Raw genomic sequence first — 110,976 nt, 5'->3', positions numbered from 1 at the left:
GCCAGCATCGCTGCGACAGTGGCAAAGGCTGGGATGTTCGCCGGGAACGGTGCAGCCAACGCAGCAGCAAGCGCCGTGACGCCGTACGCGGTGGACTTGGCCGATTCCGCACCGAGCACTACGCCGGTAGTTGTTGCAGCCCCTTCGATCTCGATCGCGTTGGCGGTAGCTTTTGCAGTGGTGACCGTGTTCGTGGCGAACAGCTTTTGCGCCATCAGCTCCACGTTCATCACAAGAGAGGCAGCGTGGTAGGCTTTTTCCACTGCCCCCATGATCTTGTAGCCCTTCGAATTTTCATCGAAGAAACTCTTTGCAGCGCCAGCTACGTCGCCGTAGCTCTTCATCTGAGCTTGCGCTGAAGCCTCGGCGGCTGTGGCGTTGGCCTTCTGGATCTTGCTTTCATCCCCGCGCGCGTCGAGTTTGTCAGATGCGAGCTTTGCCGCAATTGCAGCCTGCGTCCGCTGGTATCCGCTAAGCGCTGTGGTCAATTCACCAATGGCAGCTCCCACCTTGCCGAACGAATTCGCCATGCCCTCCGCGGCAGACTTTGCCGAATCGTCAAGCGCTGACATGATGTCGAGCAGCCCCTTAGCTCGAGCAACGTCCGCTTCCGAAATCGTCACTTTGAGCCCGTTGGCATACCAGGTGTCGAACTCGGCTTTCAGTTTTTTCTGCGCCTCCGACCCTTCCTTTGCGGACGCGATCAGATCGCGCCACTGGTCCGCCTCAATGTCCAGCAGCGCCTTTTGACGCGCGGCCGGATCGGAAATCGACTCGGCTGCCGTCTTCCGATTTTGGTCGCGCAGCTGGCTTGCCGCGGCGATTGCGGCGCGCTCGTTCATCACTGCTGCCAGCTTTTCCTTACGCGCCGCCGTTTCCTTGTTCAGATCGGCAATCTCGCTCTCGGTGAGAGGGTGTCCGCTTCGCTTCTGGTCATCGATCAGCTTGCGGGCATCGACGTCGAGTTTCATCTGTGCAGTGGCCACGGCACGCGCCTGCGAAGACTTTCCGAAAAGGTCGACCTCGATCGACGTTGCTGCACTCTCCGAAGCGATCGTGTCATCCCAACCACGCACCAAGTCGGCCACGGCTTTCTTGCGCGCCGTGCCCAACTCATCGGTGTCGTTCTTCGCACCGTCGATGATGTTCTTTCGACGCTGGACGGCCACCTGTAGGTCAGCAATGTCCTTCTGGTATGCGGACTGATCCTCCTTGCCTTTGTCGTGCTGGGCGCGCGCACGGATGCCGGCGATATCGATGTCGGCTTCCTTGAGTTGCAGATCACGCTTCTGTGCGATGTACTCGGCCTCGCTCATAAGAAGCTGCTTGTGCCGGCTTTCGAGATTCTGCAGTTCGCCGGCCAGCGCCGCTTTGGCGACCTCTCGTTGTCCTTCGGCCTTGGCAAGCGCGGGGTTGTCCAGCGACTCGAATTCCTGATCCACCTTGCGCAGCGCGGCCTTCAGATCCTCCGGTTTCGCGTACGTCCCGGCGGCTTTGGCTGCCTCGGTGATCTGCGTCACTCGACGCTTCTTCGCGTCCGCGCGGCTGAGCGCTCCTTCCATGATGACGTCCCACGCAGCCGATGCTTTCTTCAGCGCGGTCTCGCGCTCCTTCTGCTGCGCCTGCAGGTTCTCAGCGTCGAGATCCTTCTGCAGCTTCGACTCTTCTTTCTCCAGGCTCGGCAGCTTGCTCTTCGCCTCACGACGACGCATCTCATCGCCATAGCCCTTGATCGTGCTCGTATCGATGGGCGCCTGTTTCGCCAGGGCGATCTGTCGGCGGACATCAGCGAGTTGTTCGCCGGTAGTCTTCTTTCGACCGATACCAAGGAACTCGTCCCACGCCTTGCTGGCGGCGTCCTTCGTATCCATCCAGGCGCGCTGGATGGTGCCGAGGCTTTCCTTCATCTGTTCCGACCGGCTGGCCCAAGCAGTCGCATAGGCTCGCTGGGCAATCTCGCCGGCCTCCACTACCCGCCCTTGGCGCTCAAGTGCCTTGATCTGGTCGAGCACCGAAACCGTCAGATAGTTGTACGCCTGGTCGAGTTTGAGACTCGCCTCGACAGGCGACTTGCCGAGTTCAGCGAAGTCCTTGGCCGTGTCTTCCACGCTGCGGCCGATGTACTTCTGGGCCTGAACGGCCACTTCACCAAACTGCTTGAGATTTCGCGAGCTGACCGCACCGGTACCGGCCAACTCTGCGAGTGCCGCAGCTGCGTCGCCCTGGGTTCCAACCGACTTACTGATTTCCCGTGCGGTGTCGGCCAATTGGCTTGCCGTCGTGCCTGCTGCGTTCCCGGACAGGATGATCGACCGATTGTATGCGTCGACCTCTTTGCTGCCCTTGTAATAGGCATAAGCCAGGGCGCCGACGGCTGCAGCTGCGACCGTATAGGGATTGATCAGGCCCAGCACCGAAGAACCAAGCGCGCGCGCCGCACCGCCAACGCTGCCGAACATGTCGCGAAGCTGACCACCCTGCTGCAGCAGCACGGTAAGCGGGGCCTGGCCGCCTTGGAGGCTGACGACAATGTCGGTCAGCTGTGCCGGCACGCCGCGCATGGCGGCCGCGGTGGCGCGTGCTGACATGCCGGTGTGGTTCAGGCCATTTTCAGCGGCCCGCAGCTGGGCGATCAGCGGCGCAGCCTGGTTGGCGACTCCAAGCTGCGCCGCACGCAGCTCCAGCAATTCGGTGCGAGTGCGGCCGATCGCGTCAGCTTGTTGCTGCAGATCGGCGATAAACGAATCCCTACGGCCCTGGGCGGCGACCGCTTCGCGTTGTGCCTGTGCTTGGGCCCGGGCGGCAGCGGCGACCTGGTCCTGCGCTGCACGCATATTCTCCAGTTGCAGGATCAGCGCCGAGGCCTGCTGCGATACGCCGAGTTGCGCCGCGCGATAGCGCAAGGTCTCCTCAGTCGTGCGACCGGTCAAGGCGATCTGTTCGCGCAGGCTCGAAAGGAACGCGTCGCGGCTCGCCTGCGCTTGGGCCAGTTCGCGCTGTGCGGCCGCTTGTTGCCTCGCGGCTTCGGCGCTGTCCCGCTGGGCCTGGGCGGCTTGCTCCTGGGCCGAGCGCATCGCCTGGAGTTGCGCAATCAGCGGCTCCGCAGCTTGCGACGCGCCAATCTGGGCGGCGCGGTATCGCTGCGCCTGCTCAGTCGACGCGCCGAACAGTGCAATCTGCTCTCGTAGAGATGCGACGAAATTGTCTCGGGTCGCTTGAGCCTGGGCCAGCTCTCGCTGTGCCGCTGCCTGAGCACGAATGCCTTCAGCAGTCTGCTGTTGCGCGGCCTGCTGGGCACTAGCTGCCTGAGCGGCGCGCGCCTGGGCATCCTCCACCGCCCGCAGTTGGGCGATGTATGGAGCCAGGATCGAAGGATCGACGCCCTTCTGACGGGCCAGCAGTTCGAAGTACGCAGCCGACGTCCGGCTGCCCGACTCCAAGGCGACCGTTGCGCGCTGGATCGATGAGACGATGCTTCGCCCAGCCGTTTCGACGCTGCGCGACGCCCCAGCAGCGCCATCGCCTACGCGGGAGATCGCCTGGCCTGCCTGTTGGGCAGCCGCTACCGCAGGACGCAAGCCCGCCTCGACGCCCGTAGCGTCGGCTGTGACGAGAATAGTTGCTTGATTGACGACTTCGGTCATGCGCAGGCCCAAATAAAGACGGCCGCGCGAAGCGGCCGGTTAGTCTTTCTTGTTCATCGCCTCGAGAGCGGCGAACTCCATCGTTCGAACGTCGTCTTCAAGATCCTCGTATTCGTCAGGTTCGAGGCCCATCCGGTCCATCTTGTGAAACAACGTGTTGTAGTCGAGGCCAGTGGCCCCGCTCATTCCTGTTCGCCACTGCGTTTGCAGTTGGGCGAACAAGAAATAGGCGCCTTGGTTCTCCGGCCAAATTTCAACGTCGGCGCCTTGTAGATCCTCCAGCGTCAAGCCGGCCGCCGCGAGCTCATGCTCACTTGGCGGCGGCGTGAACATGGCCTCGGCGACCTCCCTTAGTTTCCCAGGCGGCCCTCGTTGATCGCGGTGCGGTAGGTGTCGACGATCGCGCGCAATGCCGCCGGTACCTCGTCAGCCAACTGCTCGAGCGCGCGACGATCGAACTTCTCGTCCAGGTTCCAACCGTCCATGACCTGCATGAGGTAGTCGACGGTCAGCGAAATGTCACGGTCGATCATGTCCGACTGCTTGAACACGTCGATCGGCTCGTTTTTGTCGGCCTTGGCCTTGATGGCTTCGATATCGGCGTCATGCAGGGCCTGGCGAGCACCTTGAACCTCGTCGGTCAGCTTCGCCAGCTCTTTACGGGTGCGGTACTTGAACTGGACTTCGATGCAGCCATCTTCGCCGCCTTCGATCATCGGAAATGCGACCAGACGGGTGAACGATTTCGGGCGGGCGCCCAGCTTGATTTTCTGTGCCATGATTTTTGTCTTTCAGAGGTAGGTAAAAAAGACCGCGAGGAGCTACCCCGCGGCGAAAAGGCCAGCGCCAACCGCATGACGCTGGCTGGCAACACTGTTACGACGCGTAGCGGACCGGGCGGCCCTGCAGCGCCAGGCCGCACTTGACGACCATCGCGTTACCCTTGCCCAGGGTCGGGTTCGGGTTGAAGCCCGGCAGGCCCGAGTAAAGAATCGGCGCGCCGGACGGCAGCACGACCTTCACGGCGACGGTAGCCGAGTTGTCCGTAGCGGCCTGGAGCACGTTGTGGTGCGGCAGCGTGGGATCGTCGGCGATGGTCATGGTCACGGACACCGCGGAGAAACCGTTCGGCATCTGCATCTCGTCCGGGTAGTCGAGGAATTCCTCGGTGTTGTACTTCGGATCGCCGCCCGAAACCTCGAACGCCTTCATGAACGGAATCGGCACCCAGGTCGTGACCTTGCGCACCGAACCGACGCCGCCGCCGGCCGGGAAGATCTTGGTCGCCGTGGTGTCGAAACCTTCCAGGGTGACGCTCGTGCTGGTGGCGGCCTTCACACGGAATACGCGCAGGTTCGCGCGCGGCCAGCCGCTGGTGTACTCGACGAAGTCGCCGACCGCCAGGGTATTTGCTGCAGTCGTCAGTACGCATTCCGATGCGTTGCTTGCAGCGGTGACGCCGACCGCGGTTGCATAGGCGGAAGCGACAGCAAACGTCGCGCCGTTGGGGATGGAAACTGCCATGGAAAGGGCCTTTCAGGTAAAGAGCCCGGGAGCCGGGCAAAAAAAGAGCCGCCGGATTGCTCGGGCGGCTCGCTTTGAAATTGGAGGTGATCAGCAGAAGAGGTAGAACTCCTGGACTTTGCCGCAGCGCTTCGTGGTCTCATCGTAGGTGTCAGCTGCAACCGTCAAGACCTCGGCCTGAAGGCCGGCGGCGCGCAGTGCGTCTTCCGACTGCTGCGCAATGTCCTCAGCCTCGATAATCGACTCGGACCACACGTTGACCTGCAAGCGCCGCTGTCGCTTCTCCGGCTTCTCGCCGGTGATGAACTCTTGCGGATCGCCGCCCACGACTTGGAACACTACGTAGGGCGGCAGCGTCCCCTCTGGTGCAACGATGGGGAACACCTGGTCGCATGCCAGGCCGGACAGAGCTTCGCGCACCTTCACATGAACAGTCATCGGGTCGCGTTCCTTTCTAGTAGCTGTTTCAGTTCTGCCGTCATCGCATCCACTGCATCAGCTTTTCTACTCTCGTAGGCCGGTCGCATGAACGGGTACGCCGGTACCGTCGCAGTGCCGTATTCGAGCTCTGCCGCGCGGCGGTGCGCCGCCCAGTTGATTTTCTTTCCGGTGCGCTTGCTGACCTTTGTGTTCCTCGGAACGAATTTATGGCCATGCTCGACCCAGGACCAGTAATACGCGTCCCCACCGCCGTAATCGCCCTTGCGAACGGTCACGAGGTAGACCTGGCGGTTAGCGCCGTCAGATTGCTCTTCAACGCGCTTGACGATGATGTTGCGATGAATTGTGTAGGTCTTCGCATGCGACAGGGCGTTTGTCTTAGCCTGCTCCCTGAACAGGTCCGCGCCGACGAAACCGACCGCGCGTAGCGTCGGCTCGTCGATCGAATCGCGCACCTCGTTGACAGTATCGGTAACGGCACGCAGCAAAGCCGATGTGTCGAATTCGATCATCTAGTGGCCTCGCACACGAGGAACATGAATGCCCGATCGCTGGAATCGGGGATGACAGACTTGACGTCGTATTCGACGCCCTTGTGGCGAACGCGAAACGTTTGGTCGACGTCGGCGCGCACGCGGATCCTGATCGACACGCGCACGACAGAAATGTCGGCATTAGCGCGTAACACCTGGGCCCCCGTTTCAAACTTGACGTGGGCCCAGATCGTCGCGACGTCTGGCCAGGTCTCCGCGGGCTGACCGGCTGCGTTCCTACCGGACTCGCGCTTGAGCAACGTGATACGGTCGTTCATCTTCATGCGTACACCACATACGGCCAGAGCAGCCGCTTGACGAATTCGTTCTTCGGCTGCCCGCCCGTCTCGAAATGCTCGGCGATGCGCGCCAGGATAAAGCCTTTGATGCCGTCCGGAACCGACGCATCGTCCGGTCCATAACCGGCCTTGTACTGAACCTCGACCGCGTTGATCCGGCTCGCCGTTGCTGGCCAGGCTCGTCCTGTCGCCGGGACGACGTAGCCAGGCTCACTCTCGGTGTCTACCTGGTAGTGGTCAGGGTTCAGGGTTTGCTGCACACCGTCGTTGTCGTAGAACTTCACGTGCTCGACTTGCAGGACGCGGGCCTTAGCCAACTTGATCGAGCCGTCGAACCGATCAAGCGTCACGCGCCACGTCTGTTCGATGATGGCGCGCTTAGTATTCATCTCCGCTTCGGCCGTGTAGGTGCGAATGGCCTGCAGGATCTCGGCGTCGAGCGGCGACTTACCCTGGTCGTCGACGTCCACGCGAGCGGCCAGCTGCGCGTCTGCCAAAGACACTGCTAACCCCACAGGTGGGGAGATCAGTCGTGTGCTCATCGATAATTCCTTTGAATTGCTGCCGGCCTGGGCGAACTGGTCGCAGCCGGTCGGCTTTCGTTGTAGTGCCGCTGCGGCGTGTAGCCTGGGCCCGCCGGCGCGCTCGCATAATCGATCTGGGCGCTGTAGCGCAACCGCACATCGCCGCCGACGCCATTGAATATGCCCAGCTCTGCTGGCGCGTAGCGGGACGCGCGGAGGGCCGCCACCGACACCTGTAGTGCAAACGAAGCTGAAGTCGAGACCAGTTTCCGACCAGCCGCCAAGCGCACTCCTGATCCCGCCGAAGAGAACACCCCTGCGCCTGTGACAATTCCTCGCCGAGCCCGCAGTGCCGCAACGGAGCCAGTAAGCTCTAACGTACCGACCGCGGCCGCCAGCACATATTCCTGTTTTGCTTCACCAGGAACGTAGACCATGTCCACAGGACGGGCGGCCATCGAGAATATCCCGCCGCCCGCTGCGAGTTTTCGAGCGCCGCGCAGCGAAGTCCCGTTGCCCGAAAAAGCATGTGCGCCGACCGCAGCGGAGAGCCGCCGGGAGACGAGAATCTGGGCGCCTGCAATGCCCAGGTCGAAGCCACCTAGGGCCGCTGGCAGGCGCCGACCCGCGCGCATGTCGACGGCTGCCCCGATGGTGGAAACCCCTGCTGGTATCGCTGCGATGCGTCGCGATGCCCGTATTGCCGCCGCCGCAGCCGCCAGCGAGAAGCCCGTAGTGTCGGCACTCAACGTCCGAACGACTGGCGCAGGCACTGCGAGCGCCGCGTACGGAAAGGACACTGGTGCCGACATCACCTGGTGGCGGTCGGCATACAGCCGGTCCATCTCAGCCGGCGTCAGGCATCGCCCGCCGTAGATCGACAGGTGGTACAGCGCCGTCACCATCGGCGCGAACCCGTATGTGCCGCCGCCCATCAGGTTCAGCGGCACGGTATTCCCGGTGTTGAGCGGCCCGCCCAGCGTCGACGTCTGGCTGTTGAACACTACCTCGCCAGTCGAGTCCAGCCTCGACCAAGACCGGAACGTCAGCGTCGTATTGCCGTCGTAGGCGACGATCAGGAATACCTTGGCGCCCGTGCCGCCCGTGCTGAACGGACTGTAATTGACGTCGTTGCCGTACGTCGCCAGCTGGACGCTACGGTACTGGTTGTTCGTCAGCAGAGTGAACTGCGTGCGCATGCCGGCGGACGTGTCGCCGCAGCTGAGCACGCATTTCGACGCGGAGGTGTCGCCCATGTAAAACTCGGCAACGATCGTGCGCGGTGATGCGCCGGCCACGCCCATTGCGGACGGCAGCAGGTCAGGATAGACGATCTTGCCGGATCCGTTGCCTTGCACGAACCACCCTGCAGCGGATGCCCGCAGCGCCGGGCCGGCGGTGACGACCGGCGCCCGGCCTCGATTTCGGGCCGCCGACGCCAGGGTGCCGTTGAAGGGGAAATGCGCTGTAATGCCGCGCCCGAGCGGCGAGCCGCCGGCAACCTTCGCCCCGCGCGGCGGCTGTCGGCGGTAGAAGTGGGTCATGGCTTATGGCACCTGGCGTTCCAAGAACACTTCGACGGTTACGGAATTCGTCTGGTTGCCGAAGACCTTGGCGGTCGCGTACGCAAAACCGGGCGGACACGGGATCGTGCCGCTCAGCGTACTGCCGGCGACGGTGTCACCCGTCACGCGGTCGACCTCGTACAGCCGACCGCCCGCGCTCACGTAGAACACGATGGTCGCGCCGGCGCCGAGCGAGCCGCCGCTGTTGGTGATGCGATAGGCGAAGGTGGCCGCGTAGTCTGCGAACGGACCGACGGTCTGGCCTACCCCCGCGGCGACCGGCGATGCCTCGGTACCGCCGGCGGCGATTACCGTCCCGGCGGAGATGATGGTAGCTTCAGCAGTGGTCATTGCCATTATTTCAGTGTCCCATCGGGGTTGTACAGCGCGTCCGCAACGTCCTGCGGCGATAGCGCATGCGGCTCTCGACCAAGAGCGCATAGCGCGTCTGCGTCGGCTTGGGTAATGACGTCGGGCAGCTGCACGTACGACTGCAGAGCCGCCTGCACCAGCGGCGCACCGACGATCAGGCGGCCTTGCTCGAGCAGCGGACGCACATGACGCAGATCGGTGTCGCTGGCGATGTGGTCGAGCAGCTTGTTACCGGCCTCGATGCCGAGCGTTTCGATGATCGTGCCGTTGCCAATCTCGCGCGGAGACTGCCGGGTGCGACCGATCGACAGGATGCGGGCCAGCTCATCGATATCGCGCGCGGCCAGTGCCGCAGCGCAGGCGCCGTCGCCGTGCGCCTGAGCGCGCAGAGCTTCTTGCTGATCAGGGGTCATGGTCATGCCAGGGTGAGGACGCCGGCCGCCTGGTCGAAATCGACCGTCAGGGTTTCGCCGTCGTTCAGCGTCAGGCTCGCCCCATAGTCGTAGAAGCCGATCAGGTCGCCGTTCGCAGCCGACGCGTTTGCCAAGACAACGTAGCGGAACGGCCCGACTGCGCCACCTGAAGCGGTCAGCACCAAGTCCTGGCAGACCAATTTGAGCGTCCCACTGGACTGTGCCGCCGAGGTCGTCGTGACGTTTCGCGACGAGCAGTTCGTATAGCTGATCTGGGTGATGTCGGCAGTGACGGATGAGGTAGCCGCGTTCGGTGCCGTGTTCGTCAGCAGGATTACCAGCTGATCGGCAGCGAGGTTATGCTTCTTCTGCGCCAGGGCGGCGACGAAGGCCTGGATTTTCTGGAATGCGGCCATCAGCTGCCTTTCATGCGTGTTCTTCGAGCCGCGCAGCGATAAACGCCAGCAGCTCGTCGTCGGACTTACCGACTATGTCTTCAGGGAAGATCGCCACCGAGCCGCCAGACTTGCGGCGGACGACGACGAGAAGCGCGCCGGGACCGTCGGCCTGGGCGCGCACGTTGGCGAGCCAGGCGACGGTCTCGGGGCTCATACGATTACTGTTCGGAGGCCAGCGATTCCGCGTAGGCCACGGCTGCGGGGTCGGTGTCGACGACGCCAGCAAGTGACTCGGCCATGCTTCCGTCAATCTCGACCACATCGTTAGGTTTGCCGTATTCGCATTCGACCAGGACGCGCGCCTTGATCGCGCCTTCGGTCGGCTTCTGTGCTCGTGCCATTTCTATTTCTCCAGTGAGCGCAGCCGGTATGACGCCGGCCGCAGGTTACGATCAGGATGCCGAATGCTGGAAGGTCTTGATCGCATTCGCGTCCAGCAGGTTGCCGCCTGCGCGCGCCCAGCCCAGGAAGCCGACCTGGCCTTTGGTGGTGAACGCCGAATCTTCGAAGCGGAACAGCAGCAGGTCGAGTACATCGCGGATCATGTACTTCGAGAAGTCGCCGTAGCCGATGGTCTTCGCGCTGGCGCCCGGCTGGGCCATGTCGTTGTTGATCTTGACGTCTTCGCCCAGCAGCTGCGCCGGGATGCCCGATTTGATGCCCGATTCGTACGACTCGGCCCAGATCGGACGGCCAGCGCCATCCTTCAGCTTGCGAACGGTCTTGCGGGTCTGCTGATGCATCATGAACAGGCAGGTGCCGGCGTCCTTGTAGGCCTGGTCGACCGACTCTTGCAGGTCGACCAGATCTTCATACGTCGGGGCGGTCGAGGTGCCCGTGGCGCCGATCTTGCCGACAGGAGCCGCGGTGACGAAGCCGGTCGGCTGGCCAGTGCCGGATCCGATGGTGAAGCCCTTGTTCATCGTGCGGCCCAGGCGGTCACGCTGACGCTTGTTCACCATGGCGATGATGTCGATCGAGCTGTCTTGCAGGAGTTCGAACGGGATGGTGATGATCTTCGTGCTGGCCTTGAAAGCAGCCAGACTAACCGTGCCGAAGCTCGGGTCGCCTGCGGACGCCTGGGTGTTCTCCGGAACCCACTCGCCTTCCTCCGAGGTGCCGTCCGAGGTCGGGTAGCTCAGCGAATTGCCCTGGCTCGTGGTGATGCTGCCGGCCACGCCGCGCATGCCTCCATACAGCTTCAGCGCGTCGATCAGTTCCTTCGCGACGTCCTGCTGCACGGTGTAGCCGCCCTGGGCCGGCGTGCCGGTCGACATTGTGTTGCGCATCTTCTGGATCTCGTCGGTCGTCAGGGCGCTCGGGCCATGACGCAGCAGCTTCGCGAACAGTGCGCGCGCCTCGGCTTCTGCGCGATCCTGGGGCTTGCGGCGGAATTCCTCGACGTCCTTGAACTCCTTCTCGACATCGAGCGCCATGACCTTCTCGATGGCGGCGATTTCGCTTTCGAGTGCCTCGATCTCGTCGGCGCGCTTGTCGAAGATGGTCTGGTCTTCCTTGGTCCAGCTGCGATCGCCCTTTTGCTCGAGTTGGTTGCGGGCTTCGCGGGCGAGTTGCTGACGCTGCTCGCGCAATGCTTGAATGGATTTCATCCGTTTTCCTTTGTACAGGCGTAAAAAAAGCCGCTCAAGGCGGCAGGGTCTGGATTGCGCGAGCGCGCTATCCCAGTTCGTGCAGGCGCAGCCGGTTCTGGTTGCGCTGGCGGAGTGCTTCCCAGTCCGCCGTGTTGTCTGGTGGCGTGGTCGGCTTCGGCGCGTTCTTGTAGGCCGACAGATCCCAGGCGTTTTTCGCGGTGGTGTTTTCTGCAACCGAGTCAGCGAAGCCGTGTTCGACTGCCTCTTCGGCGCTGAACCACGTTTCGGCGTCCATCCACGCCGCGAGCTGATCGCGGCTCTGGCCGGTCTTGCGCTCGTAGTCATTCAGAATCGTGCCGTCGATCTTGTCGAGAAGATCGGCGGTCTGCAGCAGGTCCGCCTTGTTCCCGTAGGCCATTGTCCAGGCGTTGTGGATCATGTACAGCGCGCCGGAGGCGATGGTGACGCTCGCACACGCGGCAGTCACATATGTGGCCGCGCTGGCCGCCACGCCCTCGATGATCGCGTGGACGTCGCCATGCTGCGCGATTGCCGCAGCCATTGCGCGGCCGTCGAAAACGTCGCCGCCGGGTGAATTTACGCGCAGCGTGACCTTCTTCCCCGCCATCCCCGCCAGGGCTTTATTAAAGTCGCTTGCACTGACGCCCCAGTACGGGTCGATGACGTCGTAAAGGTACAGCGTGTCGGGCGTATCCTCGGCCGCGATCCGCGCCGGCTCGCGCCGCGCGTTATTCCGGATCAGTTGTACCAACTGCTTCATCGTCTTTTTTCCCTTTCGGTTCTGGGGTGCTGCCCTTTTCAGGGCGATACAGTTTGTTGCCGCCATCAATGGGCGGCAGGCTCTTCGCCTTCCGAACCTCGTTGATCGTCATCCAGCCGGGGCCCTGGGAGCCGCCGATCGCCTGGCGGAAGTACTCGCCCTCGGCCTTCGAATCGCCGGCCAGCAGTGCTTCCATCTTGTGCTCAACAAACGGCGAGGCACGGCGAAACAGCTTGCGGTTCAGTTCCTGGCGAATCCGATTGATGTACGGCTGCAGGGACCAGCGGATAAACCCGATCGACATCTGCTCAATGCCGGTGCCCCACGAGCTCGTAGTTTCCTGGGCGCCGATCATGTGCGGCGGCACGCCGAACGCGCGCGCGATGTCAATCACTTGGAATTTCCGGGATTCGAGAAGCTGAGCATCGACCGAAGTCATGCTCATTTCCTTGATGTTCAGGCCTTCCGTTAGCACCAGTGGGAGGCCAGCATTGTTCACGCCGGCGTACTTCCGCTTGTACTCGTTGCGCAGCTGCTCGATCTGCTCGTCATCCATCTCGGAGTCCGACTGGATGACGTGCTTCGGCGCCGCGCCATTAGCGTAGAAATTGCCGGAAAGAGCGTCGGTCGCCAGTGCGATCCCGATGGATTGGAACGCGGCCCACTGAATGACGGACATGCTGCGCGTGCCATTGAAGCCGAAGCCAGCGAAGTGCAGCATGTCGTCTTGGTGAACCGGCCGCGCCACCGAGTTTTCGTCGGTCACAAGGTAGATCAGCCCGTCACCGCTCCGAATGGGATGCACGAGGTCAGGATGGTGCGGGCGCAGCGCTTTGACGCTCGCGCCGCGGCGGACGATCTCGACGAACCCGTCGCCGCGCAGGCAGATGGATTGAACCACCCACTCCCACATCGACGCAGCCGTCCAGTTCTCGATCGGCTGCTCGTTCAACAGCCACCACAGGTCCGGGCTGATGCTCTCGCGGCCGTCCTCCGTTTCGCGGATGACCGATACCGGAATCGATGCAACGGCACCGGCCAGCAACCGTACAGACGCGTAAACTGCCGAAACCCGTAGCGCTGTCTCGGACGTCACCGCAAAGCCACTGGCGGCCGGTGCACTGCCCAGCATCGCTACGATCTGTGGATCGCTGCTTTTGATTAGCGTCGCGCCATCTTGCGGGCGGTACGTTTTTTCGACGCGCCAGTGCTTGGTTGCCTCGAGGGCATCGAACATTTCCATGGAATTCCTTACAGAGCGGCAAAGCCCTTCTTGATCGTTTTCGCCTTGGGCGCCAGTACAGGCATGACGCCAACCGCCATGGCCAGCGCCACCATGCCGTCGATGCGCCCGCGCGCGCGCTGCTTGTCGAACTTGCGGGCGCCGGAGTCGCCGACCACCTTTGCATTCGCCGCGCACATGCTCAGCACCGGATGCTTCCCGTGGCGCAGGCTGTTGTTCAGCAGCTTGACCTCGAGCTCGCGCAGCGCCGGCGTCATGCTGGCCGTGCCCTGGCCGAACTCGACGAACTTCTCCAGCTCTGCTTCCGTGAAGCCGGCCTTTTCAAGCCACGGCTTCAGGAACTTCATGTTGTAGCGGTCAAAGGCAAGCGCCTGGACGTCGTGGCGGTCGAAGAATTCGCGCAGGTACTTCGCCACGAACTCGTACTCGATCGCCTTACCGGGCGTGGTGTTGAGCAGCCCAGCCTTGGCCCATAGGTCGTACGGCACCTTGTCCTTGCGGGCCTTCTCGCGCAGACCATGCTCCGGCAGCCAGAACTGCGAATGCACGCCGCCGGTGTCGTCGACGGACACGAGCGCGGTCAGATCGTTCACGCTCGACAGGTCTAGGCCGGCCCAGACCTTGCGGCGGGTCGCATCACCTGGGGCCGCGCCGTTGGCCTCCCACACCGAGCGCGCCACGAACGGCGAGACCGCCTCGACGCGCTGGTTCAGGATCAGGTTGCGGAATTCCGGCTCGTTAGCCGGCATGTCCATGGCCTGCTTGCACTGCTTCTTCAGGTCGTCCAGTGAGCGGAACACGCCGAGCGCCGGGTTGGCCGCGGCCCAGGCCTTCGGATCGTCGAGGGCGCAATCGTCCGGTGCCGCGTACACGTGGCAAACCACGCGCGGATCCGGCGCGCTCTGTTGCGCATCGATCCAGGTCGAGAACAGGTCGGCGTCGGTCGGCGCCTGAGTGCTGATCGCGATCAGCAACGGGTTCGTGTATGCGCCTTGCGCGGAGGTGATGGCCGACACGAACTTATCGACCGGGCCCACGACCTGGCCAACCTCGTCGAGGATTGCCAGGATGGGCGACAGGCCGTGCGCAGTCTTGCCCTCGGCCGCCAGCGCGCGGTACAGCACGTTCTTGCGCAGGCCGATCAGACGCTTGCCGCTGGGCTGCACCTTGACCAGGCCGGAGAGGATGGGCGACATCTCGACCATCTTGCGCGCCAGCTCGAACACGACGGCGGCCTGCTCTTTCGACTGCGCGCCGCTGACGATCTGCGAGTTCTGGACTGCTTCCGGCCCGCACAGGTGCGCCAACAGGATCGAACCGATCAGCGCGGTCTTGCCGTTCTTCCTCGCGATCGACAGGTAGGCGCTGTGCGTACCGTCAGGGTTGTCGTAGATTTCGAGGATGAACTTGCGTTGGAACGGCTCGAGCCGGATTGGCTGGCCAATGTGGTCGCCCTCAGGCGCCACGCAATACCGCTCGATAAAGGCGCAGACCTTCTCCCCGCGCGTCAGCGGCTTCTTGAGGCAGTACTTGTCGTTGGTGTCGAGCTCCGGGGCGGCCTTTGCAGACCGCCGGGTCATGCCAGCAACCCGTCGTCTTCTTCCTCGACTTGCTTGCGGGCCTTGCGCGCGTCGACTTCCAGCTTGCGTTTGCCCAGGTCGTCGCGCTGGTCGCCAGCGATCCGGCCGCCCATGCGCAGTGTCCGCATCAGCGCCATCTCGCGCCGTGCGAGCTGCTCGAGAACCGTAGTGCGCGGGTTCATCACCGGGGTCCCGCGGTCGTTCTTGATGACTTTGCCTTCGAGACGCAGTGCGGCATCCTCTTCGGCGATGTCCGCCTGACACTGCGCCAACTGTGCGGCCACTACCAGGTCGACGTCTTGCCACTCGTCTCGCGCACGCGCGCGCACAACACCGACCCAGAAGGGTTTCGCCGATTCGGTCAGCGCCACCCAAGCCGGCACTTCGATGTCGGGCTTGGCTGCATCGACCATGGCCTTGACGGCGCTGGATGCCGAATCGGCTCGCGCGCGCTTGGCACGCGGTGGCACCTTCGCCTTGGTTGCAGGTTGGTCGACCTGGTCTGCGACAGCGCCGGTGGTCGCGTTGGCAGGCTTGCGCGTTGTGCGCGGCCGGCTTGCGGTTTTGGGCTTGGTCGAGGTGTCCATTTTGGTCGGCGTTTTGTGGGTTAGCGTTAAATCGAACCTAACGAAGCGGTTTCCGGCCTCGATGGCCCCAGACTTTTGACGGGGGGGGAGGTGGGTCAGCCCTTGGCAACCCTCTTCCAGCGGGCCGTACGGCGGCGCAGGCTGTCCACAGGCTGTTCGGGCTCATCAACAGGCCAACCGTCTAGCCCTGTGGCCACCTTAGGCGTGTAGCCCATGTCCTCGTTGGTCTTGGCCTCGTGGCATTCGTGATGAAGTACCTGCATGTTGTCATCATCGTTCGTACCCTCGTTGGCCAGGGCAACCTTGTGGTCGAGTTCAAAGCCAGACGGGAAGGTAGTGATGACGCCACAGCGGGCGCAAAACGGATCGCGCAGCCATACCCGCTCACGCTGGCGCTGTAGCGCACGGCCGCGCAAGCGATCGATGCTCACGGCTTCACGCTCGGCAGCTTGCGCACCAGGTCGGCCAGCGATTGCGACGGGAAGCCATAGCCTTTCGCGCACAGCAGCTGCTTCGCCTCCTCCCCATCGGCCAGCCCTTGGCAGATACGGTCTAGAGCCGCGGTGTCGGCCTCTTTAGCCATGATGGCCGGGCGCGTCCCTACCACGGCGCGCATGATGCGGTCGCGATAGATCAGCAAGATGTTCAGGTCAGGCATGAGCCCTCCGCATCGCGTCGATTGCCTTCTGCTCGCGCATCACCTGGACCAGGAAGCGCAACCAAGTCACTTCCGATTCGATGCTCATGCGCATGGCAAACCTCAAATAAAAAAGCCGCCAGCGCATTGCTGCGACAGACGGCGAACCAGACAGATCATCTGGGTTGGGAGAGATAGTTGCGGCAGACGCCACCCATTGGCCTAGTCGGGGCAGACAATGGATCGCACATCCGCGAAGGCATCTGCCACACAGAGCCCGCGGCCATCAGTCGCGCACGTTGGACGTGGTTGTCGGGCTTAGGCTTTGTGTGTCCACCGGTTACCCGGTGACTCGATGCATTACTTTTGGCGCGCGCCGTTCAGCGCAACAACCGCCTCGACAGCGATGCGTTTGCTTACGTGCGTCTCGACGTCTTCGAACTTCTTGTGGTCGAACGTCTTCCAGAAGCCATTGCTCCAGCGGGCGGAATAGCGCATGGGAATCCTTGGGGTAGTCGATGGGAGTGCCGGCTACAGGGCCCGGCAGCAGGGGCAGTGGGAATAGGTTTGCTGCTGCGATTACTTACCAACTTGTGCCGAGTAGACGCGGACTGAAAGTGACTTTCGCCCGCACATAGACTCAGTTGAACTGTGAGATTCCGCGAGTATTCCCTTATGCCAACTCATGGATAATGTGGCTTTCGTCCCATGAGCACATTATGAAAAAATATCTTTCGATGCTTACCGCTGCCCTTGCTCTTTCAGCCTGCGCGGTTGGCACACCCATAAACTGGGATAAGGCGCGACAAGTGAAGGTTGGCATGTCCGAAAGCGAAGTTACTGCGCTCATGGGCCGGCCTTATATGGTTAGCTCCAGGGCAGATGGGCAGCGTTGGATCTGGACTTTGGGAACCGCATTCGGGGGCGCTGAGAGCATGTCCATCGTGATGCGGGACGGGAAAGTCGCAGACGTTCCAACAATCCCGTCGTCATTCAAGTAACACGACCTACTTAGCAAAAATCCCGTCAGCGGTTTAGAACAGACTTTTCTTTGGGCGAGCGACAGCACACAATGGCTGGGTACTGTCGCGAGTTCCGGTTATCGGTGGCGGCAAGCGCACATTACGAGGCCGGAAGAATGTAGGCCTACAGTTTACACGAATTACTGTATATCTACACAGTAATTTATCTAGGCAAGCTTGCCTTCATGAGTCCTATGAACAAAGATCCCTTCGGCTCTCTCTGCAGCTTTTATGTCTTCCCCTATGCTTCGGTTCGCCTGCAAGAGCTGTTCAGCGCGCTTGTTAGCGAATGCGGTATCCACTTGTAGCTGGCCTAGAATTTGGTCAAGACGCAGCTGCTCTGCGAAAACTTGCTCATCTGCCAAAGACACTGCCGCGTCTCTTTCGATACCGTGCTTAGCGCGCTCCTGCACCTCTAGTATTTTGTCTTGAAGTTCGTTGTTCGCGAGCAGGAATTCACGCTTTCCATCTGGCGTGCCATGTAGCCCGACAATTGCACAAGCACTTCGCGAGGCATCTTCAAGCGCAAGCACTGCCAACCTCGCTTGCGATTCGATTGCTCCCGCGGAACGCATGAGTTCGCGAATCGCAGCTGTTCGCTCTCCAGCCCTAGCCCTAGCCTCAGCCGCATCCGCCACTTCCGCTGACTTTGAAGCCATACGAGCGCTGGTTACGCTGGCGAGCCATGATAGGAATGCAATTACGCATGCAGATACTGCTACCCAGTCTATCGCCACTGCAACACTCCTTACATAACAGTGCTTCATGAGACCACAAAGGGCGCTCTGCTGTCGAGTCTAAGAAGAAATTACAAATTCATCAAGTGCGAATGATCAACGCACCGATCTCAGCCGGGATGCAGCTCTTGCAGCATGGCTGTCGGCGATGTTGTGCAGCTCGCTCACCATGTTCAGCGTGTGCTCGCGAACGAACCCTGCTGCCATCGACAGCTCGGCCTTGCCTGTGCCGCTGCAGCACTTGCACGCCCTCTTCTCATCCAGGCCCGTGCCGCCGCATGGCTCGCACTTTCCGTCCAGCCAGTACGCGAGCGAATGCTCCGCAACTTGGCGGTACAGCTTCTGCGCAGCATCCGCATCCCACGCCGTGTTCTCCGGCACCCAGTGGCGTGCGCGGCCGCGCTTCGTCACCTCAGCGATCCACAAGCGCAGCAGCTGCGCCAGGTTCGCCGGGTTGCCTTCGAATGCCTTGCGCGAAAGGGCGTCGGCGAACTTCACGCGATGGAGCAGCGGCCCAAGGTCGCCAGTTGCGGCCGCCGCAAAAGCTGATGCCATCAGCGGCTCTGCCTGGCCATGGCGTTCGTCGTCCTTGAGGTTCGTTGCATTAAGTGCGTGTACGTAGCGGTCGGCAAAGCCCATGTCATATCTCCCGTATGGATGAGCAAGCGTAACAAACGAAGGTGACCTTTCTTGCCTGTCCGAACTTTTCCAAATGACAATGTGTTGTGCTATGACATCAATTTCTAAAGCTCTTGTCTGGGGCTGGGCAAGCACAATATGGGACTTGGTGAGACAGGTTGATACATCATTTTTGAGCAACTTACAGCAGATTTGCTGTAGACTATCCCTGTCGTTCTTGGTTGCCCACCGTGGGCAACATTAGTGAGAACACGGTCAAATAGCAAAGTTATCCACAGCGACAACCGGGTCGCTATGTTGCTTTGCGCACATCATTCATCCAAGAATTTGGTACATCGATCTTGTCTGATCGATCATATGAGAGTAAAAGTCATGAAAGAACGTCGCGTATCACACAAGAACAAAGGCGACACTCAACTTCATAAAGCGAAGTTCATTGTCGGCTGTGCGCTGATTGGCACCGTGGTTGCTGGAGCCTTCTTCGGATGGATCCCGATGGATTTCGACGTCCGCATCGTTGGCGCTGGGATCGGCGCTGCGGCTGGCGCAGCTGCGGGGCATCTTGCTTAATTGAATCTTCCGCCATTAGACTTTGACGGCAACTGGGTTGATGTCGGTTCGATCATCACCGGAGTGATATACATCGGCATCCAGCGGTTCCGGCGAACGCCTCCTGTGAATCTGATTTCGAAGGATACAGGAATGGACTTCGCCAACGGCACAGCCCTATTTCCGTTGTTAGTTTTAACCTTCTGTCCGCTCTCTTCTGGACTGGTGAGCGGGCTAGTCGATGCCAATAAAATGACCCTCGCAGTCGCAGGTTTCTTTGCACTGCTGGCAGTCCTAGAAGATTAGAAAGCCCGCTTCAAGCGGGCTTTTTTGCGTCTAACCTTGCCTATTAGCCGAACTCGATGTCGCGCATCGGGCCGCCGTGCTTGACGGTACCAAACCAGACGAACTGCGCGATGGTCTGGTTCGCGACTTCCAGCACCTCTTCAGCATCCTTGTCGAATGGCTTGAGGTCGTAGTTGAATTCGAACGTGCAGCAGCACGAGTTCGAGTCGTAGAACGCCTCTTTCACGATATGGTGAAGATCACGTTTGACCAGCTCATCGGAAAAGGCCTGCAGCTCTGCGATCTCACGTGGGTCAGAGTGACGGCTGACCAGCGAGATACTGTAATCGTGTTCGTCTTCGTGCATATCCATTAGGGTCTCTCCTTGTTGCTCAGCAGATTACCATAGCGCAACAGTTGTCGTTGCAATATTCTCTCTCCTCCGCCCGTCTTTTCTAACGCTGACGGCCCCCCCGACCCAAGCCAAGCCGGATCGTACTGTTGCTGCTTTGAAACAAAGGTTTGGAGATTCAATAATTTTCAAGATATCATTTCCATAAAGAACCATTACACGCACACATTAACATTATGAAAATGCTCACTATCGGCGGCGTCCTTGCGGTGGCTTATATCGCGTTCCAGACGGTGAACATGAACACCGTGTTTGGCCTGTATTCCGCGAAGCACGAGTGCGACGAAGCTCTTTCCCGGGCTGCCGTTCAATCGAACGGGGTGAACAGCAGTGCCGCCATGAAAGAGATGGATGCCGCTTGCGATCGCTTCACCAAGAAAGCCGCGGCAACATCTCAGGTGTTGTCCGCTCTGCACTGACCTCGCTGTCCTCGATCGGCGACAGCACGCGCCGCGCCTTCTTATGCTGAGTCTTGCTATCTGGGTCTCGTGTTGAGCAACTGACCATAACGTGCCTCAGGGTGCTCGCGCAAGTACGACTGCACCTTCTGGTCCATCGCCTTCCTACTAGCGCGGTCGGCCGCCAGCTCTTCCTCCCGCCGCGCAGTACTCAACCGCTCGGCCTTCTCGTACGGATCCTCCATCTGCGCCACGGCCTGGAGAAGCTTCTGCAATCCTCGCGGCTTCCCATTACCCTTCTCGCCCTCCTGCTCTGTCTCGTTGGGCAGCGCTGGCTTGGCTTGCGGAGCTGGCAGTAGGCCGGCGCGCTGCGCTTGCTGCATGGCGAGCCGTTGTCGATCAACGTCCCACCCCGCCGACACCGACCATGCCACCGGCCTGTTGCAGGCGCGTGCCTCGCTCACCAAACGCTTGTACGCATCCTTGAACGCCATGCGCGCACCTACTTCATCACGGATGGCCAGCAATGGCTTCGCCAGGTTGAACGCCTCGGCCATCTCACTCGTCCACACGACCGTCTCGGCCTCGTCACGGCTCGTCAGGGCGACCGCCCAGGCTTCGTTCTCGTCCGGGCGACCATCCAGCAGCCTGCAGCGTGCGGCAATACCGTTCGGGGTTGGCGCGAAGTCGGGGCGCTCGCTGCGATAGGCCTCAAAGGCCTGCTTGATCGTGGAAGGCGAGAAAGGCGCGAGATGGTTGAACCAGACGTCCATCTCGGTCGCCCCCGGCAACGGCTTCCCATACCCCGCCAGCACGTGCGCCAGCAACTTGCCGAACCGCGGCTTGTCGTCAGCTTGCATTGCTCACCTCCTCCATGTCGACGTCGATTACGTCACCGGCCGACGCATCGTCAGCCATCCATTCCGCCATGATCCTGGCGTTGCGCTCCTCGATGGATTCCGCTCCAACACCACCCCGATTCTGTCGACCATTGCCAGGGTTGCGCAGCTTGTCGACAATCGGGGCGAGGTAGTTCGGTGGAATGCTGCCCGTCGGCTTGTGCTCGCGCGCCATCCGAACCGCCTCAGCCAGAATCGCGATCGACACGCCGCTTTCAGCCCAGGCAATGACGGTTGGGTGCGTTGAGAGTGCCGACACGCCAAGCGGACGCAAAGCCAGCGTCAGCACTAAGGCAGGGTTATCCGCTGTTGGCACGTGTTGGGCGGCCGGAAGAGGTGCAGCGCTCACGGAACCAGGTTCGGCAGGCGCGGCGACGACTTCGACGGGCGCGGCTGCGCCGACAGTGTCGATGTTGAGGGGATCAGGAATCGGAGAATCAGGAATCGGAGAATCAGCCGGATTGCCACCATGTCCGCACTGTGTTCGCACAGTGCTCGCACGATGCTCATCCATTGCTGGTATCGAAGACGGCTTCTCGTCCCTGTGGGGATTCTGGTGCTTCCTGAATGCTAGTACCTGGATATACCGTGCTCCGCCCACTTCGTAGCGCTTAAGGAAGCCCGAGGTCTGGAGGTCGCACAGTGCCTGGTCGACGTCGATGTCGTCGGCCGGGAACAGGTTCATCTTGATCCGCTTCGGCTTGTCCTCAAGACGGCCCTCGCGGTCAGCGATGGTCCACAGTCCAATGAACAGCAGACGGGTCGAGAACGGAAGGTCGACCAACTCCTCGTTGGTGAAGAAGCCAGGCTTGATATTCCGCGCGCGTGCCATTTCAAATCCTCCCCAACGCAGCGTCCATGGCAGCAGCTTCTGCACGAAGGAACGCTTCTACCAGTCTGTCCAAAGGCCGTCGGTAGTGTGAGCCCCAAGGATCCTGCCACTCGTTGAACTGGTCTGCTATGGCATACGGTGGCGCATCAAAAAACTCACGATCCGCGCTGACCCTGTACTCGCTTAGAGCGTTATGGATGGCATACTCCGTTTCCCGTGGCTCTGGTGTATCGAAAAATGCAAGCATTTCGAAGGGCGTAGGGCACGCAGTCGAGCGCGATAGCTCCTCCATCCGCTCCATCGGGTGCTTGGTAGTCATGCCGATCTTGGTCAGGCCGGGCATGCTCGGGTTGGTAAGGAAGTAAACAAATCCATATGCCATGAGGTGGTCCTAATATGATGCGTCAAGGTATGGGCATGCGAAGATCATGTGCCCTCAAGTAAAGCACGGTGCTTTACTGCGCCAATATATCACCGTGCGTCAGCGACATCAAGCACGGTGATGCATCACATACCACGAGGCGAAAAAAAACCGGCATCTCTGCCGGTTGATTTGCCTGGGCCGCCCTCTACTGAGAACTTTTTGCCTTCATCCCCTCAGCATGCTTCAGCCTAATTTCGTCCAGCTTCCTCTCTGCCTCCTTCAGCTCCTCATGCTTTCTGAGATTGGCCTCCCGCTGCTCTTCATAAGTTTGGAACTCTTCCCCAAGGATCAGTTGCGTAATTTCTGAGTATTTACTCAACGATTCGTTCAAGGCCCGCAAGTGTTCATTTGACTCGATCATTTCACGAGGCAGTTCTGAAAGAAACGCCATCAAGGAATCCGACATCCCGCTCGCGACCCTCTTTAGCGATCCAGCTAAAAACTCCGCATTCAGAGCGCGCACTTCCATACGCATGATCACAGAGACAAGTGCGTCCGGCATCTGTTCGAACGAGCCCTCAAGGCGCTCTACAGCCTCGGCAGTAACTGTTCGTTTGCTCTCGGCTGCAGCTGCTTCCAGGCGTGCCTTGAGAGACGCGGGCAGACGGAGGTTAAGTTGGGGGTCTGTTCTAGCCATGCCAAGAGTTTAATACATCACGGTGCTTGACGCAACTAAAGCACGGTGCTATATTTCAATCACGATGAAGCACGGTGCTTCACGAAAATACGTTAGGTTCTTGCTGGAAAGTCCATTATGAAGACATCGAAAACCGGCCGCGATTCTGATCAATTTACCCTGCGCTTTCCAGACGGTATGCGTGCACGCATCAAAGAAATCGCCGAACGCAACCGGAGAACGACCAATGCTGAGTTGATTTACCTTATCGAGCAAGGTATGAAGGCAGCTCACGGCAATATAACTACTGGCGCAAAAGCGGAGGGCGCATGAGCGACCTCGTCATCATCCACGGCGACCAACTCGTCACCACGACTGCTGCTGTAGCAGAAGGAACCGGCGTGCAGCACAAGAATGTTCTTGAGCTGTTGCGCACCTATGTGGGCGACCTGACAGAGTTCGGCAGGGTCGCGTTTGAAACGCTACCCTTCGAAACGGCCGGAGGAACGCAAACGCGTGAAGTCGCCCTCCTCAACGAAGATCAGGCGACGCTGCTGATCACCTACATGCGCAACAACGTGGTCGTGCGGAAGTTCAAGATCGCCCTCGTCCGCAGCTTCGCCGACATGCGCAAGCGCTTGGCGGCGCCGCAGATCCCGGACTTCATGAACCCGGCTGCCGCTGCGCGTGCCTGGGCCGACGAGCTCGAAGCGAAACAGTTGGCAGTCGTGAAGGTCGAGCAGCTGGAGCACCAGGTCGCCGAACTGGCGCCGGCCGCGGCAGGCCTGGAGCGCATCGCCAACGCGGACGGCGCTATGTGCGTCACCGATGCTGCCAAGACCCTGCAGATGCAGCCGCATAAGCTCCGCGACGCCCTGCTCGAAATGGCGTGGATGTATCGCCGCCAGGGCAGAGGTGGATACGTCGCATACCAGGACAAGATCCACTCCGGCTACCTGAAGCACAAGGTCGGCAACTACAAGGATCCGGAGACGGGCGAGAACAAGACCAACCCGCAGGTTCTCGTCACGAGCAAGGGGCTCGCGCAACTGTCGAAGCTGCTCGGCGCCAGCGCGCCGACGCCTGGGCCCGGCCGAAGTCCGAGTCGGCTGAGCTAATCCGGCACCACCCATCAATCGGCTGAAAGTTTAGCCGATCAACCGCAGAAACAACGAAGCCACCCGGTCTCTCACCACCGGATGGCCCCTTACGCCCTAACTTCTTTGGAGAAAGACAATGGCGAATGTTAATTCTAGCCCTTCCAAGGCCACACATGCAATATCAAAGATCAAGCAACCTTTAGTAACGCCCTATTCCTATTCGCCTTCCACCAAGCCGGTGAACAACGATGTGCTGTTCGCTGATCGCACTCTGACGATCAGCCGCGGTGCGAAGGTCATAGCAGACATCCTCCGCATGGACGTAGTCGAACGCGACAGCGGCCGCAACCCGGTGCTGGACGTCGATGGCATCGAGGCACTCGCCGGGCTTCTTTCCGAATCGATGTTTTCGCTGTCCGAGATGGCCGAGCAACGCCTCGACGACGTCAACTGCGGCAAGGCCTGAGGAGAGCATGCACATGAGCAAAGCCAATCCGCAATTCAGCCACCCGGGCCGCGCTGCCTACGAACTGCCCAAGCTCCTCAAGAACCTGGGTGATCTCGACCGCACAGCGAAGCTCTCCGAGGAACAGTACAACACCGTTGACGCCATCGTGTCGCACGCATGGGGCGCGGTGGAAACCATCGCCAGCGGCCTCGAATCGATCGGCGCACTCATGGGGATCGCCGGCAACGGAGATGAGGCCGTACCGGGCAAGCACGTCGCCGCATTGGGCGATTTGATTACCCACTTGGCAGTCGAGTTGCAGCACCTGCACGAGATCGAAACCGACATGGCGTCCACGCTGCAGTCGAGCGGAGATCGCCAGGTTGCCCGTCGCCCCAATTGAATCCGGCTGCACGCACAGGAGCCACTATGAGCACCCGAACAACCAGCAACAGCGACCTGCAGTTGACCGCACAGGAGCGCCAGCTGATCGACGTCTTCCGCTCGATGTCCAGCGCCGCCAAGCCAACCTTTATCGCCATGGGTAAAGGCATTGCGCGCGGTGACCCTGCCGCACGGGACTCGGCGCCGAGACTGAAGCTCGTCCATTCCCAAGACCGTAACTAATCTCAATCACTCAGAGAAATCATCATGAACGCAAAAAACCAAGCTGCCGCCCAGAAAGCACCCAGTAGCGCTGATGGAATCGACGCCAACCTGTACCTCGCGGGCCTGAACGACATCCGCCGCACTCGCCTGTCGCTCTTGATCAGCGAGCGCGCTGGCGGCAACGTGTCGAAGTTTGCTCAGTCGCTGGGCTACTCCCACTCGCAGCTGCACCAGTTTCTTTCGCCGACCTACAACGAAGGCCGCAGTATCGGCGAGCTCGCAGCTCGCCTGCTCGAGCAACGCGCGGGCCTACAATTTGGCTGGCTCGACCAGCGCCTGAACGAGGATGCCGGAAAAACTTCCGGCATTACCGAACACGATCAGCGCCAGCTCGCCGAGCAGCGTGATGCCACGGACGCAGCGGTCAGGTCCAACTTTGTTCGAACCACCGGCGATGGACTGACCGTCCCTGCTGCGGCAGGGGCGGCCTCGCTCGTCGATCCCGCTAAAGCGGGGACGCCGGAACTTTGCCCAGGCGAGGTCTACGCGGGCGTGGCTATCTGGCCTAATGGCGACCCATACCACCTCATCCTCTCCCCGGACGATAAGCGGATCAATGGCATCTACGAAGCCGAGCGCATCTTGAGGGGCATGGGTAAGGAGCACGATCTGCCGACTTACATCGAGTTGACGATCCTCTGCAAGCGCTTGCCCCAGCAATTTCACCCGAGCCTGTATCACACTGGTGATGAAGAAGTGCACGAAGGCGGAACAATGCCGGTGCTTTTCGATACGACTCCAGCTGGGCAACGTCGACGGGACGAGAACGAACTGCGTTTGCGTGCGATCCGTCGGGTGCCTGCCAATGAAGAGGCGGTCGACTTTGCCGCGATCACCGCCGAACAGCGCGAGATCACTATCGATGCGGCGCGATCAGTGGCTGGTTCAGGGGCTGATTGCGCATCCCCTGCGGTGGAATGCTTTATCACGTCTGCCGAAGTCGCAGCAGTGGCCGTGCGCCTGATCGACGAAGCTGCACGAAATGACGACGGTGGCGAGCAACCCACCGCCGATGACCATCTTGTTCGCGCAGGGATCATGACGGGCATTTGCTCGATGGCGATGGAAATCCAGTCCTTACTTGCGTCGAAGCGAAAGGCTGTCGGTCATGAATAACCCGTCTAATGATCGCATCGCTGAGGCCCTGCCCGCACGCGTCGACGGCATCGACGTCGCCAAGCTGCTCGGCACCTTGGGCGAGACGACTTTCGCCTGTGCCCACACGGATCTGTTCAGCCATTGCTTCCAGGCGTACCTCGTGCTGAGTGAGATCTACCGGGGCGCGCAAGCGCAGAAGGCGCCAGCATGAACCTGCAAGCGAAGAGCCAGGCCGAACGCGTGAGCGACGACACCTTCACCGCGCGCATGTGGCGGCTGGAAGAGTCGGGGAATAGTGCGGCCGCCAAGGAAGTGCGCTTGCAGTGGCGGTATGCACAGACCTCCGCCGGCTATCGCGACGACGTCGGCGCCCTCACCCGCCACGAGATCGAAGCGTTCGCGAGAGACAGTGGCGGTGACGCATATGCCTTCGCGCGTGCCGTGGAGCGTGCTGCGCTGATCAAGGCGATGACGCTGCTGCCGGAGCTTCGACAAAGCGTCGATTACCAAAAGCACAGCCTGACCTACGGACGCGGCATCACGTACGGTTTCGCCGCCTACAGCGGTGCAATACGTGCGCTCGCCATGGGACCGGCCCAGGACGAAGCCGAGGAAAATAAGGCAGTAGAGCCGCGCCGGCGCGACGATGTCGCAAAGCTGGAGCAGGCGATTGATACGGGCACAGTCCGCCCGGGATTTGAGGCGTGGGCAGGTCCTAGACAATTCGACCTGCGCCAGCAGAGCGGTGAGTACACCAACATGGTGACGGCGTATGCGTGGATGGGATGGCTCGGCGCTAGTCTAGACAAGGAGGGAAGCAATGGCCAGGGCTAATCCAAAGGCGTACTTCCCGGGCCCGATCGCCAGGATCAGTTACCGCAAGGTCGACAAGACCGCCCAGATGTGGCGGAAGCACCGGCCCTACTTCGACACCTGGCGAGAGGCGCATGACCACATGCTTGCCGAAGCCGAAGCTAACTTGAAAAAGGCACAGGCGCAGTTGAACCGGGCGATTAACCATCACATGAAGGTGGCAGCGATGAAGGAGCCGAAATGAATTCGACTGGACGAAATATTTCGGTAAGCGACGCAGATTTCGCCGCCATCGTGAAGCGCTACGAGGACGCCGGCGACGTCCAGAACGCGGACATTATCCGCAAGCAGTGGGCGGCGTCCCGGGCGCCGCGCGGCTTCTTGGTCACGACTGGCGAGGTGCGATTCGAGTCCACGCCCGCTGTCGCCGCACCCGCTGTCGCCGAAGCACTATTCGATGCCATGGGCGCCGGAGGCAACGGCGACACCCTCGCTCTAGATCGAGTGCAGAGCGTCGATGGCCTAGCTCCGCAGTCGGCCCAGAGCGAGGCTGCAGGAGTAGCCGAAACCTGCAGGAGCAGCGAAAAGGTGCAGATGCAGGTGCAGCAGGACGACCGGCAGGTAGTCGTCATCAGTGGTCAGCGCCTCGGCAAGTCGGCTTTGATGGAGCTCCAGCAAAACGCCGCACGTTACCTCTGGCTTCGGGACAAGGCTGACAAGATGGGCGGCAGCTCGGCGCCGATGGTGGCCAGCCTGGACGCCGCCGGCCGAATGGTCGCGCTTCTCGATGGCGAAGACCTGGACGCTGCCGTCGACGTCGCGATGGCAAGGCGGGCGCCGCAGCGCGGAACGAAAACGAAACGAACTGGAACGGATCAATGAACGCTAAAAAATTCCTACGCCTCCCCGAGGTCAAGGCCCGGGTCGGTATGTCGCGTACGGCGATCTATCGCGACATGCAAGCCGGCCTGTTCCCGAAGCAGATCGCGATCGGCCGGAACGCAGTCGCATGGGACTCCGATGAAATTGAGCAGTGGCAGCAAAGCAAGATCGAGGCATCACGCAACGGCATGACGCCGGAAAAAAGTGCCTTGCAGGGGTAATTTATAGGGGTAAAAACTGTAGGGGTAAATGTAGGGGTAACGCTGCAAGAAAGAAAAAAGGCCAGCTAAGAAGCTGGCCTAAGTTCTTGATTCTATTGGTCGGGGCGAGAGGATTCGAACCTCCGACCACCTGCACCCCATGCAGGTACGCTACCGGGCTGCGCTACGCCCCGACTCGGGCCACAATTATATCAAAGCCGCGCGCAAAGGTTAAGCTTTTGGCACAGGCAAGATTGAGGCCGTTCATTTCCAGTCTCCGCGCAGCGCCAGCACCTGCTCGTACAGCCCTTCCGGCGTCACGTCCTGCGGCGGCACGGGCACGCCCACGGCCAGCGCCAGGCGCGAACGCCAGCCCCTTGCGAACGTGCGCTCGAACACATTGGCCGGGTCGCGCGAGAACACGCTGCCCCACAGGCCGCGCAGCGCCATCGGGATCACGGGCACCTTGCTGCGCTCGACGATCTTGCTGACCCCGCCGCGGAATTCGTTCATGTCGCCCGTGCGCGTCAGCTTTCCCTCCGGGAAGATGCAGACGAGGTCGCCTTCGTGCAGGGCCTGGGCGATGTCGATGAAGGCGCGCTCCATCAGCCACGGGTCTTCCTTGGCCGGCGCGATGGGAATCGCCTTTGCCGTGCGGAAGATGAAGCCCAGCAGCGGTGTTTTAAAGATGCGGTGATCCATCACGAAACGGATCGGGCGCGGGCTGGCGGCCATGATGACGATGGCGTCGACGTAGCTGACGTGGTTGCAGACCAGCACGGCGGCGCCCTCCTGCGGGATCCTTGCCGCGTCCACGGTGGAGACGCGGTGGATCGTGTGGATCAGCAGCCAGGCCAGGAAGCGCATCAGGAATTCCGGCACCAGCGAGAAGATGTAGGCGGCGACGATGGCGTTCAGCAGCGCCGTGGTCAGGAACATTTCCGGGATCGTGAAGCCCTGCTTCACGAGCAGGATCGCCACGCCGGCGGCGGCCACCATGAACAGCGCGTTCAGGATGTTCATGCCGGCGATGGTGCGCGACACGTGCTGCGGGTCGCAGCGGGTCTGGATCAGGGCGAACAAGGGCACGATGAAGAAGCCGCCGAACACGCCCAGCAGCAGCAGGTCGGCCAGGATGCGCCAGGCGCCCTGCTGGGCAACGAGCGCGAGCGCGTCGACACTCGCCGTGTTCACGTAGCCAAGGCTGGCGAAATACAGGTCGATGCCGAACACCGACAGGCCGATCGCGCCGAACGGCACCAGGCCGATCTCGACCTTGCCGCCCGACAGTTTGTCGCACAGGAGGGAGCCGGTGCCGATGCCCAGCGAAAAGACGGTGAGCAGCAGCACGAACACGCTGTGGTCGCCATGCAGGTAATCCTTGGCGTACAGGGGGAATTGCGCCAGCAGCAGGGCGCCATAGAACCAGAACCAGGAATTGCCCAGCATCGACAGGAACACGGTGCGGTTCTTGCGCGAGAACGCGATGTTGCGCACGGATTCCGCGACGAAGTTGGCGCTGATCCTGAGGTCCGGCACCGGCGCCGGCGACACCGGGATGCGCCAGCTCGACGCCAGGCCCAGCGCCGCCACGCCCAGCGTGCCGAAGGCGACCAGTTCCGCGCCCAGGTGGCCGTGGCTGGCGAGCAGCGCGCCGACCACTTCGCCCAGCAGGATGCCGACGAAGGTGCCCATCTCGATCACGCCGTTGCCGCCGACCAGCTCGTCGTTGCGCAGGTGCTGCGGCAGGTAGGCGTATTTGACGGGACCGAACAGCGTCGAGTGGATGCCCATGCCCGCCACCGCCGCGATCAGGAGCCACAGCGTGTGCGTCAGCCAGCCGAGCGCGGCGACGGCCATGATGCCCACCTCGAGCAGCTTGACGAAGCGCGCCAGCCTGCCCTTCTCCACCTTGTCGGCGATCTGGCCGGCGGTGGCCGAGAACAGGACGTAGGGCAGGATGAACAGGCCCGGCACCAGGTTGTTCAGCAGCGCCGGAGAAAGGTCGGTCCAGGACGCCGCGTCGAAGGTCAGCACCGTCATCAGCGCCGTCTTGAACAGGTTGTCGTTGAAGGCGCCCAGGAACTGGGTCCAGAAGAAGGGGCCGAAGCGGCGCTGGGCAAGCAGGGCGAACTGGCTGGTATGCGGCGTGGAGCTCATGGAAATCGCGGTTCGTGAACGAGATGCGTAATCTACAGTACAACGTTGGCCTTGAAAATCCAGTATTGCTGACCATCAAATTAGGTAGCATGGGTCGATACCCCAAGTAACAAGGAGCGCCACGTTACCTATTTGGTATCGCTTGCCGAAACCTTTTGCTATAAAGATCTTTTGGCATATTGCGTACAGACAAGTATGCGTTGCCGTAAACCGGCGATGGCTTGAAGCAGCTCAAACATGCCGACCGACACGCTTTTTGTGCACTGCAGCGCAGGTAGAATGCGCGCATGAATCCTACCGACCACTTCCTCTCGCAGGTCAACGCCCGCGAAGCGTTGTACGACCAGATCGAGCGTGAACTGCGCGCGCTCACCATCGCCCGGCTCGACGGCACGGATGGCGCCCCACGCCAGGCCGTGGACGAATTCGCCGATGACTATCCGCTGTGCTTCCGCATGCCGCCACCGCCGCGCCGTCACCAGGCATGAAAAAAGCCGGCCGTCCTCGCGGACGCCGGCTGGCGGCGGCGTCAAGCCGGATCAGCCCAGGCTTTCCAGGCGGATGCGCACCACCTTGCCCACCGTGGTCGGCAATTGCTCGATCTTGGCGATGGCCGCGTCGACGTTCTTCTCGCGCGTCTGGTGCGTGATGATGACGATGTCGGTGCGGGTCTTTTCGCCCGGCTCCTTCTGCAGCACGGCGTCGATCGAGATGCCGGCGTCGGCCAGGATGCGCGTCAGGTCGGCCATCACGCCCAGCTGGTCCTGCACGGTCACGCGCAGGTAGTAGCTGGTCTTGATTTCCGCCATCGGGCGGATCGGCACGTCGGCCAGTTCCGTCGGCTGGAAGGCCAGGTGCGGCACGCGCGAGTACGGGTCGACGGTCGCCAGGCGGGTCACGTCGATCAGGTCGGCGATCACGGCCGACGCGGTCGGCTCGGCGCCGGCGCCCTTGCCGTAGTACATGGAAGTGCCGACGGCATCGGCATGCACCAGCACGGCATTCATCGGGCCTTCGACGTTGGCGATCAGGCGCGCGGTCGGGATCAGCGTGGGATGCACGCGCAGCTCGATGCCCTCGGCCTCGTCGACGACGGTGCGGCGGGTGATGCCCAGGAGCTTGATGCGGTAGCCCAGTTCCTCCGCATAGCGGATGTCGACGGCCTGCAGCTTGCTGATGCCCTCCACGTAGGCGCTGTCGAATTGCATCGGGATGCCGAAGGCGATCGCGGCCATGATGGTCAGCTTGTGCGCCGCGTCCACGCCTTCGATGTCGAAGGTCGGGTCGGCCTCGGCATAGCCGAGTTCCTGCGCCTGCTTGAGCACGGTGGCGAAGTCCAGGCCCTTGTCGCGCATCTCGGACAGGATGAAGTTGGTGGTGCCGTTGATGATGCCGGCCACGGATTCGATGCGGTTGGCCGACAGGCCTTCGCGCAGCGCCTTGATGATCGGCACGCCGCCGGCGACGGCCGCTTCGAAGGCGACCATCACGCCCTTCTCGTGGGCGGCGGCGAAGATCTCGTTGCCGTGCAGCGCCAGCAGCGCCTTGTTGGCGGTGACGACGTGCTTGCCGTTGGCGATGGCCTGCAGCACCAGCTCGCGCGACGGTGCATAGCCGCCGATCAGTTCGACGACGATGTCGATGGCGGGATCGTTCACCACGTCGAACGGATCGCTGACGATGGCGCAGGCCTCGCCGACGATGGCGCGGGCGCGCTCGGGTTTGCGGGCGGCGACCTTGGCCACCTCGATGCCGCGGCCGGCGCGGCGGCGGATTTCTTCCTGGTTGCGTTGGAGGACCTGGAAGGTACCGGCACCGACGGTGCCGATGCCGAGCAGGCCGACTTGGATAGGTTTCATGGATGCGTTTTCGTGTTTCAGCGCGCGTGGCGGCGCCGGTAACCGTCGAGGAAGCGCGCGATGCGGCCGCACGCGTCGGTCAGGTCGTCGGAATTGGGGAGGAACACCAGACGGAAATGGTCCGGCGATTTCCAGTTGAAGCCGGTGCCTTGCACCAGCAGGACTTTTTCCTCGGACAGCAGCTCGCAGATAAATTGCTGGTCGTCCGCGATCGGATAGATCTTCGGGTCGAGGCGGGGGAACATGTACAGCGCCGCTTTTGGCTTGACGCAGCTTACGCCCGGAATATCGGTCAGGAGTTTGTGGGCCAGGTCGCGCTGGCGCGCCAGGCGGCCGCCCGGCGCCACCAGGTCGGCGATGCTCTGGTAGCCGCCCAGCGCGGTCTGGATCGCGAACTGGCCCGGCGCGTTCGCGCACAGGCGCATCGAGGCCAGCATGTTCAGGCCTTCGATATAGTCCTTGGCATGGCGCTTCTCGCCCGACACCACCATCCAGCCCGCGCGGTAGCCGCAGGAGCGGTAGTTCTTCGACAGGCCGTTCAGGGTGACGAACAGCACGTCGTCGGCCAGCGAGGCCATCGAGACGTGCTCGGCGCCGTCGTACAGGGTCTTGTCGTAGATCTCGTCGGCGTAGACGATCAGCTGGTGCTGGCGCGCCAGCTCGATGATCTCCAGCAGCACCTCGCGCGAATACAGCGCGCCGGTCGGGTTGTTCGGGTTGATGACGACGATCGCGCGCGTGTTCGGCGTGATCTTCCTGCGCATGTCGTCGATGTCCGGCATCCAGCCGGCCTCTTCGTCGCAGATGTAGTGCACCGGGTTGCCGCCGGCCAGGCTCACGGCGGCGGTCCACAGCGGATAGTCGGGGGCCGGCACCAGCACTTCGTCGCCGCCGTTCAGCAGGCCCTGCATGGCCATCACGATCAGTTCGGAGGCGCCGTTGCCCAGGTAGATGTCGTCGATGCCGACGCCTTCGATGTTCTTGCCCTGGGTGTAGTGCATGACGGCCTTGCGCGGCGCGAACATGCCCTTCGAGTCCGTGTAGCCGGCCGCGCCGGACATGTTGCGGATCATGTCCTGCACGATCTCGTCGGGAGGATCGAAGCCGAACACGGCCAGGTTGCCGATGTTCAGCTTGATGATCTTGTGGCCGTCGTCCTCCATCTGGCGCGCGATCTGCAGGGCCGGGCCGCGGATCTCGTAACAGACATCATCCAGCTTATTGGACTTCAAAATCGGTCGCACAATATCACCTTGTTCAATCAGGCCGCGGTTCGCTGCCGGCACGCGTCGCATTTGTTGCAATGCGAAAAAGAAATTCCATTCTGCCGAAAGCCGCCATATTAAGCAACCCAACATAACTTTAATGTAATCCAGCAAATTAAATTCGCAGGTTAAAATGGTCGTCCGCACCTGCGACCTGCATCCGCTACCGGTTCCTCTCTATGAAGCTCCATACCAGCAGCACCGAAAAATACCAGACCGTCACGGGCTACGACCAGTCCGGCGTCGAGATCAACGCCAAGCGCTACGACTACAGCGTGCTCGTCATGCCCGAAGTGGCGCCGCGCGCCTGGAACGTGGCCCACTTCGACGAGCTGACGCCCGCCCACTTCGAGACGATCGCCGCCGACAAGCCGGACGTCGTCATCCTCGGCACCGGCGAGCGCCAGCGCTTCGTGCATCCGAAGCTGGTGGCCAGCCTGTCGGGCCAGCGCATCGGCGTGGAGTCGATGGACAGCCACGCGGCCTGCCGCACCTACAACATCCTGATGGGCGAAGGCCGCAAGGCCACCCTGGCACTGATCATCGAGGGCGCGAAGGCCCCCGAATGAACGAACTGCACCGGAACGCGGCGCTGCGCTGGACGCTGCTGCTCGTCCTCGCCGCCGCGCTTCTTGCCGTGCTGGGCGTGCGCACGCTGGTGCCCGCCGACGAAGGACGGTATGCCGAGATGGCGCGCGAGATGTTCGCCAGCGGCGACTGGATCACCACGCGCCTGAACGGCATCAAGTACTTCGAGAAGCCGCCGCTCCAGACCTGGATGAACGCCCTCACCTTTTCCCTGTTCGGGCTGGGCGAATGGCAGGCCCGCCTGTGGACGGGCCTGTGCGGCCTGGCCGGCGTGGTGCTGACCGGCATCGCCGGCACCCGCGTGTTCGGCGAGCGCACCGGCTTCTACGCGGCCCTGGTGCTGGGTTCCTCCGTATTCTGGGTCGTCGGCAGCCAGGCCAATTCGCTCGACATGAGCCTGTCCGCCGCGATGGCGCTGTCGCTGTGCGCACTGCTCATCGCCCAGCGCGACGGCGCCGGCGCGCGCGAACGGCGCAACTGGATGCTGGCCTGCTGGGCCGGCATGGCGCTGGCCGTGCTGTCCAAGGGCCTGGTCGGCATCGTGCTGCCGGGCGCCGTGCTGGTGCTGTATTCCCTCATCGCGCGCGACCTGCGCATCTGGACGCGCCTGCACCTGGGCAAGGGCCTGCTGCTGTTCTTCCTGATCACGGCGCCGTGGTTCGTGCTGGTCGGCCTGAAGAATCCCGAGCAGCCCTACTTCTTCTTCGTCCACGAACACTTCGCCAGGTTCCTGCTGAAGGGCCACAACCGCGAGGAGCCGTGGTGGTACTTCCTGCCGCTGCTGGCCGCGGGCAGCATGCCCTGGCTGGGCGTGCTGGCCCAAAGCCTCGCCGGCGGCGCGAGGAACGACGGCCCGGCGCAGGCCTTCCGCCCCCGCCTGCTGCTGCTGGTCTGGGCCGTGTTCATTTTCCTGTTCTTCAGCGTCTCGAATTCGAAGCTGCCCGCCTACATCCTGCCCGTGTTCCCGGCCGTGGCGCTGCTGGTCGCGCACCGCCTGGACGAAGGCCCGCGCCGCGGCCGCATGCTGGCCGCCGGCTCGACCGCCCTGCTGGGCGCCGCCTTCGTGGCCGTGGTGCCGTTCATGGAACACCTGGCGCGCCGGCCGGGCGAGGCCGCGCTGTACGAGGCGTTCCAGCCATGGGTGCTGGCGGCCGGCATCGTGCTGCTGGTCGGCGGCCTGCTGGCGCTGCTGTATGCGCGCCAGATGCTGAGCGACCTGTCCGTGCTGGTGCTCGCGCTGGCGGCATTCGCCGCCACGCAATCGATCATGGCCGGCTTCGAGCCGGTCGGCCGCGCGCGCGCCGGCCTCGACCTGCTGCCGGCCCTGCAGGCCGCCGGCGCCACGGATCCGTCCGTGCCCGTGTACTCGGTGGGCCTGTACGAGCAATCGCTCACCTTCTACCTGAACCGCACCGTGACCCTGGTCGCGTTCGAGGACGAATTCGCCTTCGGCCTGCAGCAGGAGCCGCAGCGCTGGATTCCTTCCATGGCGGCCTTCGTCGCGCGCTGGCGCGACGACGCCGCCGCGGGCCGGCGCAACGTCGCCATCATCCGCCCGGAATTCGTGGCGGACCTGCGGCGCCAGGGCGTGCCGCTGCGCGTGGTTGCCGGCGACGCCCGGCGCAGCGTGATCGTGAACTACTGAGCCTTTCTCCATGAACCTGACCACCTTTGCCTTCATCCTGTCCGGCGTGCTGCTCAATGCCTGCGCCCAATTGTTCCTCAAGGCGGGCACCAACGCCATGGGCGGCGCGATCCACCTGACCGCGCAGAACGCGCTGCCGACCTTCCTGAAGGTCGTGAGCCAGCTGCCGATCCTGGCCGGCCTGGCCTGCTACGGCGTGTCCCTGGTCGTCTGGATCGTCGGCCTGTCGCGCACCGACGTCACCATCGCCTATCCGATGCTCTCGCTCGGCTACGTGGTGTCCGCGCTGGGCGCCTGGATGTTCCTGGGCGAGGTGATTCCGCCCCAGCGCCTGCTGGCGATCGGCCTGATCATGCTGGGCGTGATCCTGCTCGCGCGTACCTGAACGGCACGCTGCTACCATTTCCGCACCGTCCCTTATCGAGTTTTCAACACGTTCCACGAGTTCCCATGAGCACCGAGCTGCCCTTCCTGCCCTTCTCGCGGCCCACGATCGACGAAGATACCATTGCCGCCGTCGGCGACGTGCTGCGTTCCGGATGGATCACCACCGGCCCCAAGAACGCCGCCTTCGAGGCGCTGCTGTCCGAGTACTTCGGCGGCCGCCCCGTGCGCACCTTCAATTCCGGCACCTGCACGATGGAAATCGCGCTGCGCATCGCCGGCGTGGGACCGGGCGACGAGGTGATCACCACGCCCGTCTCGTGGCCCGCCACGGCCAACGTCATCCTCGAGACGGGCGCCACCCCCGTGTTCGCCGACATCGACCCCGTCACCCGCAACATCGACCTGGACCGGCTGGAAGCGGCGATCACCCCGCGCACGCGCGCGCTGATTCCCGTCTACCTGTCCGGCCTGCCCGTGGACATGGACCGCCTGTACGCCATCGCGCGCAAGCACAAGCTGCGCGTGGTCGAGGATGCGGCCCAGGCCCTGGGCTCGACGTGGAACGGCCAGCGCATCGGTTCCTTCGGCGACTTCGCCTCGTTCAGCTTCCAGGCCAACAAGAACATCACGACGGGCGAAGGCGGCTGCCTGGTGCTGAACGACCTCGAGGAAGTGCGCCTGGCCGAGAAGTACCGGCTGCAGGGCGTGACGCGCAGCGGCGTGGACGGCATCGACGTCGACGTCCTGGGCGGCAAATACAATATGAGCGACATCATGGCCGCCATCGGCCTGGGCCAGATGAAGCACCTGGACACGGTGACGGCCCACCGCGCCGCCCTGGCGCGCCATTACTTCGACTGCTTCGGCGCGGACTTCGAGGAGCGCTACGGCGCCCAGCTGCCCGTGCAGGCCTTCGGCAGCTCGAACTGGCACCTGTTCCAGATCATCCTGCCGGACAACGGCCCCGGCACGCGCGCCGCCTTCATGACGCGCCTGCAGCAGGAGTTCAACATCGGCACCGGCTACCACTACGCGCCCATCCACCTGTTCACGCTGTACCGCGAGCGCGGCTTCAAGGAAGGCATGTTCCCCGTCGCCGAGCGCATCGGCCGGCTGACCGTCACGCTGCCGATGTTCGCCGCGATGACCGTCGCCGACGTCGAGCGCGTCGTCGCGGCCGTCAAGCAGGTGCTGCAGCCGAAGGTGCGACAGCAATGAGCGTCGTGACCCTCAAACCGGAACTGTCCGTCGTCATCCCCGTCTACAACGAAGAGGCGGGCCTGGCGAACCTGTTCGCGCGCCTGTATCCGGCGCTGGACGCGCTGGGCATGGCCTACGAGATCGTGTTCGTCAACGACGGCAGCCGCGACAATTCCGTCTCGATCCTGGCCGAGCAGTACCGCCAGCGCCCGGACGTGACGCGCGTCGTCCTCTTCAACGGCAACTACGGCCAGCACATGGCGATCCTGGCCGGCTTCGAGCAGACCCGCGGCAGCATCGTGGTCACGCTCGACGCCGACCTGCAGAATCCGCCCGAGGAAATCCGCAAGCTGGTCGCCAAGATGCGCGAAGGCTACGACTACGTGGGCTCGATCCGCCGCAAGCGCCAGGATTCGGCATGGCGCACGGTCGCATCGAAAGCCATGAACGGGGTGCGCGAACGCATCACCAACATCCACATCACGGACCAGGGCAATATGCTGCGCGCCTACGGGCGCAACGTGATCGACCTGGTCAACCAGTGCGGCGAGGTGAACACCTTCGTGCCGGCGCTCGCGTACAAGTTCGCGCGCAAGCCGACCGAGATCGTCGTCGAGCACGAGGAACGGGCAGCCGGCGAATCGAAGTATTCGCTGTACAGCCTGATCCGCCTGAACTTCGACCTGATGACGGGATTCTCGCTGGTGCCGCTGCAGTTCTTCTCGCTGCTGGGCATGGCGATGTCGCTGCTGTCGGCCCTCCTCGTGATCGTGCTGCTGCTGCGCCGCCTGTTCCTGGGCTCCGAGGCGGACGGTGTGTTCACGCTGTTCGCGATCGCCTTCTTCTTCATGGGCGTCATCGTGTTCGGCATCGGCCTCGTGGGCGAATACGTGGGCCGCATCTACCAGCAGGTGCGGGCACGGCCGCGCTACGTGGTGGCGACGATCCTGCAGGGCGTGCCGGACGATAAAGTCGACGACGACGCTGTAGAGAAGCGCGAAGTGGCGCGCTGAATCATACGCACGTCGTCCCTGCGCAGGCAGGGACCCAATTTCGCCTGATCGATCGGCACGCAGAAATTGGGCCCCCGCCTTCGCGGGGGTGACGGTGGTCTCTCAATTACTGTATTGGAAATCATGAACCAACCCCGCAAACGCGCCGTCGTCTTCGCCTACCACAACGTCGGCGTGCGCTGCCTGAAGGTGCTGCTGGCCGCAAACGTCGACGTCGCCCTCGTCGTCACGCACGAGGACAGCGCCACGGAAAACATCTGGTTCGAATCCGTCCAGTCGCTGTGCGAGACGGAAGGCATTCCCTTCATCACGCCGGACGACCCGAAGTCGCCGGCGCTGCTGCAGGCCGTGCAGGCCGCGCGGCCGGACCTGATGTTCAGCTTCTACTACCGCCACATGCTGCCGCAGGCGGTCCTCGACGTGGCGCCGGCGTATAACATGCACGGCTCGCTGCTGCCCGCCTACCGCGGCCGCGCGCCCGTGAACTGGGCCGTGCTGCACGGCGAGCGCGAGACGGGCGCCTCGCTGCACGCGATGACGGCCAAGCCGGACGCCGGCCGCATCGTCGCGCAGCAGGCGGTGCCGATCCTGCCCGACGACACCGCGTTCGAGGTGTTCGGCAAGGTGACGGTCGCCGCCGAGCTGGCGCTGTACCGCGTGCTGCCGGCGCTGCTGGACGGCAGCGCCCCACGCCTGCCCAACGACCTGGCGCAGGGTGGCTACTTCGGCGGCCGCAAGCCGGAAGACGGCCGCATCGACTGGACCAAAGCCGCGCAGGACGTCTACAACCTGCACCGCGCCGTCGCCCCGCCCTACCCGGGCGCCTTCACGGATGTGGGCCCGCGCCGCTACACGATCGAGCGGGCGCGCCTCGGCGGTCCCGCCCCGGACGGGGCGAGCCCGGGCCTGGCCGTCGTGGGCGACGCCATCGTCGGCGTCTGCGGCGACGGGCGGACCATCGCCATCCACGGCCTGCTGGCCGACGGCCTGCGTATCGGCCCGGGCGAGCTGCGCCAGCAACTCGCCGGCGCGAAAGGCTGAACCGTGGAACCGCTGCTCGTCCTCAAGATCGACGTCGACACCTACCGCGGCACCCGCGAAGGCGTGCCGAACCTGGCGCGCATGCTCGCGCGCCACGGGGCCGGCGCGACGTTCCTGTTCTCGCTGGGTCCGGACCACACGGGCCGGGCGATGAAGCGCGCGCTGCGGCCGGGCTTCTTCAGCAAGGTCTCGCGCACCTCGGTCGTCGAGCACTACGGATTGAAGACGCTGATGTACGGCGTGCTGCTGCCGGGCCCGGACATCGGCGCCAAGGCCGCCGCCGAGATGCGCGCCGTGCGCGATGCCGGCTTCGAATGCGGCATCCACACCTGGGACCACGTGCTGTGGCAGGATGCCGTGCGCACCCGCGGCGACGCGTGGACGCTGCGCATGCTGGAGCACAGCGAGCGGCGCTACCGCGAGGTGTTCGGGCAAGCGCCGCACACGCACGGCGCGGCCGGCTGGCAGATGAACGGCGCCGCGTTCGCGCGCCACGACGCCGCCGGCTACCGCTACGCCTCGGACGGCCGCGCCCTGCTGAACGACGACGGTTCCCTGCGCGATCCGCAGGCCGGCCCCTACCGCCTGCCGGGCCTGTCCTGCATCCAGATGCCGACCACGCTGCCGACGCTGGACGAGCTGCTGGGCCGCGAGATCGGCGGCAAGGTGCTGGACGAGGACAATATCGCCGACCACCTGCTGGCCTTGACGGCCGACAGGCGCGACCACGTGTATACCTTGCACGCTGAGCTTGAAGGACAGAAACTTGCCCCCATATTCGACCGGCTATTGTCAGGTTGGAAAGCCCAGGGCTACCGGCTTGCCGCGATGGCCGACTATCATGAGAAGATCAAGGATGTCCCGCTGCCGGCGTACCCGTTGCAGTGGGGCCAGGTGCCGGGCCGGTCAGGCGAACTGATCGTGCTCGACACGCATCGCTAAAATAAAACCGGTTCCTTCAGGAGAAACCCGTGGCCGACAGCCCAAACGCAGCACCGGCGGCAGACACTGCCGCAGCACCCGTCCCGCCAGCGCTCAATGCCAAGCTGGACAATTTCAGCGCCGCCATGACCGGCGGCCAGACCTTCGAGCTGGACGGCCGTCCCGCCAAGTACACGGTGCTGTACTTCTACCCGAAGGACAGCACGCCCGGCTGCACCACGGAGGCGATGGCCTTCCGCGACCACCACGACGACTTCGCCAAGCTGGGCGCGGCCGTGTTCGGCATCAGCCGCGACTCGCTCCGTTCGCACGAGAACTTCAAGGCCAAACTGGGCCTGCCGTTCGAACTGATCTCCGACCCCGAAGAACTGGTGTGCAACCAGTTCGCCGTCATGAAGATGAAAAACATGTATGGCAAGAAAGTGCGCGGGGTAGAGCGCAGTACGTTTGTCATTGACGCTGACGGCAAAGTGGTGAAAGAATGGCGTGGCGTGAAAGTCAATGATCACGTAAAAGAAGTGCTGGAATTTTTGCAGAGCCAGCCCCAGGCGACCGAATAAGCTACTACGCGTTGCAGGGGCGGTTTGCGATGCTCGCTGTACTTGCGTACAGCTGCGCTTCTCAACCACCCCTGCTGCCGCTCGCTACGCTTCTTCGGCCACCTGTGTACTGGAGGGCTCAGCCTAACAATCGTTGCCGAGCATTCGCCTATTTTGAGTCATAGTTGCACCTCCTTCCGTCAATTCCAATCTGGCTGCCGGCCCATTCCCTTCCATGGCCGGCCGGCGCCTCGCAGCTCTTCCCATAGTTGCATCTGTTCGCCCGGCGGCGCGTGTGTGCCGCGCGGAGCTTTTTCCGACCTTTTCTAGATTGAGAACCTGATGCCACTGCCCAAAATACCAACCAAGCCGGCAACCATCCTGCTGACCAAGGATTATCCCCAGCCCGTCGCCGGCAAGTCGCCCGTGCGCGCCGCCGCGAAGGCGGAAAACGATCCGGTCGAGGACCTGATCAGCGGTACCGCCGTGCCCGCCGCCAAGGCGAGCCGCGCGCGCAAGTCGAAGGCGGCGCTGCTGGCCGAGGCGCCGGCACGCGAGGCGACGCCCGTTGCGGCACCCATCGCGGCGCCCGTTCGCGCCGAAGCCCCGGCCAAGCCGGGCAAGTCCGACAAGGCTGCCAAGGACGGCGTCCAGGCCAAGCTGCGCGAGACCGACATCAACACGCCCCACCCGGCCAAGCACAAGCCCGTCGAGGTCAACGTCAAGTCGCCGGCCAGCCGCAAGGCCGACAGTTCCGGCGCGACCAAGATGTTCGTGCTCGACACCAACGTGCTGATGCATGATCCGACCTCGCTGTTCCGCTTCGAGGAACACGACGTCTACCTGCCGATGATGACGCTGGAAGAGCTCGACAACCACAAGAAGGGCATGTCGGAAGTCGCGCGCAATGCCCGCCAGGTGTCGCGCACGCTGGATGCCCTGATCGCCAACACGGAAGACGACGCGATCGAGACGGGCATCCCGCTGGCCAAGCTGGGCAACAAGGATGCCAAGGGCCGCCTGTACTTCCAGACCCGCCTGAACGCGGCCACGCTGCCGGAAGGCCTGCCCTCGGGCAAGGCCGACAACCAGATCCTGGGCGTCGTGCGCGCGCTGGAGATGGACCAGGAAGGCCGCGCCATCGTGCTGGTGTCCAAGGACATCAATATGCGCATCAAGGCCCGTGCCATGGGCCTGGCGGCCGAGGATTACTTCAACGACCATGTGCTCGAGGATACCGACCTGCTGTATTCGGGCATCGTGCAGCTGCCGGACGATTTCTGGACGCGCCACGGCAAGGGCATGGAGTCGTGGCAGGAGATCAAGGGCGGCTATTCGTCGACCTGGTACCGCGTCACCGGCCCGTTCATCCCCTCGCTGATGGTGAACCAGTTCGTCTACCTGGAAGGCAAGGGCGGCGAAGCGCCGTTCTACGGCCAGGTACGCCAGATCAACGGCAAGACGGCCGTGCTGCAGACGCTGCGCGACTACTCCAGCAACAAGAACAATGTCTGGGGCATCACGGCGCGCAACCGCGAGCAGAACTTCGCGCTGAACCTGTTGATGAATCCGGAGATCGACTTCGTCAGCCTGCTGGGCCAGGCCGGTACGGGCAAGACCCTGCTGGCGCTGGCCGCCGGCCTGGCGCAGGTGCTCGAGACCAAGCAGTACAACGAGATCATCGTCACCCGCGTGACGGTGCCGGTCGGCGAGGACATCGGCTTCCTGCCCGGTACGGAGGAAGAAAAGATGTCGCCCTGGATGGGCGCCTTCGACGACAACCTCGAGGTGCTGATGAAGTCGGACGGCGACGCCGGCGACTGGGGCCGCGCCGCGACCCAGGACCTGATCCGCTCGCGCATCAAGATCAAGTCGCTGAACTTCATGCGCGGCCGCACCTTCGTCAACAAGTTCCTGATCATCGACGAAGCGCAGAACCTGACGCCCAAGCAGATGAAGACCCTCGTCACCCGCGCCGGTCCCGGTACCAAGATCCTGTGCCTGGGCAATATCGCGCAGATCGACACGCCTTACCTGACCGAGGGGTCGAGCGGCCTGACCTATGTGGTCGACCGCTTCAAGGGCTGGAGCCACGGCGGCCACGTGACGCTGGCGCGCGGCGAACGCTCGCGCCTGGCCGACCACGCGAGCGACGTGCTGTAACCACAGGCAAACCTGTTGCCGTCAACGCCTGCGCTCCGCAAGGAGCGCAGGCTTTTTTACGCCTGTCGAACGGCCAGGCTGTTGCCTGGGCCGCGAAAATCTATGCTGCTGAGACAATTGGTGACAAAGGATGGGCGTTATATGCCTTATATTTGTTTTGATCTTTATCAAATGAAATCCAACTCCTGGGAGAAGTAGCAATGAAAGGTATTACCGTGGCCGCCATCGCCGGCGCCCTCCTGCTGTCCGCCTGCGCGAGCCCGTCCACCGACAACGCCGGCAACCAGCAGGCTTCGGCCGACCGCGGCGAACGCGCACTGGGTAGCCTGTTCCCTCAAAAGAACAAGAATCGCCCCGCCAATTCCAGCGAAGCCGACAAGCAGGACATGGAAAACGCCCGCACCATGAACGCGGGCACGAACAACTCGGGCTACAAATAACGTCAAGGAGCCACGCATGATGCGCTTTGCCTTTCTCTCGACCGTCCTGGCCGCCGCCGCGTTGAGCGGCTGCGCCAGCCCCTCGTCGGACAATGCCGGTGCCGGCCAGCAGGTGGCCGAGCGCGGCGAACGCACGCTGGGCACCCTGTTCCCGCAAAAGGACAAGAACCGTCCGATCAATTCGATCACGGCCAACACGCAGCAGATGGAAAACGAGCGCGTCATGCAGGCCGCGAATAATCCGTCCTTGAAGTAAACGGCGGCGAAGCGGGCACGGAGCAATAGACCATGAAAAAGGCCGGGAGACGATCCCGGCCTTTTGATTTGCTGCGTGCTGCGCTTACAGGATGTGCGTCCCGACCCACCAGGCGATCGCCGCCATGAAGGCCGACGCCGGGATGGTGAAGATCCACGCCCACACGATATTGCCCGCGACGCCCCAGCGCACGGCCGAGGCCTTCTGCGCCGAGCCCACGCCGACGATCGCGCCGGTGATGGTGTGGGTCGTGGAGACCGGCACGCCGATCGCGCTGGCCAGGAACAGCGTGATCGCGCCGCCCGATTCGGCGCAGAAGCCGCCGACCGGTTTCAGCTTGGTGATCTTCTGGCCCATGGTCTTGACGATGCGCCAGCCGCCGAACAGCGTGCCCATCGAGATCGCCGTGTAGCAGGAGATCACGACCCACAGCGGCGGCGCCGTATCGCTGGCCTGCGACACGCCGGCCACGATCAGGAGCATCCAGATGATGCCGATGGTTTTCTGGGCGTCGTTGCCGCCGTGGCCGAGGCTGTAGGCGGCGGCCGAGACCAGCTGCAGGCGGCGGAACCAGGTGTCGACCTTGCGCGGCGGGGTGCGGACGAAGATCCAGGACACGGCCAGCATCACGATCGAACCGAGCACGAAGCCCAGCAGCGGCGACAGGATGATCCACATGACGGTCTTCATCAGGCCGCCGCCGACCAGCGCGCCGGTGCCGCCCTTGGCCACGGCAGCGCCGACCAGGCCGCCGATCAGCGCGTGCGAGGACGAGGACGGGATACCGTAGTACCAGGTGATGATGTTCCAGATGATGGCGCCGACCAGCGCGCCAAAGACGACATAGTGGTCGACGATGTGCGGATCGACGGTCCCCTTGCCCACCGTCGCGGCCACGTGCAGGCCGACGGTGAAGATGGCGACGAAGTTGAAGACGGCCGACATGGCGACCGCGGTCTGGGGTTTCAGCACTCCCGTCGAGACCACCGTCGCGATTGCGTTGGCGGCGTCGTGGAAGCCGTTCATGAAGTCGAAGACCAGCGCTAAAAGGACGAGCAGGCCCAGCACATAGATGCTGATGTGAAGAGAATCCATCGTTATTATTGTTCTTGTATCTTAGGCGTTCTCGACGATGATGCCTTCGATGATGTTGGCAACGTCTTCGCAGCGGTCGGTGACGGTCTCGAGGATCTCGTAGATGGCCTTCATCTTGATCAGGTTGCGCACGTCCGGCTCGTCGCGGAACAGCTTGGACATGGCGGCGCGCATCACGTGGTCGGCGTCCGACTCCAGGCGGTCGATCTCTTCGCAGATGGCGACCATCTTCTGGGCGTTGTCCATATTGTGCAGCATGCCGACGGCCTGCTGGACCTTTTCGCAGCAGGCCAGGCACAGCTCGGCCAGGCGCTTGGCTTCCGGGGTCACGGCCTGCAGGTCGTACAGCGAGATCGTCTGCGCGGCGTCTTCCATCATGTCGAGGATGTCGTCCATGCGCGTGATCAGCTTGTGGATGTCGTCGCGGTCGAGCGGGGTAATGAAGGTCTTGTGCAGCAGGTCGACGGTGGCGTACGTGATCTTGTCCGCCTGTTTTTCGATGCTCTCCACGGCGTGGGTGCGGTTTTCCAGGTCATCGAAGTTGGTCATCAGGCCAACCATTTCGTGTGCACCCTTCACGCACAGCGCGGCGTGCTGGTTGAACAAATCAAAAAACTTGCCCTCCGTGGGCATGAGGCGTCCAAACATTGTAGTTCTCCGTTGTAGATCTCTTGGGACTTCTTGGAAAGGCCGCGGCGTCGGGCTCTTGACCTCGCCGCGGTCGTTATCGGTATTAATCGCCTTGGTAAATAGCGAGGTTACCGCTGTAGTTGCCGAACTTGGTGTACATGCCCATCCAGGTCAGGCGGATGGCGCCGATCGGGCCGTTACGCTGCTTGCCGATGATGATCTCGGCGGTGCCTTTGTCGGGCGAGTCCGGGTTGTAAACTTCGTCACGATACAGGAAGATGATGACGTCCGCATCCTGCTCGATAGCGCCCGATTCGCGCAAGTCGGACATCACGGGGCGTTTGTTCGGGCGTTGTTCCAGCGAGCGGTTCAGCTGGGACAGCGCGATCACGGGGCAGCCGAGTTCCTTGGCCAGGCCCTTCAGGCTTCGCGAAATCTCTGAAATCTCGGAGGCGCGGTTGTCGCCCGGCTTGGAACCCTGCATCAGCTGCAGGTAGTCGACGATGATGAGGCCGAGCTTGCCGCACTGGCGCGCCAGACGGCGCGCGCGGGCGCGCATCTCGATCGGGTTCAGCGCCGGCGTCTCGTCGATGAAGATCTGGGCGTCGTTCATCTTCTGGATCGCGTGCGTCAGGCGCGGCCAGTCCTCGTCGGTCAGCTTGCCGGTACGCAGGCGGTGCTGGTCGAGCTGGCCGATCGAGCCGAGCATACGCATGGCCAGCTGCACGCCGCCCATCTCCATCGAGAAGATCGCGACCGGCAGGCCGGCGTCGACGGCGACGTTCTCGCCGATGTTCACCGAGAACGCGGTCTTGCCCATCGACGGACGGCCGGCGACGATCACGAGGTCGCCCGGCTGCAGGCCGGAGGTCATCTTGTCGAGGTCGATGAAGCCGGTCGGCACGCCCGTGATCTCGCCCTGGTTGTCGCGGCTGTACAGTTCGTCGATGCGCTCGACCACCTGGGTCAGCAGCGGCTGCACGGGCAGCCAGCCCTGGGCGCCGCGGGCGCCCTGCTCGGCGATGGCGAAGATGCGCGATTCCGCTTCGTCGAGGATCTGCTTGACCTCGGCGCCCTGCGGGTTGAAAGCCTTGCCCGACACTTCGTCGGCGACGGTGATCAGCTGGCGCAGCACGCCACGATCGCGCACGATCTCGGCATAGCGGCGGATATTGGCGGCGGACGGCGTGTTCTGCGCCATCGCGTTCAGGTACTGGAGGCCGCCCACTTCCTCGGCCTTGCCGAGCTGGACGAGCGACTCGTAGACCGTGATCACATCGGCGGGCTTGCCGGCGTTGATCAGGCGGACCATCTGTTCGAAGATGATCCGGTGGTCGTAGCGGTAGAAATCTTCCGCATGCATGAAGTCGGCAATGCGGTCCCACGCCGCATTGTCGCGCAGCAGGCCGCCGATGACGGACTGTTCTGCTTCGATGGAATGCGGGGGAATGCGGAGCGACTCGATCTGCGGGTCTGCTGGGGAGTTCATGGCGGGCATTATACCCGTTCCCTATCGGCCGCTGAAATGATTGGTGAGTTTTAGAAGGTTTTTACGTGTTGTAAAAAAGAAAAAGCCGGGCGAACCCGGCTTTTTCATTCATTCTCTAAAAGAATGGAATCTTCGAGAAACCGTCGCGAGCGGCGGCAGATTTGATCGAGAAGCACAGCTGTACGAATAGTACAGCGAGCATCGCAGATCAAAGCTGCAACGCGCAGCAGGTTTATCGAAGGTTCTTAGGCTGCTTCGCCCACGACCGCGATGGTCACATCGACGACGACGTCGGTGTGCAGCGCGACGGCAACCGGGTGCTCGCCGGTGGTCTTCAGCGGACCGGTCGGCAGGCGCACTTGCGCCTTTTCGACGGCGAAACCTTGCTTGCTCAGGGCTTCGGCGATGTCGAAGTTGGTCACGGAACCGAACAGGCGGCCATCGACGCCGGCTTTCTGGGCGATGGTGATGGTCATGCCGTTCAGCTTGTCGCCCTGGCCTTGAGCGGCTGCCAGCTTCTCGGCAGCTGCCTTTTCCAGTTCGGCGCGCTTGACTTCGAATTCGGCGACGGCGGCTTGGGTAGCGCGGCGGGCCATTTTTTGCGGGATCAGGAAGTTACGTGCGTAACCGTCCTTGACCTTGACGACGTCGCCCAGGTTGCCGACGTTGACGACTTTTTCCAGCAGGATGACTTGCATATTATTCTCCAGGTTCTCTAGCTACACGGACCGCGATTAAGCGTTGTGCAGGTCGGTGTACGGCAGCAGGGCCAGGTAACGGGCACGCTTGATGGCGGTGTCCACTTGACGCTGGTAGTGCGCCTTGGTGCCGGTCAGGCGAGCCGGCATGATCTTGCCGTTTTCCTGGACGAAGTCCTTCAGGGTGTCGACGTCCTTGTAGTCAACCTGTTCCACGCCAGCGGCGGTGAAGCGGCAGAATTTCTTGCGCTTGAACAGCGGGTTCTGCTGTTTGCGCTTCAGTTTTTCTTTAGCTTTGTTTTTGTCGAACTTTTTACCGAATGCCATTTTTGGCTCCTGTATCTAAAAACGTGCCGATGAATTAGGCGGCACTGAAATCAATGATGTGAAACACCAGCGTCTTGCTGTGACGGCTTTTCCTGGCCAGGAACCCGGTGAAGCGGTACATCGCGCCCAGTTCGGCATTGGCGAATCGTCCGGAAATCTCGCCCGCGGCCAGCGCGGGAATCTCGAACTCGACTTGCCGGGCAATCCGCGCTTCGGTCTGGGTCGAACCGTGTTGCAACAGTCCGCCGACGATGGGAATGCCTGCCGGGGTATAGCGCAGGATGTCGCGTTCCAGGATGCTTGCGACCAGCGACAGCTCGTTCACTGCAGGGTGGTGCTCCCGCGCGTCTTAGGCGGCGGCGGCCGGAGCGGCGGCCTGCTCGGCGCGGTGGCTCTTGGCTGCGTCTTCGCGCTGGACCGACTTCATCATCGGCGACGGTGCGGTTTCGGCCTTCTTCATCTTCACGGTCAGGTGACGCAGCACGGCATCATTGAACTTGAATGCGGTTTCCAGCTCGACCAGGGTCTCGTTGTCGCACTCGATGTTCATGCAGATGTAGTGTGCCTTCGGCAGCTTCTGGATCTGGTAAGCCATTTGACGACGGCCCCAATCTTCGACGCGGTGGATGTTGCCGCCGCGCGAGGTGACCGTGGTCTTGTAGCGTTCGATCATCGCCGGGACCTGTTCGCTCTGGTCCGGGTGGACGATAAACACGATTTCATAATGACGCATGAAACACTCCTTAAGGACGTTTAAACAAATGCCCACCTCGGCGTCAAGACGAGTGTGGGAAGGGGAAAGCCCAACATTATAACAGCAAGAACGTCAAGACCTCAATCGCTTTGTCGCCGGCGCCGCCCTGCCCACGTGCACGCTCCCGCGGCGCCGGCGCAAAAAAAGCGCGTTTCCCTCTTGCGCCCGACGCAATACTGTACAAAAATACAGTCTGCTCTCATACCGGCAATGGGTGGCGCTTCGGGGTACACCTTCGGGTCACACCTTCATGCGCATTTGCGCCCGCGCCTCACATTGCGTTTTTCGTACCAACCAGACAAAACCATGCTTAAGCTCACCGCACGGCAAGAACAGATCCTCAACCTGATCAAGGAAGCGATCGACAATACCGGTTTCCCGCCGACCCGCGCCGAAATCGCCCAGGAGCTTGGCTTCCGTTCGGCCAACGCGGCCGAAGAACACTTGCAAGCCCTGGCGCGCAAGGGCGCCATCGAAATCTCGCCGGGCACCTCGCGCGGCATCCGCCTGGTCGGCGCGGCCGCGCCGGCCGCGGCACCGGCCAAGATCGACGTGCCGTTCATCCCGCCGTCGCTGATGTCGCTGCCGCTGGTCGGCCGGGTGGCCGCCGGTTCGCCGATCCTGGCCCAGGAGCACGTCGAGGCGACCTACTCCGTCGACCCGGCCATGTTCTCCGCCAAGCCCGACTTCCTGCTGAAGGTCAAGGGCTGGTCGATGCGCGACGCCGGCATCTGCGACGGCGACTACCTGGCCGTCAAGAAGATCGACAGCGCCAAGAACGGCCAGATCGTGGTGGCCCGCATCGGCGAGGAAGTCACCGTCAAGCGCTACCGCAAGACGGGCAGCACCATCGAACTGCTGCCGGAAAACCCGGACTTCTCCGTCATCACCGTCGATCCGCAGAACGATGAGTTCGCGCTGGAAGGCCTGGCCGTCGGCCTGATGCGGTCCTGGCACTGATCGACTGCCGCCAGTTTCTGGCGGCGTGAATACGTCGCCCCGGCGCAGGCCGGGGCCCAATGTTTACGCGTTTCGACAGCGCAAAGAAATTGGGCCCCGGCCTGCGCCGGGGCGACGGTTTTTCGGCCAACGATGTCGTGCGACTGGTCGCCGCGCCGATCAGTTCTTCGCCTCCGGCGGCGGTGCGTTCTTGACCATCTCGTTGTGCTCGGCCACATAGGCCTCGGTGGCATTGCGCCACGCCGTGAAATCGGCCACGACCATCTTGCCGCTGACCTGCGTGTCTTCCGACACGCGCTCGCCCACTTCCTTCAGGTGCGCCGTGGCGCGCTCCATCTCGTCCTTGGTCAAGAGCTTGGAAATATCGTCGGGAATGCGCTTGGTCAGGGGCAGCTCGCCGTTCAGGTAGGTGACGAAACGGTTGTGGCAATCCTGCCAGGTTTTCATCCTCGCGCTGTAGCGGTCGATCTCCTCGTTCACCTTGGACATGGCCGGGAAGCGCGGCGCCGGGCAGCGGTAGTCGCCCGTGCGCAGGTCCGAACCGTCGTATTTCGCGACCCAGTAGTCGATGTCCGCGCGGCGCGCCTTGCGCTGCTTGATCAGCTCCAGCGACGCGGCGGCCACGGCATTGCCGCGCGACGCCGCCTTGGCGAACCATTCGGTGGCCTTCTCCATGTCGACGGCCCCCGCCTCGCCATAGAAATACATCTCGCCCAGATGCTGCTGGGCCGTCACGTTGCCGGCATTGGCCAGCTTCGTGTATTTCTGCAGCGCCTCGGGGTAGGCTTTCTTGGCGAACAAGGCGTCGGCGTCGGCCAGTTCGTCGGCGAGGGCGGCGCTGCTGCACAGGAGTGCGGCACAGAACAGGAAGGTCTTCATCTCGTTTTCTGGGAGAAATGGCAGTGCCGAGATCATAACCTCGGCACCGCCCTTCCTCAACCGCCGGGGCTGCCCTGCCCGGCATCTTTACGCCGCTTTACCACGCGGCCGGCGCGCAGGCGCTCAGGCGTCCAGCGCTTCGCCGAAATCGGCCAGCAGGTCGGCCGTGTCCTCGATGCCCACCGATACGCGGATCAGCGATTCGGCAATGCCCATGCTGGCGCGGCGCTCGGCGCCCATCTCGAAGAAGATCGTGTGCGCGACGGGGATGACCAGGGTGCGGGTGTCGCCCAGGTTGCTGGCCGGGATCGCGATCTTCAAACGGTTCAGGTAGTCGAAGCAGTCGATGCCGTCCTTCAGCTCGAACGAGAACAGCGAGCCGTGCGCGCGGAACAGCGTGCTCGACAAGGCATGCTGCGGGTGCGACGGCAGGCCCGGGTAGTGCACGGCCGCCACGCGCGGATCCGCTTCCAGCATCCGCGCCAGCGCCAGCGCATTGGCGCAGGTGCGTTCCATGCGCAGGGCCAGCGTCTCGGCGCCGACGGCGATGTGGTGGGCCGCTTCCGGCGCCAGCGACGCGCCGAAGTCGCGCAGCGATTTCGCGCGCAGCTGGGCCATGCCCTGGGCTGCCGCCGGCTGCTTGCGGAAGTTGTCGGCGATGTTCGGATACGTGCTCCAGTCGAACAGGCCCGTATCGGTCAGTGCGCCGCCCAGCGCCATGCCATGGCCGCCGATCGACTTGGTCAGCGAATTGACGACGAGGCCCGCGCCCACCGCCTTCGGGCGGAACAGCCAGGGCGTCGTCATCGTGTTGTCGACCACGTACAGGATGCCGCGCGCGCGGCACAGCTCGCCGATGCGGGCCAGGTCGGCGATCTGCGTGCGCGGGTTGGCGATGGTCTCGACGAACACGAAGCGGGTATTCGGCTTCAGGGCCGCTTCGACGTTGGCGACGTCGGTCGCGTCGACGAAGGACACGTCGGTGCCCTGCCCCGCCACCGTGTTCCACAGGCTGTTGGTGTTACCGAACAGGAAGGACGAGGACACGACGTGGTCGCCGTCGCGCAGCAGCGCCTGCGCCAGCGCGCCGATCGCCGCCATGCCGGTGGCGAAGCACAGCGTGGCGACGCCGCCTTCCATCTTGCTGATCTTGTCTTCCAGCGCCGCCACGGTCGGGTTGCCCTGGCGGCCGTAGCGGAAGCCCGGCTCCTTGCCCTGGAAGACGGACGCCAGCTGGCGCGCGTCCGTGTAGCCGAAGGCGACCGAGGTGTGGATGGGCTTGTGCAGCGAATTCTGCTCGATCGACTTGCGGCGGTCGTTGTGCAGGATGGTGGTCGTGAAACCGGTTTGTTTGGTGCTCATGTTCTGGATGCTACAAAATGAAAAGGGCGCCAGCGGCGCCCAGGAACTTATTCGGCGGCGACGGCTGGATTCAGGTTCAGCTGCGTGCGCACGATATCGTCCGACGATTTACCGGAGGACTGGTGGCGGTGGTTCTCCAGCTTGTCCAGGTAGGCCGGGGTGATGTCGCCCGTGATGTAGACGCCGTCGAAGCACGAGGCTTCGACGCTCGTCAGCGCCGGGTTGACGTCCATGATCGACTTCTTCAGCGCGTCCAGGTCCTGGTACACCAGGCGGTCCGCGGTGATCTCGCGGCAGACTTCCTCGACGGTGCGGCCGTGGGCGATCAGCTCGTCGCGGGTCGGCATGTCGATGCCGTACACGTTCGGGTACAGCACCGGCGGCGCGGCCGAAGCGAAGAACACCTTGTTGGCGCCCGATTCGCGCGCCATCTGCACGATCTCGCGGCTGGTGGTGCCGCGCACGATCGAGTCGTCGACCAGCAGCACGTTCTTGCCCTTGAACTCGGACGGGATCGCGTTCAGCTTCTGGCGCACCGACTTCTTGCGCATCGCCTGGCCCGGCATGATGAAGGTGCGGCCGACGTAGCGGTTCTTGATGAAGCCTTCGCGGTATTCGACGCCGAGCTTCAGCGCCAGCTGGATGGCGGCCGGGCGCGAGGAGTCCGGGATCGGCATGACGACGTCGATCTCATCGACCGGGATCTCCTTGCGGATCTTGTCGGCCAGGTATTCGCCCATCTTGAGGCGGGTGGCGTAGACGGAGGCGCCGTCGATGACGGAGTCCGGACGGGCCAGGTACACGTATTCGAACGCGCACGGGTTCAGCGACGGATTCTCGGCGCACTGGCGCGAGTGCAGGCGGCTCTCGCTATCGACCCAGATGGCCTCGCCCGGCGCGATGTCGCGCACGAAGCGGAAGCCCAGGCCTTCCAGCGCGACGGATTCGCTGGCGACCAGGTACTCGGGGCCGTTCGGGGTCTCGTTGATGCCCAGGCACAGCGGACGGATGCCGAACGGATCGCGGAAGGCCAGCAGGCCATGGCCGGCGATCTGGGCGATGACGGCGTAGGCGCCGCGCACGCGGCGGTGCACGTTGGCGACGGCCTTGAACACGGCTTCGCCATCCAGCGAATAGCCGTCGGCGGCCGTCTGGATCTCGTGGGCCAGCACGTTCAGCAGCACTTCCGAGTCGGAACCCGTGTTGACGTGACGGCGGTCGATGCGGAACAGCTCGTCCTTCAGCTGTTCCTGGTTGGTCAGGTTGCCGTTGTGGGCCAGCGTGATGCCGAACGGGGCATTCACGTAGAACGGCTGCGCTTCCTCTTCGCTCGAGGAGCCGGCGGTCGGATAGCGGCAATGGCCGATGCCGGAATTGCCCATCAGCGAACGCATGTTACGGGTGCGGAACACGTCGCGCACCAGGCCGTTGGCCTTGTACATCGAGAACATGCTGCTGTGATTGGTTGCAATGCCCGCCGCATCCTGACCGCGATGCTGCAACAGCAACAAAGCATCATATAACAGCTGGTTGACGGGGGCTTGCGAGACGACGCCGACGATGCCACACATGGTGTGCTCCTAAACTAGACAAAGGAATTGCTAAAGCGATACAGCTGGAACAGCTAATACTGCACGTGCTGCGCGAAGGCAGCAGGCAAGAAAGGCTTGACCGTGCGCGCCCCCGTTTCCGCCATGGGAGAGAGCAGCGCGTTTTTCCAGAAATCCTGCTGGGGAATCGATGTCATCCCACACAATATGACGCCGGCCAACACGATTACAATGCCCCTGCCCAGTCCGAACAAGCCACCCAGGCCGCGGTCCGCCAGCGACAGGCCGGAAGCCTCGATCAGCGCGCCGATGGCCAGCGAGAGCAGGCCCATCAATACGCGCACGCCGAGAAACAGTGCAATGAAGGCAACGATCAGGCGCAAGGCCTCGCCCGGAACCACGGATGGTAGCATGGGCGCCAGCTTCGCGCCGAATGCGTTGGCGACGACGAAGGCCGCGATCCAGCCCACCAGCGACAGGATTTCCTTGACCAGGCCGCGCATCGTGCTGATGACGACCGACGAGACGAGGATGAACAGGACGATGTAGTCGAAGATCGTCACGGCGCTCTGCGTTCGGCTTCGCTGCGTTATCCGGCATCAGACCGGGGTGATTGCGCCGGACATGCCGATGCGGCCCAGCTTGGCGCGGACTTTTTCCGCCTCGTCGCGGCTGAACGGGCCGACGCGCACGCGGATCAGCTCACCCGACGACGTCGTCGTCTTCTGGGTGTACGAGCTGATGCCGGCCTCGCGCAGCTTGCCCTGCACCTCGGCGGCCTTGTCGGCGCTGGCGGTGGCGATCACCTGCACGACGACCTTCTGGCCGGCGGCGTCGGCCCTGTCCTTGTCGGCAGGCTTGTCGGCAGGCTTGCCTTCCAGGATCGCCATGGCGCGGGCGCTGTCGCCTTCGGGCTTGGCCGCGGGCTTGACGGGTTTTTCCTCGGCGGCCTTCTGCTTCGCCAGCTTCTCGGCACGTTCGTGCTCGGCCTTGGCGGCGCGCTCGGCACGCTCGCGGTCCGCGCGTTCGCGCTCGGCGCGTTCGTGGGCGATGCGTTCCTTTTCCGCGCGTTCCCGTTCGAGGCGTTCGCGCTCGGCCGCGCGGGTGTCCACTTTCGGCTCCGGCTTGGGTTCGAGCCTGGTTTCGGGCTTGGCCTCGGCCTTCGGCAGCGCAGGCTGCGCCGGCTCGGCCTTGGGCGCGGCGGCGACGGCGGCGGGCTTGCCGGCCGGCTTGGCGCCCTCGGCCGGGACGACTTCCTCGTCCTGGTCGACGCTGTCCTCGGCGGCCACGGTCTTGTCGGCGCTGGGCACCGGCAGCGGCGCCGCCTTGTCCTTGGCCGGGATCTGGATCGCGATGTCGCCGGCCAGCGGCTTGGGCTCGGAATCGAGCAGCATCGGCAGGCCTACCGCGGCGGCCAGCGCCAGCGCGATGGCGCCGACGAGGCGGCGGCGGGCGCGTTTCTTCTCCGGCAGCAGCGGGTCGTTGCCGGGACGGCGGGTCGCGCCGCCGCCCGCGTTGCTGGCGCGCTTGGCGCGGGCACGCGCGCCGGCAGCGGCATCGTCGTCCTTGCTGTAGAAGCGGCCGCTGTCTTCGGCAAGGCGGTCCTGCTTGCTTTTACGGGAGAACAAGCCCATGCGATCTCAGGTCAATGAAGAGAATTTTTACGGGCCGCCATCACGCCGGCCACGGTATAGAACGAACCAAAGACCACTATTCTATCATCCTGCCCGGCCCGGCTAGTTGCATCTGCGAACGCCGTTGCGGGATCGGCGAAGGTCGTCACCGAAAATTCGTCCGGCTTGGCGCCGGCCGGCTTCTTCGCCGCCAGCAGCGCGGCCAGTTCCTCGACGTCCGCCGAACGGGGCGACGGCAGCGCCGCCACGCACCAGTGGTCGACATATGGCGCCATGTGCGACACGACGGCCTCGATGTCCTTGTCCTGCATGATGCCGAAGACCGCGTAGGTGAAGCGGTGGAAGCCCATATTGCCCAGGTTCTGGGCCAGCGTGGCGGCCGCGTGAGGATTGTGGGCCACGTCCAGCACGGTGGTCGGGCGGCCCGGCAGCACCTGGAAGCGGCCCGGCAGCTCGACGAGCGCGAGGCCCGTGCGCACTTCCTGGGCGCCGACGGGCAGCTGCAGGCGCAGCGCTTCCAGCGCGGCCAGCGCGGCCGAGGCGTTGAGCAGCTGGTTGGCGCCGCGCAGCGCCGGATAGGCCAGCGAATTGCGGCGCTGGTTGCGGCCGCCATAGGCCCATTGCTGCTTGTCGCCCTGGTAGTTGAAGTCGCGGCCGATCAGCCACAGGTCGGCGCCGATCTGTTCCGCATGGTCGATCAGCGATTGCGGCGGCTGCGGGTCGCTGCAGATCGCCGGCTTGCCCGGGCGGAAGATGCCGGCCTTCTCGAAGCCGATCTCCTCGCGCGTGTCGCCCAGGTAGTCCTTGTGGTCGATGTCGATGCTGGTGACGATGGAGACGTCGGCATCGATCACGTTCACCGCGTCGAGGCGTCCGCCCAGGCCCACTTCCAGGATCGCGACGTCGATCTCGGACGTCGACAGCAGGCGCATGATGGCCAGCGTCGTGAACTCGAAATAGGTCAGGTCGATGTCGCCGCGCTGCGCTTCCACCTCGTTGAACGCGGCGATCAGGGCCGCGTCGGACGCCATTTCGCCGTTCAGGCGGGCGCGCTCGTTGAAGTCGAGGAAGTGCGGCTTGATGTACAGGCCGACGCGGTAGCCGCCGTGCAGCAGCATCGATTCCAGCATCGCGCAGGTGGAACCCTTGCCGTTGGTGCCGGCGACCATGATGACGGGACAGGAAAACGCCAGTTGCATGCGTTCCTTGACGGCGCGCACGCGGTCCAGGCCCATGTCGATATGGGTTTCGGCGTGGCGCGACTCGAGCAGCGCCAGCCAGTCGGGCAAGGTGGTGGGGAGAGTTTGCATGGGGGTATCCGGATGGTGCCTGTGTGGCTGAACGTGCGGCTGAACAAGCGCGAACGGCCGGCACCTCTTGCAAGGCGCCGGCCGCGTCGGGTCGAACGATCAGGCGATGACGTCGGCCGGCTGGCTTTGCAGCAGGGCCAGCAGGCGGGCGATTTCCTCGCGCATCTTGCGGCGGTCGACGATCATGTCGATGGCGCCCTTCTGCACCAGGAACTCGGCGCGCTGGAAGCCTTCCGGCAGCTTTTCGCGCACGGTGTTCTCGATCACGCGCGGGCCGGCGAAGCCGATCAGGGCTTTCGGCTCGGCCATCACGACGTCGCCCATGAAGGCGAACGAGGCGGACACGCCGCCCATCGTCGGGTCGGTCAGCACGCTGATGAACGGCAGTTTTTTCTCCGACAGCTTGGTCAGCATCGCCGTGGTCTTGGCCATCTGCATCAGCGACAACAGGCCTTCCTGCATGCGCGCGCCGCCGGTGGCGGTGATGCAGATGAACGGCACTTTCTGCTCCAGGGCGACCTGGGCGCCGCGGGCGAAGCGCTCGCCGACGACGGAACCCATGGAACCGCCCATGAACTCGAACTCGAAGCAGGCGACGACGACCGGCAGGCTCATGATCGAACCGCCCTGCACGATCAGCGCATCGGTCTCGCCGGTGGCATCCATGGCCGACTTCAGGCGGTCAGGATATTTCTTGCTGTCTTTGAACTTCAGCGTATCGACCGGCAGCGCATCCTGGCCGATCTCGTAGCGGCCACCTTCGTCCAGCAACGCATCGAGGCGGTCGCGGGCGCGGATGCGCATATGGTGGCTGCATTTCGGGCAGACGTGCAGGTTCGACTCGAGGTCCGTGCGGTACAGGACCGACTCGCACGACGGGCACTTGACCCACAGGCCCTCGGGCATGGTCTGTTTTTTGGCGGCATCGGAGCGCTGGATCCGTGGGGGCAGCAGTTTTTCCAACCAACTCATGTGTTCTCCTTTGCGGCAAATCTGAATTTGGCGGTAGTGTAGCCGGTCGGAATGCTCTTGTCGAATGCTTGCTCTAATGTCCAGCCGGATTCAATTGCCTGTTCGGCAAGCTTGCAAAACGGCTCAGCAAGCGGGTTTTACCCTTGTTCGACCATGGCGGCCTCGACGAGTTCGAAGTGCAGCGCGACGAATTCGACGTCGTCATGCAGGTCGTATTGCGGCATGCAGGCGACGTGGCACTCTTGAAAAGCGCGGGCGCTGTCGAAGCCTTCACCGCGCCATACCGCCTCGGGAATGGCGCCGAAGCGGATGACCTCGACCTTCGTCGCGCGGATCGTGCCGCGCCGCCGGCCGCGCGGGTCCAGGATGTCGATCAGCTCGCCAGCCGCGTAGCCGCCCTCGCCCAGTTCGCCGTAGCCGCGGTAGTAATCCTCGACGAGGTCGGCGGTGACGGTCTTGCGGCCGGCGAGGACGGCGCGCACGAGGCTGTCGTCGTCGGCGTCGGCGGACCAGAAGGTCAGGCGTTTGCGTACGTTCATTGCGACAATCTACCCGAAGTTGTCGGCAATGCAAATGAAAACCGGGGCACGCGGCCCCGGTCACGGCACGGCGGTCGCGTTGCCACGACCCGCCTGAAACGTCGGGTTTTTTCGTTCAGCGCGCGTCCAGCGCCGTCCGGATACCGGCCACGAAGGCGCGCACCGCCGCCGGCCCCTGCTCCTTCGGCGTGTTCTCCAGTTCCTGGATGATGCGGCTGCCGATGACGACGGCGTCGGCGACTTGGGCCACCGATTTGGCCGTGGCCGCGTCGCGGATGCCGAAGCCCACGCCGATCGGCAGCTTGACGTGTTCTCGGATGGCGGCCACGCGGCGCGCGACGTCGGCCGTGTCGATGCCGCCGGCGCCCGTCACGCCCTTGAGCGAGACGTAGTAGGAGAAGCCGCTGCCGTGGCGTGCCACCTGCTGGATGCGCTGCGCCGTCGAGGTCGGCGCCAGCAGGAAGATCAGGTCGAGGTCGTTCTCCTTCATCTCGGCCGCGAATTCCTCGCACTCTTCCGGCGGATAGTCGACGACGATGGCGCCGTCGGCGCCCGCTTCCTTCGCCTGGCGGATGAATTCCGACGGGCCCATGCGCTCGATGGGGTTGGCGTAGCCCATCAGGACGATGGGCGTGTGCCGGTTCTTTTCGCGGAAGGCGCGGACGTAGCCGAGCACGTCCTTCATGCCGATGCCGAAGGCCAGCGCGCGTTCGCAGGCGCGCTGGATGACGGGGCCTTCGGCCATCGGGTCGGAGAACGGGATGCCGAGTTCGAGGACGTCGGCGCCGCCCTCGACGAGGGCGTGCAGCAGGGGGACGGTCAGTTCCGGCCCGGGGTCGCCGGCCGTGATGAAGGTGACGAGGCCGGTTTTGCCCTGTTCCTTCAGGGCGTCGAAAGTCTGTGCGATGCGGGACATGCTTTTTCCTTTTTTAAATTGTGGGAGACGGAGCGCGGATCAACCGAAGTCGAGTCCGGCCCGTTGCGCCACGGTGTGCATGTCCTTGTCGCCGCGGCCCGACAAATTGACCAGGATGATCTGGTCGGCCGGCAGCGTCGGCGCCAGCTTGGCCGCGTAGGCGATCGCGTGCGAGGATTCCAGCGCCGGGATGATGCCTTCGATGCGGCAGCAGTCGTGGAAGGCGGCCAGCGCCTCGTCGTCCGTGATCGACACGTACTCGGCGCGCTTGCTGTCCTTCAGCCAGGCGTGCTCGGGGCCCACGCCCGGATAGTCCAGGCCCGCCGAGACGGAATGCGTCTCGATGATCTGGCCGTTGTCGTCCTGCAGCAGGTAGGTGCGGTTGCCGTGCAGGACGCCGGGGAAGCCGGCCGTCAGCGAGGCCGCGTGCTTGCCGGAGTCCAGGCCCTCGCCCGCCGCCTCGACGCCCACGAGCTTGACGCCCGGCTCGTCGATGTACGGGTAGAAGATGCCCATCGCGTTGGAGCCGCCGCCGATGCAGGCGACCACATAGTCCGGCTGGCGGCCCGTCATGGCGGGCATCTGCACGCGGCATTCCTCGCCGATGACGGACTGGAAGTCGCGCACCATCATCGGGTACGGGTGCGGACCCGCCACGGTGCCGATGATGTAGAAGGTGTTCTCGATGTTCGTGACCCAGTCGCGCATCGCCTCGTTGAGCGCGTCCTTGAGCGTCTTCGAGCCCGATTCGACGGGGACGACGGTCGCGCCCAAGAGCTTCATGCGGTAGACGTTCTGGGCCTGGCGCTTGACGTCCTCGGCGCCCATGTAGATCACGCATTCGAGGCCGAAGCGCGCGCAGATGGTCGCGGTGGCCACGCCATGCTGGCCGGCGCCCGTCTCGGCGATGATGCGCGGCTTGCCCATGCGGCGGGCCAGCAGCGCCTGGCCGATCACGTTGTTGATCTTGTGCGCGCCCGTGTGGTTCAGGTCTTCGCGCTTGAAGTAGATCTGCGCGCCCAGGTCGCCCGAGGCGCCCTGCTGCGACCAGCGCTTGGCGTGGTAGACGGGAGACGGACGGCCGACGAAGTGGGCCAGTTCGTAGCGGAACTCTTCCAGGAAGGCGGGATCCTGGCTGTAGCGCGCGTACGCGTCGTTCAGTTCGGCCAGCGCGTGGCTGAGCGTCTCGGCGACGAAGCTGCCGCCGTAGGGGCCGAAGTGGCCGGACGCGTCCGGCAATTGGTAGTCGGAAGTCTTGAACAGCGCTTCAGCGCCGGTGTTCGATGGGGTCTTCATGGTGTGCTCGGCTTTCAAACGTGACGTCGGCGGCCCGCACCGCATCGACGAACGCGTCGATCAGGCGGGCATCCTTGATCCCCTTGCTCGCCTCGACACCGCTACTGATGTCGACCGCGAAGGGGCGTACCAGCGCTACCGCGCCAGTCACGTTGTGTACGCTCAAGCCACCACTCAAAACGACCCGAGGCGCGAGCTCTTTTGGAATAAGAGACCAATCGAAGACCTTTCCTGCGCCGCCGTAGGCATCGACCCAGGTATCGAGCAACAGGCCCGAGCACCAGGGAGAAGCGGCGCGGTATTGAGCTTCCGATTCTATCAAATCGGCGGCCGTCGTGTCAGGCTTTACCCGATAGGCCCGTACGAACGGCCGCTGCACGGCCGCGGCGATGGCGGCGCACTCCTGCGGCGTCTCGTCGCCGTGGAACTGCAGCAACGCGACGGGGCCGGCCGCGACGACGGCCCGGACCTCGTCCACGGACGCGTTGACGAACAAGGCGGTCGCGCTCACGAACGGCGGCAGGTGGCGGGACAATTCGGCGAAGCGCTGCGGCGCGACGTAGCGCGGGCTCTTCGGGTAGAACACGAAGCCGAGCGCGTCGGCGCCGGCGGCCACGGCGGCCTGCAGGTCCTGTTCGCGGGTGATGCCGCAGATCTTGATACGGGTACGTTGCATGGGAAATCCACTAACGTCGTCCCCGCGCAGGCGGGGACCCAATGTTGCTTGCGCAGCGGCAGCGCTCAAAAACTGGGTCCCTGCCTTCGCAGGGACGACGTGCTCAAGCCGACGAAAAAAGAGGTTTGACGATTCGTAGGGTGGGCATCACATGCCCACCAAGCGTCAAAGCCAGGGCAGCGGCGGCGCCGGTTCCTGCGGCAGCCCCCACTTCGCATCATAATCGATCGCGGCGAGGTACAGCCCGTCCGGCATGAAGGTCGGGGCCGCCGCGTCGCGCGAACGGGCGGCCAGCACCTCGGCCATCCAGCCCGGCTCGTTGCGTCCGGTGCCGACGTAGATCAGCGAGCCGACGATGTTGCGCACCATGTGGTGGAGAAAGGCGCTGGCGCGCACGGTGAACACGATGATGTCGCCCATCCGCTCGATCTTGATCTGCTGCATGTCCTTGATGGGCGAATTGGCCTGGCAGCCGGAGGCGCGGAAGCTCGTGAAGTCGTGCGTGCCGATCAGGTGCGCCGCCGCTTCGCGCATGCGCTCGACGTCGAGCGGGCGGAACACCCAGCCGGCGCGGCCCGCCAGCAGCGCCGACGGATTCGCGTGGTTGTACAGCACGTAGTGGTAGGTGCGCGAGCGCGCCGAGAAGCGCGCGTGGAATTGCTCGCGTTCCGGCGCGGGCGCCAGCGCATGGGCCCAGCGCACGACGATCGAATCGGGCAGGAAGGCGTTGGTGCCGCGCACCCAGGACTGCGGCGCGCGTTCGAGGTCCGTGTCGAAGTGGATCACCTGCTCGATCGCGTGCACGCCGGCGTCGGTGCGGCCGGCGCAGGTCGTGTGCAGGGGCACGCAGGCGAATCGCTCGAGGGCGATCTCGAGCTGGTCCTGGACCGTGTCGCGCGAGGGTTGTTTCTGGTATCCGTTCCAGGCGGTGCCCACATACTGGACACCCATTGCAATACGTGTCAAATCCGATGCCTCATCCCAGCGAAGCGCGCAATGCATTGGCGCGGTCCACCTGTTCGTCGCTGCCGCCGCGGATGACTTCCTCGAGCAGCTCGCGCGCGCCTTCCTTGTCGCCGATCTCCTGGTAGGCGATGGCCAGGTCCAGCTTCGTTTCCATTTCCATGTGCATGGCCGACAGCGCGCCGTCCCCACCCTCGCCGCCCGACAGGTTGTGCACTTCCGGCAGCGGCAGCGTGCCCTCGCCCGGCAGGTCGAGGTCCAGCGTGGACAGGTCGACGCTCGGCGCGACCTTGTCGCTTTCCGCGTAGCCGGCGGCGGCCGGCGCCGGGGTGGCGGTCGGCAGCGCTTCCGGATGCTCGCTCGGCAGGTGCGACAGGTCGAACAATGGGTCGTCCAGCGCCGGCGACGGGTTCGATGCCAGCGTCGAGGCCGGCTCCTCGGCACGGTCGAATGCCAGCGGGGTGTCCAGCGCGGTGTCCACCGCAGTGTCTACATGCGGTGCCGCCTGGGCCTTGGCCGGCATCTCTTCCAGGCCGAAGTCCATCGTGTCGAGGTCGAACAGCGGATCGTCCTGTTCCATGGCGGCCGCCTGCTCGGGGGCGGCCGGACGCGCCTCGGTGGGCAGCTCGGGCAGGTCGAATTCGCGCGCCAGGTCGGCCATGTCGATGTCGTTGCGCGCGGCCGGCGCGGGGGTCGGCGGCTCGGCGGCCCGTCCTTCGCCACGCGGGGCGTCGAAGTCCATGTCGAAGGCGAAGTCGAGCGGATCCTCGGCCGGGTGCTTCCCGGCCGCACGCTCGGCCGCGTTGTCGGCGGCGCTTTCGGCCGACCCAGCAGCCTGCGCAGCTGCGGGCGCTGCCGGCGCGAAGTCGCTCATGTCGAAATCGAGGTCGTTCGGGTCGATCTTGTGCTCCGGCGCGGGCGGTGTCGCCGGCTCGAAGGACATGCCGCCCAGGTCGAAGTCGAGCGCATTGTCGTCCTCCTGCCGAGCGGCTTGCTGGTTGGCCGGCGCATTGGTCACCGGTTCCGGCGCCGGCTGGGCGGTCGCCATGGCGTCGGCGAAGTGCTCGTCGAAGCTCATCGGCGCGCGCGCGGGCGGATCTTCCGCGACCGGGGCGCCGTAGGCGTCGTCCAGCGCCTTCGAGAGCAGCGCCTGCTGGCCCAGCTCTTCGCCGCTCGCGCTTGCACCGACACCGGCGCCAGCGGCGGCGGCGGCGCTGTTCGCGTACAGCGGATTGAGCGGATCGATGGACAGGCCCAGCGCGGCGGCCTGCGCCCATTCGTCGCCATGGCCGTGGGTCATGCCGTACAGCTCGCCGGCCTGGGCTTCGAAGGCGCGCGTGTCCTTGCGCGCGGCATAGATCTCGAGCAGCTTCAGGCGTACCGGCATGCGTTCCGGATGGGTGCGCAGCGCTTCCTTGAGGATTTCCTCGGCCTGGGCGTCGCGGCCGTAGGCGATATAGACGTCGGCTTCCGCCACCGGGTCGACCTCGTTGGTGTCGAGCTGGCTGGCGGACGGCGCGAAGCTGGAGTTGAACACGCTGTTGTTGGTGTCCACGCTCTGGCCGCCGCTTTCGGCGAACAGCGAATGCGACGGCTCCGGCGGCATGCCCAGGACCGACGTGTCGCTGACCGCCTTGGCCTTGTCGTCCTTCTTCTTGCGGCGCTGGGCGACCAACAGGCCGGCCAGCAGCAGCGCGGCCGCGCCGCCGCCCACCAGCGACAGGTTGTCCATGATGAAATCGAACACGCCCGGTTCCGCCGGCGCCGCCGGCTTGGCGGCGGGCTTGATCGGCGGGAGCTTCTTCGGCGCCGCGGCCGGCGCGGGCTCGGTCTTGGCCAGAACGGCATCTGGCGCCTGAGCGGGCTTGGCGGCGTTCTGCGCCGCCTCGGCGCCGCTCTTGCTCTTCACGGTCGCCAGCTTTTCCAGGTCGCCCACGTTGCGCTCGAGCTCCTGGACGCGCTTCTGCGCGTCGGCCAGCGCCTTTTCCTTGGCGATGCGGTCTTCGGTGCCGGCGGTGCTGCCCGCCGCATCCGTGGCGGCCGGGGTGTCGGTGCCGGCCTTGGACAGGCGCAGCTTGTCCTGCGATTCGTTGACGGCGGTCGGACGCTCCTCGACCTTGGCCGTGACGCGGCCGCCCGCGCTCTGGCCCGCCGGCGGCGCCTTGACGGCTTCGGAGGCCCCGACCTGCCCGGCCAGCTTGTTGCGGTAGGCGTTGAAGTCGGCCGCGTGGGCGACGACCACGCCGCGCGCCTCGGACGGGCTGGTCGCGCGCACCGCGTCGGCCTCGGGCACGGCGAGGATGCGGCCCGACTTCAGGCGGTTCATGTTGTTGCCGATGAAGGCGTCCGGGTTGGCGCGGTACAGCGCCACCAGCATCATGTCCAGCGACACGTCGGCCGGTTTCAGCTCGGTCGCGATGCCGCCCAGCGTGTCGCCGCGCTTGACGCGGTACTCCGCCGCCTGGCCGCTGTCGCGCGCCGGCGCGGGCGCGCCGCTGCGGTCGGGGCGGCTCGGGCGTTCGGCCGCCGGGGTCCGGGCCGGGGCAGTGGCCGGGGCGGCCGCAGGGGCCGTTTCCGCGCGCGGGCGCGCCGCCTCGTTCGCGGCCACCTGGGCCGGCTGGGTCGCGCGCAGTTCGGCCGGGTCGAGCAGGAAGGTGTACTCGCGCACCAGGCGGCCGTTATTCCAAGTCAGCTCCAGCAGCATGTCGACGAAGGGCTCGTTCAGCGGCTGGGTCGAGCTGACGCGGATGAACTGGCGCCCGCCGCGCTGCTCGACGGCGAAGCGCAGCGACAGCAGGGCCGGATTGAATTCGATGTTCGCGCTGCGGAAGGCGTCGGGCGACGCCAGCTTCGCCACCAGGCCCGACGCTTCCTCCGGCGACACCGACGTCAGTTCGATCTCGGCACGCAGCGGCTGGCCCAGGGCGGACAGCACGGTGAGTTTGCCCAGGCCGGCCGCATGGGCCGCCGACGTCAGGACGAGCGCACTGGCGACCGCCGCGGTGAGCTTCTTCAACGCGGACGACTTCATCGGGAGACGGTGAGTGACAGGCATAGATTCGGGACAGAATGGGTTGACGGGGGCCGAAGCAGCCCGGAGGTCTCGGCAACATATCATCATGCACTGTGGCATGCAAGTTCTACAGGGGGAAACACCGGGGATTGCTCAGTTCCGCGGACCGCCTGTTCCACGAAATGATGTTTTTTTGGTGATTCGATGTCGCTTCCACATCAAGCGATGTCGAAATGAAAAAGGCGGCCAGCGGCCGCCCTCCTCCTGCAGCGAGCGAACGCTTACTTGTCCAGCACGATGCGCAGCATGCGGCGCAGCGGCTCGGCGGCGCCCCACAGCAGCTGGTCGCCGACCGTGAAGGCCGAGATGTATTCCGGACCCATCGACATCTTGCGCACGCGACCCACCGGGATCGTCAGCGTGCCGGTGACGGCGGCCGGCGTCAGGTCGCGCACCGACGCTTCGCGCGTGTTCGGCACGAACTTCACCCACTGGTTGTCGTTGGCGATGATGTCGTTGATCTCGTCCAGCGGCACGTCCTTCTTGAGCTTGATGGTCAGCGCCTGCGAATGGCAGCGCATCGCACCGATGCGCACGCACAGGCCGTCGACGGGGATCACCGCGCCCGAACCGTGGCGGCCCAGGATCTTGTTGGTCTCGGCGCCGCCCTTCCACTCTTCCTTCGACTGGCCGTTGCCCAGGTCCTTGTCGATCCAGGGAATCAGGTTGCCGGCCAGCGGCACGCCGAACTGCTTCGTTTCCTCGGCGGACAGGCCGTGCTGGGTCGCCAGCACGCCGCGGTCGATGTCGAGGATGGCCGATGCCGGATCGTCCAGCAGCGGCTTGACGGCCGCGTTGATGGTGCCGAACTGGGTCAGCAGTTCGCGCATGTGCTGGGCGCCGCCGCCCGATGCGGCCTGGTAGGTCATCGAGGTCATCCAGTCGACCAGGTCGTGCTTGAACAGGCCGCCCAGGCCCATCAGCATGCACGACACGGTGCAGTTGCCGCCGATGTAGTTCTTCACGCCGCTGCTGAGCGCGTTCTTGATCACGTCGCTGTTGACGGGGTCGAGCACGATGACGGCGTCGTCGTTCATGCGCAGCGTCGACGCGGCGTCGATCCAGTAGCCGCTCCAGCCGGCGGCGCGCAGCTTCGGGTACACGTCGGTCGTGTAGTCGCCGCCCTGGCAGGAGATGATGATCTCGCACTTGGACAGTTCGGCGATGTCGGTGGCGCTTTTCAGCCTGGTCTCGTTCTTGGCCATCTTCGGGGCGTCGCCGCCCGGGTTCGACGTCGTGAAGAACACCGGCTCGATATGGGCGAAATCGCCCTCGTCCTGCATGCGCTGCATCAGGACCGAACCTACCATGCCGCGCCAACCAACCAGACCTACTAATTTCATCTCTTTTCCTTGGGTTTATCGTCGTTTTCCGCGTGGACGCGAACGTCCACGGATCATTATTAACGGCTATCGCGCCAATGCGTTGACCACCGCATCGCCCATCTCTTCGGTGCCGACGCGGGTCGTGCCTTCCTCGAAGATGTCCGGCGTGCGCAGTCCCTGCGCCAGCACGGCTTTCACCGCGTTCTCGATGCGGTCCGCCTGCTCGGTCTTGCCGAGCGAGAAGCGCAGCATCATCGCGGCGGACAGGATGGTCGCCAGCGGATTGGCGACGCCCTTGCCCGCAATGTCCGGCGCCGAACCGTGCGACGGTTCGTACAGGCCCTTGTTGTTCGCGTCGAGCGAGGCCGACGGCAGCATGCCGATCGAACCGGTCAGCATGGCCGCCGCATCCGACAGGATATCGCCGAACATATTCCCCGTCACTATCACGTCGAATTTTTTCGGCGCGCGCACCAGCTGCATCGCGGCATTGTCGACGTACATGTGTTCGAGCGCGACGTCCTGGTATTCCTTGTGCACGTCGGTGACGATGTCGCGCCAGAACTGGAACGTCTCCAGCACATTGGCCTTGTCGACGCTGGTCACGCGCTTGTCGCGCTTCCTCGCCGCCTGGAAGGCCACGTGGGCGATGCGGCGGATCTCGCCTTCCGCGTAGCGCATCGTGTCGAAGCCTTCGCGCTGGCCCGCGAACGGGCCGTCCGGGCAGGTGCGCACGCCGCGCGGCTTGCCGAAATAGATGTCGCCCGTCAGTTCGCGGATGATCAGGATGTCCAGGCCCGACACCACGTCGGCTTTCAGCGTCGAGGCGCCGGCCAGTTCCGGATACAGGATCGCGGGACGCAGGTTGGCGAACAGGCCCAATTCCTTGCGCAGGCCGAGGATCGCCTGTTCCGGCCGCAGCGCGCGCTCGAGATTGTCGTACTGGTAGTCGCCGACGGCGCCGAACAGCACGGCGTCGGCCGCTTTCGCCAGCGCCAGCGTGGCCGGCGGCAGCGGGTGGCCGTGGGCGGCGTAGCCGGCGCCGCCCACGTCGGCGCTCTCCAGCTCGAACCGCTCATCGAGCGCGTTCAAGACCTTGACGGCTTGCGCCGTGATTTCCGGGCCGATGCCGTCGCCCGGCAGGATCGCAATCTTCATGCTCTTGCTCTTTTAAATGGTGTTGGCGAGCCAGGGCTGGCTGCGCAGGTGGCGTTCCTCGAAGGCGCGGATCTCGTCGGCGTGGCGCAGCGTCAGGCCGATGTCGTCCAGGCCGTTGAGCAGGCAGTATTTGCGGAACGCGTCGATCTGGAACTCGAACACCAGGCTGCCGCTCGAGGTGCCGATGGTCTGGCGCTCCAGGTCCACCACCAGCTTGTAGCCGGCAAACGCCTTGACTTCATTGAACAGCTGGTCGACCTGGTTTTCCGACAGGACGATGGGCAGCAGGCCGCCCTTGAAGCAGTTGTTGAAGAAGATGTCGGCGAAGCTCGGCGCGACGATGGCGCGAAAGCCGAACTGCTGCAGCGCCCACGGCGCGTGCTCGCGCGAGGAGCCGCAGCCGAAGTTCTTGCGCGCCAGCAGGATCGATGCACCCTGGTAGCGCGGCTGGTTCAGCACGAAGTCCGGATTGACGGGCCGCTTGCTGTTGTCCATGCCCGGTTCGCCATGGTCCAGGTAGCGCCATTCGTCGAACAGGTTGGGGCCGAAGCCGGTGCGGCGGATCGACTTGAGGAACTGCTTCGGGATGATGGCGTCGGTATCGACGTTGGCGCGATCCAGCGGCGCCACCAGCCCTTCGTGTACGGTGAATTTGTCCATGATGTTTTCTGCCGCAGGGGTCGGAGCCCGGTGTTGCTTCTCAAGGGCTCCGACCCCGGAGTTCGCGGCGTATGCCTATCGAACTGTTATTTGCCGCCAGCGCCGGTGATGACCTGGCCCACTTTCTGCACGTCGCGGCCCATGCCCGAGATGGTGTTGCAGCCGCTGACCACGAAGGCGATGAGTGCGAGGGTGATGACTTTCTTCATGCTGTGTTTACCTAGTTTTCTTTTGATCAGAGACCACGCACGTCGACGAAGTGGCCGGCAATGCCCGCTGCCGCGGCCATGGCCGGCGAGACCAGGTGCGTGCGGCCGCCCTGCCCCTGGCGTCCTTCGAAGTTGCGGTTCGAGGTCGAGGCGCAGCGCTCGCCCGGCTCCAGCCGGTCGGCGTTCATCGCCAGGCACATCGAGCAGCCCGGCTCGCGCCATTCGAAGCCGGCGGCCTTGAAGATCTTGTCCAGGCCTTCGCGCTCGGCCTGTTCCTTGACGAGGCCGGAGCCCGGCACCACCATGGCCAGCTTCACGTTCGAGGCGCGCTGGCGGCCGCGCACGACGGCGGCGGCGGCGCGCAGGTCCTCGATGCGCGAATTGGTGCAGGAACCGATGAACACCTTGTCGATGGGGATGTCTTCCATCGCCGTGTTCGGCTCCAGGTCCATGTAGACGAGCGCCTTTTCCATCGCGTCGCGCTTGACCGGATCCTTTTCGTGGTCGGGATCGGGCACGCGGCCGTCGATCGTCGTCACCTGCTCGGGCGAGGTGCCCCAGGTGACCTGCGGGCGGATCTCGGCCGCGTCGAGCAGCACGACCATGTCGAACTTCGCGCCCGGGTCCGAGTGCAGCGTGCGCCAGTAGGCGACGGCGTGGTCCCAGTGCGGGCCGGCGGGGGCGAACGGACGGCCCTTCACGTAGTCGATCGTGGTGTCGTCGACGGCGACCATGCCGGCGCGCGCGCCCGCCTCGATCGCCATGTTGCAGACGGTCATGCGGCCTTCCATCGACAGCGCGCGGATCGCCGAGCCGGCGAATTCGATCGCGTAGCCGGTGCCGCCGGCCGTGCCGATCTTGCCGATCACGGCCAGCACGATGTCCTTGGCGGTGACGCCGGCCGGCAGCTGGCCGTCGACCTGCACCAGCATCGATTTCGATTTCTTGGCCAGCAGCGTCTGCGTGGCCAGCACATGCTCGACTTCCGAGGTGCCGATGCCGTGCGCCAGGCAGCCGAAGGCGCCGTGGGTCGAGGTGTGCGAGTCGCCGCACACGACCGTCATGCCGGGCAGCGTGGCGCCCTGCTCGGGGCCGATCACGTGGACGATGCCCTGGCGCTTGTCGTTCATGTCGAAGTACGTCAGCCCGAACGCCTTGGTATTGGCGTCCAGCGTCTCGACCTGCAGGCGCGAGGTCGGGTCGGCGATGCCGTGCGAGCGGTCGGTGGTCGGGACGTTGTGGTCTGCTACGGCAAGGTTGGCGGACGTGCGCCATAGCGGGCGGCCCGCCACGCGCAGGCCTTCGAAGGCTTGCGGGCTGGTCACTTCATGGACCAGGTGACGGTCGATATACAGCACGGTGGTGCCATCTGCATCGGCACGCACGACATGCGAATCCCAGAGTTTGTCGTAGAGCGTTTTTAACATGGTAAGTCCATTGGAACGACCGCTACATGCGGGCTTGGTCTTTGATTATGCCATAGTTGTGCAATGCGGCAGAAGGCCGCCGTCGGCACGATTATGCCAATTCGCGAATTCCTTACCAAATATTATTCGAGCAACAACGCCCGAACGTACAAGAAAAAAGCCCGCGCAGGATATGCGCGGGCTTTTCATGGTTTTGTTGCAGCAACGCTTTGAAGACGTTTTGCTCTGCTTTGGTGCATCAGGGGCCTCGGAAACCGTAGCGAGCGGCGGCAGTTTCGTTCGAGAAGCGCAGCCGTACTTACGGTACGGCGAGCATCGCAGAACGAAAATGCAACGCGCAGTAGGTTTACGAGGCCCCCATCACGCGGCCAGGCGCACCGCGTTGCGGCAGCCGTCCATCAGGAACGACAGGCCCACGACCAGCACCAGCGAACCCTCGGCAGAGCGGGCCGTGCCGGTGATGCCGTCGACGTGCAGCGCCGTCATCGGCTTGATCACGAGGTCGGCGGTACCGTCGACCGCTTCCACCGCGATGATGTAGGGCTGCGGCGCGTTGATGACGATGCCGACGCGCTCGACGCACTCCTCGTAGCCGAGCGACAGCGCCAGCGAGCGCACCGGCAGCGGACGGCCCTGGTCCTTCAGCACCGGGGCGCCGCCGACCTGCATGAAGTTCTCCGGCAGCTCGACCACGCGCTCGACCACCGCCATCGGCAGGGCCAGCTGGGCGCCCGAGGTCGACACCAGCATGGTCGGCACGATCGACAGCTCGATCGGCAGGCGGATCGAGAACTTGGTGCCGGAGCCGAGCCTGGAATCGATGCGGATCGCGCCGCGGTTCTTCTCGACGGCGGTCTTGACCACGTCCATGCCCACGCCGCGGCCCGAGACCGACGAGGCCACTTCCTTGGTCGAGAAGCCCGGCAGGAACACCAGCTGGTAGGCCTCGTCGTCGGAGGTCGCCTGGTGCTCGGAGATCAGGCCTTTTTCCATCGCTTTCTGGCGCAGCTTGGCCGGGTCCATGCCGCGGCCGTCGTCCTGCAGCACGATCATGACGCTGTTGGCTTCCTGCCACGCCTTCAGCATGATGAAGGCCTTGGCCGGCTTGCCGCTGGCGACGCGGTCCTGCGGCGACTCGACGCCGTGGTCCAGCGCATTGCGCAGCATGTGCACGAGCGGGTCGTACAGGCTGTCCACGACGACGCGGTCGACTTCGGTCTCGGCGCCTTCGATGGTCAGCTCGACGTCCTTGCCCAGGTCCTTGGCCAGCTCGCGCACGAGGCGCGGGAACTTCTGGAACAGGCGGCCGACCGGCTGCATGCGGGTCGCCAGCGTGGCGCGCTGCAATTCGGCCGAGTAGCGCGAGGCGCGTTCCAGCGTCTCGGTCAGCGTCGCCATCAGCGTGGCGGCCTGGCCCTCGAACTTGAATTGCGACAGGCGTTCCAGCAGCACGGCGGCCTGGTTGGCGGCCTGCACGGATTCGCCGGCCACTTCCAGCAGCGCATCCAGCTTGACGGCGTCGATACGGATGCTTTCGTCCTTGGCCGCGGCGGCCTGCGCGGGCTTGTTCTCGGCGCGGCGCTCGTTGCCGTCCCAGCCCGGCTTGGCCGGCGCGTGCTCGGCGGCCGGGGCGGCGGCGGGAACGGGTGCGGGCGCGGCGGCCTGCTCGGCCGGCGCGGCAGTCGCAATAGCTGCTGCTGCGGCAGGCGCGGCGGCCGGCGTGTGCGTGCCCGGCGGGACCACGGCCATGTACATGCCTTCCCAGTCGATGCCATCGGCCGATGCGAGCGCGGCGGCCGGCGCGGGGGCGGCGGGGGCGGCGGTGGCGGTGGCGGCAACGGCGGGCGCGGCGGCGGCAACGGGAGCAGGCGCGGCGGCGGCCGGCGCGGCATCCTTGCCCGCGATCGCATCCTTGAGCATGCTTTCCAGTTCGGCCGGCATCGGCGCCAGCTGGTCCGGCGTGGCGCCGTTGTTCAGCTCATTGAGCTGGTCGGCCACGAAGCCGGACGCCTGCAGCGACGCCTCGATTGCCGACGGCGTGACGGGGGCCGCGCCGGTGCGCAGCGCATCGAACAGGTTTTCCGTCAGGTGGCAGGCCGCGACCAGCGCCGGCAGGCCCATGAAGCCCGCGCCGCCCTTGATGGTGTGGAAGGAGCGGAACACGGCATTGAGCGTTTCCTTGTTGTCCGGATCGCGTTCGAGGCGCAGCAAGTGCTCTTCCACGTTGGTGGAAAGATCCAAGGCTTCGACAACGAAATCCTTGAGCATTTCATCCATTAGAACCCCAGATCGGCGAGAAGGTCATCGACACTGTCCTGGTCCAGCGCCACGGTCGGCACCGACGGACCCGACATCAATTGCACGGGCTGTTCCTGCTCCTGTGCGGCCTGTTTCTGCGCCAGCTTTTCCTTGACTTCGGCCGGGGCGCTGTCGCGCAGCAGCTGGGCGAGTTCGTTCTCGACCGTCTTGGTGATGATCACGACCTTCTTGATCAGCTGGCCGGTGATGTCCTGGAAGTCCTGGGCCATCATGATTTCCAGCAGGCGCGCCTTTTCCGCCTCGGTCGCTTCCGACACCAGCTGGGCGAACTGCCTGGAGTCGCCGGCCAGGGACTTGAACTGGTCGATCGAGAGCTTGCCTGCGAACAGGTCAGCCCAGCGGGTTTCCATTTCCTTGGCCTGCTTGGACAGCAGGTCCTGGGCCGGCATGCCGTCGTCCAGCGTGTTCAGCACCTTGTTGGCGGCCTGTTCGGTCAGGGTGGCAACGTATTCCAGGCGGTCCTGGGCGTCCACGATCTGCGACGACGCCTCGGTCAGCGCCTTGTCGTAGCCCAGTTCGCGCAGCGAGTCGTGCATGACGCGCACGATGGCACCCAGGCGCTCGTACATGCCCTGGCCCTGCTTGTCGTCGGCCTCGGCGGCCGGCGCGGCGGCGACTGCCGCCACGGCCGGGGCGGCGGCGACCACGGCCGGGGCCGAGGAGGTCGCTACCTGGTCGAACAAGGCTTCGAGGTCGTCGCTGTCGCCGCTCTCCCCGCCGGCGGCGGGTTCGGGCGCCGGCGCGGCGGCCGGGGCGGGAGCGGGAGCGGAGGCTCGTTGCGCTGCCACTTCCTCGAATAATGCGTCGAAATCGTCAGCGGCGTCGGTCATAGTCCCTACTTCTCCATAATGTAAATGTCGCGATGATCTGTAGGGAACCATGAACGCCGGCGCGGCGTTCATGGCGCGGCGGCTTCCAGGAGGGGCTCCCATGCAAGGTGTTGCTGCCGTCAATACGCTGACGGTACGAGTTTTCGAAGAGTGTAGCAGTGTGGTTGCCGTAGGTAAATCTTCTGGACGGTCCCCAATGCCGATAACGCAGTAAACCTGGTCGTGAAACGATTATTTACAACGTTTTCTGAATATTTTCGCAAAGCAAGTGTTGTATTTTTTTATCGTGGGGGAAATTGCGGCTCCTTATGCTTTCCTGCGGATGAGCGAACACAACGCTGAGAAAGATCAAGGATTTACGTCCCGTGCGGGATGGTCCGGCGGACTACAATGACGTCGTAACGTGTTGTGAGGGAGGACTCACCATGTACCAGAAGATTCTGATTACCACGGACGGCTCCGCCGTATCCCAGCACACCGCCTGCGCAGGCGTGAAGTTCGCGCAGCAGATGGGTGCCGAGGTGCTGGCCCTGTTCGTGGCGCCGGACTACCAATATCCGGTGTACGTCGAAATCATCCCGCCTTCCTACCCCAGTGAGGAAGAATACATAGAGCGGATGCGCCGTACCGGCGAGGAATACATGGGCTCGATCATGCGTGCGGCCGAGCGGGCCGGACTGCGGCATTCCTGCATGACGGCATTTTCCGACGCCGCCGCCCTCAAGATCGTCGACGTCGCGCAGCAACAACACTGCGACCTGATCTTCATGGGTTCGCACGGCCGCAGCGGCTGGGGCCAGCTGCTGCTGGGCAGCGTGACCAACAAGGTCCTGTCGCAGACGACCATCCCCGTGTTGGTACACCGCCTGATCCGAGAGCCGGCCGACTAAACGCAGCGCGCATTACGCATCTTCTACAAAAAAGTGCAACAAAAATGTTGCTTATGTGATAGCTTTTATGCTGCGTTTTCAAGATTCCATGCTGGGGAAACCACTATGATTCGCATAGTCATCGCTGACGATCACACGATCATGCGCGAGGGCCTCAAGCGCATCCTCGACGGTGCGCTCGACATCGAGATCGTCGGCGAAGCCATCAACGGTTTCGAAGTGCTGACGCTCGTCCGCCAGGGCGGCTTCGACCTGCTGCTGCTCGACTTGTCCATGCCGGGACGCAGCGGCGTCGACCTGATCCGCCAGGTGCGCAGCGAGTCGCCCAAGCTGGCCATCCTGATCCTGACGATGCACGAGGAAGAACAATATGCCGTGCGCGCCATCCGCGCCGGCGCCCAGGGCTATCTCACCAAGGAAAGCGCGGGCACCCAGCTGGTCGGCGCCATCCGCAAGGTCGCGTCCGGCCGTCCTTACATCAGCACCGAGGTCGCCGAACAACTGGCGCTGAACATCATGGCGCCGAATGAACAGCTGCTGCACAAGCAGCTCTCGGACCGCGAATTCGAGGTGTTCTCGCTGCTGGTGGGCGGCAAGTCGATCACCGAGATCGCCAACAACCTCCACCTGTCGGTCAAGACGGTCAGCACGCACAAGACCCGCATCATGCAGAAGATGGGCATGACCTCGTTGTCCGAGATGGTCCAGTACGCCGTCGCGCACCGCTTGCTGGCGCCCATGAAGGCTTGAGCCGGCGTAGGCCAAACAGTCTTTGACATTCCCGCCACACTGCGCGTGCCCTGCCCGTCGGCCGGGCGCCGCAGTGGAAATGGAAAGATTCCTACCAGCGCTGCAGGCACGCGCCACTCTGGGACATGCTCACGCATCGACACCCCTGGTAAGAAAAGTCCTACAGTTTGACGCTCCCTCCTACCTACACATTCAGCCGTTGCTGATATGAATGCCGGACTCGTGTTGGCATACTGGTTTCAGCGTTCCGACTTGCTCGCGGTCTATATCCGTGTCCAGACATCTACGCCGGACCGAACAGGCCGCAAGAAACCTTGATTCCTAAACCTGGAGATGAGTATGCAGTCCCAGCTAACTTCAGAACAACGCAACGCCGCGCCATCGACCCTGCACTCGTCGCAAATGGAAGCCGGACGCCAGCGCCAGGGTCGCCTGTGGTCCAACTTGAAAGAGGTCTGCGACCTGCTGCACATCCCGGCCGCCGTCTCGATGAACACCGAGGAGCTGCTGTTCCAGCACGTGCAATTCAAGACGGGGCAGCGCGTCCACACCATCGGCCAGGCCTTCGACACCCTGTACATCGTCAACTCCGGCTTTCTCAAGACCGTGCTGATCGATGAATTCGGCAACGAGCAGGTGCTGAGCTTTCCCATGAAGGGCGACATGCTCGGCGTCGACGGTATCCACACCCGGCATTACGCCTCGGAAGCGGTGGCCCTGTCGGACTGCGACCTGATCCTGGTCCCGTTCAAGAAGCTGACCGCCCTCGGTCGCGTGCACGCGGAACTCGAAAACCTGATGTACGGCGTCATGAGCCGCGAGCTGGTGCGGGAACAGGCGATGATCGGCATGCTCGGCGCCCTGTCGGCCGAAGCCCGCGTGGCCCGCTTCCTGATCTCGCTGGCCGACCGCTTCGCCGCCATGGGGTATTCGAGCAAGCTGTTCAACCTGCGCATGACGCGCCATGAAATCGGCAGCTACCTCGGCCTGACGCTGGAAACCGTCAGCCGCACGCTGTCCGCCTTCAACGAGATCGGCCTGATCACGGTCGACCAGCGCACCATCGGCATCAAGGATCCGGAAGCATTGAAGACGCTGCGCCGCCTGCCGCCGTCGCGCTCGCGTGCCAAGCAGAACGCAAAGCACAAGGCAGACGCCGATTCCGGCGACGGCCAGGTGCTGGCGACGGCCTGAAGGCCGCCGCCGTCGAGTCCGGGCCGGGAGGACCCGCAGACTCGCTTGCTCTTCAAGCTTGCCGCACGGCTTTGAACTTTCCGCAGCCCCCTTTAACAGAGCAAATCCTTGCTCAGCTCAGCACGGGCGCCCTTCGACGCCGTTTATGTCACCGTTTCCGTCTCCCATTTCCGTCCCGATCAATCGCGCGTTACCACCCCATCGCTGACCTTGACGCGGTCGCCCACGCGAAAGCCCGGATCGTTATCGAAGGGAATCGTTTGCGTCGCGCCGTTCTCGTAGCGCACGACGACCTCGAAACGCTGGCCGCTCCTTGCATTGCGCTCGATGCTGCGCCCGGCCAGCGCGCCGCCGACGGCGCCCGCCGCCGTGGCTGCCGTGCGTCCGGTACCGCTGCCGACCTGGTTGCCGATCAGGCCGCCGACCACGGCGCCGCCGACGGTGCCCAGCGCCCCGCTGCTGGCCGTATCCACGACGTTGACCGCCTCCACCGTGCCGCAGTTGGTGCAGTAGCGCGCCACCGGCTGCTGGCGTTCATCGCGCCCGTCGTAGCCGCTGCGCACGGGCGATGTCGACATCGCCAGGTCGCGCGGCCCAGGTCCGCCGGCCAGCAGCGGCCGGCCCAGCATGGCCGTCGTGTAGCGGCCGTTGGCGCGGATGGTGGCCGTCACGGCCGCGTCCGGCATGATGCGGTCGTCGCGGCGGATCGTGTACAGGCCGCTGTACTCGCCCGGACGCACTTCCGGCAAGTAGAAGATGCCGCGCGTGCCGGCAATCTGCACGTCGACCTTGGCGCCGGGCGTGCCGCGCACCGTGAACTTCAGCTCGTTGCCGGGGCCCAGGTTGTCGTTCGCCTCCACGTCGAAGGTGCGCACGTGCGGCACCTGCGCCAATTCGCCGCCGCGGTCCTGGCGCGCGCCGGGGCCGCGCACGATGGATTCGGCCAGCACCTGGGTCGCGGTCAGGTTGTTCACGCGCAGGTTCGCGGTGACGGCGCTGTCCGGGCGGATGCGGTCGTGCACGCCGATCGTGTACGTGCCCTGGTAGGTGCCGGGCCGGGTCTCGTTCATGTGCAGGTTGCGGGTCGCGCCGTCGATGCGCAGCGTCGCGGCGCCGCCGGGGCTGCCATAGAGCTCGAAGTTCAGTTCGGTGCCGGGGTCGAGGCGGCGCACTTCGTCGACATTGAAACCTTCGATGCGCGGGCCGAGCGTGCTGGCGCGCGGATGGTCCTGGGCTTGCACCTGGGCGGGAACGCTCACCGCAAGCAGGGGCAGCGCGGCCACGACGGCCGCGGCGAGGGTCTGGCGGGCTTTTGCCATGGTGTCCTCCGGAAAATCGGATTGTCGATATGGCCAGCTTACGCCGCTGTATTGCAGGGCTCGGTGCGCTCGCTAACCTACGCTAACGACCCGGATGCGTCGGATGCACCGGATGGACGGCATCGCCCGACGTGACGTAGATCCGTTCGTCCCGTTCCGGCCGCACCGCATGCCCGCCCGTGAACGCGCCGAACGAGGGCAGGATCATGCGCCGCGGCCCGACGACGAAGCACGGCAGGCGCAGCGCGTCGAAGCGCGTGGCCAGGACATAGGCCGGATGCACGTGGCCCCCGAGCACGTAGCCGGACGCGCCCTCCTCCAGCTCGGGATGGTGGCAGAACGAGAACGGTCCCAGCGTGTACGGTTCGTCGACGAGGTCGATGGCCAGGCTCGCCGCCGGGTCGCCCGCGTGCTTGTCGTGGTTGCCGCGCACGAGCGTCAGCACGAGCTCGCGCCGGCGCAGGCGCCAGGCCAGCATCGCCGCCTGCGTGGCGGCCGCGTGCGAGGCGCGCGCGTGCAGGAAGTCGCCCAGGAAGAGGACATGCGTGGCGCCCGTCGCATCGACGAGCGCGTCGAGCGCATCGAGGTTCTCATTGGTCGTGCCGTGCGGGACGGGAATGCCGAAGGAGCGGAAGGCGGCCGCCTTGCCGAAGTGGATGTCGGCGATGGCCAGCAGCGCCAGGCGCGGCCAGTACACGGCCTTCTGCGGCAGCAGCCAGAGGCGCTCGCCGGCCACGTCGAGGGGGAAGGCGCCGGCCATCGTCATGCCGCGGCCGCCTTTTCCAGTTCGCGCAGCATGCGCGCCACGCGGTCGTTCAGCTTCTCGGTACTGACCTTTTCGCGGAAGCGCGCGACCATCAGCGGGAAGCCGAATGGCGTCGCGCGCTTCACCTCGCGAAACGCGATGCGGCGCCCGTGCAGCTCGACCAGCGTATCGCGCAGGCGCGTCAGTTCCAGTTCCTGTTCCAGCACCTCGCGCTCGGCCTGCGTCAGCAGCAGGTTGCCGCTGTCGTGCTTGCGGAAGACCTCGAAGAACAGCGAGGACGAGGCCTGCACCTGGCGCATCGATTTATGCTGGCCGGGGTAGCCCTGGAACACGAGGCCGGCGATGCGGGCCACTTCGCGGAAACGCTGCTGCGACAGCTGGGTCGCGTTCAGGCTGTCGAGCACGTCCTCGAGCAGGTTCCCCGTGTCGAACAGGGCCACGTCCGCGCCCGTCGCCGCGGCGAACGCGGCTTCCCAGTCGACGGGTTCCGGCGCCAGCAGTTCGAAGCCGTAGTCGTTGACGGCGACCGAGAAGGTGCTGGGCATCACCCGTCCCACGCGGTAGGCCAGCAGCGAGGCCAGTCCCGTGTGCACGGAACGTCCCGCGAACGGATACGCGAACAGGTGCCAGCCTTCGCGGCTCTTCATGCTCTCGACCACCAGCACGTCGCTGCTGGGCAGCGCCGACCAGCGTTCCTGGATCTCGAACAGCGGCACCAGCGCGCGCATCTCGGGCCCGTCGTAGATGCCCTGGCTGGCCAGCTTCAATTCCTCGCGCGCGGCATGCGCCAGCTCTGCGCTCAGGGGCACCTTGGCGCCGCTCCAGCGGCTGACGGCGCCCCGGCTCGATTCCGAGCGCTTCACGAACGCCGTCATCTCGTGCACGCGCACCAGTTCCAGGATGCGGCCCGAAAAGAGAAAACGGTCGCCCGGCTTCATCCTGCCGATGAAGGATTCCTCGACGGTGCCGATGCGTCCGCCGCTCACGTACTGCACCTTCATCTGCGCGTCGGACACGATGGTGCCGATGCTCATGCGGTGGCGGCGCCCGATCGTCGCATCGGGCACGCGGTGCACGCCCGCCTCGTCCGGCAGCACGCGCCGGTACTCGGGATAGGTCGTCAGGCTCTGGCCGCCGCGCGCGACGAAGTCCAGCGCCCACTGCCACTCCTCGCGCGTGAGCTCGCGGTAGGACCAGCTGCTGCGCACTTCCTCGTACAGTTCCTCGTCGCGGAAACCGCCGCCCAGCGCGATCGTCACCAGGTGCTGCACCAGCACGTCGAAGGGCTTGTTCGGCGGCCGGCGCGCCTCGATGCGGTGGGTCGCGACGGCGCGCTTGACGGCCGCCGCTTCCAGCAGTTCCAGGCTGTGGGTCGGCACCAGCGTCACGCGCGACACGCGGCCCGGCGCGTGGCCGCTGCGTCCCGCGCGCTGCAGGATGCGCGCGATGCCCTTGGCGCTGCCGATCTGCAGCACGCGCTCGACGGGCAGGAAGTCGACACCCAGGTCCAGGCTCGCCGTGCACACGACGGCCTTCAGTTCGCCCCGCTTGAGGCCGTTCTCGACCCATTCGCGCACCTCGCGGTCGAGCGAGCCGTGGTGCAGCGCCACCACGCCGGCCCAGTCCGGGCGCGCCTCGATCAGGTTCTGGTACCACAGCTCCGCCTGCGGACGGGTGTTGGTGAAGACGAGCGTCGAACCGTGCTGGTCGATCTCGTCGACCACGGGCTGCATCATGGCCAGCCCCAGGTGGCCGGCCCAGGGAAAGCGCGAGGGGTTCTGCGGCACCAGCGTGTCGATGACGATCTGCTTTTTGAGGTCGCCCTCGACCAGCACGCCCCGGTCGGCTGCGCTGGCGCCCAGCAGCACGCCGCGCGCTTCGTCGAGGTTGCCCATCGTCGCCGACAGGCCCCACACGACGAGGCCGGGATTCCAGCGCCGCAGCCGCGCCAGCGCCAGCTGCACCTGCACGCCGCGCTTGCTGCCGAGGAGTTCGTGCCATTCGTCGATGATGACCATGTCCAGGTGCTTGAACTGGTCGCGCGCACCCGCGTGCGACAGCAGCAGCGACAGGCTTTCCGGCGTCGTGACGAGGGCGCCGGGCAGCGATTTCGACTGGCGCGCGCGCTCGGCCGACCCCGTGTCGCCCGTGCGCGCGCCGATGCTCCAGCTGCCGAAGATGTCCGGATACGCCGCGCCCAGCTCCGCGGCCGACGTCTCCAGCGAACGCTGGGTATCGGCCGCCAGCGCGCGCATGGGCGTGAGCCACAGCACGCGCAGGCCGCTGGACTGGCGCCGCGTCCGGTTCGCTCCGCGCAGCAGCGCCGCGAACCACACGGCATAGGTCTTGCCCGCGCCCGTGTTCGCATGCAGCAACCCGGACTCGCCGGCCAGCGCGGCCTTCCATACGGCGCGCTGGAACGGGAACACCTTCCAGCCGCGCCCCGCGAACCAGGCGTCGACGGCGCTTTCCGCCTGCGACTTCGTCATTGAGCTACCTCGCCAGCCCCCGCTTCCAGCAAGCCCTTGAGCGTGTCGAGCGTATCCGCTTCCTCGACCGGCTTGTCGTCGCGCCGCCGCAGGATGCGCGGGAAGCGCACGGCGATGCCGGCCTTGTGGCGCGTGGACAGCGCGATGCCTTCGAAGCCGATCTCGAACACCATCGTCGGCTTCACCGAGCGCACGGGCCCGAATTTCTCCACCGTCGTCTTGCGGATCGCATTGTCGACCTGGCGGATCTCGGCGTCGGTCAGCCCCGAATACGCTTTCGCGAACGGGACCAGCTTGCGCTCCTCGCCCTCGCCGTCCCACACGGCGAACGTATAGTCCGTGTACAGCGAGGCGCGCCGTCCGCTGCCGGCCTGGGCGTAGATCAGCACGGCGTCGACGGCATACGGGTCGATCTTCCACTTCCACCAGGTGCCGACGTCCTTGGTGCGGCCCACGCCGTACTGGGCATCGCGCGCCTTGAGCATCATCCCTTCCACGCCGCGGGCTCTCGATTCCGCACGTAGTTTTCCCAAATCTTCCCAGCTGTCGGCCGTCACCAGCGGCGAGATCCGCAATGGCGGCTGGGCCGCGCCCGTGACCAGCGTCTCCAGCAGCGCGCGCCGCTCGTGCTGCGGCAGCGCGCGCAGGTCGACGCCGTCCAGTTCCAGCAAGTCGTAGGCCAGCAGCACGGCGGGCAGCTCGGCCAGCAGCTTGGCGGACAAGGTCTTGCGCCCGATGCGCTTCTGCAGGTCGGCGAACGGCGCCGGCGCATCCCCACCGGTCCAGACCAGCACTTCGCCGTCGACCACGGTCCCTTCCGGCAGCGACAGCGCCGCCAGCTCCGGAAAGCGTTCCGTGATCAGGTCTTCGCCGCGCGACCACAGGAAGTTCTGTCCGCCGCGCCGCACCAGCTGGGCGCGGATGCCGTCGTACTTCCACTCGACCTGCCAGTTCCCCATGTCGCCCAGCGTGGCCGGGTCGGCATTGAGCTGGTGCGCCAGGAAGAAGGGATAGGGCTGGCCGCCGCGCTGCTTGTGCTCGTCGTCGGACTGGGCGGCGATCAGTTGCAGGAAGCCGGCCGCCGTCGGCTTGACGCGGCCGTCGGTCCAGCCCATCAGGCGCTGGGCGATCAGCTTGGCGTCGACGGCGGCGATCGCGGCCAGCGCGCGCGTCACCAGCAGCTTCGACACGCCGACGCGGAACCCGCCGCCGATCAGCTTGACGAACAGGAAGCGCTCGCGCCAGGTCAGCTCGTCCCAATAGTCGAACAGCGCCGCCCGGATCGTGCCCGGATCGGCGCCGCGCAGGGGGCCGATGCGCTCTTCCATCCAGACGGCCAGGCCGACGTCGCTGTGGCGCTTGGGCGCGGGCAGGATGTGGGCGATGGTCTCGGCCGTGTCGCCGACGGCGGCATAGGATTCGTCGAACAGCCACTCGTCCAGGCCCGCATACTCGATCGCGTACTGGCGCAGCAGCTTGCTGGGGACGGCCTGGCGCGGCTTGCCGCCGGCGAGGAAGTACACGGCCCAGGCGGCGTTCTCGGGAGCGGCATGGCTGAAGTAGTTCTGCAGGGCCTCGAGCTTGCGGTTGGTGGCGGTGGTCTCGTCGAGTTCGGCGTACAGGCGGGCGAATTCACGCATCGGACGTCCCTTCCCGAGGTTGCTCCTTCCCGGGCTGCGGTTCCGACGGCGGCTCGGCATTCCCGGCGACGGCTTCGTCGTCCTCGTCGCCGTACTCCGTGTCGAAGGCCTTCGCGTCGAGGCCGATCTGGCACAGCCAGCGCACCATCACGGGAATCGAGCCGTGCGTGACGACGACCTGCTGGGCGCCGGTGGCGGCGATCGCCTCCAGCAGCCCGGGCCAGTCCGCATGGTCGGACAGCACGAAGCCGCGGTCGACGCCGCGCCGCCGCCGTGCGCCGCGCAGCAGCATCCAGCCGCTGGCGAAGGCGTCGCTGTAGTCGCCGAAGCGGCGCGTCCACGTCGAGCCGGAGGCCGACGGCGGCGCCAGCACCAGCGCCCTTTTCAGATCGGCCTTGTCCGTCTCGCTGACCAGCTGCGTGTGCGGCAGCACGACGCCGCCTTCGCGGTACACGCGGTTCAAGGGCTCGACGGCGCCGTGGCAGACGATGGGACCGATGGACGGGTCCAGGCCCGACAGCAGGCGCTGCGCCTTGCCGAAGGCGTAGGCATACAGCACGCTGGTGCGGCCCTCCTCCGCATTGCGGCGCCACCAGCGGTTGATGTCGTCGAACACGTCCTGCTGCGGATCCCAGCGGTAGATCGGCAGCCCGAAGGTCGACTCGGTGATGAAGCTGTGGCAGCGCACGGGTTCGAACGGCGCGCAGGTGGCATCCGGCTCGACCTTGTAGTCGCCCGACGCGGCCCAGATTTCTCCCTCGTGTTCCATGCGCACCTGGGCGGAGCCGAGCACGTGGCCGGCTGGATGCAGCGAGATCGCCACGCCGTTGTGCACGATGCGCTCGCCGTACGCGAGGCCATCGACGTTGATGTCCTGCCCCAGGCGCGACTTCAGGATGTTCACGCTCGGTTGCGAGGCCAGGTAGTGCCGGTGGCCCCAGCGCGCATGGTCGCCGTGCGCATGGGTGATGACGGCGCGGTCCACCGGCTTCCACGGGTCGATGTAGAAATCGCCGGGGACGCAATACAGTCCTTCCTTGCGGACGACGACCATGTCGCTCATGGGGCTCCTTCCACGACGGCCTTGCGCTTCCTGGCCGGCTTCACGAAACTCGCGAGGAAGGAACGCTGCTCCCCGTCGGGGAAGGCGATCGTCACCTGCTCGCCGGCGCAGCACACCACGGTGCCCGCACCGTACTTGGCCACTTTCACGGATGCGCCGGCCTCGAACGCCGGCGCGGGCGCATCGTGCTCCGGGTCGGGCTCGCGGTCGAACTCGTCGTCGCGAATGACGATGTCCTCCGTCAGCACGGCCGCCGGCGGGTTCTGGCAGTTGTCGCAGCGGCAGCACTTCTCGAATCCGTCGACTTCGTCGCCGAAGTAGTCGAGCAGCAGCTTCCAGCGGCAGAAGCCGCTCACGGCGTACGACACCATCTGCTCCAGCGCTTCCTTGTCGCGCTCCTGCTTCCGGCGGTAGATCTCGGCCATGGCCGAGAACAGCTTCTCCTCGGGCGCGTGGCTGGTCGGGAGCCAGCACAGCTTGCGGTTCTGGCGCAGCAGGCGCGCATCCTTGAGCAGCTTCAGGCACACCTTCAGGTGCGGTCCGGCCAGGTCCCCGGCCGCTTCCTCGACGCGGGCCGGGGTCGCATCGCCTTCCTCGGCGACGCCGCGCACGGCTTCGTAGACGGCGCGGATTTCCTCGGCCGCGGGATAGTGCTTGACGAGGAAGAACTGCTGCACGCGCTTGTCGTCCTGCAGGAACAGCAGCGTGCAGTCGGCATCCTGGCCGTCCCGGCCGGCGCGGCCGGATTCCTGGTAATACGCTTCCAGGTTGGCCGGGATCTGCAGGTGGATCACGAAGCGCGTGTCCGGCTTGTCGATGCCCATGCCGAAGGCGTTCGTCGCCACCATCACGCGCCGTTCGTCGTGCATGAACAGTTCCTGGTTGGCCTTGCGCTCGGCGGACGGCAGCTTGCCGTGGTACAGCGCAGCCGATTCCCCGGCCTCTTCCAGCAGCTGGTAGAACTCCTCGGCCGCCTTGACGGTGGCAGCGTACACGATGCCCACCCCGGCCGTCTCGCGCACGAGGCGCAGCGCCTGCTGCAGCTTTTCCTCGTGGTTCGTCACCTGCACCACGCCGTAGCGCAGGTTCGGGCGGTACACGCCCGTGTTGATGACGTTCATGCGCGCACGATTGAGTTGGCGCCCGATGTCCTCGACCACGTCCTCCGTCGCCGTGGCCGTCAGCGCCAGCACGGGCGGGCGGCCGATCGCCTCGATGGCGCCGGCCATCTCCAGATAGGCCGGGCGGAAATCGTGGCCCCACTGCGAGATGCAGTGGGCTTCGTCGACGGCCACCAGCGCCACCTTCACGCCCTTGAGCGTGGCGACGAATTCGGGCTGGGACAGGCGCTCCGGCGTGCAGAACACGATCTCGCAGCGCTCCTCGGCGATGGCGGCCAGGCTGGCGCGCTCTTCCTCGGCGTTCAAGCTGCTGTTGACCTGCACGGCGCGCACGCCCATCTCCTCGAGCTTGCCGAGCTGGTCCTGCATCAGCGAGATCAAGGGAGAGACGACGATGGTCATGCCGCCGAGGACACGGGCGGGAATCTGGTAGCACAGCGATTTACCGCTGCCGGTGGGCATGATGGCCAGCGTGTCCTTGCCGTCGAGGACGCTGTCGATCACGCGTTGCTGGCCGTCGCGCAGGTGTTCGATGCCGAACACGGTATGCAACAGGCGGCGGATAGTGTTGCGGCGCACCGCAAGCACGCCTTTGTGGAGGAGTTTGGGGTCGTGGGTCGTCATGATGGCTCCCACTGTAAGCCTGAGTACCAGAGCACGCTATAGGACGCAACCTACGGTCGCCGTAGGAAGCCAACCATGAGCTACGACTGCTGATCAGACAGCTGAACGAGGTCTACTCCTACAACGTGACGGAATTCCAGCCGATAGTTTCCCGACAGCATAGAAACTATGATGATTCCAACATCAACGCAAACGGCGAACCCTCGGAGGCCATCATGACCCGCATCTTTCCCACAGCCTGGACGGCCCTGCACGTCGGCGTGACCAGCGCAGCCACCTGGCTGCTGTGCAATACGGATGCACTGGGCGGTGTGCCTTCACTGTTCTTCCATTGACGGAAACCCCAGTTTACACCCTGCGGCGCATCGCCGCTCGGTAGCGCACCCAACCGTGCGCACCTGCCCTCCCGTCAGTGGCCGATTACTTTTTCGACCCATTAATTTGTTACAAGTTCAATGTTGAATAATAGTCAATGGGAGCACATACACTCGGCAGGAGGACTCCATCATGAAGTACGCCCTGCTCAACGATGAAGACGTCGAATCGCGCCGCCACAGCGCCGCACTGCTCAAGTCGCTCGGCTACACGGTCGCCGAGACCGACAGCCCGGCGGCCGCACTGAACGCCACGCGCGCGCTGCGTTTCGACCTCATTCTCACGACCCACACGCATGGCGACGGCGATCGTCGCAGCCTGCCCGGCGAATTGAACCGCCTGGCGCCCTGGGCGCCGACGATCCTGCTGGTGCCGCCGGACGGCCCGTTGCCGCCGCAGTACCGGCAGTTCAGCGGCACCGTCAACATGCCCGTCACGGTGCGCGCGCTGCGCCATGCCATCGAATTCGGCCTGGATGGCACCGGCGCCCATCCCGTGCTGCTGCGCACTGGACGCGAGCGCCGCTGCGGCAGCCAGCGCCGCAACGACGCGCGCGGTCCGCGCCCTGTCCCGAACGGCGAACGCCGGACATAAAAAAAAGCAGCATCTCTTGCGGAGATGCTGCTCTTCCAGAACTTCGATCGAACCGGTCCGGCACGCGCTGCGCGCCGGATCTCGTCGTCCCTGACGCTGGTCCTTATGCCGCTTCGACGGCCACCGGCATGCGGATCAGGTAGTCGAAGGCCGACAGCGCCGCTTTCGCCCCCTCGCCCGCCGCGATCACGATCTGCTTGTACGGCGTGGTGGTCGAGTCGCCCGCGGCGAACACGCCCGGCACGTTGGTGCGGCCATGGGCGTCGACGATGATCTCGCCGAAGCGCGACAGTTCCACGGTCCCTTTCAGGAACTCGGTGTTGGGCACCAGGCCAATCTGCACGAACACGCCGGCCAGCGGCACGTGGTGCTCCTCGCCCGTCAGGCGGTCCTTGAACGCGATGCCGTTCACCTTGCTGCCGTCGCCGGTGATCTCGGTGGTCTGCGCGTTCACGTGGATGGTCACGTTGGACAGGCTTTCCGCCTTCTTGACCAGCACCGCGTCGGCCTTCAGCTGGCTCGAGAACTCCAGCAGCGTCACGTGCTCGACGATACCGGCCAGGTCGATCGCCGCCTCGACGCCCGAGTTGCCGCCGCCGATCACGGCCACGCGCTTGCCCTTGTACAGCGGGCCGTCACAGTGCGGGCAGTAGTTGACGCCGGCGTTTTTATATTCCTGCTCGCCCGGCACGTTGACGTTCCTCCAGCGCGCGCCCGTCGACAGGATCACGGTGCTCGACTTGAGCGAGCCGCCGTTGGCGAAACGCACCTCGACCAGTTCGCCCGGCGCCGACGGCGGGATGATCTGCGCGGCTTCCTGCTGGGTCATCACGTCGACGCCATAGTGGCGCACCTGGGCTTCCAGCGCGGCCGAGAATTTCGGGCCGTCCGTTTCCAGCACCGAGATGTAGTTCTCGATCGACATGGTGTCGTTCACCTGGCCGCCCATGCGCTGGGTGGCGACGCCGGTGCGGATGCCCTTGCGGGCCGCGTACACGGCCGCTGCCGAGCCGGAAGGGCCACCGCCGACGATCAGCACGTCGTACGGATCCTTGGCGTTCAGCTTGGCGGCGTCGCGGGCGCCGGCGCCGGTGTCGAGCTTGGCGACGATCTCTTCGATCATCATGCGGCCCGAGCCGAACAGTTCGTTGTTCAGGAACACCATCGGCACGGCCATCACCTGGCGCTGCTCGACTTCCTTCTGGTAGGCGCCGCCTTCGATGACGGTGGTCTTGACCTTCGGGTTCAGGATCGCCATCAGCGACAGCGCCTGCACCACGTCCGGGCAGTTATGGCAGGTCAGCGACATGTACATCTCGAAGTTGTACTCGCCGTCCAGGGCCTTGATGGAATCGATGACGTCCTGCTCGACCTTCGGCGGGTGGCCGCCGGTCCACAGCAGCGCCAGCACCAGCGAGGTGAACTCGTGGCCCAGCGGCAGGCCGGCGAAGCGCAGGTTCATGTCGGTGCCGGCGCGTTTCAGCGAGAACGACGGCTTGCGCGCATCGTTGCCGTCGGTGCGCAGGGTGATCTTGTCGGCGCGCAGGCTCTGGATGGTCTGCAGCAGTTCGAGCGTCTGCTTGGAAGTTTCGCTGTCGTCCAGCGAAGCGACCAGTTCGAAAGGCTGCTGCACACGCTGCAGGTAGGCGCCCAGTTGGGTCTTCAGGTCGTTGTCAAGCACGCTCATGGTCATTTCCTCGGTCGTATCGTTAAAAGTTTCGGGCAAAGCGGGGCCCCGACGCACCCCAGGTGCATCAATCAAATTAGTAAATCTGGCGCGGCAAAATCGACTAGTTTGATCGCCAGCGTCGTGGCGGGATCAAGCGGCGCAAATCAAGAGATGGTGGCTCGAGCCATGCCCACAAGAGGCGGGCTCGAACCGGTACTGCATTACTGCCTTGCTGCTGCGGGCCGGTTGACCCGCATGGCGATCCGTATCAGATCTTGCCGACCAGGTCCAGCGACGGCTTCAGGGTTTCGGCGCCTTCGCTCCACTTGGCCGGGCACACTTCGCCCGGGTGGGCTGCGACGTACTGGGCAGCCTTGACCTTGCGCATCAGTTCCGATGCGTCGCGGCCGATGCCGTTGTCGTGCACTTCCATCAGCTTGATCTGGCCTTCCGGATTGATGACGAAGGTGCCGCGCAGCGCCATGCCTTCTTCTTCGATCATGACTTCGAAGTTACGGGCCAGGATGCCGGTCGGGTCGCCGATCAGCGGGTAGTTGACCTTCTTGATGGCTTCCGAGGTGTCGTGCCATGCCTTGTGGGCGAAGTGGCTGTCGGTCGACACGCCGTACACTTTCACGCCCATCTTCGCGAACTCCGGCTGGAAAGCAGCCAGGTCTTCCAGTTCGGTCGGGCAGACGAAGGTGAAGTCGGCCGGGTAGAACATCAGGACCGACCAGGTGCCTTTGAAGTCTGCTTCGGTCAGGTCGACGAACTTGCCGTCATGGTAGGCGGTTGCTTTGAACGGTTTGATCGTGCTGTTGATGATGGACATGTTGTCGTTCCTCTTCAGGGGGGTGGTTAAAAAACGTCAGGTGCACACTATAACCCGCGCACCGTTGCTTGTGAAATTAATTGATCAGATTTTCGCGATTGTTTTTAACTATCGACTCTTCGTAGGCAGGGACTATGACGGTCCGATGACGAAAGCTAACTCGTCGTTCAGGCGGAGGCGACCACGGTCGCGACGACTTCCGTGCACGGCAGCGTGAGGCTGAACGTCGCCCCCTCCCCCGGCACGCTGGCGACGGTCAGCGAGCCGCCGTGGGAGGTGGCGAGCTGGCGCGAGATGTACAGGCCCAGGCCCAGGCCCTTCGGTTCGCCGCTGCGGGCGCCGCGCTCGTAGGGTTCGAAGATGCGTTCGAGGAAGTCCGGCGCGATGCCCTTGCCGTGGTCGCGCACGTCGATGCGGGCGTTGCAGCCTTCCTCGTGCACGCTGATCTCGACCTCGCCGCCGCCGCCGTAGCGCAGCGCGTTGGTGATCAGGTTGACCACCACCTGCTCGATGCGGAATTCGTCCCACCACCCTTCCACGGGCGTGTGCGGCAGCACCGTCAGCGTACAGCCGGCGTCGGCCGCCTGCAGCGACAGGTCGTTGACGACGCGTTCCAGCAGCGCCGTCAGCTCGACCTTGCCGGGGCGGATCGACAGCGTGCCGCTCTTCATGCGCGAGACGTCGAGCATGTCGTCGATCAGGCGGATCATGGCCTTGATCTGGCGCTCGTCGCGCTTGATCATGCCGCCCATCTGCTCCGGATTGAACGCGGGCAGGTTGCCGCGCTTGAGCTGCAGGCTGCGCATCTGGGTTTCCAGGAACAGCGTGTTCAGCGGCGTGCGCAACTCGTGCGCCACCAGCGACATGAATTCGTCGCGCATGCGCAGCGAGCGCTGCAGCTCGGCCTGGGTATGGTTCAATTCGCGCACCAGGGTTTCCTGCTCGCGCCGGGCCTGTTCCAGCGCCTCCATCTGGCGCCGCATCTCGCGGCGCTGCTGGTCCAGCGTGACGAACACATTGACCTTGCTGCGCACGGCATCCGGATCGAGCGGCTTGTACAGGAAGTCGACGGCGCCCGTCTCGTAGCCCTTGAAGGCGTAGTTCAGTTCGCGCCCGGCGGCGGAGACGAACACGATCGGGATGTTGCGGGTGCGCGAGGTGGCGCGCATCAGCTCGGCCAGCTCGAAGCCGTCCATGCCCGGCATCTGGACGTCCAGGATCGCCAGCGCGAATTCGTGCTCGAGCAGCAGCGACAGCGCTTCCTCGCCCGAGCCGGCCTGGAACACGAGGCGCTGCTCGTCGCGGATCAGGGCGTCGAGGGCGCGCAGGTTTTCCGGGAGGTCGTCGACGATCAGGAGTTTGCTGGGATCGTGTGCGCTCATGGTCTATTCTCCAACATGGGCAACAAGGCCTGGATGGCGGCCAGCGGCAGGACCAGGTGCGGGTCGCAGCGGCGGATCGCTTCCAGCGGCATGACGGGCACCTGGGCGTCCGCCGGTTCCTGCACGACGGTCAGGCCGCCGCAGGCGCGGATATGCGCCATGCCGTTCGCGCCGTCATGGTTGGCGCCGGTCAGCAGGATGCCGGCCAGGCCCGTGCCGTAGGCTTCGGCGGCCGACTCCATCAGGACGTCGATGGCCGGCCGCGCGAAGTGCACGGGCGGCTCGCAGCTGAGCGAGAAGGTGCGGTCCTGCTCCACCGACAGGTGGTAGCCGGGACCGGCGAAATACACGGTGCCGGGAACGATTTCGTCCTTGTCCACCGCTTCGCGCACGGGGACGGGCAGGCGCTCGTCGAACAGCTCGGCCAGGCGGCTCTCGCGGTCGCCCGGCAGGTGCAGGATGCAGAACACGGGCAGCGCGTAGCCGGCCGGGATGGCCGGCAGCAGCGAGATCAGGGCGTCGACGCCGCCGGCCGAGCCGCCGATCACGACGGCCTCGACGCGGCGGCCGTGCAGGGCTGCCTGCATGGCGGCGCGGTCGACGGGTGCCGGCAGCGGGGTCTGGGCTGCGGGGCTCATCAGGCGCCTACCTTGCGGAACAGTCGCTCGCGCCGCGCCAGCGGCTCGAAGCGCTGGGCATACGTGGAAAAGTCGATGCTTTCCTTGCTGCCCAGTCCGAGGAAGCCGCGGTGGCACAGCGATTCGTGGAACAGCCCGAGAACGCGGTTCTGCAGGCGCCGGTTAAAGTAGATCATCACGTTGCGGCAGCTGATGAAATGGGTCTCGGCAAAGACGCTGTCGGTGGCCAGGCTGTGGTCGGCGAACGTCACGTTCTCCACCAGCGCCCGGTCGAACAGCGCGCCGCCATAGGCCGCCGTGTAGTAGTCGGAAAAGGCGCGCGTGCCGCCCGCCTTCTGGTAATTCTCCGTGTAGCTGCGCATCTTGTCCAGCGGCATGACCCCACGGCGCGCCGCATCCAGCGATTCCGGGTTGATGTCGGTCGCATAGATCAGCGTGCGCTCCAGCAGGCCCTCTTCCTTCAGCAGGATCGCCAGCGAATACACTTCCTCGCCGGTGCTGCAGCCCGCCACCCAGATCTTCAGCGACGGGTAGGTCTTGAGGAAAGGCACGACCTGCTGGCGGATCGCCAGGAAATACTCCGGGTCGCGGAACATCTCCGTCACGGGAATCGTCAGGAACTGCAGCAGCTGCGCGAACGCGCCCGGGTCGTGCATGACGCGGGCCTGCAGCTCGGAGATGGTATCGCACTCCATCGCGCGCAGCGCGGCCAGCACGCGGCGCTTCTGCGACGCCCCCGTATAGTCGCGGAAATCGTAGTTGTACTTCAGGTAGACGGCTTCGACGAGCATCCGCAATTCGATGTCGGTGTCGCTCGGTTGGTGCTTCACTTCAAATACGCTCCAGTGTGGGCATCCATACCCGCAGCAGCGAGTACAGTCGGGCCAGGTCGATCGGCTTGGCCAGGTAGTCGTTGGCGCCGGCGGCCAGGCATTGTTCCTGGTCGTCCTTCATCGCCTTGGCCGTGATCGCGATGATCGGCAGGCGCGTGAAGCGCTTGTCCTGGCGGATGCGGCGGGTGGCCTCGAGTCCGTCCATGCCCGGCATCATCACGTCCATCAGCACCAGGTCGATGGCTTCGTTTTCATCCAGCTTGGCGATCGCTTCGAAACCGTTGCGTCCCACCTCGACCTTGGCCCCGCGCTGCTCCAGCGCACTCGTCAGCGCGAAGACGTTGCGCACGTCGTCGTCGACCAGCAGGATGGTCCGGCCCTCGAACACGCGGTCCCGGCCGCGCACGCTCTTGAGCATGGTCTGGCGCTCCGACGACAGCTTCGATTCGACCTTGTGCAGGAACAGCGTGACTTCGTCCAGCAGGCGCTCCGGCGAACGCGCTCCCTTGATGATAATCGAACGCGAATACTTCAGCAGTTCCGCTTCCTCGTCGCGCGTCAGGTTGCGGCCCGTGTACACGATCACGGGCGGGAACGAGCACAGTTCCTCCATCGACATACGCTGCAGCAACTCGTTGCCCTGCATGTCGGGCAGCTTCAGGTCGATGATCATGCAGTCGAAGATCTCGCTGCGCAGCAGATCCAGCGCTTCCGCGCCGGTGCCGACCGCGGCGATCTCGACGTCGGCGTCGGACACCAGCTGCACCACGCTGTCGCGCTGGCGCTCGTCGTCCTCGACCAGCAGCACGCGCTTGATCTTTTGCGAGGACTTGTCCTTGAGCTTGCGGAACACGTCCTCGAGCTGCTCGCGCGTGGACGGCTTGAGCGCATAGCCGATCGCCCCCAGGTGCAGCGCCTCGCCGCCGTTGTCCTGGCTCGAGACGACGTGCACGGGGATGTGGCGGGTGGCCGGGTCGTCCTTCAGCTGCTGCAGCACCGACAGGCCGGAGTCGTCCGGCAGCCGGATGTCGAGCAGGATCGCGTCCGGGCTCTCGCTGGCGGCCAGTTCCAGGCCCTGGTGCGCCGTCATCGCCACCAGGCAGCGGAATTCCATGTCGTGCGCCAGGCCGTACAGGATGCGCGCGAATTCCGGATCGTCCTCGATGACGAGCACGCTGCGCCGGCCTGCGGCCGGCTGGGCGCGGTCGTCGGCGAAGGTGTGTACCGGCACTTCCTCGACCGGTGCGGGTACCGGCGCGGGGGCCGGCTGGCGGACCGGCGGCGCCGCATGCACGAGCTGCGGCGCCGGCGGGGTGGCCGCCACGGCGCCGTTGCGCGGCAGGCTCAGCGTGAAGGTGCTGCCCTGGCCCGGCGTGCTGGCCACCGACAGCGTGCCGCCCAGCAGCGAGGTCAGGTCGCGCGAGATCGACAGGCCCAGGCCCGTGCCGCCGAAGCGGCGGCTGATGGTGCCGTCGGCCTGGTGGAAGGCGTCGAAGATCTTTTCCTGCTGGTCCGGGGCGATGCCGATGCCGGAGTCGCGCACGGAGAACTGGATCCAGCCGTCCGCGGTGGCGCTGACGGACAGGCCCACGCTGCCCTTGTCCGTGAACTTGATGGCGTTCGACAGCAGGTTCTTGAGGATCTGTTCCAGGCGCTGGCGGTCGCTGTGGATCGCGATCGGCACGTTGGCGTCCACGATCAGCTCGAACACCAGCTCCTTCTGGCGCGCCAGCGGCTCGAACACGCGCGAGATGCCCTCGACCATGCGCCGCAGCGGCAATTCTTCCGGCACCAGTTCCATCTTGCCGGCTTCGACCTTGGAAATGTCGAGGATGTCGTTGATCAGGTTCAGCAGATCGTTGCCGGCCGAATAAATGGTCTGGGCGAAGCGCACCTGCTCCTCGTCAAGGTTGCCGGCGGCATTGTCGGCCAGCAGCTTGGCCAGGATCAGGGAGCTGTTCAAAGGCGTCCTCAGTTCGTGCGACATATTCGCCAGGAACTCGGACTTGTAGCGGCTGGCGCGCTCCAGCTCCAGCGCGCGGTCGCGCAACTGGTCCTGGGCCAGCACCAGGGCGGCATTCTTGGTATCCAGGTGGGCGGCCTGCTCGGCCAGCTGCTCGTTGGTCTGCTCCAGCTCGGCCTGCTGGTTCTCCAGCGCGCTCTGCGATTCTTCCAGCGCGCGCGACTGTTCCTCGAGCTCCTCGTTGGCGGTGCGCAGTTCTTCCTGCTGCACCTGGAGTTCCTCGTTCAGCGCCTGCGCTTCTTCCAGCGCGGCCTGCAGGCGCTGGCGGTACAGCACGGACGCCACGCCGGCGCCCACGCCCTGGGCGATCGCCTCCATGAATTCGATGTCGCGCTCGCGCACGCCGTGCAGGAAGCCGATCTCGATGATGCCCTTGATCTTGCCGAAATTCGAGACGGGCGCGATCAGGAGTTCGCGCGGCGCCGTCTCGCCCAGCGCCGAGACCACCTTGACGTAACCGTCCGGCACATCGCGCAGGGTCATGATGCGGCCCTGGTTGGCGGCCTGCGAGGCCAGCGACTCGGCCGGCTGGATCACCTGCGCATGCTGCGCGTCCGGCGCGAAGCCGTAGGTACCGATGCGGCGCAGCACGCCGTCGTCGCTGCGTACGTACATCGCCGCCACGGCGCCGCTCAGGTAGCGCGTCACGTAATCCAGCACGGCCTGGGCCAGCGGTTCCAGGTCGTTGATGCCCATGGTCTTCGCGGCCAGCTCGGTCTGGCCGGCGCGCAGCCAGTCCTGGTGGCGCAGCTTGGCATTGTGCTGGGCCTCGTGTTCCAGCGTCTCGTTATAGGTGCTGGACAGGTGCATCAGTTCGCGCCGGCCGAACATGGCCAGCGCGCCCGCGACGATCAGGCTGAACAGCAGGAAGGCGGCGACCGACCAGGCGATCACGGCGCGCGAGGACTGGTTGCGCTCTTGTAACAGCCCCTGCTCTTCCAGGATGAAATTGTTGAACTGGCGCCGGACCTCGTCCGTCAGCGTCTTGCCGCGGCCGCTCTTGATCTGGTCGACGAAATCCGCGTTGTTGTTGCGGCGGGCGATCACGTCCTCGGCGAACACCTGCCACTGGGCCTGGGCCGCACGGATGCGCTGAACCCGTTCGACCTGCACCGGATTGTCCTTCACCAGGCCGAACAGGTCGGTCAGGCCGGCCTCCAGCTGCGACTTCGCCGCCTGGTAGGGCTGCAGGAAATCCTGGTCGCCGGACAGCAGGAAGCCGCGCATGCCGGTCTCCATGTCGGCCGACAGCTTGCTGACCTCGTTGGCGCGGCCGATCACGTGCTCCGAGTGCTCGACCCAGCTCAACACGTTGATGAGATAGGCGATGATGCCGACGAAAACCAGGGCGCTCAAGACACCCATTCCCAGCGGCATTGCGACGTTACGGGACAGGATTCGGCGGAATTGGGTGCTGTCGATACTCGTGCCGGTCATGCTTTCTCGAAACTCATGTGAAAAAAATGTCCAAAGTGTAACGCATACGTCAAATCGGGCGCGTTCTTTTGAACAGATTTTTTCGATGAGTATTTACACCCATTCGCCATCCCTCAGCGTTCCAGGGCGGCCTTCAGATAAGGCGCCGTGCGGCTGTTGCGCGTGCGCGCCACCTGCGCCGGCGGTCCCTCGGCCACCACCTTGCCGCCCGCCTCGCCGGCGCCGGGACCGATGTCGATCACCCAGTCGCAGGCGGCAACGACGCGCATCGTGTGCTCGACCATGATGACGGTATTGCCCGCGTCGACTAGGCGCTGCAGCTGCGCCAGCAGGCGGTCCGCATCGAGCGGATGCAGGCCGGTGGTCGGCTCGTCCAATATATAGAGGGCGCCGCCGCGGGTGGCGCGCTGCAGCTCCGTCGCGAGCTTGATGCGCTGCGCTTCGCCGCCGGACAGCTCGGTGGCGCTCTGTCCCAGGCGCAGGTAGCCCAGGCCCACTTCGCGCAATACCTGCAGCGGACGCGCCACGCTTTCCTCGTCGGCGAAGAAGGCGTGCGCCTCGTCCACAGTCATCGCGAGCACCTCGGCGATGTTGCGGCCGTTCCAGGCGATGGCCAGCGTGTCCGGGTTGTAGCGCGCGCCTTCGCAGGTCGGGCATGGCGCGTACACGCTGGGCAGGAACAGCAGCTCGACCATCACGAAGCCCTCGCCCGCGCAGTGCGGGCAACGGCCCTTGGCCACGTTGAACGAGAAGCGGCCCGCATCGTATTTCTTCCTGCGCGCCTGCGGCGTGGCGGCGAACAGCTTGCGCACCTGGTCGAACAGGCCCGTGTAGGTCGCCAGGTTGGAACGGGGCGTGCGGCCGATCGGCTTCTGGTCGACGCGCACCAGGCGCTTGATGCCCTCCATGCCGGCGATGCGGCCCAGCGTGCGCACCTGCTCCTCCGCCTCCAGGCCGGGCCCCTCTTCTCCTTCCGCCTCCTCCTCGGGCGCGGCCTGGCCCAGCGCCTCCGTCACCAAGTCCACCAGCACCTGGCTCACGAGGGTCGACTTGCCGGAGCCGGACACCCCGGTCACGGCCGTCATGACGCCCAGCGGGAACGCGACGTCGAGCTGGTCGAGGTTGTTGCGGGTGACGCCTTCCAGGCGCAGCTGGCCGACGGCTTCGCGCCGCATGTCCAACTGGCGCGCCTGGCCCGGCGCCGCGTCGGGCAGGTCGGGGAACAGGTAGCGCCGGGTATGCGAGCCTTCGACCGTGCGCAGTCCCTCGGGCGGGCCGCTGTACAGGATCCGGCCGCCGCCCTCGCCCGCCTGCGGGCCAACGTCGACGATCCAGTCGGCCTGGCGGATCACGTCGAGCGCGTGCTCGACGACGAACAAGGAGTTGCCGCCCGCCTTCAGGCTGGCCAGCGCGTCGAGCAGCGCCTCGGTATCGGCCGGGTGCAGGCCGGCCGAGGGCTCGTCCAGCACGTACACGACGCCGAACAGGTTCGAGCGCACCTGCGTGGCCAGGCGCAGGCGCTGCAGCTCCCCGGGCGAGAGCGTTGGCGTGCTGCGCTCCAGCGCCAGATAGCCGAGGCCCAGCGCCAGCAGCACCTCAAGGCGCGCGCACAGGTCGGCGGCGATGCGCTGGGTGACGATGGCCTGCTCGGGATGCGCCCCCTTGTCCTTGCCCACCTTGCCAGCGACATAGGGCTTCATCAGTTCCGCCAGCCGCGCGAGCGGCATGCGCGACAGTTCCATGATGTCCATGCCGGCGAAGGTCACGGACAAGGCTTCGCGGCGCAGGCGCTTGCCATGGCACAGCGGGCATTCAGTGCTGACCATGTAGCGCGCCACGCGCTTCTTCATGGCCGCGCTCTCGGTGTTGGCGAAGGTCTGCAGCACGTAGCGCCTTGCGCCCGTGAAGGTGCCCTGGTAGCTGGGCGTTTCCTTGCGCTTCAGCGCGCGCTTCGTCTCCGCCGGCGTCAAACCCGCGTACACGGGCACGGTGGGCGTGTCGTCCGTGTACAGGATCCAGTCGCGGTCCTTCTTCGGCAGGTCGCGCCAGGGCGTGTCGACGTCGTAGCCGAGCGTGACGAGGATGTCGCGCAGGTTCTGGCCGTGCCAGGCCGGCGGCCAGGCCGCGACGGCGCGTTCGCGGATCGTGAGGCTGTCGTCCGGCACCATCGACGCCTCGGTCGCCTCGTAGACGCGGCCCAGGCCCGAGCACTGCGGACAGGCGCCTTCGGCCGTGTTGGGCGAGAACGATTCGGCGTACAGCAGTTCCTGGCCCGGCGGATAGTCGCCGGCGCGCGAGTACAGCATGCGCAGGGAGTTGGACAGCGTGCTGACGCTGCCCACCGACGACCGTGCCGTCGGCGTGCCGCGCTGCTGCTGCAGGGCGACGGCGGGCGGCAGGCCGTCGATGTCGTCGACTTCCGGCACCGGCATCTGGTGGAACAGGCGGCGCGCGTACGGCGACACGGATTCCAGGTAGCGCCGCTGGGCCTCCGCGTACAGCGTGCCGAAGGCGAGCGAGGACTTGCCGGAGCCGGAGACGCCCGTGAACACGACGAGCGCGTCGCGCGGGATGTCGAGGTCGACGTTCTTGAGGTTGTGTTCGCGCGCACCGCGCACGCGCACGTGGCCCGGCAAGCCGGCGCCCGATGTCGACTCCCGATGCGATTTCTGGTGCGGATCCTGGTGCGGATCCTGTTGTTCCCTGCGCATGCGCGTCCTCCGGTTTCATAGCATGAGGCCGTATTGGACCACATTGTGGACGGGCGCTCCGTGCGCCCGTCCACAATGGCGCGCTATGCGCGGCCGCGCCGGTGCCGGCGCGCCAGCGCCAGCAAGCCGATGCCCGCCGCCAGCATGGCCCAGGCCCGAGGCTCGGGTACCGGACTGACCGAGGTCCACGATGCCGTCTCCAGCGTACCTGCGCTCTGGAAATAGGTCAGCAGCGTCGTATCGCCGTCGTTGCCGCCCTGGCCCGGCTGCAGCATCGCGTGGAAGATGGCGCTCGACAGCACCAGCGTCTGTCCGGTATCGAACACGCGGTCGTGACTGAAGTCGAGGTCGTCGATGAACGCGGTGCGCTGGCGCGAAACCGAGTGGATCTCGTTCATCGCCGACAGGCTGGCGCCGTCCGCGCCCGTTCCGCTGGCGCCGACCGTCGCGAGGTCCGGCATGGTCGGGCTGTGCTCGCCGCGCAGGGCCAGCACCAGCCGCGCCTGGGCGTCGTCGATGGTCCAGGCATAGCTGTGCCCTGCCACCGTCACCGCTCCCGTCGCCAGGGCGGCACGCGCGGGATCGCTGCCCAGTTCCCGCCAGTTGTCGGTGTCCGGCCAATTCGACGTCTTGTGCACGAGCAGGCGCGTGTCGACCGAGATCGACAGCGAGAACGCCTGGCCGTCGAGCGTACCGCCGGCCGTGCCGAACAGCCCCAGTTCGTCGACGCCGGCGCCGATGGTGCCGGTGGAAGCGAAGGTGACGATGCCCTGGCCCCAGGCCGGCGCCGCCAGCAGGCCGGCGGCGGCGATGAAGAGGGCGACGGCGGTGGAGATCCATTGGTGCAGGATGCGTTCCATGGTCGTCTCCCGTCAGGCCGCTTGCACGCGGGCGGCGCCGCGCGCGCCGGCGTTCATCCTGCGCCGCGCCAGGCCGACCAGGCCCGCGCCGGCCGCCAGCATGGCCCAGCCGGCCGGCTCCGGCACCGGGCTGGCGCTGGCATGGCTCCACACGACCTGGTCGAGCGAGTCCGCGAACATCTGGGTGGCGGGCGCCGACGAACCGCTGCCGCCAGGGCACGGTCCGCCGCAGGGAATCGACGGCACCACGATCGACATATAGATGCTGCTGTTGCCCGTGAAGTTGCTGAAATCAATCACCTGGGCGAAATCGGTGCCGAACACGAAGCGCGGCGAGCCGGCGTCGGGCGTGACGTCGATGCTGGCCCAGATCCCGTAGCCGTCGAGCACGTTGGTGCCGTTGGCGCCCATGTCGGCGCGGTTGTGGTTGCTCGACAGCGTGGCATAGGCATCGGCGCCGTCGACGATCCAGGAGTAGCTGCCCCATCCCGCCGTCATCGTGCCGGAGGCGATGGCCGGCATGCCGGCCGCGTCCGACAGGCTGTTCTCGCCGCCGATCCAGGTGCGCGTCATGCGCGTCGCGTCCAGCGTGAGCGACAGCGTGAAGTCATGCCCGGCAAGCGCGCCCTCGTTATTGATGAACAGGCCGAGGCCATCGAATCCGGACGAGAATGTGCCGTGCGCCGTCATCGTGACTGTCGTCTGCGCGAGACACTGCCCCGCCGTGCATGCCAAGGCGACGGCGGCTGCCAGCGCCTTCATGGTGTGTTTCATGGCCGTTCCCTCCACACGTGATGAATGGAAGACCACGCTAGCACCGGGCCTGCGAAAAAGTCGCTCAATTGATCGGTCCGCCTGCCGCGCTTTTTTGCTATTGCACACGGCGGCGGATGGCCGCAATCGCGGGATCAGGGTCAGGGAATCAGGCGCTCCGCGCGCAAGGCGGAAAACAGGTCGAAGAAGGAATCCTCGGTCGATTGCCAGGCCGAAAATCCGAGGCGGCGGCTGTTGGCCATGTCCGTCATCACTTCGATGGGACGGCCCAGGTCGAGGTCCGTGTGCCAGGGCGAGACCAGGCGGTCCAGCTCCGGCTCGCGCAGGCCGTGCTTGCGGGCGAGTTCGCGCCACGTGTCGTGGTCGTTCGCCATGATTTTTTCCAGCGGCTGGATGTCGCCGGAATAGCCGGCCGCCTGCACGCCGAACCATGCGGCCAGGCGGCGCCACAGCCAGCTCCAGCGGAAATAATCGCCGTTGGTGATGTTGAAGGCTTCGTCCCTGGCCGCATCGGTATCGGCGGCCCAGCGCAACTGCTTCGCCAGCATGCGCGCATCGGTCACGTCCGACAGGCCGTTCCACTGCGCTTCCGAGCCGGGGAACTGGAACGGGCGCCCCGTTTCCTTGCAGATGGCGGCGTACACGGCCAGCGTGGTGCCCAGGTTCATTGCGTTGCCGACGGCCAGGCCGATGACCGTATGCGGCCGGTGGATGCTCCAGGTGAAGCGGTCGCGCTGGGCGGCGGCATACACCTCGTCTTCCTGCGCGTAGTAAAAATTGTCGAGCGGCAGGCGGGGCTGGGATTCGCGCAGCGGGGTATCGGGCAAGGTGCCGGAACTGGCGTAGGCTTCGAAGGGGCCCAGGTAATGCTTCAGGCCCGTCACCAGCGCCACGTGGCGCAGCGACTTGCGCGGGGCCAGCGCGCCGAGCAGGTTGCGCACCATGCCCGCATTGACGCGGATGTTCTCGGCCTCGCTGTCCTGGCGCATCCAGGTGGTGATGAACACGTGGGTGGGACCGTCCGTGCCGCCGCCGAACGCGGTATCGAAGGCTTGCGCCAGCACGGCCGGGTCCAGCAGGTCGGCCGGGACGGGAATCAGGCCCGGCAGGTCGGTGGGCGGGCGGCGCGCCAGGCCGTACACGGTCCAGCCATGGGCCAGCAGTTCGCGGGCGGTATAACGGCCGCCGATGCCGCTGGCGCCGACGACCAGTGCGCTTCGTTGCATAGGGATCCTCTTTCGGTTGTCGTGGATGGTGTTGCCTCCATTGTCGCGGCAGGTCCGATGCGGCGGCGCGCCATTGCCTGCCGCTATGTCCGGACCAGCGTTTCCAGCTGCGCCGCCATGTCCGCCACGGCATCGCCGCCGCCGAAGCGCGCCCGCACCGCATGGGCCCGTTCGGCAGCGTTCGGATCGAGCAGGCGCGCCAGCGCGACGGCCAGGCGTTCGCCGCTGATGTGTCCACCGAGGCGCGCGGCCGGCAGGCTGTCGCCGGCGCCGAGCGCCGCCACCCGCATCGCGTTGTCGAACTGGTCGTGCGCCAGCGGCACCACGAGCTGGGGCGTGCCCGCGCGCAGCGCCTCGGCCGTCGTGCCGATGCCGCCGTGGTGCGCCAGCAGCGCCAGGTGCGGCAGCAGGCGCCGCAGCGGCACGTACTCCTGCCACAGGATGGATGGCGGCAGGTCGCCCGGCAGCTGGGCACGGTGGGGCGTCAGGAAGATCGCGCGCCGGCCGAGCCGCTCGACGGCCGCGCGCGCGGCGCGGAAGTAGGCGGCGGACTGCGTATTGCCTGTGCCGTGGGTGAAGGCGAGCGGCGCCGGACCGGCCTGCAGGAAGGCCTGCAATTCCGGCGCCAGTGCCGCATCCGGGTTCGGGTCGTAGAGCGGAAAATCGCCGCGCGCGAGCGGCTGCGGCCAGTCCGGCTGCGTGGGCGCGAACCAGGCGGGGAACAGCGTCAGCGACAGGTCGGGCACGGGGAACACGGCATCGGACAGCGTCGTTGCCGGCGCCAGGCCGTGCGCCATGCGCGCCGCGTTCACGTCGGCCAGCGCAACCGGATCGATGAAGGTGCGCATCGCCCAGCGCCACAGCGCGCGGCGCGCGCCCAGCGGCACCCAGGCCGGCACGCGCCATGGGCCGACCAGCAGCGGATCGTGCACGGTGGGCAGGTTCTGCGGCGCCAGGTAGGCGGCGGCGATCTTCAGGCCGGGCCTGAGCGCGCGGCACAGCTCCGCCTCGGGCAGCGCCAGCGGGTGCGCGAGCAGCACGCAGGGTTCGCCGGGCGGCAGCGCCTGCACGAAGGGAACGATGCGCGCCATCGCCGGCCGCGTCGCGCGCCAGACGACGCCGAAGCCGCGCGTCGGGTGCCACAGGTCGGGGTCGTGCAGCACCGCTTCGTCGGCGGGCAGGCCGGTAAAGGGCAGGCTCGTGGGCGCCACGTAGGGCGCGTGCTGCTCGGGCGCGAGGAAGGAAACGCGGTGGCCGCGATCGCGCAGCGCCAGCGCCAGCGCGAGGAAGGGAAACAGGTCGCCGGCCGAGCCGATGGTGACGACGACGAAGCGGGTGGATGGCGGCGGGCTGATGGCGCGTGCTCCATGCGATGCGGGACGCTTCGACTGTACGCGAAAATGCGGTGCGGCGCCGCCTGGCATGCGCAGCGCATTTGGACATGTCGACCGTCTTTACAGTGCGCATGGCGCCGCGCCCTGCCTCACTCCGGACGGCGCCGCTGGCATGGAACTGGCTTGTACCGCAATGCCTTCAACCCACAGGAAAGGACCAGCCATGAGTATCCGTTTGCGCTTCCCCCTCCTCCTCGCCGCACTTGCCGCGTTCGCGCTGCCGGCGGCGGCCACGCCCACGCTGACCAGCCTCGCGGTGAATGCGGACACCAGCCTGACCGACTGTACCTGGACGGCCGACCGTACACGTTGCGCCTGGACGTCCGGGAACATGGCGGTCGGCGCCAAGTCGTTCAGCGCGGCCGGCGTCTCCTCGGCCGCCAGCGGTCCCGCAGGCTACGCCGCGGCCAGCGGCGAGATCGACAGGGCCAGCTGGCTGCCCGCGCTGCATGCCTACACCCGTTCGGATGGCAACTACGCCAGTGCCGGTCCCTATGGCGGCAGCGGACGGGCCGACGCCAACGTCTGGGCAGCCCAGGGCTATCGCTACGTGGGCGCCGCCCCCTTCCTGTTGACGATCACGGCAACGCTGGATTCGGTCTTTTCGCAGCCGGACCGCGACCGGCTGGGCATCCACTCCAGCTTCCAGCTCTCGCTGTTCGACACGGCCGGCTATCGCTTCGGCTATGGCAGCCTGAACGACACGAGCCTGCCGGAGCTGTGCCCCATCCTTCCGAGCGCTTCCGCTCCCGGCTGCGAGCATGCGCCGGCGATCTTCGCCCATGACGGCGACATGCTGCACGACACCGGCGCCATCACGGCGACCATCAGCTACCTGCTGCAGCCCGGCCAGGAATTCTATGTCGGCGCATTCCTGGACGCGAACGCCTGCTGCGGCGCGACCGTCGATTCCAGCCATACGCTCAGGCTCGCGTTCAACGATTATTCGCTACTGGAAAGCCGCGCCGTCGACGGCGCGATAACGGTGCCGGAACCGGGCAGCCTGGCGCTGTTCGCGCTGGCGGCGGGCGCCCTGGTCCACGTGCGCCGGCGCCTGCGCGCTTGAGAGATGCATGGTGGACGGACGGTACGTCCGGCCGTGCGGCTACAGGAACCGGTCGAGAATCCTGCGGCTGTTCTTGTCCACCCCGAACATGTCGCGGATCAGGAAGTGGATGCCATGGCTGTCCGCGATCAGCAGGGAAAACGCGCCCAGCCGGCGGATGTCTTCCTCGCCCTTCAGGACGAATTCGGTGTCGCCGCGGTCCGTCTTCACATGCCATGTGCAGGGCGTGGCGAAGCTCGACACGCTCTTGATCGACAGGATCTCGGGCATGAATTCGCGGCCCTCGAGTTCTTCGAAGACGAGGGCGCGCAGGTCGGCCGGCAGGCTTTCCAGGTCGTCGATCCAGGCGACTTCCTTGCCGCCGTCGCGCACCAGCGAGATGCCACGCGTGGGGGCCTGGACGGGGAAGGAGCGCACCGGCATCACGCCGACGAATTCCTCGCCGGCGGCGTTGGTGAGCACCAGCTTGCCGAACGCGTCGCGGCGCAGCTGGAACGGGGCTTGAATCGTCGTCGTCATCATTCGTCTTCCTTGCCGTCCGGGTCCTGGTCCACGTTGCGCGCCTGCGCCTCGTACAGACGGTAGTAGGCGCCCTCTTGCGCCATCAGTTCGTCGTGGCTGCCCTCTTCCACCACCAGGCCGCGGTCGAGCACGACCAGGCGGTCGGCACGCTGCAGCGTCGACAGGCGGTGGGCGATGGCGATCGTCGTGCGGCCCTGCACCAGGTTGTCCAGCGCCTTCTGGATCTCCTTCTCGGTTTCCGAGTCGACCGAGGACGTGGCCTCGTCGAGGATCAGGATCGGCGGGTCGATCAGCAGCGCCCTGGCGATCGAGATGCGCTGGCGCTCGCCGCCGGACAGGCCCTGGCCGCGCTCGCCCACCATCGAATCGTAGCCCTGCGGCAGGCGCAGGATGAATTCGTGGGCATGCGCCGCGCGCGCCGCCGCGATGATGTCCTCGCGCGTCGCATCCGGCTTGCCGTAGGCGATGTTCTCGGCGATCGTGCCGAAGAACAGGAACGGCTCCTGCAGCACGAGGCCGATGTGGCGGCGGTAGTCGGCCACGGCGAAGCTGCGGATGTCCGTGCCGTCCAGCAGGATCGCGCCCTCGGCCACGTCGTAGAAGCGGCAGATCAGGTTGACCAGCGTGCTCTTGCCCGAGCCGGAATGGCCGACCAGGCCGACCATTTCGCCGGCCTTGATGTCCAGCGAGATGCCGCGGTTGACGGCGCGGTTGCCGTAGCGGAAACCGACTTCGCGCAGCGTGATGTTGCCGGCGACCTTGTCCACCTTGACGGGGTTGACGGGGTCCGGGACGCTCGACACGTGGTCGAGGATGTCGAAGATGCGCTTGGCGGCCGACGCCGATTTCTGCGTCACGGACACGATGCGGCTCATCGAATCGAGGCGCACGTAGAAGCGGCCGCTGTAGGCGATGAAGGACGCGAGCGTGCCGACGGTGATCTCGCCCTTGCTGATCTGCCAGATGCCGAAGCACCAGATCACGAGCAGGCCCAGTTCCGTCAGCAGCGAGACGGTCGGAGAGAACAGCGACCAGACCTTGTTCAGCTTGTCGTTGACGGCGAGGTTGTGCTTGTTCGCTTCGCGGAACCGCGCGGCTTCGCGCTTTTCCTGGGCAAAGGCCTTCACCACGCGGATTCCGGGGATGGTGTCGGCCAGCACGTTGGTCACTTCGCCCCAGACGCGGTCGATCTTCTCGAAGCCGGTGCGCAGCTTGTCGCGCACGATGTGGATCAGCCAGGCGATGATCGGCAGCGGCACGAGCGTCACCAGCGCCAGCTTGGCGTTGATACTGAAGAGGATCACACCCGTCATGATGATCATGAGGACGTCCGACAAAAAGTCCAGCAGGTGCAGCGACAGGAACACGCAGATGCGGTCCGAGCCGCTGCCGATGCGGCTCATCAGGTCGCCCGTGCGCTTGCCCCCGAAGAATTCCAGCGACAGGCGCAGCAGGTGCTCGTAGGTTTCCGAACGCATGTCGGCACCCATCCGCTCCGACACCAGGGCCAGGATGTATGTACGCCCCCAGCCCAGCGCCCAGGCCAGGATGGCCGAGCCGAACAGGCCGCCCATGTACATGTAGACGAGCGAGGTATCGATTTCCTTGCCGTTCTGATACGGGATCAGGACGTTATCCATCAGCGGCATCGTCAGGTAGGGCGGGATCAGGTGCGCGCCCGTGCTGGCCAGCAGCAGCAGGAAGCCGAGCAGCAGCTGGCCCTGGTAGGGCTTGGCGAAGCGCCACAGTCGGAACAGCGTCCAGGTCGACGGCGGGGTGTGCAGCACCTTGGTGCAGATGGCGCAATCTTCCTGGTCCGGATCGAGCGGGGCCTTGCAGCTGGGGCAGGTATGCTGTTCGGGCGGCTGCACGGCGATGCCGGTGCGGTGGCTTTCCAGCTGGTCGCGGAACTGGTCGACGACGCGGATGGCCTGCAGGTTCTGGCCCAGCGTGAAGCGCCAGGCGGCCAGCAGGCCTCCTTCGTCGACGAGTTCGAGGTGGCCGACGCCGGCATGGTCGTAATGACGCAGCGCCAGGCCCTCCCGGTAGGCCCAGTCGCGCCAGGCCGTGTCGCCGGGGGCGCGGGCCAGCAGGCGGCGGTCCGTCACGACGATCAAGCCCTTGGTGAAACGTAATTTCGCATCGAGGTCAACCTCGACGGTGGTTAGAACGTTTTCCCCTGGCGCAAGCTTTTTCTCGACGTCCGCCTGCCAGTGCTCAGGCAGGAAACTGGCAGCTACCGCCAGCGGCGCAGAGGGAACGAGTTGTTGAGTTGTCATGTGATGCCGCCCCGGAGGGCAAGGTTTCCATCTGAATATTATTGGGAATCGGGCTGCGGGAGGCAGATCTTGTACGTTGGAACGCAGCGGTAGGCGTTATGGTTGACAGCCGCGTGTGCCGGAGGGCCGTCGTAATTACGGTATTCTATCGGACAGGCGAGGCTGGTAATAAACGGTTCGGCACGATAAGCTTCGTTTCGGCAAGTATACAACATGTGCATTGTGGAAATATACACAGATACGCTGCAATTCGGCGATTTGTGCCACGATGCGCGAACATAGGCAAATGCCGTTGTGGCGGGAGAGTGGTCGCCGCGCGGCCAGATATATTCATGACGAATAAGAAAGACATCGACATTCTTCGCGTTACCCACCTGGGTGGACCGAACATCTGGACCTACCGTCCTGTCATCGAGACCTGGCTCGATCTCGGCGAACTCGAGGAATGTCCTTCCAACGCCCTGCCTGGCCTGTACGAACGCCTCACGGCCTGGCTGCCCGGCCTCATCGAACACCGCTGCGGCGTCGGCGAACGGGGCGGCTTCCTCGAGCGCCTGCGCGACGGCACCTGGTCCGGCCACGTCCTCGAGCACGTCGTGCTGGAGCTGCAGAACCTGGCCGGCATGAAGACGGGCTTCGGCAAGACCCGCTCCACGGCAGACCACGGCATCTACAAGATGGCGTTCCGCACGCGCGACGAGATCGTCGGCCGCGCCGCCCTGAAGGCCGGCCACGCGCTCTTGATGGCCGCCATCAACGACACCCCGTTCGACCTGAAGGCCGCCGTGTTCGAACTGACCGAACTGGTCGACCGCTACTGCCTGGGCCCGTCCACCGCGAACATCGTCGATGCCGCCACCGACCGCCGCATCCCCTCGCTGCGCCTGACCGACGGCAACCTGGTCCAGCTGGGCCACGGCGCCGCCCAGCGCCGCATCTGGACCGCCGAGACCGACCGCACCAGCGCCATCGCCGAGAGCATCGCGAGCGACAAGGACCTGACCAAGACCCTGCTGGCCTCCTGCGGCGTGCCCGTGCCGGAAGGCAGCGTGGTGCGCAGCGCCGAAGCGGCGTGGGAAGAAGCCCAGGACATCGGCCTGCCCGTCGTGATCAAGCCCGTCGACGCCAACCACGGCCGCGGCGTGTCGCTGAACCTGATGACCGAGGCCGACGTCCACGCGGCCTACAAGATCGCGTCCGACGAGGGCGATTCCTATTCCGTCCTGGTCGAGCGCTTCGTCACCGGCAACGAGCACCGCCTGCTGGTCGTCGGCCAGAAGGTCGTGGCGGCCGCGCGCGGCGAATCCGTGTGGGTGACGGGCGACGGCGTCTCGACCGTCATCGCGCTGTGCGACAGCCAGATCAACACGGACCCGCGCCGCGGCGAAGCCGAGGAATTCCCGCTCAGCCCCGTGCTGCCGGCCCAGAGCGAGGAAAACCAGCTGCAGCTCAAGCGCCAGGGCCTGACCCCGACGTCCGTGCCGGCGGCCGGCCAGAAGGTGCTGATCCAGGTGAACGGCAACGTCGCCGACGACGTCACGGACCTCGTGCACCCTGACGTGGCCTACATGGCCGCCCTGGCCGCGCGCGTTGTGGGCCTGGACATCGCCGGGATCGACCTCGTGGCCGAGGACATCTCGCGCCCGCTCGACGAGCAGCGCGGCGCCATCATCGAAGTCAACGCCAGCCCGGGCCTGCTGGCCCACATCAAGCCCGCGTCGGGCGAGCCGCGCAACGTCGGCAAGCACATCGTCGAGCACCTGTTCGCGGAAGGCGAAACGGGCCGCATCCCGCTGGTGGGCGTGACCGGCACCACGGACGCCGCGCTGGCCGCGCGTTTGGTCGGCACCGTGCTGCACCACGCGGGCAAGCACGTGGGCGTGGCCAACCGCGAAGGCCTGTTCCTGGACGGCCGCCAGGTCGACGCGCTCGACGGCACCCGTTTCGAGGCCGGCCAGCGCGTGCTGATCAACCGCACCGTGCAGGCGGGCGTGTTCGAATCGAACGCGCGCTCGATCCTGACCGAGGGCCTGCCCTACGACCGCTGCCTGGTCGGCATCGTCACCGACATGGGCGACGTGGCGGACGTGCAGGACCTGTACATCCGCGACGAGGATGCGCTGTACAACGTGGTGCGCAGCCAGGTCGACGTCGTGCTGTCCGACGGCGCCGCTGTCCTCCATGCCGGCGACGAGCGCACGGCCGAACTGGCCGAACTCTCGGACGGCGCCGTGCTGTTCTACGCGCTGGACGAAGCCAACTCCGTGCTGGCCGCGCACCGCGCCGAAGGCGGCCGCGTCGCCTTCGTGCGCGACGGCCACATCGTGCTGGCCGACGGAGAACGCGAAACCCGCCTGCTGGGACTGGACAAGCTCAAGCCCGCCGTGGCCGCCCAGCCGGGCGCCGTGCTGGCCGCCGCTTGCGCCGGCTGGGCGCTGGACGTGCCCGCCGACCTGATCTGCTCGGGCCTGCGCACCTTCGACCCGGCGGCGAAAAAAGCCAAGCACTGAGCCAAGCACAGACAGATACGAACAAAGGATCATAGGTTTATGGAAGTATCACGCGTACGGGCCCTGCGCGGCCCCAATCTCTGGAGCCACCACACGTCGGTGGAGGCGGTCGTTTCCTGCACGCCCGAGGAAGAGTCGATCAGCGCCCTGGCGGGCTTCGAGACGCGCCTGCGCGCCCTGTTCCCGGAGATCTGGCCGCTGCAGCCGACCGGTCACGACGACACGATTCCGCTGGCCCAGGTGCTGGAAGTGGCGGCCCTGGCCCTGCAGGCGCAGGCCGGTTGCCCCGTCACCTTCAGCCGTTCCACCGCCACCGTGGAACCGGGCATCTACCAGGTCGTCGTCGAATACTCCGAGGAAGACGTGGGCCGCCTGGCCCTGAAACTGGCCGAGCAGCTGTGCATCGCCGCGCGCGACGACCAGCCGTTCGACCTCGAAGCGGCGCTCACGCAGCTGCGCGACCTCGACGAGGACGTGCGCCTGGGCCCGTCCACCGGCTCCATCGTGCAGGCCGCCGTGGTGCGCGGCATCCCGTTCCGCCGCCTGACCGAAGGCAGCATGGTGCAATTCGGCTGGGGCAGCCGCCAGCGCCGCATCCAGGCCGCCGAGATCGACGCCACCGGCGCCATCGCCGAATCGATCGCGCAGGACAAGGAACTGACCAAGAAGCTGCTGCACGCGGCCGGCGTGCCGGTGCCGCTGGGCCGCTCGGTCTCCGACCCGGACGACGCCTGGGCCGCCGCGCTGGAAGTCGGCCTGCCCGTCGTGATCAAGCCGAAGGACGGCAACCAGGGCAAGGGCGTGACCGTCAACGTCACCACGCGCGAACAGCTGGACGCGGGCTTCGCCGCCGCCTCCGAGTTCCGCGAAGACATCATGGTCGAAAAATACCTGCCGGGCCACGACTACCGCCTGCTCGTCATCGGCAACAAGCTGATCGCCGCCGCGCGCCGCGATCCGCCGCACGTGGTCGGCGACGGCAAGCACACGGTGCGCCAGCTGGTCGAGGAGGTCAACAAGGACCCGCGCCGCGGCAGCGGCCACGGCACGGCATTGACCAAGATCCGCTTCGACGACATCGCCCTCGCCTCGCTGGCGAAACAGGGCCTGAACGCGGATTCCGTGCCGCCGAAGGGCCAGCGCGTCACGCTGCGCAACAACGCCAACCTGTCGACGGGCGGCTCGGCCACCGACGTCACCGACGACGTCCACCCGGACGTGGCGGCGCGCTGCATCGCCGCCGCCCACATGGTGGGCCTGGACATCTGCGGCGTCGACCTGGTGTGCGACAGCGTGCTGAAACCGATCGAGGAACAGCATGGCGGCATCGTCGAGGTGAACGCCGCGCCGGGCCTGCGCATGCACATCTCCCCGTCGTTCGGCAAGGGCCGCGCGGTGGGCGAGGCGATCATGGACACGCTGTACGCCCCGGGCGACGACGGCCGCATCCCGGTCGTCGCCGTCACGGGCACCAACGGCAAGACCACCACCGTGCGCCTGATCGCGCACCTGCTGGCCAGCTCCGGCCTGCGCACCGGCATGACCAATACGGACGGCGTCTACATCCAGGGCCGCCGCATCGACAGCGGCGACTGCAGCGGTCCGCGCAGCGCCCGCAACGTGCTGATGCACCCGGACGTCGACGCCGCCGTGTTCGAGACGGCGCGCGGCGGCATGCTGCGCGAAGGCCTCGCCTTCGACCGCTGCCAGGTCGCCGTGGTGACCAATATCGGCGCCGGCGACCACCTGGGCCTGAACTACATCACGACGCTGGAAGACCTGGCGGTCCTGAAGCGCGTGATCGTGCAGAACGTGGCGCCGGGCGGCATGGCCGTGCTGAACGCGGCCGACCCGATCGTGGCCGCCATGGCCGAGAACACCCGCGGCGACGTGACCTACTTCGCCCAGGACTGCTCGCTGCCGCTGATGCAGAAGCACCGCGCCGCCGGCCGCCGCATCGTCTACGTCGACAACGGCGACCTGGTCGCCGTGCAGGGCGGGTTCGAGGAGCGCGTGGCGCTGACGGAAGTGCCCATCACCCGCGGCGGCGTGGTCGGCTTCCAGGTCGAGAACACGCTGGCCGCCGTGGCCGCCGCCTGGGCCACGGGCATCGCGTGGGACGCGATCCGCCTGGGCCTGAAGACCTTCGTCGGCGAGAGCGACAACGCGCCGGGCCGCTTCAACGTGTTCGACTACAAGGGCGCCACCATCATCGCCGACTACGGCCACAACCCGGACGCGATCCAGGCCCTCGTGAACGCCGTCGAATCGATGCCGGCCAAGCGCCGCTCGGTGGTCATCTCCGGCGCCGGCGACCGCCGCGACGAGGACATCCGCGACCAGACCCGCATCCTCGGCAAGGCCTTCGACGACGTGCTGCTGTACGAAGACCAGTGCCAGCGCGGCCGCACCGAGGGCGAAGTCGTCGCGCTGCTGCGCGAAGGCCTGGCCGGCGCCACCCGCACCAGCCACATCGACGAGATCAAGGGCGAGTTCGTCGCCATCGACAAGGCGCTGGAGCGGCTGCAGCCAGGCGATTTGTCGCTGATCCTGATCGACCAGGTCGACGAGGCGCTGGCGCATATCGCCAAGCGCGTGGCCGAGGCATAAGGGCTCGGCCTGTTCCACCGACAAGGGCGCTGCGGCGCCCTTTGTCGTAGCTGGAACAAAAATCAAACCGAATCAAAGGATTAGTGGAAATTTTCCTGCCGAACGGTAGATTAGCTGGACAATGGCGGGCGGCCGACACTACGTTAGCCAGCGAACGTGGCTGCCCCGACTTCTGACATAGTATGGAGAATCGCGCCGCCGTGCAGAGCGACGGCACGCCGCCAGCATGCCATCAGACAACGGTGCGACCATGACCCTCGACCAGCACACGCAGCCCCCTTCCGACGATCCGGCACCGGAGATGCCGTTCCGGCGCCTGCTGTACCGGTTCCTCTTCTTCGACTGGCTGTTCCGCGACGTCAGCGCCGCCCGCGACCGCATCGAGCGCCACGCCGCCCGCCAGCACAACCGCAAGATGAGCCGCTACCTGCCCGTCTACCTGCGCCGCTGGTCCTTCCTGACCGCCTTCGACTTCGCGCTGGGCGTACTGTTCGAGAAAGTGCTGCAGGCGGGCCTGCTGTCGGCGTGGTTCTTCACCTGGTCGTGCGTGACCCTGACGGGGATGGTGGTGATCACGGTGGCCTGGCTCATCCTGAACCATGCACGGCTGTCATGATCGG

Annotated in this window: 114 protein-coding genes and 1 tRNA gene (1 of these 115 running past the window's edge); 36 read left to right on the top strand and 79 right to left on the bottom strand. The window is 65.1% G+C overall.

The window, feature by feature from the left end:
- From QPK32_RS07465 to QPK32_RS07360, 22 genes are all read right to left on the bottom strand, one after another.
- On the bottom strand, positions 1-3,644 hold the 5' portion of the coding sequence (locus QPK32_RS07465) for a phage tail length tape measure family protein (RefSeq protein ID WP_290412148.1). Its footprint begins 2,569 nt before the window's first position; 3,644 of the gene's 6,213 nt are visible here — the first part of the coding sequence; the start codon lies at positions 3,642-3,644; its stop codon lies off the left edge, out of view.
- A 39-nt stretch (positions 3,645-3,683) separates the two neighbouring features.
- Complete coding sequence (locus QPK32_RS07460; protein ID WP_290412147.1) at positions 3,684-3,977, bottom strand: DUF1799 domain-containing protein; 294 nt, start codon at positions 3,975-3,977, stop codon at positions 3,684-3,686.
- A 17-nt stretch (positions 3,978-3,994) separates the two neighbouring features.
- Positions 3,995-4,423, bottom strand: coding sequence for a phage tail assembly chaperone (locus QPK32_RS07455; protein WP_290412146.1), 429 nt, complete (start codon positions 4,421-4,423; stop codon positions 3,995-3,997).
- Positions 4,424-4,520: 97 nt separating this feature from the next.
- Positions 4,521-5,168 carry a phage tail protein gene (locus QPK32_RS07450; RefSeq protein WP_290412145.1) on the bottom strand — a complete coding sequence of 216 codons (648 nt, stop codon included), beginning with the start codon at positions 5,166-5,168 and terminating at the stop codon, positions 4,521-4,523.
- Positions 5,169-5,258: 90 nt separating this feature from the next.
- Positions 5,259-5,606, bottom strand: a complete 348-nt coding sequence (locus tag QPK32_RS07445) for a DUF3168 domain-containing protein (RefSeq protein ID WP_290412144.1) — start codon at positions 5,604-5,606, stop codon at positions 5,259-5,261.
- Positions 5,603-6,121 (bottom strand): hypothetical protein, encoded by a 519-nt coding sequence (locus QPK32_RS07440; protein WP_290412143.1) that lies wholly within the window; start codon positions 6,119-6,121, stop codon positions 5,603-5,605. The genes QPK32_RS07445 and QPK32_RS07440 overlap by 4 nt, the downstream gene beginning before the upstream one ends.
- Complete coding sequence (locus QPK32_RS07435; RefSeq protein WP_290412142.1) at positions 6,118-6,426, bottom strand: phage head closure protein; 309 nt, start codon at positions 6,424-6,426, stop codon at positions 6,118-6,120. The genes QPK32_RS07440 and QPK32_RS07435 overlap by 4 nt, the downstream gene beginning before the upstream one ends.
- Entirely contained in the window at positions 6,423-6,983 is a 561-nt protein-coding gene (locus QPK32_RS07430; protein ID WP_290412141.1) for a hypothetical protein, read from the bottom strand. The genes QPK32_RS07435 and QPK32_RS07430 overlap by 4 nt, the downstream gene beginning before the upstream one ends.
- Positions 6,980-8,509, bottom strand: a complete 1,530-nt coding sequence (locus QPK32_RS07425; protein WP_290412140.1) for a hypothetical protein — start codon at positions 8,507-8,509, stop codon at positions 6,980-6,982. The genes QPK32_RS07430 and QPK32_RS07425 overlap by 4 nt, the downstream gene beginning before the upstream one ends.
- A gap of 3 nt (positions 8,510-8,512) precedes the next feature.
- Positions 8,513-8,887 carry a hypothetical protein gene (locus QPK32_RS07420; RefSeq protein WP_290412139.1) on the bottom strand — a complete coding sequence of 125 codons (375 nt, stop codon included), beginning with the start codon at positions 8,885-8,887 and terminating at the stop codon, positions 8,513-8,515.
- The gene (locus QPK32_RS07415; RefSeq protein ID WP_290412138.1) at positions 8,887-9,321 is read right to left on the bottom strand and encodes a hypothetical protein; all 435 of its coding nucleotides are present in this window, start codon (positions 9,319-9,321) and stop codon (positions 8,887-8,889) included. The genes QPK32_RS07420 and QPK32_RS07415 overlap by 1 nt, the downstream gene beginning before the upstream one ends.
- Positions 9,318-9,731 (bottom strand): hypothetical protein, encoded by a 414-nt coding sequence (locus tag QPK32_RS07410; RefSeq protein ID WP_290412137.1) that lies wholly within the window; start codon positions 9,729-9,731, stop codon positions 9,318-9,320. The genes QPK32_RS07415 and QPK32_RS07410 overlap by 4 nt, the downstream gene beginning before the upstream one ends.
- Positions 9,732-9,741: 10 nt before the next feature.
- The gene (locus QPK32_RS07405; RefSeq protein ID WP_290412136.1) at positions 9,742-9,927 is read right to left on the bottom strand and encodes a hypothetical protein; all 186 of its coding nucleotides are present in this window, start codon (positions 9,925-9,927) and stop codon (positions 9,742-9,744) included.
- Between the two features lie 4 nt (positions 9,928-9,931).
- The gene (locus tag QPK32_RS07400) at positions 9,932-10,114 is read right to left on the bottom strand and encodes a hypothetical protein (protein WP_290412135.1); all 183 of its coding nucleotides are present in this window, start codon (positions 10,112-10,114) and stop codon (positions 9,932-9,934) included.
- A 51-nt stretch (positions 10,115-10,165) separates the two neighbouring features.
- On the bottom strand, positions 10,166-11,383 hold the full coding sequence (locus tag QPK32_RS07395) for a phage major capsid protein (RefSeq protein WP_290412134.1): 1,218 nt from the start codon (positions 11,381-11,383) through the stop codon (positions 10,166-10,168).
- 67 nt (positions 11,384-11,450) lie between these two features.
- A complete protein-coding gene (locus tag QPK32_RS07390) occupies positions 11,451-12,146 on the bottom strand; it encodes a head maturation protease, ClpP-related (protein ID WP_290412133.1) in 696 nt (231 codons plus the stop codon).
- Complete coding sequence (locus QPK32_RS07385) at positions 12,115-13,389, bottom strand: phage portal protein (RefSeq protein ID WP_290412132.1); 1,275 nt, start codon at positions 13,387-13,389, stop codon at positions 12,115-12,117. Before QPK32_RS07385 ends, QPK32_RS07390 begins: the two co-directional genes overlap by 32 nt.
- A gap of 8 nt (positions 13,390-13,397) precedes the next feature.
- Positions 13,398-14,969 (bottom strand): terminase large subunit, encoded by a 1,572-nt coding sequence (locus QPK32_RS07380; RefSeq protein ID WP_290412131.1) that lies wholly within the window; start codon positions 14,967-14,969, stop codon positions 13,398-13,400.
- Positions 14,966-15,556, bottom strand: coding sequence for a TerS protein (locus tag QPK32_RS07375; RefSeq protein ID WP_290412130.1), 591 nt, complete (start codon positions 15,554-15,556; stop codon positions 14,966-14,968). The genes QPK32_RS07380 and QPK32_RS07375 overlap by 4 nt, the downstream gene beginning before the upstream one ends.
- Before the next feature lie 95 nt (positions 15,557-15,651).
- Positions 15,652-15,987 carry an HNH endonuclease signature motif containing protein gene (locus tag QPK32_RS07370; RefSeq protein WP_290412129.1) on the bottom strand — a complete coding sequence of 112 codons (336 nt, stop codon included), beginning with the start codon at positions 15,985-15,987 and terminating at the stop codon, positions 15,652-15,654.
- A complete protein-coding gene (locus QPK32_RS07365) occupies positions 15,984-16,214 on the bottom strand; it encodes a hypothetical protein (RefSeq protein WP_290412128.1) in 231 nt (76 codons plus the stop codon). The genes QPK32_RS07370 and QPK32_RS07365 overlap by 4 nt, the downstream gene beginning before the upstream one ends.
- A gap of 339 nt (positions 16,215-16,553) precedes the next feature.
- Positions 16,554-16,691, bottom strand: a complete 138-nt coding sequence (locus tag QPK32_RS07360; protein ID WP_290412127.1) for a hypothetical protein — start codon at positions 16,689-16,691, stop codon at positions 16,554-16,556.
- Positions 16,692-16,885: 194 nt separating this feature from the next.
- On the opposite strand from QPK32_RS07360, the gene bamE reads away from it, so the two are divergent.
- Positions 16,886-17,194: an outer membrane protein assembly factor BamE gene (bamE, locus tag QPK32_RS26645; RefSeq protein WP_374046709.1), complete on the top strand. Its 309-nt coding sequence runs from the start codon at positions 16,886-16,888 to the stop codon at positions 17,192-17,194.
- A gap of 188 nt (positions 17,195-17,382) precedes the next feature.
- Here bamE and QPK32_RS07355 read toward each other — a convergent pair whose 3' ends face one another.
- Together QPK32_RS07355 and QPK32_RS07350 are read right to left on the bottom strand one after the other, a co-directional pair.
- Positions 17,383-17,790, bottom strand: a complete 408-nt coding sequence (locus tag QPK32_RS07355; protein WP_290412126.1) for a hypothetical protein — start codon at positions 17,788-17,790, stop codon at positions 17,383-17,385.
- A gap of 258 nt (positions 17,791-18,048) precedes the next feature.
- Positions 18,049-18,591, bottom strand: a complete 543-nt coding sequence (locus tag QPK32_RS07350) for a hypothetical protein (RefSeq protein WP_290412125.1) — start codon at positions 18,589-18,591, stop codon at positions 18,049-18,051.
- 372 nt (positions 18,592-18,963) lie between these two features.
- Between QPK32_RS07350 and QPK32_RS07345 the strand changes: the two genes are divergently transcribed.
- Together QPK32_RS07345 and QPK32_RS07340 are read left to right on the top strand one after the other, a co-directional pair.
- Positions 18,964-19,161 carry a hypothetical protein gene (locus QPK32_RS07345; RefSeq protein WP_290412124.1) on the top strand — a complete coding sequence of 66 codons (198 nt, stop codon included), beginning with the start codon at positions 18,964-18,966 and terminating at the stop codon, positions 19,159-19,161.
- Between the two features lie 132 nt (positions 19,162-19,293).
- Positions 19,294-19,446, top strand: a complete 153-nt coding sequence (locus QPK32_RS07340; RefSeq protein WP_290412123.1) for a hypothetical protein — start codon at positions 19,294-19,296, stop codon at positions 19,444-19,446.
- 43 nt (positions 19,447-19,489) lie between these two features.
- Here QPK32_RS07340 and QPK32_RS07335 read toward each other — a convergent pair whose 3' ends face one another.
- The gene (locus tag QPK32_RS07335) at positions 19,490-19,798 is read right to left on the bottom strand and encodes a hypothetical protein (RefSeq protein WP_290412122.1); all 309 of its coding nucleotides are present in this window, start codon (positions 19,796-19,798) and stop codon (positions 19,490-19,492) included.
- A 215-nt stretch (positions 19,799-20,013) separates the two neighbouring features.
- On the opposite strand from QPK32_RS07335, the gene QPK32_RS07330 reads away from it, so the two are divergent.
- Positions 20,014-20,256: a hypothetical protein gene (locus QPK32_RS07330; RefSeq protein ID WP_290412121.1), complete on the top strand. Its 243-nt coding sequence runs from the start codon at positions 20,014-20,016 to the stop codon at positions 20,254-20,256.
- A gap of 56 nt (positions 20,257-20,312) precedes the next feature.
- Here QPK32_RS07330 and QPK32_RS07325 read toward each other — a convergent pair whose 3' ends face one another.
- The 4 genes from QPK32_RS07325 to QPK32_RS07310 form a co-directional block, all read right to left on the bottom strand.
- On the bottom strand, positions 20,313-21,095 hold the full coding sequence (locus tag QPK32_RS07325; protein ID WP_290412120.1) for a hypothetical protein: 783 nt from the start codon (positions 21,093-21,095) through the stop codon (positions 20,313-20,315).
- Entirely contained in the window at positions 21,085-22,011 is a 927-nt protein-coding gene (locus QPK32_RS07320; protein ID WP_290412119.1) for a hypothetical protein, read from the bottom strand. Before QPK32_RS07320 ends, QPK32_RS07325 begins: the two co-directional genes overlap by 11 nt.
- On the bottom strand, positions 21,968-22,348 hold the full coding sequence (locus QPK32_RS07315; protein ID WP_290412118.1) for a GIY-YIG nuclease family protein: 381 nt from the start codon (positions 22,346-22,348) through the stop codon (positions 21,968-21,970). The genes QPK32_RS07320 and QPK32_RS07315 overlap by 44 nt, the downstream gene beginning before the upstream one ends.
- Before the next feature lie 187 nt (positions 22,349-22,535).
- Positions 22,536-23,027, bottom strand: a complete 492-nt coding sequence (locus QPK32_RS07310) for an Arc family DNA-binding protein (RefSeq protein ID WP_290412117.1) — start codon at positions 23,025-23,027, stop codon at positions 22,536-22,538.
- Positions 23,028-23,144: 117 nt separating this feature from the next.
- On the opposite strand from QPK32_RS07310, the gene QPK32_RS07305 reads away from it, so the two are divergent.
- The 11 genes from QPK32_RS07305 to QPK32_RS07255 all read left to right on the top strand — a co-directional run bounded on the left by QPK32_RS07305 (position 23,145) and on the right by QPK32_RS07255 (position 28,237).
- Positions 23,145-23,339 carry an Arc family DNA-binding protein gene (locus QPK32_RS07305; protein WP_290412116.1) on the top strand — a complete coding sequence of 65 codons (195 nt, stop codon included), beginning with the start codon at positions 23,145-23,147 and terminating at the stop codon, positions 23,337-23,339.
- The gene (locus tag QPK32_RS07300) at positions 23,336-24,124 is read left to right on the top strand and encodes a phage regulatory protein/antirepressor Ant (protein WP_290412115.1); all 789 of its coding nucleotides are present in this window, start codon (positions 23,336-23,338) and stop codon (positions 24,122-24,124) included. Before QPK32_RS07305 ends, QPK32_RS07300 begins: the two co-directional genes overlap by 4 nt.
- A gap of 298 nt (positions 24,125-24,422) precedes the next feature.
- Positions 24,423-24,572: a hypothetical protein gene (locus tag QPK32_RS07295; RefSeq protein ID WP_290412114.1), complete on the top strand. Its 150-nt coding sequence runs from the start codon at positions 24,423-24,425 to the stop codon at positions 24,570-24,572.
- Positions 24,573-24,585: 13 nt separating this feature from the next.
- Positions 24,586-24,957 carry a hypothetical protein gene (locus QPK32_RS07290; RefSeq protein WP_290412113.1) on the top strand — a complete coding sequence of 124 codons (372 nt, stop codon included), beginning with the start codon at positions 24,586-24,588 and terminating at the stop codon, positions 24,955-24,957.
- Between the two features lie 26 nt (positions 24,958-24,983).
- On the top strand, positions 24,984-25,181 hold the full coding sequence (locus QPK32_RS07285; RefSeq protein ID WP_290412112.1) for a hypothetical protein: 198 nt from the start codon (positions 24,984-24,986) through the stop codon (positions 25,179-25,181).
- Between the two features lie 24 nt (positions 25,182-25,205).
- Entirely contained in the window at positions 25,206-26,339 is a 1,134-nt protein-coding gene (locus tag QPK32_RS07280; protein ID WP_290412111.1) for a hypothetical protein, read from the top strand.
- Positions 26,332-26,532: a hypothetical protein gene (locus QPK32_RS07275; RefSeq protein ID WP_290412110.1), complete on the top strand. Its 201-nt coding sequence runs from the start codon at positions 26,332-26,334 to the stop codon at positions 26,530-26,532. The genes QPK32_RS07280 and QPK32_RS07275 overlap by 8 nt, the downstream gene beginning before the upstream one ends.
- On the top strand, positions 26,529-27,155 hold the full coding sequence (locus QPK32_RS07270; RefSeq protein ID WP_290412109.1) for a hypothetical protein: 627 nt from the start codon (positions 26,529-26,531) through the stop codon (positions 27,153-27,155). Before QPK32_RS07275 ends, QPK32_RS07270 begins: the two co-directional genes overlap by 4 nt.
- Positions 27,142-27,378, top strand: coding sequence for a hypothetical protein (locus tag QPK32_RS07265; RefSeq protein WP_290412108.1), 237 nt, complete (start codon positions 27,142-27,144; stop codon positions 27,376-27,378). Before QPK32_RS07270 ends, QPK32_RS07265 begins: the two co-directional genes overlap by 14 nt.
- Positions 27,375-28,016 (top strand): hypothetical protein, encoded by a 642-nt coding sequence (locus QPK32_RS07260; protein ID WP_290412107.1) that lies wholly within the window; start codon positions 27,375-27,377, stop codon positions 28,014-28,016. Before QPK32_RS07265 ends, QPK32_RS07260 begins: the two co-directional genes overlap by 4 nt.
- On the top strand, positions 28,013-28,237 hold the full coding sequence (locus QPK32_RS07255) for an AlpA family transcriptional regulator (protein ID WP_290412106.1): 225 nt from the start codon (positions 28,013-28,015) through the stop codon (positions 28,235-28,237). Before QPK32_RS07260 ends, QPK32_RS07255 begins: the two co-directional genes overlap by 4 nt.
- 96 nt (positions 28,238-28,333) lie before the next feature.
- On the opposite strand, the gene QPK32_RS07250 is transcribed toward QPK32_RS07255, so the two are convergent.
- Together QPK32_RS07250 and QPK32_RS07245 are read right to left on the bottom strand one after the other, a co-directional pair.
- Positions 28,334-28,410: transfer RNA gene (locus QPK32_RS07250), tRNA-Pro, on the bottom strand.
- A 70-nt stretch (positions 28,411-28,480) separates the two neighbouring features.
- Positions 28,481-30,376, bottom strand: a complete 1,896-nt coding sequence (locus QPK32_RS07245) for an MFS transporter (RefSeq protein ID WP_290412105.1) — start codon at positions 30,374-30,376, stop codon at positions 28,481-28,483.
- A 287-nt stretch (positions 30,377-30,663) separates the two neighbouring features.
- Here QPK32_RS07245 and QPK32_RS07240 point away from each other — a divergent pair, with 287 nt between their 5' ends.
- Positions 30,664-30,864, top strand: a complete 201-nt coding sequence (locus QPK32_RS07240; protein ID WP_290412104.1) for a hypothetical protein — start codon at positions 30,664-30,666, stop codon at positions 30,862-30,864.
- A 51-nt stretch (positions 30,865-30,915) separates the two neighbouring features.
- On the opposite strand, the gene QPK32_RS07235 is transcribed toward QPK32_RS07240, so the two are convergent.
- Entirely contained in the window at positions 30,916-32,235 is a 1,320-nt protein-coding gene (locus QPK32_RS07235) for a homoserine dehydrogenase (protein ID WP_290412103.1), read from the bottom strand.
- Between the two features lie 17 nt (positions 32,236-32,252).
- A complete protein-coding gene (locus QPK32_RS07230) occupies positions 32,253-33,479 on the bottom strand; it encodes a pyridoxal phosphate-dependent aminotransferase (RefSeq protein ID WP_290412102.1) in 1,227 nt (408 codons plus the stop codon).
- A gap of 200 nt (positions 33,480-33,679) precedes the next feature.
- Between QPK32_RS07230 and QPK32_RS07225 the strand changes: the two genes are divergently transcribed.
- From QPK32_RS07225 to QPK32_RS07175, 11 genes are all read left to right on the top strand, one after another.
- Positions 33,680-34,069 (top strand): Mth938-like domain-containing protein, encoded by a 390-nt coding sequence (locus QPK32_RS07225; RefSeq protein WP_290412101.1) that lies wholly within the window; start codon positions 33,680-33,682, stop codon positions 34,067-34,069.
- A complete protein-coding gene (locus tag QPK32_RS07220; RefSeq protein WP_290412100.1) occupies positions 34,066-35,733 on the top strand; it encodes a glycosyltransferase family 39 protein in 1,668 nt (555 codons plus the stop codon). Before QPK32_RS07225 ends, QPK32_RS07220 begins: the two co-directional genes overlap by 4 nt.
- 10 nt (positions 35,734-35,743) lie before the next feature.
- Positions 35,744-36,118 carry a 4-amino-4-deoxy-L-arabinose transferase gene (locus QPK32_RS07215; protein ID WP_290412099.1) on the top strand — a complete coding sequence of 125 codons (375 nt, stop codon included), beginning with the start codon at positions 35,744-35,746 and terminating at the stop codon, positions 36,116-36,118.
- Positions 36,119-36,183: 65 nt separating this feature from the next.
- Positions 36,184-37,338 (top strand): DegT/DnrJ/EryC1/StrS aminotransferase family protein, encoded by a 1,155-nt coding sequence (locus QPK32_RS07210; protein WP_290412098.1) that lies wholly within the window; start codon positions 36,184-36,186, stop codon positions 37,336-37,338.
- On the top strand, positions 37,335-38,333 hold the full coding sequence (locus QPK32_RS07205) for a glycosyltransferase (protein ID WP_290412097.1): 999 nt from the start codon (positions 37,335-37,337) through the stop codon (positions 38,331-38,333). Before QPK32_RS07210 ends, QPK32_RS07205 begins: the two co-directional genes overlap by 4 nt.
- A gap of 123 nt (positions 38,334-38,456) precedes the next feature.
- Positions 38,457-39,374, top strand: a complete 918-nt coding sequence (locus QPK32_RS07200; protein WP_290412096.1) for a formyltransferase — start codon at positions 38,457-38,459, stop codon at positions 39,372-39,374.
- Positions 39,375-39,377: 3 nt separating this feature from the next.
- Entirely contained in the window at positions 39,378-40,316 is a 939-nt protein-coding gene (locus tag QPK32_RS07195) for a polysaccharide deacetylase family protein (protein WP_290412095.1), read from the top strand.
- A 29-nt stretch (positions 40,317-40,345) separates the two neighbouring features.
- On the top strand, positions 40,346-40,876 hold the full coding sequence (locus QPK32_RS07190; protein ID WP_374046708.1) for a peroxiredoxin: 531 nt from the start codon (positions 40,346-40,348) through the stop codon (positions 40,874-40,876).
- Positions 40,877-41,197: 321 nt separating this feature from the next.
- Complete coding sequence (locus QPK32_RS07185) at positions 41,198-43,018, top strand: PhoH family protein (RefSeq protein WP_290412094.1); 1,821 nt, start codon at positions 41,198-41,200, stop codon at positions 43,016-43,018.
- A gap of 200 nt (positions 43,019-43,218) precedes the next feature.
- Positions 43,219-43,458 (top strand): hypothetical protein, encoded by a 240-nt coding sequence (locus tag QPK32_RS07180; RefSeq protein WP_290412093.1) that lies wholly within the window; start codon positions 43,219-43,221, stop codon positions 43,456-43,458.
- Positions 43,459-43,474: 16 nt separating this feature from the next.
- Positions 43,475-43,714, top strand: a complete 240-nt coding sequence (locus tag QPK32_RS07175; RefSeq protein WP_290412092.1) for a hypothetical protein — start codon at positions 43,475-43,477, stop codon at positions 43,712-43,714.
- 84 nt (positions 43,715-43,798) lie between these two features.
- Here QPK32_RS07175 and QPK32_RS07170 read toward each other — a convergent pair whose 3' ends face one another.
- The 7 genes from QPK32_RS07170 to rpsF form a co-directional block, all read right to left on the bottom strand.
- A complete protein-coding gene (locus QPK32_RS07170) occupies positions 43,799-44,809 on the bottom strand; it encodes an inorganic phosphate transporter (protein ID WP_290412091.1) in 1,011 nt (336 codons plus the stop codon).
- 21 nt (positions 44,810-44,830) lie between these two features.
- Positions 44,831-45,457 (bottom strand): DUF47 domain-containing protein, encoded by a 627-nt coding sequence (locus tag QPK32_RS07165; protein ID WP_290412090.1) that lies wholly within the window; start codon positions 45,455-45,457, stop codon positions 44,831-44,833.
- 85 nt (positions 45,458-45,542) lie between these two features.
- Positions 45,543-46,928, bottom strand: a complete 1,386-nt coding sequence (locus QPK32_RS07160) for a replicative DNA helicase (protein ID WP_290412089.1) — start codon at positions 46,926-46,928, stop codon at positions 45,543-45,545.
- A 245-nt stretch (positions 46,929-47,173) separates the two neighbouring features.
- Entirely contained in the window at positions 47,174-47,626 is a 453-nt protein-coding gene (gene rplI, locus QPK32_RS07155; protein WP_290412088.1) for a 50S ribosomal protein L9, read from the bottom strand.
- A 36-nt stretch (positions 47,627-47,662) separates the two neighbouring features.
- Positions 47,663-47,953, bottom strand: a complete 291-nt coding sequence (rpsR, locus tag QPK32_RS07150) for a 30S ribosomal protein S18 (RefSeq protein WP_036249492.1) — start codon at positions 47,951-47,953, stop codon at positions 47,663-47,665.
- Between the two features lie 34 nt (positions 47,954-47,987).
- Positions 47,988-48,278, bottom strand: a complete 291-nt coding sequence (priB, locus tag QPK32_RS07145; protein WP_290412087.1) for a primosomal replication protein N — start codon at positions 48,276-48,278, stop codon at positions 47,988-47,990.
- Between the two features lie 24 nt (positions 48,279-48,302).
- Positions 48,303-48,686 (bottom strand): 30S ribosomal protein S6, encoded by a 384-nt coding sequence (rpsF, locus tag QPK32_RS07140; RefSeq protein ID WP_036232978.1) that lies wholly within the window; start codon positions 48,684-48,686, stop codon positions 48,303-48,305.
- Between the two features lie 327 nt (positions 48,687-49,013).
- Here rpsF and lexA point away from each other — a divergent pair, with 327 nt between their 5' ends.
- Positions 49,014-49,667, top strand: a complete 654-nt coding sequence (gene lexA, locus QPK32_RS07135; RefSeq protein WP_290412086.1) for a transcriptional repressor LexA — start codon at positions 49,014-49,016, stop codon at positions 49,665-49,667.
- 159 nt (positions 49,668-49,826) lie between these two features.
- Here lexA and QPK32_RS07130 read toward each other — a convergent pair whose 3' ends face one another.
- The 20 genes from QPK32_RS07130 to QPK32_RS07035 all read right to left on the bottom strand — a co-directional run bounded on the left by QPK32_RS07130 (position 49,827) and on the right by QPK32_RS07035 (position 72,765).
- The gene (locus QPK32_RS07130) at positions 49,827-50,546 is read right to left on the bottom strand and encodes a tetratricopeptide repeat protein (protein ID WP_290412085.1); all 720 of its coding nucleotides are present in this window, start codon (positions 50,544-50,546) and stop codon (positions 49,827-49,829) included.
- A 123-nt stretch (positions 50,547-50,669) separates the two neighbouring features.
- Complete coding sequence (locus QPK32_RS07125; protein WP_290412084.1) at positions 50,670-51,908, bottom strand: cystathionine gamma-synthase family protein; 1,239 nt, start codon at positions 51,906-51,908, stop codon at positions 50,670-50,672.
- Positions 51,909-51,955: 47 nt separating this feature from the next.
- A complete protein-coding gene (gene purF, locus QPK32_RS07120) occupies positions 51,956-53,479 on the bottom strand; it encodes an amidophosphoribosyltransferase (protein ID WP_290412083.1) in 1,524 nt (507 codons plus the stop codon).
- Positions 53,480-53,532: 53 nt separating this feature from the next.
- Positions 53,533-54,021: a CvpA family protein gene (locus tag QPK32_RS07115; RefSeq protein ID WP_290412082.1), complete on the bottom strand. Its 489-nt coding sequence runs from the start codon at positions 54,019-54,021 to the stop codon at positions 53,533-53,535.
- A gap of 36 nt (positions 54,022-54,057) precedes the next feature.
- Entirely contained in the window at positions 54,058-55,092 is a 1,035-nt protein-coding gene (locus QPK32_RS07110; RefSeq protein ID WP_290412081.1) for an SPOR domain-containing protein, read from the bottom strand.
- A gap of 11 nt (positions 55,093-55,103) precedes the next feature.
- On the bottom strand, positions 55,104-56,402 hold the full coding sequence (gene folC / locus QPK32_RS07105) for a bifunctional tetrahydrofolate synthase/dihydrofolate synthase (RefSeq protein ID WP_290412080.1): 1,299 nt from the start codon (positions 56,400-56,402) through the stop codon (positions 55,104-55,106).
- Between the two features lie 99 nt (positions 56,403-56,501).
- Positions 56,502-57,374 (bottom strand): acetyl-CoA carboxylase, carboxyltransferase subunit beta, encoded by an 873-nt coding sequence (accD, locus tag QPK32_RS07100; protein ID WP_290412079.1) that lies wholly within the window; start codon positions 57,372-57,374, stop codon positions 56,502-56,504.
- A gap of 137 nt (positions 57,375-57,511) precedes the next feature.
- Positions 57,512-57,913, bottom strand: coding sequence for an ASCH domain-containing protein (locus tag QPK32_RS07095; protein ID WP_290412078.1), 402 nt, complete (start codon positions 57,911-57,913; stop codon positions 57,512-57,514).
- 115 nt (positions 57,914-58,028) lie between these two features.
- Positions 58,029-58,829: a tryptophan synthase subunit alpha gene (trpA, locus tag QPK32_RS07090; RefSeq protein WP_290412077.1), complete on the bottom strand. Its 801-nt coding sequence runs from the start codon at positions 58,827-58,829 to the stop codon at positions 58,029-58,031.
- 39 nt (positions 58,830-58,868) lie between these two features.
- Positions 58,869-60,125: a tryptophan synthase subunit beta gene (gene trpB, locus QPK32_RS07085; RefSeq protein ID WP_290412076.1), complete on the bottom strand. Its 1,257-nt coding sequence runs from the start codon at positions 60,123-60,125 to the stop codon at positions 58,869-58,871.
- Positions 60,097-60,801, bottom strand: coding sequence for a phosphoribosylanthranilate isomerase (locus tag QPK32_RS07080; protein ID WP_290412075.1), 705 nt, complete (start codon positions 60,799-60,801; stop codon positions 60,097-60,099). Before QPK32_RS07080 ends, trpB begins: the two co-directional genes overlap by 29 nt.
- Positions 60,802-60,966: 165 nt before the next feature.
- A complete protein-coding gene (gene truA / locus QPK32_RS07075) occupies positions 60,967-61,767 on the bottom strand; it encodes a tRNA pseudouridine(38-40) synthase TruA (protein WP_290412074.1) in 801 nt (266 codons plus the stop codon).
- A 10-nt stretch (positions 61,768-61,777) separates the two neighbouring features.
- On the bottom strand, positions 61,778-64,780 hold the full coding sequence (locus QPK32_RS07070) for a FimV/HubP family polar landmark protein (protein ID WP_290412073.1): 3,003 nt from the start codon (positions 64,778-64,780) through the stop codon (positions 61,778-61,780).
- A gap of 278 nt (positions 64,781-65,058) precedes the next feature.
- The gene (asd, locus tag QPK32_RS07065; RefSeq protein ID WP_290412072.1) at positions 65,059-66,180 is read right to left on the bottom strand and encodes an aspartate-semialdehyde dehydrogenase; all 1,122 of its coding nucleotides are present in this window, start codon (positions 66,178-66,180) and stop codon (positions 65,059-65,061) included.
- Between the two features lie 66 nt (positions 66,181-66,246).
- Positions 66,247-67,320: a 3-isopropylmalate dehydrogenase gene (gene leuB / locus QPK32_RS07060; RefSeq protein ID WP_290412071.1), complete on the bottom strand. Its 1,074-nt coding sequence runs from the start codon at positions 67,318-67,320 to the stop codon at positions 66,247-66,249.
- 12 nt (positions 67,321-67,332) lie between these two features.
- Positions 67,333-67,980, bottom strand: coding sequence for a 3-isopropylmalate dehydratase small subunit (gene leuD, locus QPK32_RS07055; RefSeq protein WP_290412070.1), 648 nt, complete (start codon positions 67,978-67,980; stop codon positions 67,333-67,335).
- 86 nt (positions 67,981-68,066) lie between these two features.
- A complete protein-coding gene (locus QPK32_RS07050) occupies positions 68,067-68,189 on the bottom strand; it encodes a lipoprotein (protein ID WP_290412069.1) in 123 nt (40 codons plus the stop codon).
- A 26-nt stretch (positions 68,190-68,215) separates the two neighbouring features.
- The gene (gene leuC, locus QPK32_RS07045) at positions 68,216-69,616 is read right to left on the bottom strand and encodes a 3-isopropylmalate dehydratase large subunit (protein ID WP_290412068.1); all 1,401 of its coding nucleotides are present in this window, start codon (positions 69,614-69,616) and stop codon (positions 68,216-68,218) included.
- 360 nt (positions 69,617-69,976) lie between these two features.
- The gene (locus QPK32_RS07040; RefSeq protein ID WP_290412067.1) at positions 69,977-71,893 is read right to left on the bottom strand and encodes a chemotaxis protein CheA; all 1,917 of its coding nucleotides are present in this window, start codon (positions 71,891-71,893) and stop codon (positions 69,977-69,979) included.
- Positions 71,893-72,765 (bottom strand): protein phosphatase CheZ, encoded by an 873-nt coding sequence (locus tag QPK32_RS07035; RefSeq protein ID WP_290412066.1) that lies wholly within the window; start codon positions 72,763-72,765, stop codon positions 71,893-71,895. Before QPK32_RS07035 ends, QPK32_RS07040 begins: the two co-directional genes overlap by 1 nt.
- A gap of 425 nt (positions 72,766-73,190) precedes the next feature.
- Here QPK32_RS07035 and QPK32_RS07030 point away from each other — a divergent pair, with 425 nt between their 5' ends.
- From QPK32_RS07030 to QPK32_RS07020, 3 genes are all read left to right on the top strand, one after another.
- A complete protein-coding gene (locus tag QPK32_RS07030; protein ID WP_290412065.1) occupies positions 73,191-73,655 on the top strand; it encodes a universal stress protein in 465 nt (154 codons plus the stop codon).
- A 105-nt stretch (positions 73,656-73,760) separates the two neighbouring features.
- Complete coding sequence (locus tag QPK32_RS07025) at positions 73,761-74,405, top strand: response regulator transcription factor (RefSeq protein WP_290412064.1); 645 nt, start codon at positions 73,761-73,763, stop codon at positions 74,403-74,405.
- A gap of 402 nt (positions 74,406-74,807) precedes the next feature.
- Positions 74,808-75,599 (top strand): Crp/Fnr family transcriptional regulator, encoded by a 792-nt coding sequence (locus QPK32_RS07020; RefSeq protein ID WP_036169061.1) that lies wholly within the window; start codon positions 74,808-74,810, stop codon positions 75,597-75,599.
- A gap of 179 nt (positions 75,600-75,778) precedes the next feature.
- Here QPK32_RS07020 and QPK32_RS07015 read toward each other — a convergent pair whose 3' ends face one another.
- The 6 genes from QPK32_RS07015 to QPK32_RS06990 form a co-directional block, all read right to left on the bottom strand.
- Positions 75,779-76,918 (bottom strand): glycine zipper 2TM domain-containing protein, encoded by a 1,140-nt coding sequence (locus QPK32_RS07015; protein WP_290412063.1) that lies wholly within the window; start codon positions 76,916-76,918, stop codon positions 75,779-75,781.
- 82 nt (positions 76,919-77,000) lie between these two features.
- Positions 77,001-77,678 (bottom strand): ligase-associated DNA damage response endonuclease PdeM, encoded by a 678-nt coding sequence (gene pdeM, locus QPK32_RS07010; RefSeq protein WP_290412191.1) that lies wholly within the window; start codon positions 77,676-77,678, stop codon positions 77,001-77,003.
- 2 nt (positions 77,679-77,680) lie between these two features.
- Complete coding sequence (locus QPK32_RS07005; RefSeq protein WP_290412062.1) at positions 77,681-80,173, bottom strand: ligase-associated DNA damage response DEXH box helicase; 2,493 nt, start codon at positions 80,171-80,173, stop codon at positions 77,681-77,683.
- Complete coding sequence (locus tag QPK32_RS07000; RefSeq protein ID WP_290412061.1) at positions 80,170-81,813, bottom strand: ATP-dependent DNA ligase; 1,644 nt, start codon at positions 81,811-81,813, stop codon at positions 80,170-80,172. The genes QPK32_RS07005 and QPK32_RS07000 overlap by 4 nt, the downstream gene beginning before the upstream one ends.
- Entirely contained in the window at positions 81,806-82,876 is a 1,071-nt protein-coding gene (locus QPK32_RS06995) for a ligase-associated DNA damage response exonuclease (RefSeq protein ID WP_290412060.1), read from the bottom strand. The genes QPK32_RS07000 and QPK32_RS06995 overlap by 8 nt, the downstream gene beginning before the upstream one ends.
- Positions 82,873-84,621, bottom strand: coding sequence for an ATP-dependent DNA helicase RecQ (locus QPK32_RS06990; RefSeq protein WP_290412059.1), 1,749 nt, complete (start codon positions 84,619-84,621; stop codon positions 82,873-82,875). The genes QPK32_RS06995 and QPK32_RS06990 overlap by 4 nt, the downstream gene beginning before the upstream one ends.
- 507 nt (positions 84,622-85,128) lie before the next feature.
- On the opposite strand from QPK32_RS06990, the gene QPK32_RS06985 reads away from it, so the two are divergent.
- Positions 85,129-85,590, top strand: coding sequence for a hypothetical protein (locus tag QPK32_RS06985; protein WP_290412058.1), 462 nt, complete (start codon positions 85,129-85,131; stop codon positions 85,588-85,590).
- A gap of 103 nt (positions 85,591-85,693) precedes the next feature.
- On the opposite strand, the gene ahpF is transcribed toward QPK32_RS06985, so the two are convergent.
- The 11 genes from ahpF to QPK32_RS06930 form a co-directional block, all read right to left on the bottom strand.
- Complete coding sequence (gene ahpF, locus QPK32_RS06980; protein WP_290412190.1) at positions 85,694-87,271, bottom strand: alkyl hydroperoxide reductase subunit F; 1,578 nt, start codon at positions 87,269-87,271, stop codon at positions 85,694-85,696.
- 256 nt (positions 87,272-87,527) lie between these two features.
- On the bottom strand, positions 87,528-88,091 hold the full coding sequence (gene ahpC / locus QPK32_RS06975) for an alkyl hydroperoxide reductase subunit C (protein ID WP_290412057.1): 564 nt from the start codon (positions 88,089-88,091) through the stop codon (positions 87,528-87,530).
- A gap of 167 nt (positions 88,092-88,258) precedes the next feature.
- Positions 88,259-89,473 carry a hybrid sensor histidine kinase/response regulator gene (locus QPK32_RS06970; protein ID WP_290412056.1) on the bottom strand — a complete coding sequence of 405 codons (1,215 nt, stop codon included), beginning with the start codon at positions 89,471-89,473 and terminating at the stop codon, positions 88,259-88,261.
- Entirely contained in the window at positions 89,470-90,111 is a 642-nt protein-coding gene (locus QPK32_RS06965; RefSeq protein ID WP_290412055.1) for a chemotaxis protein CheB, read from the bottom strand. The genes QPK32_RS06970 and QPK32_RS06965 overlap by 4 nt, the downstream gene beginning before the upstream one ends.
- Entirely contained in the window at positions 90,111-90,902 is a 792-nt protein-coding gene (locus QPK32_RS06960) for a protein-glutamate O-methyltransferase CheR (protein ID WP_290412189.1), read from the bottom strand. The genes QPK32_RS06965 and QPK32_RS06960 overlap by 1 nt, the downstream gene beginning before the upstream one ends.
- Positions 90,903-90,942: 40 nt before the next feature.
- Positions 90,943-94,404: a response regulator gene (locus QPK32_RS06955; protein WP_290412054.1), complete on the bottom strand. Its 3,462-nt coding sequence runs from the start codon at positions 94,402-94,404 to the stop codon at positions 90,943-90,945.
- Between the two features lie 113 nt (positions 94,405-94,517).
- Entirely contained in the window at positions 94,518-97,115 is a 2,598-nt protein-coding gene (locus QPK32_RS06950) for an excinuclease ABC subunit UvrA (protein ID WP_290412053.1), read from the bottom strand.
- An 83-nt stretch (positions 97,116-97,198) separates the two neighbouring features.
- Positions 97,199-97,975, bottom strand: a complete 777-nt coding sequence (locus QPK32_RS06945) for a PEP-CTERM sorting domain-containing protein (protein WP_290412052.1) — start codon at positions 97,973-97,975, stop codon at positions 97,199-97,201.
- 12 nt (positions 97,976-97,987) lie between these two features.
- Positions 97,988-98,749: a PEP-CTERM sorting domain-containing protein gene (locus QPK32_RS06940; protein WP_290412051.1), complete on the bottom strand. Its 762-nt coding sequence runs from the start codon at positions 98,747-98,749 to the stop codon at positions 97,988-97,990.
- A gap of 140 nt (positions 98,750-98,889) precedes the next feature.
- Positions 98,890-99,975 carry an SDR family oxidoreductase gene (locus QPK32_RS06935; protein ID WP_290412050.1) on the bottom strand — a complete coding sequence of 362 codons (1,086 nt, stop codon included), beginning with the start codon at positions 99,973-99,975 and terminating at the stop codon, positions 98,890-98,892.
- An 83-nt stretch (positions 99,976-100,058) separates the two neighbouring features.
- The gene (locus QPK32_RS06930; protein ID WP_290412049.1) at positions 100,059-101,399 is read right to left on the bottom strand and encodes a glycosyltransferase; all 1,341 of its coding nucleotides are present in this window, start codon (positions 101,397-101,399) and stop codon (positions 100,059-100,061) included.
- Between the two features lie 133 nt (positions 101,400-101,532).
- Here QPK32_RS06930 and QPK32_RS06925 point away from each other — a divergent pair, with 133 nt between their 5' ends.
- Positions 101,533-102,435: a PEP-CTERM sorting domain-containing protein gene (locus QPK32_RS06925; protein ID WP_290412048.1), complete on the top strand. Its 903-nt coding sequence runs from the start codon at positions 101,533-101,535 to the stop codon at positions 102,433-102,435.
- A 39-nt stretch (positions 102,436-102,474) separates the two neighbouring features.
- On the opposite strand, the gene QPK32_RS06920 is transcribed toward QPK32_RS06925, so the two are convergent.
- Both QPK32_RS06920 and QPK32_RS06915 read right to left on the bottom strand, forming a co-directional pair.
- Positions 102,475-102,954, bottom strand: coding sequence for a DUF1854 domain-containing protein (locus QPK32_RS06920; RefSeq protein ID WP_290412188.1), 480 nt, complete (start codon positions 102,952-102,954; stop codon positions 102,475-102,477).
- On the bottom strand, positions 102,954-105,236 hold the full coding sequence (locus QPK32_RS06915; protein WP_290412047.1) for an ABC transporter ATP-binding protein: 2,283 nt from the start codon (positions 105,234-105,236) through the stop codon (positions 102,954-102,956). Before QPK32_RS06915 ends, QPK32_RS06920 begins: the two co-directional genes overlap by 1 nt.
- Before the next feature lie 332 nt (positions 105,237-105,568).
- Here QPK32_RS06915 and cphA (QPK32_RS06910) point away from each other — a divergent pair, with 332 nt between their 5' ends.
- From cphA (QPK32_RS06910) to QPK32_RS06900, 3 genes are all read left to right on the top strand, one after another.
- The gene (gene cphA / locus QPK32_RS06910) at positions 105,569-107,746 is read left to right on the top strand and encodes a cyanophycin synthetase (protein WP_290412046.1); all 2,178 of its coding nucleotides are present in this window, start codon (positions 105,569-105,571) and stop codon (positions 107,744-107,746) included.
- A 39-nt stretch (positions 107,747-107,785) separates the two neighbouring features.
- Positions 107,786-110,356 (top strand): cyanophycin synthetase, encoded by a 2,571-nt coding sequence (gene cphA, locus QPK32_RS06905; protein WP_290412045.1) that lies wholly within the window; start codon positions 107,786-107,788, stop codon positions 110,354-110,356.
- Positions 110,357-110,606: 250 nt separating this feature from the next.
- Positions 110,607-110,972, top strand: coding sequence for a hypothetical protein (locus QPK32_RS06900; RefSeq protein WP_290412044.1), 366 nt, complete (start codon positions 110,607-110,609; stop codon positions 110,970-110,972).
- Positions 110,973-110,976: the final 4 nt, after the last annotated feature.

The organism is Massilia sp. YIM B02763, from assembly GCF_030412015.1.
Lineage (GTDB): Bacteria > Pseudomonadota > Gammaproteobacteria > Burkholderiales > Burkholderiaceae_D > Telluria.
This window is presented reverse-complemented; position numbering and strand designations above follow the sequence as displayed.

What these genes read in the sequence shown, in the direction of transcription:
- QPK32_RS07460 (WP_290412147.1), bottom strand. Translation starts at nt 3,977, where the DNA reads ATGTTCACGCCGCCGCCAAGTGAGCATGAGCTCGCGGCGGCCGGCTTG.
- QPK32_RS07455 (WP_290412146.1), bottom strand. Translation starts at nt 4,423, where the DNA reads ATGGCACAGAAAATCAAGCTGGGCGCCCGCCCGAAATCGTTCACCCGT.
- QPK32_RS07450 (WP_290412145.1), bottom strand. Translation starts at nt 5,168, where the DNA reads ATGGCAGTTTCCATCCCCAACGGCGCGACGTTTGCTGTCGCTTCCGCC.
- QPK32_RS07445 (WP_290412144.1), bottom strand. Translation starts at nt 5,606, where the DNA reads ATGACTGTTCATGTGAAGGTGCGCGAAGCTCTGTCCGGCCTGGCATGC.
- QPK32_RS07440 (WP_290412143.1), bottom strand. Translation starts at nt 6,121, where the DNA reads ATGATCGAATTCGACACATCGGCTTTGCTGCGTGCCGTTACCGATACT.
- QPK32_RS07435 (WP_290412142.1), bottom strand. Translation starts at nt 6,426, where the DNA reads ATGAAGATGAACGACCGTATCACGTTGCTCAAGCGCGAGTCCGGTAGG.
- QPK32_RS07430 (WP_290412141.1), bottom strand. Translation starts at nt 6,983, where the DNA reads ATGAGCACACGACTGATCTCCCCACCTGTGGGGTTAGCAGTGTCTTTG.
- QPK32_RS07425 (WP_290412140.1), bottom strand. Translation starts at nt 8,509, where the DNA reads ATGACCCACTTCTACCGCCGACAGCCGCCGCGCGGGGCGAAGGTTGCC.
- QPK32_RS07420 (WP_290412139.1), bottom strand. Translation starts at nt 8,887, where the DNA reads ATGGCAATGACCACTGCTGAAGCTACCATCATCTCCGCCGGGACGGTA.
- QPK32_RS07415 (WP_290412138.1), bottom strand. Translation starts at nt 9,321, where the DNA reads ATGACCATGACCCCTGATCAGCAAGAAGCTCTGCGCGCTCAGGCGCAC.
- QPK32_RS07410 (WP_290412137.1), bottom strand. Translation starts at nt 9,731, where the DNA reads ATGGCCGCATTCCAGAAAATCCAGGCCTTCGTCGCCGCCCTGGCGCAG.
- QPK32_RS07405 (WP_290412136.1), bottom strand. Translation starts at nt 9,927, where the DNA reads ATGAGCCCCGAGACCGTCGCCTGGCTCGCCAACGTGCGCGCCCAGGCC.
- QPK32_RS07400 (WP_290412135.1), bottom strand. Translation starts at nt 10,114, where the DNA reads ATGGCACGAGCACAGAAGCCGACCGAAGGCGCGATCAAGGCGCGCGTC.
- QPK32_RS07395 (WP_290412134.1), bottom strand. Translation starts at nt 11,383, where the DNA reads ATGAAATCCATTCAAGCATTGCGCGAGCAGCGTCAGCAACTCGCCCGC.
- QPK32_RS07390 (WP_290412133.1), bottom strand. Translation starts at nt 12,146, where the DNA reads ATGAAGCAGTTGGTACAACTGATCCGGAATAACGCGCGGCGCGAGCCG.
- QPK32_RS07385 (WP_290412132.1), bottom strand. Translation starts at nt 13,389, where the DNA reads ATGGAAATGTTCGATGCCCTCGAGGCAACCAAGCACTGGCGCGTCGAA.
- QPK32_RS07380 (WP_290412131.1), bottom strand. Translation starts at nt 14,969, where the DNA reads ATGACCCGGCGGTCTGCAAAGGCCGCCCCGGAGCTCGACACCAACGAC.
- QPK32_RS07375 (WP_290412130.1), bottom strand. Translation starts at nt 15,556, where the DNA reads ATGGACACCTCGACCAAGCCCAAAACCGCAAGCCGGCCGCGCACAACG.
- QPK32_RS07365 (WP_290412128.1), bottom strand. Translation starts at nt 16,214, where the DNA reads ATGCCTGACCTGAACATCTTGCTGATCTATCGCGACCGCATCATGCGC.
- QPK32_RS07360 (WP_290412127.1), bottom strand. Translation starts at nt 16,691, where the DNA reads ATGCGCTATTCCGCCCGCTGGAGCAATGGCTTCTGGAAGACGTTCGAC.
- bamE (WP_374046709.1), top strand. Translation starts at nt 16,886, where the DNA reads ATGTGGCTTTCGTCCCATGAGCACATTATGAAAAAATATCTTTCGATG.
- QPK32_RS07355 (WP_290412126.1), bottom strand. Translation starts at nt 17,790, where the DNA reads ATGCGTTCCGCGGGAGCAATCGAATCGCAAGCGAGGTTGGCAGTGCTT.
- QPK32_RS07350 (WP_290412125.1), bottom strand. Translation starts at nt 18,591, where the DNA reads ATGGGCTTTGCCGACCGCTACGTACACGCACTTAATGCAACGAACCTC.
- QPK32_RS07345 (WP_290412124.1), top strand. Translation starts at nt 18,964, where the DNA reads ATGAAAGAACGTCGCGTATCACACAAGAACAAAGGCGACACTCAACTT.
- QPK32_RS07340 (WP_290412123.1), top strand. Translation starts at nt 19,294, where the DNA reads ATGGACTTCGCCAACGGCACAGCCCTATTTCCGTTGTTAGTTTTAACC.
- QPK32_RS07335 (WP_290412122.1), bottom strand. Translation starts at nt 19,798, where the DNA reads ATGGATATGCACGAAGACGAACACGATTACAGTATCTCGCTGGTCAGC.
- QPK32_RS07330 (WP_290412121.1), top strand. Translation starts at nt 20,014, where the DNA reads ATGAAAATGCTCACTATCGGCGGCGTCCTTGCGGTGGCTTATATCGCG.
- QPK32_RS07325 (WP_290412120.1), bottom strand. Translation starts at nt 21,095, where the DNA reads ATGCAAGCTGACGACAAGCCGCGGTTCGGCAAGTTGCTGGCGCACGTG.
- QPK32_RS07315 (WP_290412118.1), bottom strand. Translation starts at nt 22,348, where the DNA reads ATGGCATATGGATTTGTTTACTTCCTTACCAACCCGAGCATGCCCGGC.
- QPK32_RS07310 (WP_290412117.1), bottom strand. Translation starts at nt 23,027, where the DNA reads ATGGCTAGAACAGACCCCCAACTTAACCTCCGTCTGCCCGCGTCTCTC.
- QPK32_RS07305 (WP_290412116.1), top strand. Translation starts at nt 23,145, where the DNA reads ATGAAGACATCGAAAACCGGCCGCGATTCTGATCAATTTACCCTGCGC.
- QPK32_RS07300 (WP_290412115.1), top strand. Translation starts at nt 23,336, where the DNA reads ATGAGCGACCTCGTCATCATCCACGGCGACCAACTCGTCACCACGACT.
- QPK32_RS07295 (WP_290412114.1), top strand. Translation starts at nt 24,423, where the DNA reads ATGGACGTAGTCGAACGCGACAGCGGCCGCAACCCGGTGCTGGACGTC.
- QPK32_RS07290 (WP_290412113.1), top strand. Translation starts at nt 24,586, where the DNA reads ATGAGCAAAGCCAATCCGCAATTCAGCCACCCGGGCCGCGCTGCCTAC.
- QPK32_RS07285 (WP_290412112.1), top strand. Translation starts at nt 24,984, where the DNA reads ATGAGCACCCGAACAACCAGCAACAGCGACCTGCAGTTGACCGCACAG.
- QPK32_RS07280 (WP_290412111.1), top strand. Translation starts at nt 25,206, where the DNA reads ATGAACGCAAAAAACCAAGCTGCCGCCCAGAAAGCACCCAGTAGCGCT.
- QPK32_RS07275 (WP_290412110.1), top strand. Translation starts at nt 26,332, where the DNA reads ATGAATAACCCGTCTAATGATCGCATCGCTGAGGCCCTGCCCGCACGC.
- QPK32_RS07270 (WP_290412109.1), top strand. Translation starts at nt 26,529, where the DNA reads ATGAACCTGCAAGCGAAGAGCCAGGCCGAACGCGTGAGCGACGACACC.
- QPK32_RS07265 (WP_290412108.1), top strand. Translation starts at nt 27,142, where the DNA reads ATGGCCAGGGCTAATCCAAAGGCGTACTTCCCGGGCCCGATCGCCAGG.
- QPK32_RS07260 (WP_290412107.1), top strand. Translation starts at nt 27,375, where the DNA reads ATGAATTCGACTGGACGAAATATTTCGGTAAGCGACGCAGATTTCGCC.
- QPK32_RS07255 (WP_290412106.1), top strand. Translation starts at nt 28,013, where the DNA reads ATGAACGCTAAAAAATTCCTACGCCTCCCCGAGGTCAAGGCCCGGGTC.
- QPK32_RS07245 (WP_290412105.1), bottom strand. Translation starts at nt 30,376, where the DNA reads ATGAGCTCCACGCCGCATACCAGCCAGTTCGCCCTGCTTGCCCAGCGC.
- QPK32_RS07240 (WP_290412104.1), top strand. Translation starts at nt 30,664, where the DNA reads ATGAATCCTACCGACCACTTCCTCTCGCAGGTCAACGCCCGCGAAGCG.
- QPK32_RS07235 (WP_290412103.1), bottom strand. Translation starts at nt 32,235, where the DNA reads ATGAAACCTATCCAAGTCGGCCTGCTCGGCATCGGCACCGTCGGTGCC.
- QPK32_RS07225 (WP_290412101.1), top strand. Translation starts at nt 33,680, where the DNA reads ATGAAGCTCCATACCAGCAGCACCGAAAAATACCAGACCGTCACGGGC.
- QPK32_RS07220 (WP_290412100.1), top strand. Translation starts at nt 34,066, where the DNA reads ATGAACGAACTGCACCGGAACGCGGCGCTGCGCTGGACGCTGCTGCTC.
- QPK32_RS07215 (WP_290412099.1), top strand. Translation starts at nt 35,744, where the DNA reads ATGAACCTGACCACCTTTGCCTTCATCCTGTCCGGCGTGCTGCTCAAT.
- QPK32_RS07210 (WP_290412098.1), top strand. Translation starts at nt 36,184, where the DNA reads ATGAGCACCGAGCTGCCCTTCCTGCCCTTCTCGCGGCCCACGATCGAC.
- QPK32_RS07205 (WP_290412097.1), top strand. Translation starts at nt 37,335, where the DNA reads ATGAGCGTCGTGACCCTCAAACCGGAACTGTCCGTCGTCATCCCCGTC.
- QPK32_RS07200 (WP_290412096.1), top strand. Translation starts at nt 38,457, where the DNA reads ATGAACCAACCCCGCAAACGCGCCGTCGTCTTCGCCTACCACAACGTC.
- QPK32_RS07185 (WP_290412094.1), top strand. Translation starts at nt 41,198, where the DNA reads ATGCCACTGCCCAAAATACCAACCAAGCCGGCAACCATCCTGCTGACC.
- QPK32_RS07180 (WP_290412093.1), top strand. Translation starts at nt 43,219, where the DNA reads ATGAAAGGTATTACCGTGGCCGCCATCGCCGGCGCCCTCCTGCTGTCC.
- QPK32_RS07175 (WP_290412092.1), top strand. Translation starts at nt 43,475, where the DNA reads ATGATGCGCTTTGCCTTTCTCTCGACCGTCCTGGCCGCCGCCGCGTTG.
- QPK32_RS07170 (WP_290412091.1), bottom strand. Translation starts at nt 44,809, where the DNA reads ATGGATTCTCTTCACATCAGCATCTATGTGCTGGGCCTGCTCGTCCTT.
- QPK32_RS07165 (WP_290412090.1), bottom strand. Translation starts at nt 45,457, where the DNA reads ATGTTTGGACGCCTCATGCCCACGGAGGGCAAGTTTTTTGATTTGTTC.
- QPK32_RS07160 (WP_290412089.1), bottom strand. Translation starts at nt 46,928, where the DNA reads ATGAACTCCCCAGCAGACCCGCAGATCGAGTCGCTCCGCATTCCCCCG.
- rplI (WP_290412088.1), bottom strand. Translation starts at nt 47,626, where the DNA reads ATGCAAGTCATCCTGCTGGAAAAAGTCGTCAACGTCGGCAACCTGGGC.
- rpsR (WP_036249492.1), bottom strand. Translation starts at nt 47,953, where the DNA reads ATGGCATTCGGTAAAAAGTTCGACAAAAACAAAGCTAAAGAAAAACTG.
- rpsF (WP_036232978.1), bottom strand. Translation starts at nt 48,686, where the DNA reads ATGCGTCATTATGAAATCGTGTTTATCGTCCACCCGGACCAGAGCGAA.
- lexA (WP_290412086.1), top strand. Translation starts at nt 49,014, where the DNA reads ATGCTTAAGCTCACCGCACGGCAAGAACAGATCCTCAACCTGATCAAG.
- QPK32_RS07130 (WP_290412085.1), bottom strand. Translation starts at nt 50,546, where the DNA reads ATGAAGACCTTCCTGTTCTGTGCCGCACTCCTGTGCAGCAGCGCCGCC.
- QPK32_RS07125 (WP_290412084.1), bottom strand. Translation starts at nt 51,908, where the DNA reads ATGAGCACCAAACAAACCGGTTTCACGACCACCATCCTGCACAACGAC.
- purF (WP_290412083.1), bottom strand. Translation starts at nt 53,479, where the DNA reads ATGTGTGGCATCGTCGGCGTCGTCTCGCAAGCCCCCGTCAACCAGCTG.
- QPK32_RS07110 (WP_290412081.1), bottom strand. Translation starts at nt 55,092, where the DNA reads ATGGGCTTGTTCTCCCGTAAAAGCAAGCAGGACCGCCTTGCCGAAGAC.
- folC (WP_290412080.1), bottom strand. Translation starts at nt 56,402, where the DNA reads ATGCAAACTCTCCCCACCACCTTGCCCGACTGGCTGGCGCTGCTCGAG.
- accD (WP_290412079.1), bottom strand. Translation starts at nt 57,374, where the DNA reads ATGAGTTGGTTGGAAAAACTGCTGCCCCCACGGATCCAGCGCTCCGAT.
- QPK32_RS07095 (WP_290412078.1), bottom strand. Translation starts at nt 57,913, where the DNA reads ATGAACGTACGCAAACGCCTGACCTTCTGGTCCGCCGACGCCGACGAC.
- trpA (WP_290412077.1), bottom strand. Translation starts at nt 58,829, where the DNA reads ATGTCCCGCATCGCACAGACTTTCGACGCCCTGAAGGAACAGGGCAAA.
- trpB (WP_290412076.1), bottom strand. Translation starts at nt 60,125, where the DNA reads ATGAAGACCCCATCGAACACCGGCGCTGAAGCGCTGTTCAAGACTTCC.
- QPK32_RS07080 (WP_290412075.1), bottom strand. Translation starts at nt 60,801, where the DNA reads ATGCAACGTACCCGTATCAAGATCTGCGGCATCACCCGCGAACAGGAC.
- asd (WP_290412072.1), bottom strand. Translation starts at nt 66,180, where the DNA reads ATGAAATTAGTAGGTCTGGTTGGTTGGCGCGGCATGGTAGGTTCGGTC.
- leuB (WP_290412071.1), bottom strand. Translation starts at nt 67,320, where the DNA reads ATGAAGATTGCGATCCTGCCGGGCGACGGCATCGGCCCGGAAATCACG.
- leuD (WP_290412070.1), bottom strand. Translation starts at nt 67,980, where the DNA reads ATGGACAAATTCACCGTACACGAAGGGCTGGTGGCGCCGCTGGATCGC.
- QPK32_RS07050 (WP_290412069.1), bottom strand. Translation starts at nt 68,189, where the DNA reads ATGAAGAAAGTCATCACCCTCGCACTCATCGCCTTCGTGGTCAGCGGC.
- leuC (WP_290412068.1), bottom strand. Translation starts at nt 69,616, where the DNA reads ATGTTAAAAACGCTCTACGACAAACTCTGGGATTCGCATGTCGTGCGT.
- QPK32_RS07040 (WP_290412067.1), bottom strand. Translation starts at nt 71,893, where the DNA reads ATGGATGAAATGCTCAAGGATTTCGTTGTCGAAGCCTTGGATCTTTCC.
- QPK32_RS07035 (WP_290412066.1), bottom strand. Translation starts at nt 72,765, where the DNA reads ATGACCGACGCCGCTGACGATTTCGACGCATTATTCGAGGAAGTGGCA.
- QPK32_RS07030 (WP_290412065.1), top strand. Translation starts at nt 73,191, where the DNA reads ATGTACCAGAAGATTCTGATTACCACGGACGGCTCCGCCGTATCCCAG.
- QPK32_RS07025 (WP_290412064.1), top strand. Translation starts at nt 73,761, where the DNA reads ATGATTCGCATAGTCATCGCTGACGATCACACGATCATGCGCGAGGGC.
- QPK32_RS07020 (WP_036169061.1), top strand. Translation starts at nt 74,808, where the DNA reads ATGGAAGCCGGACGCCAGCGCCAGGGTCGCCTGTGGTCCAACTTGAAA.
- QPK32_RS07015 (WP_290412063.1), bottom strand. Translation starts at nt 76,918, where the DNA reads ATGGCAAAAGCCCGCCAGACCCTCGCCGCGGCCGTCGTGGCCGCGCTG.
- pdeM (WP_290412191.1), bottom strand. Translation starts at nt 77,678, where the DNA reads ATGGCCGGCGCCTTCCCCCTCGACGTGGCCGGCGAGCGCCTCTGGCTG.
- QPK32_RS07005 (WP_290412062.1), bottom strand. Translation starts at nt 80,173, where the DNA reads ATGACGAAGTCGCAGGCGGAAAGCGCCGTCGACGCCTGGTTCGCGGGG.
- QPK32_RS07000 (WP_290412061.1), bottom strand. Translation starts at nt 81,813, where the DNA reads ATGCGTGAATTCGCCCGCCTGTACGCCGAACTCGACGAGACCACCGCC.
- QPK32_RS06995 (WP_290412060.1), bottom strand. Translation starts at nt 82,876, where the DNA reads ATGAGCGACATGGTCGTCGTCCGCAAGGAAGGACTGTATTGCGTCCCC.
- QPK32_RS06990 (WP_290412059.1), bottom strand. Translation starts at nt 84,621, where the DNA reads ATGACGACCCACGACCCCAAACTCCTCCACAAAGGCGTGCTTGCGGTG.
- QPK32_RS06985 (WP_290412058.1), top strand. Translation starts at nt 85,129, where the DNA reads ATGAAGTACGCCCTGCTCAACGATGAAGACGTCGAATCGCGCCGCCAC.
- ahpC (WP_290412057.1), bottom strand. Translation starts at nt 88,091, where the DNA reads ATGTCCATCATCAACAGCACGATCAAACCGTTCAAAGCAACCGCCTAC.
- QPK32_RS06970 (WP_290412056.1), bottom strand. Translation starts at nt 89,473, where the DNA reads ATGAGCGCACACGATCCCAGCAAACTCCTGATCGTCGACGACCTCCCG.
- QPK32_RS06965 (WP_290412055.1), bottom strand. Translation starts at nt 90,111, where the DNA reads ATGAGCCCCGCAGCCCAGACCCCGCTGCCGGCACCCGTCGACCGCGCC.
- QPK32_RS06960 (WP_290412189.1), bottom strand. Translation starts at nt 90,902, where the DNA reads ATGCTCGTCGAAGCCGTCTACCTGAAGTACAACTACGATTTCCGCGAC.
- QPK32_RS06955 (WP_290412054.1), bottom strand. Translation starts at nt 94,404, where the DNA reads ATGACCGGCACGAGTATCGACAGCACCCAATTCCGCCGAATCCTGTCC.
- QPK32_RS06950 (WP_290412053.1), bottom strand. Translation starts at nt 97,115, where the DNA reads ATGCGCAGGGAACAACAGGATCCGCACCAGGATCCGCACCAGAAATCG.
- QPK32_RS06945 (WP_290412052.1), bottom strand. Translation starts at nt 97,975, where the DNA reads ATGGAACGCATCCTGCACCAATGGATCTCCACCGCCGTCGCCCTCTTC.
- QPK32_RS06940 (WP_290412051.1), bottom strand. Translation starts at nt 98,749, where the DNA reads ATGAAACACACCATGAAGGCGCTGGCAGCCGCCGTCGCCTTGGCATGC.
- QPK32_RS06935 (WP_290412050.1), bottom strand. Translation starts at nt 99,975, where the DNA reads ATGCAACGAAGCGCACTGGTCGTCGGCGCCAGCGGCATCGGCGGCCGT.
- QPK32_RS06930 (WP_290412049.1), bottom strand. Translation starts at nt 101,399, where the DNA reads ATGCCAGGCGGCGCCGCACCGCATTTTCGCGTACAGTCGAAGCGTCCC.
- QPK32_RS06925 (WP_290412048.1), top strand. Translation starts at nt 101,533, where the DNA reads ATGAGTATCCGTTTGCGCTTCCCCCTCCTCCTCGCCGCACTTGCCGCG.
- QPK32_RS06920 (WP_290412188.1), bottom strand. Translation starts at nt 102,954, where the DNA reads ATGACGACGACGATTCAAGCCCCGTTCCAGCTGCGCCGCGACGCGTTC.
- QPK32_RS06915 (WP_290412047.1), bottom strand. Translation starts at nt 105,236, where the DNA reads ATGACAACTCAACAACTCGTTCCCTCTGCGCCGCTGGCGGTAGCTGCC.
- cphA (WP_290412046.1), top strand. Translation starts at nt 105,569, where the DNA reads ATGACGAATAAGAAAGACATCGACATTCTTCGCGTTACCCACCTGGGT.
- cphA (WP_290412045.1), top strand. Translation starts at nt 107,786, where the DNA reads ATGGAAGTATCACGCGTACGGGCCCTGCGCGGCCCCAATCTCTGGAGC.
- QPK32_RS06900 (WP_290412044.1), top strand. Translation starts at nt 110,607, where the DNA reads ATGACCCTCGACCAGCACACGCAGCCCCCTTCCGACGATCCGGCACCG.